Source organism: Chelativorans sp., from assembly GCF_031180965.1.
GTDB lineage: Bacteria > Pseudomonadota > Alphaproteobacteria > Rhizobiales > Rhizobiaceae > Chelativorans.
This window is the reverse complement of sequence record NZ_JAPSLH010000009.1, coordinates 56,253-145,604: the sequence shown is the minus strand read 5'-3', so window position 1 is coordinate 145,604 and position 89,352 is coordinate 56,253. Positions and strand designations below refer to the sequence as shown.

84 protein-coding genes are annotated in these 89,352 nt (G+C 64.4%); 53 read left to right on the top strand and 31 right to left on the bottom strand.

Features of this window, described 5'->3' with window-relative positions; all coding sequences use genetic code 11:
• Window positions 1-622 precede the first annotated feature (622 nt).
• Window positions 623-3,415: a DNA gyrase subunit A gene (gene gyrA / locus RIN79_RS09705; protein ID WP_309084447.1), complete on the top strand. Its 2,793-nt coding sequence runs from the start codon at window positions 623-625 to the stop codon at window positions 3,413-3,415.
• A 25-nt stretch (window positions 3,416-3,440) separates the two neighbouring features.
• On the opposite strand, the gene RIN79_RS09700 is transcribed toward gyrA, so the two are convergent.
• On the bottom strand, window positions 3,441-3,575 hold the full coding sequence (locus tag RIN79_RS09700; RefSeq protein ID WP_309084446.1) for a hypothetical protein: 135 nt from the start codon (window positions 3,573-3,575) through the stop codon (window positions 3,441-3,443).
• Between the two features lie 206 nt (window positions 3,576-3,781).
• Here RIN79_RS09700 and RIN79_RS09695 point away from each other — a divergent pair, with 206 nt between their 5' ends.
• From RIN79_RS09695 to glpK, 16 genes are all read left to right on the top strand, one after another.
• On the top strand, window positions 3,782-4,396 hold the full coding sequence (locus tag RIN79_RS09695) for a LysE family translocator (protein ID WP_309084445.1): 615 nt from the start codon (window positions 3,782-3,784) through the stop codon (window positions 4,394-4,396).
• Window positions 4,397-4,443: 47 nt separating this feature from the next.
• Window positions 4,444-4,944 (top strand): pantetheine-phosphate adenylyltransferase, encoded by a 501-nt coding sequence (gene coaD, locus RIN79_RS09690; RefSeq protein WP_309084444.1) that lies wholly within the window; start codon window positions 4,444-4,446, stop codon window positions 4,942-4,944.
• 113 nt (window positions 4,945-5,057) lie between these two features.
• Window positions 5,058-5,549, top strand: coding sequence for a peptidylprolyl isomerase (locus RIN79_RS09685; RefSeq protein WP_375165906.1), 492 nt, complete (start codon window positions 5,058-5,060; stop codon window positions 5,547-5,549).
• A gap of 22 nt (window positions 5,550-5,571) precedes the next feature.
• Window positions 5,572-6,048 carry a peptidylprolyl isomerase gene (locus RIN79_RS09680; RefSeq protein ID WP_309084442.1) on the top strand — a complete coding sequence of 159 codons (477 nt, stop codon included), beginning with the start codon at window positions 5,572-5,574 and terminating at the stop codon, window positions 6,046-6,048.
• A 37-nt stretch (window positions 6,049-6,085) separates the two neighbouring features.
• A complete protein-coding gene (gene queA / locus RIN79_RS09675; RefSeq protein ID WP_309084441.1) occupies window positions 6,086-7,162 on the top strand; it encodes a tRNA preQ1(34) S-adenosylmethionine ribosyltransferase-isomerase QueA in 1,077 nt (358 codons plus the stop codon).
• A 1-nt stretch (window position 7,163) separates the two neighbouring features.
• Window positions 7,164-7,436, top strand: a complete 273-nt coding sequence (locus RIN79_RS09670) for a hypothetical protein (RefSeq protein ID WP_309084440.1) — start codon at window positions 7,164-7,166, stop codon at window positions 7,434-7,436.
• Window positions 7,423-8,559: a tRNA guanosine(34) transglycosylase Tgt gene (tgt, locus tag RIN79_RS09665; RefSeq protein ID WP_309084439.1), complete on the top strand. Its 1,137-nt coding sequence runs from the start codon at window positions 7,423-7,425 to the stop codon at window positions 8,557-8,559. The genes RIN79_RS09670 and tgt overlap by 14 nt, the downstream gene beginning before the upstream one ends.
• 77 nt (window positions 8,560-8,636) lie before the next feature.
• Window positions 8,637-9,401 carry a DeoR/GlpR family DNA-binding transcription regulator gene (locus RIN79_RS09660; RefSeq protein WP_309084457.1) on the top strand — a complete coding sequence of 255 codons (765 nt, stop codon included), beginning with the start codon at window positions 8,637-8,639 and terminating at the stop codon, window positions 9,399-9,401.
• A 94-nt stretch (window positions 9,402-9,495) separates the two neighbouring features.
• On the top strand, window positions 9,496-11,043 hold the full coding sequence (locus tag RIN79_RS09655; RefSeq protein WP_309084438.1) for a glycerol-3-phosphate dehydrogenase: 1,548 nt from the start codon (window positions 9,496-9,498) through the stop codon (window positions 11,041-11,043).
• Complete coding sequence (locus RIN79_RS09650; protein ID WP_309084437.1) at window positions 11,027-12,103, top strand: ABC transporter ATP-binding protein; 1,077 nt, start codon at window positions 11,027-11,029, stop codon at window positions 12,101-12,103. Before RIN79_RS09655 ends, RIN79_RS09650 begins: the two co-directional genes overlap by 17 nt.
• Window positions 12,104-12,113: 10 nt before the next feature.
• Window positions 12,114-13,190, top strand: coding sequence for an ABC transporter ATP-binding protein (locus RIN79_RS09645; RefSeq protein ID WP_309084436.1), 1,077 nt, complete (start codon window positions 12,114-12,116; stop codon window positions 13,188-13,190).
• On the top strand, window positions 13,187-14,056 hold the full coding sequence (locus RIN79_RS09640; protein ID WP_309084435.1) for a sugar ABC transporter permease: 870 nt from the start codon (window positions 13,187-13,189) through the stop codon (window positions 14,054-14,056). The genes RIN79_RS09645 and RIN79_RS09640 overlap by 4 nt, the downstream gene beginning before the upstream one ends.
• Before the next feature lie 107 nt (window positions 14,057-14,163).
• Window positions 14,164-14,982, top strand: coding sequence for a carbohydrate ABC transporter permease (locus RIN79_RS09635; protein ID WP_309084456.1), 819 nt, complete (start codon window positions 14,164-14,166; stop codon window positions 14,980-14,982).
• Window positions 14,982-15,263 carry a DUF2160 domain-containing protein gene (locus RIN79_RS09630; RefSeq protein WP_309084434.1) on the top strand — a complete coding sequence of 94 codons (282 nt, stop codon included), beginning with the start codon at window positions 14,982-14,984 and terminating at the stop codon, window positions 15,261-15,263. Before RIN79_RS09635 ends, RIN79_RS09630 begins: the two co-directional genes overlap by 1 nt.
• A 73-nt stretch (window positions 15,264-15,336) precedes the next feature.
• Entirely contained in the window at window positions 15,337-17,058 is a 1,722-nt protein-coding gene (locus RIN79_RS09625; RefSeq protein WP_309084433.1) for an ABC transporter substrate-binding protein, read from the top strand.
• A 77-nt stretch (window positions 17,059-17,135) separates the two neighbouring features.
• Window positions 17,136-18,629, top strand: coding sequence for a glycerol kinase GlpK (glpK, locus tag RIN79_RS09620; RefSeq protein WP_309084432.1), 1,494 nt, complete (start codon window positions 17,136-17,138; stop codon window positions 18,627-18,629).
• A 42-nt stretch (window positions 18,630-18,671) separates the two neighbouring features.
• On the opposite strand, the gene RIN79_RS09615 is transcribed toward glpK, so the two are convergent.
• Together RIN79_RS09615 and RIN79_RS09610 are read right to left on the bottom strand one after the other, a co-directional pair.
• Window positions 18,672-19,403: a LuxR family transcriptional regulator gene (locus RIN79_RS09615; protein WP_309084431.1), complete on the bottom strand. Its 732-nt coding sequence runs from the start codon at window positions 19,401-19,403 to the stop codon at window positions 18,672-18,674.
• 152 nt (window positions 19,404-19,555) lie between these two features.
• A complete protein-coding gene (locus RIN79_RS09610; RefSeq protein ID WP_309084430.1) occupies window positions 19,556-25,171 on the bottom strand; it encodes a hypothetical protein in 5,616 nt (1,871 codons plus the stop codon).
• A 267-nt stretch (window positions 25,172-25,438) separates the two neighbouring features.
• On the opposite strand from RIN79_RS09610, the gene RIN79_RS09605 reads away from it, so the two are divergent.
• Window positions 25,439-25,774, top strand: coding sequence for an Hpt domain-containing protein (locus tag RIN79_RS09605; protein WP_309084429.1), 336 nt, complete (start codon window positions 25,439-25,441; stop codon window positions 25,772-25,774).
• A gap of 85 nt (window positions 25,775-25,859) precedes the next feature.
• On the top strand, window positions 25,860-26,180 hold the full coding sequence (locus RIN79_RS09600; protein WP_309084428.1) for a 2Fe-2S iron-sulfur cluster-binding protein: 321 nt from the start codon (window positions 25,860-25,862) through the stop codon (window positions 26,178-26,180).
• Window positions 26,181-26,201: 21 nt separating this feature from the next.
• On the opposite strand, the gene RIN79_RS09595 is transcribed toward RIN79_RS09600, so the two are convergent.
• On the bottom strand, window positions 26,202-26,822 hold the full coding sequence (locus RIN79_RS09595; protein ID WP_309084427.1) for a DUF922 domain-containing protein: 621 nt from the start codon (window positions 26,820-26,822) through the stop codon (window positions 26,202-26,204).
• A gap of 184 nt (window positions 26,823-27,006) precedes the next feature.
• Between RIN79_RS09595 and folP the strand changes: the two genes are divergently transcribed.
• From folP to folK, 3 genes are read left to right on the top strand one after another with little or no spacing between them, the layout of a single operon-like run.
• Window positions 27,007-27,840, top strand: coding sequence for a dihydropteroate synthase (gene folP / locus RIN79_RS09590; RefSeq protein WP_309084426.1), 834 nt, complete (start codon window positions 27,007-27,009; stop codon window positions 27,838-27,840).
• A gap of 13 nt (window positions 27,841-27,853) precedes the next feature.
• Window positions 27,854-28,213 carry a dihydroneopterin aldolase gene (folB, locus tag RIN79_RS09585; RefSeq protein WP_309084425.1) on the top strand — a complete coding sequence of 120 codons (360 nt, stop codon included), beginning with the start codon at window positions 27,854-27,856 and terminating at the stop codon, window positions 28,211-28,213.
• Entirely contained in the window at window positions 28,197-28,727 is a 531-nt protein-coding gene (folK, locus tag RIN79_RS09580; protein WP_309084424.1) for a 2-amino-4-hydroxy-6-hydroxymethyldihydropteridine diphosphokinase, read from the top strand. Before folB ends, folK begins: the two co-directional genes overlap by 17 nt.
• On the opposite strand, the gene RIN79_RS09575 is transcribed toward folK, so the two are convergent.
• The 4 genes from RIN79_RS09575 to RIN79_RS09560 form a co-directional block, all read right to left on the bottom strand.
• Window positions 28,714-29,253 (bottom strand): hypothetical protein, encoded by a 540-nt coding sequence (locus RIN79_RS09575; RefSeq protein WP_309084423.1) that lies wholly within the window; start codon window positions 29,251-29,253, stop codon window positions 28,714-28,716. The two genes, folK and RIN79_RS09575, sit on opposite strands and share 14 nt — an antisense overlap.
• 116 nt (window positions 29,254-29,369) lie before the next feature.
• Window positions 29,370-30,443, bottom strand: a complete 1,074-nt coding sequence (locus RIN79_RS09570; protein WP_309084422.1) for a TIGR01620 family protein — start codon at window positions 30,441-30,443, stop codon at window positions 29,370-29,372.
• Window positions 30,440-31,933, bottom strand: coding sequence for a YcjX family protein (locus tag RIN79_RS09565; RefSeq protein WP_309084455.1), 1,494 nt, complete (start codon window positions 31,931-31,933; stop codon window positions 30,440-30,442). Before RIN79_RS09565 ends, RIN79_RS09570 begins: the two co-directional genes overlap by 4 nt.
• A gap of 52 nt (window positions 31,934-31,985) precedes the next feature.
• A complete protein-coding gene (locus tag RIN79_RS09560; RefSeq protein ID WP_309084421.1) occupies window positions 31,986-32,492 on the bottom strand; it encodes a histidine phosphatase family protein in 507 nt (168 codons plus the stop codon).
• A gap of 264 nt (window positions 32,493-32,756) precedes the next feature.
• Between RIN79_RS09560 and dksA the strand changes: the two genes are divergently transcribed.
• From dksA to RIN79_RS09545, 3 genes are all read left to right on the top strand, one after another.
• The gene (gene dksA / locus RIN79_RS09555; RefSeq protein ID WP_309084420.1) at window positions 32,757-33,173 is read left to right on the top strand and encodes an RNA polymerase-binding protein DksA; all 417 of its coding nucleotides are present in this window, start codon (window positions 32,757-32,759) and stop codon (window positions 33,171-33,173) included.
• 167 nt (window positions 33,174-33,340) lie between these two features.
• Window positions 33,341-33,550, top strand: coding sequence for a hypothetical protein (locus RIN79_RS09550; RefSeq protein WP_309084419.1), 210 nt, complete (start codon window positions 33,341-33,343; stop codon window positions 33,548-33,550).
• 55 nt (window positions 33,551-33,605) lie between these two features.
• Window positions 33,606-33,749 carry a hypothetical protein gene (locus RIN79_RS09545; RefSeq protein ID WP_309084418.1) on the top strand — a complete coding sequence of 48 codons (144 nt, stop codon included), beginning with the start codon at window positions 33,606-33,608 and terminating at the stop codon, window positions 33,747-33,749.
• A gap of 16 nt (window positions 33,750-33,765) precedes the next feature.
• On the opposite strand, the gene RIN79_RS09540 is transcribed toward RIN79_RS09545, so the two are convergent.
• Window positions 33,766-34,596: an arylamine N-acetyltransferase gene (locus RIN79_RS09540; protein WP_309084417.1), complete on the bottom strand. Its 831-nt coding sequence runs from the start codon at window positions 34,594-34,596 to the stop codon at window positions 33,766-33,768.
• A gap of 135 nt (window positions 34,597-34,731) precedes the next feature.
• On the opposite strand from RIN79_RS09540, the gene ade reads away from it, so the two are divergent.
• Window positions 34,732-36,552: an adenine deaminase gene (gene ade, locus RIN79_RS09535; RefSeq protein WP_309084416.1), complete on the top strand. Its 1,821-nt coding sequence runs from the start codon at window positions 34,732-34,734 to the stop codon at window positions 36,550-36,552.
• A 15-nt stretch (window positions 36,553-36,567) separates the two neighbouring features.
• Here the strand turns inward: ade and RIN79_RS09530 are convergent, their stop codons facing one another.
• Window positions 36,568-38,025, bottom strand: coding sequence for a TrkH family potassium uptake protein (locus RIN79_RS09530; protein ID WP_309084415.1), 1,458 nt, complete (start codon window positions 38,023-38,025; stop codon window positions 36,568-36,570).
• 127 nt (window positions 38,026-38,152) lie between these two features.
• On the opposite strand from RIN79_RS09530, the gene ilvA reads away from it, so the two are divergent.
• The 5 genes from ilvA (at window position 38,153) to RIN79_RS09505 (ending at window position 44,170) form a co-directional block, all read left to right on the top strand.
• Window positions 38,153-39,409 carry a threonine ammonia-lyase IlvA gene (gene ilvA / locus RIN79_RS09525; protein WP_309084414.1) on the top strand — a complete coding sequence of 419 codons (1,257 nt, stop codon included), beginning with the start codon at window positions 38,153-38,155 and terminating at the stop codon, window positions 39,407-39,409.
• Window positions 39,406-39,954 carry a DUF1697 domain-containing protein gene (locus RIN79_RS09520; protein WP_309084413.1) on the top strand — a complete coding sequence of 183 codons (549 nt, stop codon included), beginning with the start codon at window positions 39,406-39,408 and terminating at the stop codon, window positions 39,952-39,954. The genes ilvA and RIN79_RS09520 overlap by 4 nt, the downstream gene beginning before the upstream one ends.
• A 60-nt stretch (window positions 39,955-40,014) precedes the next feature.
• Complete coding sequence (locus tag RIN79_RS09515; RefSeq protein WP_309084412.1) at window positions 40,015-41,616, top strand: DEAD/DEAH box helicase; 1,602 nt, start codon at window positions 40,015-40,017, stop codon at window positions 41,614-41,616.
• 152 nt (window positions 41,617-41,768) lie between these two features.
• On the top strand, window positions 41,769-42,989 hold the full coding sequence (locus RIN79_RS09510) for an MFS transporter (protein WP_309084411.1): 1,221 nt from the start codon (window positions 41,769-41,771) through the stop codon (window positions 42,987-42,989).
• A 140-nt stretch (window positions 42,990-43,129) separates the two neighbouring features.
• The gene (locus RIN79_RS09505) at window positions 43,130-44,170 is read left to right on the top strand and encodes a cysteine synthase A (RefSeq protein WP_309084410.1); all 1,041 of its coding nucleotides are present in this window, start codon (window positions 43,130-43,132) and stop codon (window positions 44,168-44,170) included.
• 6 nt (window positions 44,171-44,176) lie between these two features.
• On the opposite strand, the gene RIN79_RS09500 is transcribed toward RIN79_RS09505, so the two are convergent.
• The gene (locus tag RIN79_RS09500) at window positions 44,177-45,379 is read right to left on the bottom strand and encodes an alpha/beta fold hydrolase (RefSeq protein WP_309084409.1); all 1,203 of its coding nucleotides are present in this window, start codon (window positions 45,377-45,379) and stop codon (window positions 44,177-44,179) included.
• Window positions 45,380-45,543: 164 nt separating this feature from the next.
• Between RIN79_RS09500 and RIN79_RS09495 the strand changes: the two genes are divergently transcribed.
• The 5 genes from RIN79_RS09495 (at window position 45,544) to RIN79_RS09475 (ending at window position 50,452) form a co-directional block, all read left to right on the top strand.
• Window positions 45,544-46,287 carry an alanyl-tRNA editing protein gene (locus RIN79_RS09495; RefSeq protein ID WP_309084408.1) on the top strand — a complete coding sequence of 248 codons (744 nt, stop codon included), beginning with the start codon at window positions 45,544-45,546 and terminating at the stop codon, window positions 46,285-46,287.
• Between the two features lie 96 nt (window positions 46,288-46,383).
• Window positions 46,384-47,223, top strand: a complete 840-nt coding sequence (gene sseA, locus RIN79_RS09490; RefSeq protein ID WP_309084407.1) for a 3-mercaptopyruvate sulfurtransferase — start codon at window positions 46,384-46,386, stop codon at window positions 47,221-47,223.
• Window positions 47,224-47,796 (top strand): GNAT family N-acetyltransferase, encoded by a 573-nt coding sequence (locus RIN79_RS09485; RefSeq protein WP_309084406.1) that lies wholly within the window; start codon window positions 47,224-47,226, stop codon window positions 47,794-47,796.
• 97 nt (window positions 47,797-47,893) lie between these two features.
• A complete protein-coding gene (locus tag RIN79_RS09480; RefSeq protein ID WP_309084405.1) occupies window positions 47,894-49,783 on the top strand; it encodes an HWE histidine kinase domain-containing protein in 1,890 nt (629 codons plus the stop codon).
• Between the two features lie 99 nt (window positions 49,784-49,882).
• Window positions 49,883-50,452 (top strand): OmpA family protein, encoded by a 570-nt coding sequence (locus RIN79_RS09475; protein WP_309084404.1) that lies wholly within the window; start codon window positions 49,883-49,885, stop codon window positions 50,450-50,452.
• Between the two features lie 27 nt (window positions 50,453-50,479).
• On the opposite strand, the gene RIN79_RS09470 is transcribed toward RIN79_RS09475, so the two are convergent.
• The 3 genes from RIN79_RS09470 to ald all read right to left on the bottom strand — a co-directional run bounded on the left by RIN79_RS09470 (window position 50,480) and on the right by ald (window position 52,435).
• Window positions 50,480-50,911, bottom strand: a complete 432-nt coding sequence (locus RIN79_RS09470) for a type II toxin-antitoxin system VapC family toxin (protein WP_309084403.1) — start codon at window positions 50,909-50,911, stop codon at window positions 50,480-50,482.
• The gene (locus RIN79_RS09465; protein ID WP_309084402.1) at window positions 50,908-51,147 is read right to left on the bottom strand and encodes a hypothetical protein; all 240 of its coding nucleotides are present in this window, start codon (window positions 51,145-51,147) and stop codon (window positions 50,908-50,910) included. The genes RIN79_RS09470 and RIN79_RS09465 overlap by 4 nt, the downstream gene beginning before the upstream one ends.
• 172 nt (window positions 51,148-51,319) lie before the next feature.
• Complete coding sequence (ald, locus tag RIN79_RS09460; RefSeq protein WP_309084401.1) at window positions 51,320-52,435, bottom strand: alanine dehydrogenase; 1,116 nt, start codon at window positions 52,433-52,435, stop codon at window positions 51,320-51,322.
• A 148-nt stretch (window positions 52,436-52,583) separates the two neighbouring features.
• Here ald and RIN79_RS09455 point away from each other — a divergent pair, with 148 nt between their 5' ends.
• The 3 genes from RIN79_RS09455 (at window position 52,584) to RIN79_RS09445 (ending at window position 55,538) form a co-directional block, all read left to right on the top strand.
• Complete coding sequence (locus RIN79_RS09455) at window positions 52,584-53,057, top strand: Lrp/AsnC family transcriptional regulator (protein ID WP_309084400.1); 474 nt, start codon at window positions 52,584-52,586, stop codon at window positions 53,055-53,057.
• A gap of 118 nt (window positions 53,058-53,175) precedes the next feature.
• Window positions 53,176-55,149, top strand: coding sequence for a bifunctional 2',3'-cyclic-nucleotide 2'-phosphodiesterase/3'-nucleotidase (locus tag RIN79_RS09450; protein ID WP_309084399.1), 1,974 nt, complete (start codon window positions 53,176-53,178; stop codon window positions 55,147-55,149).
• A gap of 92 nt (window positions 55,150-55,241) precedes the next feature.
• On the top strand, window positions 55,242-55,538 hold the full coding sequence (locus RIN79_RS09445; protein ID WP_309084398.1) for a Dabb family protein: 297 nt from the start codon (window positions 55,242-55,244) through the stop codon (window positions 55,536-55,538).
• Window positions 55,539-56,086: 548 nt separating this feature from the next.
• Here RIN79_RS09445 and RIN79_RS09440 read toward each other — a convergent pair.
• A complete protein-coding gene (locus tag RIN79_RS09440; RefSeq protein WP_375165903.1) occupies window positions 56,087-58,576 on the bottom strand; it encodes a PBP1A family penicillin-binding protein in 2,490 nt (829 codons plus the stop codon).
• A gap of 251 nt (window positions 58,577-58,827) precedes the next feature.
• On the opposite strand from RIN79_RS09440, the gene RIN79_RS09435 reads away from it, so the two are divergent.
• Window positions 58,828-59,712, top strand: a complete 885-nt coding sequence (locus tag RIN79_RS09435; protein ID WP_309084397.1) for a bile acid:sodium symporter family protein — start codon at window positions 58,828-58,830, stop codon at window positions 59,710-59,712.
• 19 nt (window positions 59,713-59,731) lie between these two features.
• On the opposite strand, the gene RIN79_RS09430 is transcribed toward RIN79_RS09435, so the two are convergent.
• From RIN79_RS09430 to RIN79_RS09405, 6 genes are all read right to left on the bottom strand, one after another.
• Window positions 59,732-60,055: a DUF982 domain-containing protein gene (locus tag RIN79_RS09430; protein ID WP_309084396.1), complete on the bottom strand. Its 324-nt coding sequence runs from the start codon at window positions 60,053-60,055 to the stop codon at window positions 59,732-59,734.
• A gap of 106 nt (window positions 60,056-60,161) precedes the next feature.
• On the bottom strand, window positions 60,162-60,425 hold the full coding sequence (locus tag RIN79_RS09425) for a DUF982 domain-containing protein (protein ID WP_375165905.1): 264 nt from the start codon (window positions 60,423-60,425) through the stop codon (window positions 60,162-60,164).
• A gap of 129 nt (window positions 60,426-60,554) precedes the next feature.
• Window positions 60,555-60,806, bottom strand: a complete 252-nt coding sequence (locus RIN79_RS09420; RefSeq protein ID WP_309084394.1) for a DUF982 domain-containing protein — start codon at window positions 60,804-60,806, stop codon at window positions 60,555-60,557.
• Between the two features lie 210 nt (window positions 60,807-61,016).
• Window positions 61,017-62,291, bottom strand: a complete 1,275-nt coding sequence (locus RIN79_RS09415) for an amidohydrolase family protein (protein WP_309084393.1) — start codon at window positions 62,289-62,291, stop codon at window positions 61,017-61,019.
• 64 nt (window positions 62,292-62,355) lie between these two features.
• Window positions 62,356-63,774 (bottom strand): FAD-binding oxidoreductase, encoded by a 1,419-nt coding sequence (locus RIN79_RS09410; RefSeq protein WP_309084392.1) that lies wholly within the window; start codon window positions 63,772-63,774, stop codon window positions 62,356-62,358.
• The gene (locus tag RIN79_RS09405) at window positions 63,774-64,601 is read right to left on the bottom strand and encodes a creatininase family protein (protein WP_309084391.1); all 828 of its coding nucleotides are present in this window, start codon (window positions 64,599-64,601) and stop codon (window positions 63,774-63,776) included. The genes RIN79_RS09410 and RIN79_RS09405 overlap by 1 nt, the downstream gene beginning before the upstream one ends.
• 278 nt (window positions 64,602-64,879) lie before the next feature.
• On the opposite strand from RIN79_RS09405, the gene RIN79_RS09400 reads away from it, so the two are divergent.
• Window positions 64,880-65,269, top strand: a complete 390-nt coding sequence (locus tag RIN79_RS09400; RefSeq protein ID WP_309084390.1) for a RidA family protein — start codon at window positions 64,880-64,882, stop codon at window positions 65,267-65,269.
• 7 nt (window positions 65,270-65,276) lie between these two features.
• Here the strand turns inward: RIN79_RS09400 and RIN79_RS09395 are convergent, their stop codons facing one another.
• Genes RIN79_RS09395 through RIN79_RS09365 form a run of 7 tightly spaced genes read right to left on the bottom strand, consistent with a single transcriptional unit; the run spans window position 65,277 to window position 74,144 of the window.
• Complete coding sequence (locus tag RIN79_RS09395) at window positions 65,277-66,404, bottom strand: mandelate racemase/muconate lactonizing enzyme family protein (protein WP_309084389.1); 1,128 nt, start codon at window positions 66,402-66,404, stop codon at window positions 65,277-65,279.
• A gap of 17 nt (window positions 66,405-66,421) precedes the next feature.
• Entirely contained in the window at window positions 66,422-67,321 is a 900-nt protein-coding gene (locus RIN79_RS09390) for a carbohydrate ABC transporter permease (protein ID WP_309084388.1), read from the bottom strand.
• A complete protein-coding gene (locus RIN79_RS09385) occupies window positions 67,321-68,265 on the bottom strand; it encodes a sugar ABC transporter permease (protein WP_309084387.1) in 945 nt (314 codons plus the stop codon). Before RIN79_RS09385 ends, RIN79_RS09390 begins: the two co-directional genes overlap by 1 nt.
• Window positions 68,266-68,269: 4 nt before the next feature.
• On the bottom strand, window positions 68,270-69,508 hold the full coding sequence (locus RIN79_RS09380) for a sugar ABC transporter substrate-binding protein (protein ID WP_309084386.1): 1,239 nt from the start codon (window positions 69,506-69,508) through the stop codon (window positions 68,270-68,272).
• Window positions 69,509-69,550: 42 nt separating this feature from the next.
• Complete coding sequence (locus RIN79_RS09375) at window positions 69,551-71,596, bottom strand: TIM-barrel domain-containing protein (RefSeq protein WP_309084385.1); 2,046 nt, start codon at window positions 71,594-71,596, stop codon at window positions 69,551-69,553.
• Window positions 71,589-72,950: a hypothetical protein gene (locus RIN79_RS09370; protein ID WP_309084384.1), complete on the bottom strand. Its 1,362-nt coding sequence runs from the start codon at window positions 72,948-72,950 to the stop codon at window positions 71,589-71,591. Before RIN79_RS09370 ends, RIN79_RS09375 begins: the two co-directional genes overlap by 8 nt.
• A complete protein-coding gene (locus tag RIN79_RS09365; protein ID WP_309084383.1) occupies window positions 72,951-74,144 on the bottom strand; it encodes an ROK family transcriptional regulator in 1,194 nt (397 codons plus the stop codon).
• A 77-nt stretch (window positions 74,145-74,221) separates the two neighbouring features.
• Here RIN79_RS09365 and RIN79_RS09360 point away from each other — a divergent pair, with 77 nt between their 5' ends.
• The 6 genes from RIN79_RS09360 (at window position 74,222) to RIN79_RS09335 (ending at window position 81,245) form a co-directional block, all read left to right on the top strand.
• Window positions 74,222-75,322, top strand: coding sequence for a sn-glycerol-3-phosphate ABC transporter ATP-binding protein UgpC (locus RIN79_RS09360; protein ID WP_309084382.1), 1,101 nt, complete (start codon window positions 74,222-74,224; stop codon window positions 75,320-75,322).
• The gene (locus RIN79_RS09355) at window positions 75,315-76,235 is read left to right on the top strand and encodes a PfkB family carbohydrate kinase (RefSeq protein ID WP_309084381.1); all 921 of its coding nucleotides are present in this window, start codon (window positions 75,315-75,317) and stop codon (window positions 76,233-76,235) included. Before RIN79_RS09360 ends, RIN79_RS09355 begins: the two co-directional genes overlap by 8 nt.
• A gap of 229 nt (window positions 76,236-76,464) precedes the next feature.
• Complete coding sequence (locus RIN79_RS09350; RefSeq protein ID WP_309084380.1) at window positions 76,465-77,421, top strand: TAXI family TRAP transporter solute-binding subunit; 957 nt, start codon at window positions 76,465-76,467, stop codon at window positions 77,419-77,421.
• 4 nt (window positions 77,422-77,425) lie between these two features.
• Entirely contained in the window at window positions 77,426-79,369 is a 1,944-nt protein-coding gene (locus RIN79_RS09345) for a TRAP transporter fused permease subunit (RefSeq protein WP_309084379.1), read from the top strand.
• Complete coding sequence (locus RIN79_RS09340; protein ID WP_309084378.1) at window positions 79,366-80,148, top strand: IclR family transcriptional regulator; 783 nt, start codon at window positions 79,366-79,368, stop codon at window positions 80,146-80,148. The genes RIN79_RS09345 and RIN79_RS09340 overlap by 4 nt, the downstream gene beginning before the upstream one ends.
• A gap of 80 nt (window positions 80,149-80,228) precedes the next feature.
• On the top strand, window positions 80,229-81,245 hold the full coding sequence (locus RIN79_RS09335) for an amidohydrolase family protein (RefSeq protein WP_309084377.1): 1,017 nt from the start codon (window positions 80,229-80,231) through the stop codon (window positions 81,243-81,245).
• Between the two features lie 119 nt (window positions 81,246-81,364).
• Here the strand turns inward: RIN79_RS09335 and RIN79_RS09330 are convergent, their stop codons facing one another.
• Window positions 81,365-82,330: a GntR family transcriptional regulator gene (locus RIN79_RS09330; RefSeq protein ID WP_309084376.1), complete on the bottom strand. Its 966-nt coding sequence runs from the start codon at window positions 82,328-82,330 to the stop codon at window positions 81,365-81,367.
• Between the two features lie 244 nt (window positions 82,331-82,574).
• Between RIN79_RS09330 and RIN79_RS09325 the strand changes: the two genes are divergently transcribed.
• From RIN79_RS09325 to dusA, 6 genes are all read left to right on the top strand, one after another.
• Window positions 82,575-83,318, top strand: coding sequence for an SDR family oxidoreductase (locus tag RIN79_RS09325; protein ID WP_309084375.1), 744 nt, complete (start codon window positions 82,575-82,577; stop codon window positions 83,316-83,318).
• The gene (locus RIN79_RS09320; protein ID WP_309084374.1) at window positions 83,315-84,397 is read left to right on the top strand and encodes an Ldh family oxidoreductase; all 1,083 of its coding nucleotides are present in this window, start codon (window positions 83,315-83,317) and stop codon (window positions 84,395-84,397) included. The genes RIN79_RS09325 and RIN79_RS09320 overlap by 4 nt, the downstream gene beginning before the upstream one ends.
• 41 nt (window positions 84,398-84,438) lie before the next feature.
• A complete protein-coding gene (locus RIN79_RS09315) occupies window positions 84,439-85,431 on the top strand; it encodes a C4-dicarboxylate TRAP transporter substrate-binding protein (RefSeq protein WP_309084373.1) in 993 nt (330 codons plus the stop codon).
• Between the two features lie 29 nt (window positions 85,432-85,460).
• Window positions 85,461-85,958: a TRAP transporter small permease subunit gene (locus RIN79_RS09310; protein WP_309084372.1), complete on the top strand. Its 498-nt coding sequence runs from the start codon at window positions 85,461-85,463 to the stop codon at window positions 85,956-85,958.
• Between the two features lie 7 nt (window positions 85,959-85,965).
• Window positions 85,966-87,246 carry a TRAP transporter large permease gene (locus RIN79_RS09305; RefSeq protein WP_309084371.1) on the top strand — a complete coding sequence of 427 codons (1,281 nt, stop codon included), beginning with the start codon at window positions 85,966-85,968 and terminating at the stop codon, window positions 87,244-87,246.
• Window positions 87,247-87,370: 124 nt separating this feature from the next.
• Window positions 87,371-88,366 (top strand): tRNA dihydrouridine(20/20a) synthase DusA, encoded by a 996-nt coding sequence (gene dusA, locus RIN79_RS09300; protein ID WP_309084370.1) that lies wholly within the window; start codon window positions 87,371-87,373, stop codon window positions 88,364-88,366.
• A gap of 29 nt (window positions 88,367-88,395) precedes the next feature.
• Here dusA and RIN79_RS09295 read toward each other — a convergent pair whose 3' ends face one another.
• Both RIN79_RS09295 and RIN79_RS09290 read right to left on the bottom strand, forming a co-directional pair.
• On the bottom strand, window positions 88,396-89,094 hold the full coding sequence (locus RIN79_RS09295) for a TIGR02281 family clan AA aspartic protease (protein WP_309084369.1): 699 nt from the start codon (window positions 89,092-89,094) through the stop codon (window positions 88,396-88,398).
• A gap of 3 nt (window positions 89,095-89,097) precedes the next feature.
• Complete coding sequence (locus tag RIN79_RS09290; protein WP_309084368.1) at window positions 89,098-89,331, bottom strand: DUF1289 domain-containing protein; 234 nt, start codon at window positions 89,329-89,331, stop codon at window positions 89,098-89,100.
• Between the last annotated feature and the right edge of the window lie 21 nt (window positions 89,332-89,352).

Here is an 89,352-nt window from a genome sequence, read left to right as displayed (position 1 = left end):
CGCGGAGAAGCCGCTAGGGCTTTTCCTTCGGCCCGGCTAAGACCACCCCCTTCATTGGGTGCAGCCGGGACGGAGAAGAAGCCCGAGTGACCGGCCAATGTCGGGACAGCGGCCGGCGGGGCGCGTGTGACGCGCCACGTAAACTAACAGAGAGGCACGGATCACGCGCCCCGCTTCCCACCTTCTTCAATGCCCAGACGGCGAAAGCCGGGCGTGGCGGCGATGAGTGTTGGCCGAAGGCAACGACGAACGCCCGGAGCCACAGCGGAGGGCAGAAAACGCGCCCTTGCCTTCCAGGGACGCTGGGCGCGTCAGCCGGCGTGATCGGAGACCGTACAAGGCGAGCCGGTATCTGCCCCAGGAAGGACGGTCTCGGAGCTTGACCGAGGGTTTCGGAGGCCGTGTTCGGATATTTGCCGGCCAACGGTTTTCGCCTCCGCCGGGCCAGGAGCACCATGCTTGCATGCATCCTTCGCGACATCTTGCTGCACCTGCGAAGGCCAGAGCTATGTTGCTGAAAAGGCAACCGGTTTTTCCGGTTGAAATCGACCCCGCGCATTGGAGTCTCGGCTGCGTTTCCTATATAAGGGATGTATGATTCTCCAGCTTCACGTGATCCGTTTTGACTGACCAGACCACACCGCCGGGACCCGGCGGGTCCGACGACATCGAGCCGATCTCGATCATCGAGGAAATGCAGCGCTCCTATCTCGATTACGCCATGAGCGTGATCGTTTCCCGCGCGCTGCCGGATGTGCGTGACGGCTTGAAGCCCGTGCACCGCCGCATCCTCTACGCCTCGCACGAGAGCGGCTATCACTGGAACCGCAAATATGTGAAGTCGGCGCGTCCCGTGGCCGACGTGATGGGCAAATACCATCCGCACGGCGACGCTTCGATCTACGACGCGCTGGTGCGCATGGCGCAGGACTGGTCCATGCGCGTGCCGCTGATCGACGGGCAAGGCAATTTCGGCTCCATCGACGGCGATCCGCCGGCGGCCATGCGCTACACCGAGTCTCGCCTGACCAAGGTCGCGCACGAGCTTTTGGAGGATATCGACAAGGAAACCGTCGATTTCCAGGATACCTATGATGCGTCCGGGCAGGAGCCGAAGGTCCTGCCGGCGCGCTTCCCCAATCTGCTGGTCAACGGCTCCGGCGGCATCGCCGTCGGCATGGCTACCAACATCCCGCCGCACAATCTGGGCGAGGTTGTCGATGGCTGCGTGGCGCTGATCGACAATCCGGCCATCGAGCTGTCGCGGCTCATGGAGCTCATCCCCGGGCCGGATTTCCCGACCGGCGGCATCATTCTCGGCCGCTCGGGCATCCACAGCGCCTACGCCACGGGGCGCGGCTCCGTGATGATGCGCGGCAAGGTGGCGATCGAGCAGATCCGCAACGAGCGCGAAGCCATCATTATCACCGAGGTGCCCTACCAGGTGAACAAGGCGCAGATGATCGAGAAGATGGCCGAGCTCGTGCGCGACAAGCGTATCGAGGGCATTTCCGACATCCGCGACGAGAGCGACCGCCAGGGCTATCGCGTCGTCATCGAATTGAAGCGCGACGCCAATGCCGATGTCATCCTGAACCAGCTCTACCGGTTCACCCCGCTGCAGACCTCCTTTGGCTGCAACATGGTGGCGCTCAATGGCGGCAAGCCGGAGCTGATGACGCTGCTCGACATGCTGAGGGCCTTTGTCGCCTTCCGCGAAGAGGTGGTGAGCCGCCGCACCAAATACCTGCTGCGCAAGATCCGGGAGCGGGCGCATGTGCTGGTCGGCCTTGCCATCGCGGTCGCCAATATCGACGAGGTGATCCGGCTGATCCGCCAGGCGCCCGATCCGCAGACGGCGCGTGAGCAGCTGATGGAGCGCCGCTGGCCGGCCGAGGACGTCGAGGCGCTGATCCTGCTCATCGCCGACCCGCGCCACAAGATCAATGATGACGGCACCTACAATCTGTCCGAGGAGCAGGCGCGCGCCATTCTCGACCTGCGCCTGCAGCGGCTCACCGCGCTCGGCCGGGACGAGATCGCCGACGAATTGAACAAGATCGGCGCCGAGATCCAGGATTATCTGGACATCCTGTCCTCGCGCGCGCGCATCCAGCAGATCGTCAAGGACGAGCTGATCTCCGTGCGCGACGAGTTCGGTACGCCCCGGCGCACCGAGATCGTCGAGGGCGGCGCCGACATGGAGGACGAGGACCTCATCCAGCGCGAGGACATGGTCGTCACCGTCACGCACAAGGGCTATATCAAGCGCGTGCCGCTCTCGATCTACCGGGCGCAGGCGCGCGGCGGCAAAGGCCGCTCCGGCATGTCGACCAAGGACGAGGATTTCGTCACCCGGCTGTTCGTCGCCAACACGCACACCCCGATCCTCTTCTTCTCCTCGCGCGGCATCGTCTACAAGGAGAAGGTCTGGCGCCTGCCCATCGGCACGCCGCAATCGGTGGGGAAATTCCTGCGCAATCTTCTGCCGCTGCAGGAAGGCGAGCGCATCACCTCCATTATGCCGCTGCCGGAGGACGAGGAAAGCTGGGCCGCGCTTGACGTGATGTTCGCCACCACGCGCGGAACGGTGCGCCGCAACAAGCTGTCCGATTTCATCCAGGTGAACCGCAACGGCAAGATCGCCATGAAGCTCGAGGAGGAAGGCGACGAGATCCTCGCCGTCTATACCTGCACCGAGGATGACGACGTGCTGCTGACGGCGGCCTCCGGCCAGTGCATCCGTTTCCCCGCCAGCGATGTGCGCGTCTTCGCCGGGCGCAACTCGGTCGGCGTGCGCGGCATCAACCTGGCCGACGGGGACCGCGTCATCTCCATGGCCATTCTCGGCCATGTGGAGGCGAGCCCGGCCGAGCGCGCCGCCTATCTGAAGCAGGCGGCGGCCGAGCGGCGGCTGGCCAATGGCGGCGATGAGGAAGAGATCGCGCTCACCAATGAAGAGGTGGGCGAGGAGACGGTGCTGAGCCCCGAGCGCTACGAGGAGCTGAAGGCGCGCGAGCAGTTCGTGCTCACCGTCAGCGAATATGGTTATGGCAAGCGCTCGTCTTCCTATGATTTCCGCGTCATCGGCCGCGGCGGCAAGGGCATCCGGGCGACGGACGTGTCCAAGCGGGACGAGATCGGCCCCCTGGTGGCCGCTTTCCCCGTGGCGCCGGAGGATCAGATCATGCTGGTCAGCAATGCCGGGCAGATCATCCGCGTGCCCGTATCGGGCATCCGGATCGCCAGCCGCGCGACCAAGGGCGTGACCATCTTCAACACGGCGGAAGGCGAGCGCGTCGTCTCGGTGGATCGAATCTCCGAACCCCAGAACGGGGAAGCGGAAGAGTTGGCGCCAAATGCAGCCGAGGGCGTCGCGCCGACGGCCGGCGAAGGCGAGGACGGCGGCGCTTAAACCTGCGTCGCCCGCGTCCTGCTTCCTAACGGCGGAAGGGATGCCGCTCGTTGCGAATACGATTGTCCAGCTTCACGCGCTGAGCTTCCTCGTGCAGGCCGAGCACGGTGGCGATCAGCATCGCGACCGTCATTGCGGCGGCAAGGGTGAATATCATCATCGGACTGCCTCCTTCGGGCTCCTTGGGGCAGTTAACGTCCAGCGGCCGATTTTGTTCACTGCGGCCTCATGCGCTGTCTGGCCGACTCCGCCCCAACCTTCGCTGAAAGTGCTGTTCAGGCGGCGTTCACATCGCCGCGACCGGCTTGCCAGTTGCCGCCGCCTGTGGCTTGCTGACGACCCTGACTGCACGAAAGGCAGAGCCCGATGCCCGAATCCGCCGCGCTTCTTTCCTATGTCCTTGCCTGCATCGCCATCATCATCGTCCCAGGTCCCACGGTCACGGTGATCATCGCCAATTCCATGCGTCACGGCGCCCGCGCCGGGCTGCTCAACGTGGCGGGCACGCAGATAGGCCTTGCCTGCATGATGGTGGTGCTCGCTTTCGGCCTGCATGTGGTCGTGGTCGGCATGGGCAGTGTGTTCGAGGTCCTCCGCCTTGTCGGAGCGGCCTATCTGATCTGGCTCGGCATCCGCATGTGGCGCTCGGACGGCTCGCTCGGCACGGCCGAGGCGCCGCCGCGCGCCGGCGGCTCGCTCCTCCTGCAGGGCTTCGTCGTCGTCTGGTCCAACCCCAAGGCGCTGCTTTTCTTCGGCGCGTTCATCCCTCAGTTCATCAGTCCGGAGGGCAACGCTGCCCTGCAGACGCTGCTTCTTGGCAGCATCTTCATGCTTACGGCGGCGGTTGGCGATTCGCTTTATGCCTTCGCCGCCGGAGGCGCGGGCGCAAAGCTGACCAAAGCGCGCGTTCGGCTTGCCGAGCGCATTTCCGGCACCTGCCTCATCGGCGGTGGCCTGTGGCTGGCGCTCTCGCGGCGATAGAAGCGAGGTGAATTGCCTTCTGCGCCCGGGAGGGATAGAAGCCGCCCATGACCGAGCGCACCGCCTTTTATGCCGGCTCCTTCGATCCGCTGACCAACGGCCATCTCGACGTTCTGAAGGGCGCGCTGATGATCGCCGACCGCGTCGTCGTCGGCATCGGCATCCATCCGGGCAAGAAGCCGCTTTTCTCCTATGAGGAGCGGGTGGCGCTGATCGAGCGTTCGGCGGCGGACGAGCTTGGCGTGGACGGCGGCCGCATCGCCGTCGTCGCCTTCGACAATCTCGTTATCGATGCTTCGCGCGCGCATGGCGCCTCGATCATGATCCGCGGCCTGCGCGACGGCACCGATCTCGACTACGAGATGCAGATGGCCGGCATGAACGAGACCATGGCGCCGGACCTGCAGACCGTGTTTTTGCCGGCGAGCCCGTCCGTGCGCACGATTACGGCCACACTCGTGCGCCAGATCGCATCCATGGGCGGCGACGTCGCGCCGTTCGTGCCGGCGGCGGTTGCCGCGGCGCTGAGAAGCAAATTCTCCACCTGAACAGAAGCGGGAAATTATTCATGAAGCTGTTTTCACGCCTGGTGCCGCTGTCCGTTGCGGCTGTCCTTGCCTTCGGCGCGACCGCAGGGCTTGCCGCCGAGCCCGAGGACACAATGATCATCAAGCTTAAGGACGGCGAGGTCGTGATCGCGCTGAGGCCCGACCTTGCCCCGAAGCATGTGGAGCAGATCAAGACGCTGGTGCGCCAGGGCGCCTATGACAATGTCGCCTTCCATCGTGTGATCGACGGCTTCATGGCCCAGACGGGCGACGTGCAGCATGGCGACATGGAAGAAGGCTTCAACGCGCAGCTTGCCGGCACCGGCGGCTCGGACCTTCCCGACCTGCCGGCCGAGTTCTCCAGCACCGCCTTCGACCGCGGCACGGTCGGCATGGCCCGCTCGCAGGATCCAAATTCGGCGAACTCGCAATTCTTCATCATGCTGGCGCCGGCCTCGCATCTGAATGGCTTCTACACGGTCGTCGGGCAGGTCGAGTCCGGCATGCAGTATGTCGACAACATCAAGAAGGGCGACCCCGCGGCAAACGGGGTGGTTCAGGATCCCGACCGCATGCTGAGCGTGCGGATCGCGGCAGACCAATAGAGATAGAAGAAAGGAACGTCTCATGGCGGCAATGAAGGACCCGGAAAACACGATCGTCATGGAGACGACCAAGGGCAATGTGGTGATCGAGCTTCTTCCTGATGTCGCGCCGGCCCATGTGGCGCGCATCAAGGAGCTGACGCGCGAGGGATTCTATGACGGCATCGTCTTCCACCGCGTAATCGACGGCTTCATGGCGCAGACGGGCGACCCGACCGGAACCGGCATGGGCGGCTCGGACAAGCCGGACCTCAAGGCGGAGTTCTCGAATGTCTCGCATGTGCGTGGCACCTGCTCCATGGCGCGTTCGCAGAACCCCAACTCGGCGAACTCGCAATTCTTCATCTGCTTCGGCGATGCGCCCTGGCTCAACCGGCAATATTCCGTCTGGGGCCAGGTGATCGAGGGCATGGAGAACATCGACAAGATCAAGCGCGGCGAGCCCGTGCGCGATCCCGACTCGATCGTCTCCATGCGGGTGGCGGCTGACATCGCATAGATTGCCCTGATGGTTCCGCGCTAACCCGGCGCGCGCCATGCGTGTCGATCTCTTCGACTTCGACCTGCCGGAAGACCGGATCGCGCTCAGGCCGGCAAACCCGCGCGATTCCGCGCGGCTGCTTGTAGTCCGACCGGAGGTAGGGCCGGAGGATCGCATCGTGCGCGACCTGCCGCAGCTCCTGCGGCCAGGGGACGCGCTGGTCTTCAACGACACGAAGGTCATCCCGGCGCGGCTTTCCGGCATCCGCCGGCGGGGCGAAGCCGTCGCCCATATCGAAGCAACGCTGCATATGCGCGTCGGCGCCGACCGCTGGAAGGCCTTTCTCAAGCCGGCGAAACGGGTGGCGGTCGGCGAGCGCATCCAGTTCGGCCATGACGCGGAAAGCTGCTTCCTCGGCTCGCTCGAAGCGACGGTGGCGGAAAAGGGCGAGGGCGGCGAGGTGCTGCTCGTCTTCGACTATTCCGGGCCTGTTCTGGACGAGGCGATTGCGGCTGCCGGCCATGTGCCGCTGCCGCCCTATATCGCCTCCAGGCGGCCTGAGGACGAGCGCGACCGTGCCGACTACCAGACGATCTACGCGCGCGAAGAGGGGGCGGTGGCGGCCCCGACAGCCGGGCTCCATTTCACGCCGGAACTGTTCGCCGCTCTCGATGCTGCCGGCATCGAGAGCCATTTCGTGACGCTGCATGTCGGCGCGGGCACCTTCCTGCCGGTCAAGGCGGAGGAGACGGAAGACCACAGGATGCATGCGGAATGGGGCGAGGTGGATGCCGGCACCGCCGAGGCCCTCAACGCGGTGCGCGCGCGGGGCGGGCGGATCGTTTCCGTCGGCACCACCTCGCTGAGGCTCCTGGAAAGTGCGGCCGAAGCCTCTGGACGGCTCGTGGCGTGGTCCGGCGAGACGGACATTTTCATCACGCCGGGCTACCGCTTCCGTGCCGTCGACATCCTGATGACGAATTTCCATCTGCCGCGCTCGACCCTGTTCATGCTGGTCTCGGCCTTCAGCGGGCTGGAGGTGATGCAGGAGGCGTATCGTCACGCCATCGAAAAGGGTTACCGTTTCTACTCCTACGGCGATGCGAGCCTGCTTTTTAGACGGGAGGAGTGAAATGGATGAGGATCTTCTGACGATGGACCGCGATGGACTCATCGCCGAGGTGAGGAAGCTGCGCTCTGCAATCCGCGAGCACCGCGACTCCACCGGCCATGAACTGTGCTGGCATCACCCGGCCATGTGGGCTCTGCTGCCGGAGAAGACGAACCCTTCCATTGCCGTGCCGCCATGGCCGAAATTCATGCGCGGCTGCATCCGCTATCGGCAGTCGCTGGAAGAGCAGGCGGCGGGCGCGCCGGTACATGACAAGGAATATGATGAGGGTTGAGCAGTTCGGCTTCCGCGTGCTCGTGACAGACGGTCTGGCGCGGCGCGGCGAAATCTCGATGCCGCGCGGCCTTGTCCGGACCCCGGCCTTCATGCCCGTGGGCACGGGCGGCACGGTGAAAGCCATGTATATGGACCAGGTGAGGGCGCTTGGTTCCGACATCATCCTCGGCAATACCTACCACCTGATGCTGCGGCCCGGCGCCGAGCGCGTTGCGCGGCTGGGCGGCCTGCATGAATTCGCACGCTGGCCCTATCCGATCCTCACCGATTCCGGCGGCTTCCAGGTGATGTCGCTTGCCGCGCTCCGGAAGGTGAAGGAGACGGGAGTCACCTTCCGCTCGCATGTGGATGGGCAGGTGCACGAGATGTCGCCGGAGCGGTGCATCGAAATCCAGGGCCTGCTCGGGTCGGATATCCAGATGCAGCTCGACGAACTCGTCGCCTTGCCGGCACCGGAAGAGGAGATCGAGCGGGCGATGGAGCTCTCGCTGCGCTGGGCCGAGCGCTGCAAGGCAGCCTTCGGCGACCAGCCGGGCAAGGCGATGTTCGGTATCGTCCAGGGCGGCGACAACAAGCGCCTGCGGCTTGGTTCCGCAGAGGCCCTGGCGGCAATGGATCTGAAGGGCTATGCGGTGGGCGGGCTTGCGGTGGGCGAACCGCAGGAGGTGATGCTCGACATTCTCGATGCGACCTGCCCGGCGCTTCCAGCCGACAAGCCGCGCTACCTGATGGGTGTGGGCACGCCCGACGACATATTGAAATCGGTGGCGCGCGGCATCGACATGTTCGACTGCGTGATGCCGACGAGGGCGGGGCGTCATGGCCTTGCCTTCACAAGGCGCGGCAAGATCAATCTCAAGAATGCCCGCCACGCCGAGGACCCGCGTCCGCTGGACGAGGAGAGCGACTGCCCCGCCACGCGCGATTATTCGCGCGCCTATCTGCATCACCTGGTGAAATCGGGCGAGTCGCTTGGCGGAATGCTCCTCACCTGGAACAATCTCGCCTATTACCAGCGCCTCATGGCCGATATCCGCGCGGCGATCGAAGCCGGGCGCCTCGCAGAGCGCTCGGTCGAAATCCAGGAGGAATGGGCGCGGGGCGATCTGCCGGCACTGTAAATCCGACGAGGCGGCCGGCGGCTTTGCAACTTTCGTTTTCTGCGATATGCATGAAAACGAAAGCAGAGGGAAAGTCCATGTTTCTGGCGCCGCGTCACGACGAGATCCTGCAGCTCGCCAAGGAGAACGGCCGTGTCATGGTCGAGGATCTGGCCGCGCGCTTCAACGTGACGCCGCAGACCATCCGCAAGGACCTCAACGATCTCTGCGACCAGCGGCTGCTGACGCGCATCCATGGCGGGGCGCTGCTGCCCTCCGGGATCGAGAATATGGAGTATGAGGCGCGGCGGGACCTGAAGGCGGAGGAAAAGCACGCCATCGGCCGGGCTGCTGCCGAGCTCATCCCCAACAAGGCTTCGCTCTTCATCAACATTGGCACCACAACCGAGGCGGTCAGCGACGCGCTCATGGACCACAAGGACCTGATGGTCATTACGAACAACATCAACGTGGCCAACAGAATGCGGGTCTATCCGGCTTTCGAGGTGATCATCGCCGGCGGTGTGGTGCGGGGCTCCGACGGCGGCATTGTCGGCGAGGCGGCGGTCGACTTCATCCGCCAGTTCAAGGTGGACTATGCGGTGATCGGCGTCTCCGCCATCGACGACGACGGCTCCCTCTTCGACTTCGATCTGCGCGAGGTGAAGGTGGCGCAGGCGATCATGGCCAATTCCCGCCACGTGATCCTGGTTTCGGATTCGTCGAAATTCGAGCGAAGCGCGCCGGTGCGCATCGGTCACGTCTCGCAGGTCGATACTTTCATAACCGACCGATGCCCGAGCGCCATATTCCGCGCGGCCTGCCGCGACGGCGGGGTGCGGCTGATAGAGGCCTGCGGCTGATCAGGTCCGACACGATATTCGTTTGACATTCGATTTATTTTCATTTTAGCTTCACTTCGGGAGCGGGCATTCGGCCCGGCAATGGGAGGAGCGGTTGGGCGCCAGTCCAATCCATGACCTGTTCGTCATAGGCGGGGGCATCAATGGATGCGGCATCGCACGGGATGCGGCGGGCCGCGGCTATTCCGTTTTCCTGGCCGAGATGAACGATCTGGGGAGCGGGACGTCATCCGCTTCCACAAAGCTCATCCACGGCGGCCTGCGCTATCTGGAATTCTATGAATTCCGCCTGGTGCGCGAGGCGCTGATGGAGCGTGAGGTGCTCTGGAGGAACGCGCCGCACATTATCTGGCCCATGCGCTTCGTGCTGCCCCTTCACAACGGCCTCCGCCCGGCCTGGCTCATCCGGCTCGGCCTGTTCCTCTATGATCATATCGGCGGGAGAAAGCTCCTGCCGCCCACGCGCACCTTGGATATGCGCAGCGATCCGGCGGGCAAGCCGCTGAAAGCGAACTACCGGCGCGCCTTCGAATATTCCGACTGCTGGGTGAACGATGCGCGTCTCGTCGTGCTCAATGCGCGAGACGCCGCCGACCGCGGCGCGGAGATACGCACCCGCACCAAGGTGGTGAGCGCGCGGGCGGAGGGCGGCATCTGGTCGGTTGCGATCCGCGACATGGAAACCGGCCTGCGCGAGGAGATCCGCGCCCGGATGGTCGTGAACGCGGCAGGGCCATGGGTCGATGAGGTGATCGCCGGTGCGCTCGGCCACAACGCCGCCCATCATGTGCGCCTCGTCAAGGGCAGCCATATCGTCGTGCGGAAGAAGTTCGAGGACCCGCGCGCCTATTTCTTCCAGAACGCGGACGGACGCATCATCTTCGCCATTCCCTATGAGGAGGACTTCACGCTCATCGGCACGACCGACCAGGATTTCACCGGCGATCCGGGGGCGGCCGAGATCAGCAAGGATGAGATAGCGTATCTCTGCGCGGCGGCCAGCGAATATTTCGCCGATCCGGTACGGCCGGAGGACATCGTCTGGACCTTTGCCGGCGTGCGCCCGCTCTTCGACGACGGGGCGAGCAAGGCGCAGGAAGCAACGCGCGATTATGTGCTGAGGGTGGACCGCTCTTTAGGAGCGCCGGTCCTGAACATCTTTGGCGGCAAGATCACCACCTTCCGGCGTCTGGCCGAGGCGGCGCTTGGCGATATAGAAAAAGCGATCGGCGCGCGGGGGAAGCCGTGGACGGCCGATGCACCGCTGCCGGGCGGCGACTTCAGTCCGCTGAAGTTTCACGATGTTGGGGCGGCGCTCGTCCGCGATTACCCTTTTCTCGATCCGCGCCATGCGCGGCGGCTTGCCCGGCTTTATGGCACCAACGCGCGCGACATACTGGGCGGGGCGGCGCGGCTGGAGGATCTCGGCCGCTGCTTCGGCGCGGATCTCTACGAGGCGGAGCTGCGCTTCCTTTGCGAGCGCGAATGGGCGCGCACCGGCGAGGATGTCCTCTGGCGGCGCACCAAGCGCGCGCTGCAGCTGGGCCGGGAGGAGGCACGCGCGGTGGACGCGTTCATGCGCGATATCGCTGGCGGGCAGCATCAGGTGGTTGGAGGAGCTGGGCGTGCTGGAGCTGCGTGACGTCTCCAAGATCGTGGCCGGCAGGACGCATATAAGCGATGTGTCGCTGCAGCTGGAGCCTGGCTCGCTGAACGTGCTGCTCGGGCCGACTCTCGCGGGCAAGACGACGCTGATGCGGCTCATGGCCGGGCTTGATCAGCCGACCTCCGGCTCGGTGCTCATGGACGGCAGGGATCAGGCGGGCGTGCCGGTGCAAAAGCGCAGCGTGGCCATGGTCTATCAGCAATTCATCAACTATCCGGCCCTGACGGTCTACGAGAACATCGCTTCGCCGCTGCGCGTCGCCGGTGCCGATCGCGCGACCATCGACCGGAAGGTGAGGGCGGCCGCGGAGCTTCTCCGGCTCACGCCCTATCTGCAACGCCTGCCGCTCGAACTGTCCGGCGGCCAGCAGCAGCGCACGGCGATTGCGCGCGCCATGGTCAAGGAGGCGCGGCTGGTCCTGCTGGACGAGCCGCTGGCCAATCTCGACTACAAGCTGCGCGAGGAGTTGCGCGCCGAGCTGCCGCGCATCTTCGCCGAATCCGGCGCGATCTTCGTCTATGCCACGACGGAGCCCGCCGAGGCGCTTCTGCTCGGCGGCAACACAGCCACTTTGAGCGAGGGGCGCGTCACCCAGTTCGGCCCTACCATCGGGGTCTTCCGCAACCCGGCTGACCTCATCACTGCGCGGACTTTCTCAGATCCGCCGCTGAACACGATAGAGCTGGAGAAGAGGGGCTCCCGCTTCGTGCTGGAGGGGACCCCGGGCATTCCTGTGCCCGGGCGCCTGGCAGGCATTGCCGACGCCTCCTATACGATCGCCTTCCGGCCGCACCATCTGTCGTTGCGCGACAAGGGCGGGGGCGTGCCCGTGGAGGCGCGTGTGGTGGTGACGGAGATCACCGGCTCGGAAAGCTTCATTCATGTGGACTATGCGGGGCGCCGCTGGGTGATGCTGGAGGAGGGCATCCACCGCATCGAATTGGGCGAGACCGTGCGGCTCTTCATCGACGCGCGCCATCTGCTGGTCTTCGATGGGGCAGGGCGCAGCGCGGCAGCGATGCCGATGGCCGCGTGAGGAGGACAGGATGGCCCGCATCGACGTGAAGGGATTACGCCACGCTTATACCGACCGCCCCGCAAGCGAGGCGGATTATGCGCTGCGGCGCGTCGACCATGTGTTCGAGGATGGCGGGGCCTATGCGCTGCTCGGGCCTTCCGGCTGCGGCAAGACCACGCTGCTCAACATCATCTCGGGCCTCATCAGACCGAGCGAGGGCGCGATCCTCTTCAACGGCACCGACGTGACGGACCTGCCGACCGAGGCGCGCAACATCGCCCAGGTCTTCCAGTTCCCCGTCGTCTACGACACGATGACCGTCTACGACAATCTCGCCTTCCCGCTGCGCAACCGCCGCGTGCCCGAAGAGGCCGTCGCCCGCCGCGTGCGCGAGGTGATCGCCATGCTCGGGCTGGAAGAGCGGGCGAACAGGCGCGCCCAGGGCCTGACCGGGGATGAGAAGCAGAAGATCTCGCTCGGCCGCGGGCTCGTGCGGGCCGATGTGAACGCCATCCTGTTCGACGAGCCGCTGACGGTGATCGACCCCCATCTCAAATGGGCGCTGCGCACCCAGCTGAAGGAGATGCATCGCCGCTTCGGCCATACCATGGTCTATGTCACGCATGACCAGACGGAGGCGCTCACTTTCGCCGATACCGTCGTCGTCATGTATGAGGGCGAGATCGTCCAGATCGGCACGCCCGAGGAACTTTTCGAGCGCCCGCGCCATACCTTCGTCGGGTATTTCATCGGCTCGCCGGGCATGAATCTGCTGCCGGCGACGCTCGACGGCACGACGGCACGGCTCGGCAGCCAGGCGGTCGAGCTGCCGGGAAGGCCCGCGATGCAGCCCGCCGGGCGGCTCCAAGTGGGCATCCGGCCGGAATTCGTCCGCCTCGGCCGGGAGGGGATGCCCGTTTCCATCGGCAAGGTCGAGGATGTCGGGCGCAAGAAGATCGTGCGCGCGAAGCTCGAAGGCGAGGACATTTCCGTCGTGATCGACGAGGACGCGGAGATCCCGGCGGAGCCGCACGTCACCTTCGACCCGGCGCATCTCAATCTTTATGCCGATTCCTGGCGCCTCGAATTGGGGGCGCGGCCATGAACAAGACGTGGAACAACAAGGCCTGGTTCCTGGTGCTGCCGGTGCTGGCGCTGGTGGCGTTTTCCGCCGTGATCCCTCTGATGACGGTGGTCAATTATTCCGTCCAGGACACATTCGGCAACAACGTCTTCTTCTGGGCCGGCACGGAATGGTTCGAGGAAATCCTGCACTCGGACCGCTTCTGGGCGGCCATGGGCAGGAACCTCGTCTTCTCCGCCGTGGTGCTGGCGATCGAGGTCCCTCTCGGAATCTTCATCGCCCTCAACATGCCGCGAAAGGGTTGGGGCGTCCCCGTCTGCCTGGTGCTGATGGCGCTGCCGCTGCTCATCCCGTTTAACGTGGTGGGCACGATCTGGCAGGTTTTCGGCCGCATCGACATCGGCCTGCTGGGCCGTGGGCTATACGCGCTTGGCCTCGACTACAATTATGTCAACGATCCGGTCGATGCCTGGGCCACGATCGTCCTCATGGATGTCTGGCATTGGACCAGCCTCGTGGTGCTGCTCTGCTATGCCGGGCTCGTCTCCATCCCGGATGCCTATTATCAGGCTGCGAAAATCGACGGCGCCTCCCGCTGGGCCGTCTTCCGCTACATCCAATTGCCAAAGATGCACCGGGTGCTGCTCATAGCCATCCTGCTGCGCTTCATGGATTCCTTCATGATCTACACGGAGCCATTCGTGCTGACCGGCGGCGGACCGGGCAATACCACCACCTTCCTCTCGATCGACCTTGTGAAGCTTGCCATCGGCGAATTCAATCTCGGTGAGGCGGCGGCCATGTCGATCATCTACTTCCTGATCATTCTCCTGATGTCATGGGTCTTCTACACGGTCATGACCAACTACGGCACGGAGAAGCGCTGATGGCGGCGGGCAAGAACGGCGCCGCCGCGGCGGCTGAAACGATCGCGATGCGGAGGACGGATGCTGCCGGAAATACGGCAAGCGCCCAGGCGGCACTTGGGCAGGCGATGCTGAGGCGCGGCGCGCGCTCGCGCTTCTGGTGGCTGGTGCCCACCATCTACATCCTCTTCTTGATGCTGCCGATCTACTGGCTCATCAATATGAGCTTCAAGACCAACACGGAGATCCTCAACACCTTCTCGCTCTGGCCGGAGAACCCGACGCTGCGCAACTACCGGGTCATCTTCACCGACCCAGCCTGGTATTCGGGCTATATCAACTCGATCATCTATGTGGTGATGAACACGGTCATTTCGGTGACCGCAGCGCTTCCGGCGGCCTATGCCTTCTCGCGTTACAGGTTCCTGGGCGACAAGCACCTGTTCTTCTGGCTGCTCACCAATCGCATGGCTCCCCCGGCGGTCTTTGCGCTGCCCTTCTTCCAGCTCTATTCCGCCTTCGGCCTGATCGACACGCATATTGCCGTGGCGCTGGCGCATTGCCTGTTCAATGTGCCGCTGGCGGTCTGGATCCTGGAAGGCTTCATGTCCGGCGTGCCGAAGGAGATCGATGAGACCGCCTATATCGACGGCTATTCCTTCCCGCGCTTCTTCGTAAAAATCTTCATGCCGTTGATCGCGAGCGGCATCGGGGTGGCCGCCTTCTTCTGCTTCATGTTCTCCTGGGTGGAACTCCTGCTCGCCCGCACCCTGACCACGACCGCCGCCAAGCCGATCGCCGCCACGATGACGCGCACGGTCTCGGCCTCGGGCCTCGACTGGGGCGTCCTGGCGGCGGCCGGCGTGCTCACCATCATCCCCGGCGCGCTCGTGATCTGGTTTGTGCGCAACTACATCGCCAAGGGCTTCGCCCTGGGGAGGGTGTGATGAGCTTTTCCTGGATGGCCTGGACCTGGCCGACCGCGACCTTCTTCATCGCCATCACGCTGCTGCTCATCGGCATGGGCGTGTGGGAATATGTCTCGCCGGGCGGCAATCCGCGCGTCGGCCTGCTGCGCTTCGAAACCACGCGCGGCGACCGCCTGTTCGTCTCGCTGCTGGGTGCAGCCTTCATCCATCTCGCATGGCTTGGGCTTGTCGGCCCGAGCCTGTGGTGGGCTCTCGCTCTCTCCGTCGTCTACGCAATTGCGGTGTTCCGATGGGTCTAGGGGGAGAAATTTGGGGCGCCGCAAGCCCGCGGCGCTCCGGTCACTGGTGCACATTCTGCAAGGGAGGAAACCAATGCAACGGCACTTGTTAATGACGACTTCGGCGCTCGTGCTTCTCATAAGCGCGGGCGGAGCCATGGCGGGCATGGAGGAAGCAAAGCAGTTCCTCGATGCCGAGATCGGCGACATGTCAACACTCGACCGCGCCGCGCAGGAAGCGGAGATGCAGTGGTTCATCGACGCAGCGCAGCCCTTCCAGGGCATGGACATCAAGGTGGTCTCCGAAACGATCACCACCCATGAATACGAGTCGAAGGTGCTTGCGCCAGCTTTCACCGCCATCACCGGCATCAAGATCACCCATGACCTGATCGGCGAAGGCGACGTGGTCGAAAAGCTGCAGACGCAGATGCAGTCCGGCGAGAACATCTATGACGCCTATATCAACGACTCCGACCTGATCGGCACGCACTGGCGCTACCAGCAGGCCCGCAGCCTGACCGACTGGATGGCGAACGAGGGCAAGGACGTCACAAATCCGAACCTCGACCTCGAGGATTTCATCGGCATCAAGTTCACTACCGCGCCGGACGGTGACGTGTACCAGCTGCCCGACCAGCAATTCGCGAACCTCTACTGGTTCCGCTACGACTGGTTCAACGACGAGAAGAACAAGGCCGACTTCAAGGCAAAGTATGGCTACGATCTGGGCGTCCCCGTCAACTGGTCGGCCTATGAGGATATCGCCGAGTTCTTCACTGGGCGCGAGATCGACGGCAAGAAGGTCTATGGCCATATGGACTACGGCAAGAAGGACCCGTCGCTCGGCTGGCGCTTCACCGATGCCTGGCTCTCCATGGCCGGCAATGGCGACAAGGGCCTGCCGAACGGCCTGCCGGTTGACGAATGGGGCATCAAGGTCGACGAGAACTCACGTCCGGTAGGCTCGTGCGTGGCGCGCGGCGGCGACACCAACGGCCCTGCCGCGGTGTATGCCATCCAGAAATATCTCGACTGGATGAAGGCTTACGCTCCGGCCGCGGCCCAAGGGATGACCTTCTCCGAATCCGGCCCCGTGCCGGCGCAGGGCGAGATCGCGCAGCAGATGTTCATGTACACGGCCTTTACCGCCGACATGGTCAAGGAAGGTCTGCCGGTGGTGAACGAGGACGGCACGCCGAAATGGCGTTTCGCGCCGAGCCCGCATGGCGTCTACTGGAAGGAAGGCATGAAGCTCGGCTACCAGGACGTGGGCTCCTGGACGATCCTGAAGTCCACGCCTGACGACCGCGCCAAGGCCGCCTGGCTTTACGCGCAGTTCGTCACCTCGAAGACGGTGGATGTGAAGAAGAGCCATGTGGGCCTCACCCTCATCCGCGAATCGACGATCCAGCACGAGAGCTTCACCGAGCGCGCTCCAAAACTCGGCGGCCTGATCGAGTTCTACCGCTCGCCCGCCCGCGTGCAGTGGTCGCCAACCGGCACCAACGTGCCTGACTATCCGAAGCTGGCGCAGCTCTGGTGGCAGGCGATCGGCGATGCGGCCTCCGGCGCCAAGACCCCGCAGGAGGCGATGGACACGCTCTGCGCCGAGCAGGAGCAGGTGCTGGAGCGCCTGGAGCGCGCCGGCATCCAGGGCGATATCGGCCCGAAGCTCGCCGAGGAGCACGATCTCGAATACTGGAACAAGGATGCGGTGGCCAAGGGGAACCTGGCGCCGCAGCTGAAGATCGAGAACGAGAAGGAAAAGCCGATCACCGTCAACTATGACGAGCTGGTGAAGAGCTGGCAGTAGACGCCGGCCCGGATATTATCGGCATCCTTGGAGGCGGCGACGAGCCGCCTCCATTCACGAGAGGATGAGGGGGAAGCATGACAGGCCACATTCTGGCGATCGACCAGGGCACCACGTCGACCCGCGCCATCATCTTCAACGGCGAAATGAAAATCGTGGCGGTGGGCCAGGAGGAGTTTCCGCAGCATTACCCCGCCTCCGGCTGGGTCGAGCACGACCCGGAGGACATCTGGAAAAGCGTCGTCGCGACCGTGAAGACGGCGCTGCGGAAGGCGAATCTGGAGGCCTCCGAAATCGCAGCGATCGGCATCACCAATCAGCGCGAGACGGTGGTGGTCTGGCATAAGGAGACCGGCAAGCCCATCCACAACGCCATCGTCTGGCAGGATCGGCGGACGGCGCCGCTGTGCGAAACGCTCAAGAATGACGGGCTGGAGGCTAAGTTCACGAGGAAGACCGGTCTGCTGCTCGACCCGTATTTTTCCGGCACCAAGCTTGCCTGGCTGCTCGACAATGTCGCGGGCGCTCGGGAAAAAGCGGAAGAGGGTGGGCTGCTCGCCGGCACCATCGACAGTTACCTCATCTGGCGGCTGACGGGAGGGCGCGTGCATGCAACCGACGCGACGAACGCCTCGCGCACGCTGCTCTTCAATATTGAGGCCAATGAGTGGGATGAGGAGTTGCTTTTGATCCTGCGCGTGCCGCGCCAGCTTCTGGCCGTGGTGAAGGATACTGCTGGCGATTTTGGTACCACCGAGAAAAGCCTCTTCGGCGCCGCCATCCCGATCCTCGGGGTAGCCGGTGATCAGCAGGCCGCGACGGTAGGCCAGGCCTGCTTCGAACCGGGCATGCTGAAATCCACCTATGGCACAGGCTGCTTTGCGGTGCTCAACACGGGCGAGACACTGGTGCGTTCGCAGAACCGGCTGCTTTCCACCATAGCCTACCGGCTGGACGGCAGGACCACCTACGCGCTCGAGGGCTCGATCTTCGTCGCAGGCGCGGCGGTGCAGTGGCTGCGCGATGGCCTCCGCATCATCGAAAAGGCGGACGATTCCGGCATGTTGGCGGAGAAGGCGGACCCGACACAGGACGTCTACCTCGTGCCCGCCTTTGTCGGTCTTGGCGCGCCGCATTGGGACGCGGAAGCGCGCGGCGCCATTTTTGGGCTGACGCGCAACACCGGCCCGGCAGAGTTCGCCCGCGCGGCGCTTGAATCGGTCGCTTTCCAGACGCGCGACCTCCTGGATGCGATGAGAAAGGATTGGCCCGACGGCAAGGAAACCAAGGTGCTGCGCGTCGATGGAGGCATGGTGGCGAGCGACTGGACCATGCAACGCCTTGCCGACATTCTCGATGCGCCGGTGGACCGGCCGACCGTGCTGGAGACCACCGCCCTGGGCGCGGCATGGCTGGCGGGCTCCCGTGCGGGGGTCTGGCCCGGCATGCAGGAATTTGCCAGCAACTGGGCGCTCGACCGCCAGTTCAAGCCGAAGATGGCCGAAGCCGAGCGGGAACGGAAGCTTCGCGGCTGGCGCGACGCGGTGCGTCGGACGCTGAGCCGAGGCTGATTTCAAGAGAGGCTCGCGCCGAAGACGCGGCGGAAGCAGGGTCTAGGGATTGATGATTCGCTGCTGCACGGCCTTCGCGACTGCCTGGGACAGTGTCCGGCAAAGCAGTTTCTGCCGCGCCGCCCGCAGATAGCCGCGCACCGTATATTCAGAAAGATCCAAGATCGCGGCAATGGCCTTGGCATCCTTGCCTCGGGCCGTCCAAAACAGGCATTCGATTTCCCGCGGCGCCAGGCCCGCCCGGGGCTGAGCGTCCAACGATAATTCCTCCATCACTCTTCGGTGAAGGATCTGCCCGGCCTGCGCTGCAGCCAGCGCGTGGCCCTGGATGAAGGCGGTCCAGCCATCGAGCGCCATGTCGGCACTCAGCGAGAGCAATGAGCGGCGGAAAGCGCGGTCGATAATAGGTATGGAGTAGCCTTGCGGGCCGATCCCATGGGCGCGGGAATCGGCCATGAATTCCTGCTCCCGCTCGTCCAGTGAAAGCTCATGCCAGGCGAAAGGACGATCGGTCGAGAAACCTTTGCGGACCACCGGATCGAGGCTGAAATAACCGTGCAGCACATAGCGTGAGATCCATTCCGGCGGGTAGGTCGTCTTCACGAACGGATAGTCGAGCGGCGCCACGCCCGAAACGCTCATATGGAAGGTGACGTGGGTGAGGCCGAGCATATCGCGCAGCAGAAAGACCGCTTCTTCTATGCTTGCCGCGCGGTCCACGACTTCGACGAGGTCGAGGCTTTCTGTAGCGGCGCCGTCGCGGCCACTGTTCATACGGATCCGCCCTCCGTCCCATTTCGAGAATGCTCGGCAAAGTGGCAGATTGCAAGCGCTTGCAGCCGGAGGCAGGAAATACTTACCAACAAAAACCCGGCCGAAGCCGGGTTTTCACAAGCGGGGTCCTGCTCTCTGCTGCTGCGCCGAACTCAGCGCAACCGGCCGCTCGCATGCGCCAGCATGGTGTAGACCTTGCCGGTATCGGAAGTGAGGTAGGTCTGGCTCATGATGTTGTCGCGGTCGGACTGCGCAACATCGGCGAGCAGCTTCTCGAAATCGCGGCAATACTGGTCCACGGCCCTGCGGAACTCGGCGTCGGACCGGTACTTGCGCTGGATCTCGTCGAAGGTCTGCTGGCCCTTCAGGGTATAGAGCCTGCGGGTGAAGACATTGCGCTCGCCGCGGCGATACCGCTCCCAAAGCTCGACCGAAGCCTCGTGGTCGATGGCGCGGGCGATGTCGACCGAGAGCGAGTTCAGCGATTCCACCATATGGAGCGCCGACCGATCGCCGCCGGTGGGAGGCGTCTCCGCCTGCTCCTCGGCGCGCGAGGCGCTGCGCAGGAGGTCTCGGATCCAGCCGCCCGTATTGCCGCCGTTCGCCGGCGCGGCAGGTTGCAACGCTTCGCGCGCGGGGGCGGGCCGCTGGGGCGCCGCCGGCCGGGCGGGCTGCGGTGCCGGTTCGACATGCGCCTTCTCGATGACGCGCGACAGGACCGGCGCGGGCGGCGCGGAAGTCACTGGCGCGAGGGGCGGAGCGGCTGGCCGCGGCCGTTCGGGAGCCGGTGCCGGTTCGGCGGGACGGATGCTGGTGCCCACGTCATGCAGACGACCGGATTTCGCAACAATGTCAGAGAGTTCCTTCAGGGCGTTAATCTGTTCCGTTATGGCCCTCCGCATGGCGGAGGTGGACTGCTTGGCTTCCTCGGGCAGCTCCACGATACCGCGCTTCATATCCGCGCGCGTCGCCTCGATCTCCGCGCGGATCTCGTTTGCGGTGCGGCGGAGTTCCTCCGTCGCGCCGGCGAAGCGGTTCGTCGCCGCGTCGACGACCTCGTTGATAGAGCCGCGGATCGCATCGACAGATTTGCGGGTCCGTCCCTCGGCCGCTTCCAGCGCTCCTTCGACCAGGTGCTCCAGGGACCGCATGATCTCTTCGACGCGCTCGGACTTTTCCACGAGGCCGTTGGCGAGTTCGCTGAGGGCCTGCTGGCGTCCTTCCATCGTTGCGCCGAGGCTCGCCTGCGCGCGCTCCAGGAGCTGCGAGGCGTTTTCGAGCAGGCGGCTGTGATCCTCGAAGCGACTGGTGATGGCCGAGATCTCGCGCAGTGTGCGTTCGGAGAAGTCGGCGAGGCGCCCGGAATTGGCGTTGATGAGATTCGCCGAATTGGCGAAGGTCTCGGCCGCTTTTTCCGTGTTGCGGGCGAATTCCTCGGTGGTCGTGGTGAGCCTCTGGTCGAGCTGCGACAGGTTCTCCGCAGCCGTGTGAACCAGCTGCCCCAGCCGGTCGCCGGAGGAATCCAGCTGGCCGAGCAGTTCGCCCACCTCGCCGACAAGGCTGCCGCGGGCCCGCTCCATGGCGCCGAGCGTTTCGGCGGTGCGGTTCGCGAGCGCGTTGACGAGGGCGGCGTTCTCTTGCCGCAGCCGCTCGGCGGTCTGGCGCGCGATGGCCTCGATCTCCTGCTGCAGCTCGCCCCCGCTCGCCTCGAAGCGCTCGACGAGCGGCCGGGCGGTCTCGTCCAGGATGCGCGCGATCTCGGAGGTCCGGTTCGCAAGGACCGTATTGAATTCGCGCGTCCGCTCGTCGAGGGTGCGCACAGTCTCGCCGGTGCGGCGCGAGATGTGCTCGTTGATGGTCGCGAAGGTCTGGCCAATCGTGTCAGCCGTCGAGACCAGGTCGGCCTGCGTGCGTGCGAGCTGCTGGCTCACATGCTGCGCTGCCTGCTCGGCGGTGGTCCTCAGCTGCTCCTCGGCCCCGCCGATGCCTTCCTGAAGCGTTTCGCGGGTGCGGTTCACGCTTTCGCCGAGCCGCCTCTCCACCTCGATCATGCCGCCGATGATGGCCGAGGCGCTGGAGCCGGCGGTGGATTTCAGCCGGTTCTCGATCTCGCCCAGCCGTTCGGCAATCGCCGCCGCACGGGCATTCAGCTCCGCCGCGGTCTGGTCGGTACGGGCAACGATCCGCTCGTCCACATTCTCGAAGGCGCGGGCAACGGACTCGGCCCGGTGGGAAAGCACTGCCGAGACCTCGGAGATGCGCGTGACCATGCGCTGGTCGATCTCCTCGAAGCCGCGCTGGAACCCGTCGGTCCGCTCAAGGATGCGCTGCGCTGCACCTTCAAACGCGCGGTCGATATTTTCCACATGCCCGCTCAAAAGATGCGCCGTGCTTTCGACGCGCCCGGTGATGCGATCTGCTGCGCCGTCGAACGTCCTGTCGATCTGGTCCACCTGCTCGGCCAGATTGCGGGCGACGAGCTCGACGCGTCCGGCGGCGCGGTCGGCCGCCCCGTCGAAGATGCCGTCGATCTGCTCCATGCGCTCGCCGAGCCTGTGGGCAACGATCTCGACACGTCCCGCTACGCGGTCGGCGGCGCCATCCAGCGTGCGGTCGATCTGGCTGACTTGCTCGACAAGGTTCTGTGCGACCAGCTCGACACGGCCTGCGGCGCGTTCCGCGGCCCCGTCGAAGATGCCGTCGATCTGTTCAACATGCTCACCCAGCGTCCGGGCAACGTTCTCGATGCGTCCCGCGGCGCGCTCCGCCGCGCCATCAAGGGTGAAATCGATCCGATCCACCTGACGGGCGAGGCCCTGCGATACGGTCTCGATCCTCCCGGCGGCGCGCTCGACGGCGCCGTCCAGGATGCCGTCGATCTGCTCGACTTTTTCGCCGAGGGTGCGGGCGACCATATCGACGCGCCCGGCGACCCGTTGCGCTGCGCCGTCGAAGATGCCGTTGATCTGCTCGATCTGCTCACCCAGGGTTTGGGCAACCACATCGACGCGTCCGGCGGCACGCTCCGCCGCGCCATCAAGGGTGCGGGCAAGGTTTTGGGCGACGGTGTCGACGCGCCCGGCAGCACGCTCGGCGGCGCCGTCGAAGATGCCGTCGATCTGCTCGAGCTGCTCACCCAACGTGCGGGCGACCACATCGACGCGTCCGGCGGCACGCTCGGCCGCACCATCGAGGGTGCGGGCAAGGTTTTGGGCGACGGTGTCGACGCGCCCGGCAGCACGCTCGGCGGCGCCGTCGAAGATGCCGTCGATCTGCTCGACCTGTTCGCCCAGCGTGCGGGCGACGAGTTCGCCACGAAGGGAGATTCGTTCCGCTGCGCCGTCGAAGGTGCGGTCGATCTGGTCCACATGCTCGCCGAAGGTGCGGGCGGTGCTTTCGACACGAGCCGCGATACGCTGATCAATGCCGTCAAGCATCCTCGCCGTCTCGCTGCTCAGCGAGGAGGTGGCTTCCGTCACCTTGTCGCGCAGCGCGCCGGCAACGACAATGGCGCTGTTCTCCAGAGTGTGGCGCACATTGTCCACGCCGATGGAGAGCGCTTTCTCCATGGTCCGCGTACGTTCCTCGATGATATTCGTATGAGCGGCGAACATGTTGTTCACGTGGTCGATGTCGCCGCGGATGGCGGCCGTCAGGTCGTCACGGCGCTCGACGATCCTGGCAATGTCGTCCTCGATGGCCGCCGAGAAGCTTGCGCGGGTCTCCAGCAGCTTCTCGATCTGGCCTTCGATGCGGTCCTCGAAGCTGGCATGGATCTCGTTGAGCTTGCTGATGTCATTCTGCAGCAGGGCGGCCAGGCGGTCCTGATTTTCCGTGAAAACGCCGATCTGCCGTTGCACCGCGTCATCCATGCGCGCCTGCACGGACTCGAACTGGCCAAGGCCGCTATCGAGCCGAGCATTGAGGGCGACCTGGCCATCCCGCAGCCGAGCTGCAAATTCTTCGGCCTTGCCCTCGAGCATGACGGAAGTGGAGGCGACGAGGTCCGAAAGCTCCCCTTCGATCGCGCCCCTGCCGGTCTCGATCGCGGAAAAGACGTCCTGCTTGCCGCGCGCGAAGGTTTCCGCGATGTCGCGGGTGCGTTCCACCAGGGCCTCGTTGATGTGGCGCGCACGGGCCTCCAGGGCCGATTCCAGGCGCTCGATGCCGGTATCGAGCGCCTGCGCCCGGGTAGAGAACTCCGACAGGAGCGTCTGGCCGCGTTCCGACAGCGTGTGTTCGATCTCGCTCAAGCGGTTGGCGAACAGCGTGTTCAGCTGATCGGAGGCGCTGCCGACCGAGGAGATAAAGTTGGCCGCGCGGCCGTCGAACACCTCCTGGATGTCGCGTGTGGCCTGCTCGGTGCGCTCGGTGAGGGTGGCGATGCGCGTGTCGAGGAGCTCGGCGATGCCGCTGCCCGAGGTGGTGATCTGGCGGGAGAGCATGTCGGACCGCTCGTCGAGCAGGTGCCTCACTGACTCGCTCGAGGCGCTGATGCGTTCGATGAAAGCCTCGCTCGAATTGCCGAGCGCAGTGATCCTGGAGTCAAGCAAACCGGCGAGGGTCTCGCTGGAGTTGGCGAGGCGGTGCGACAGGTTCTCCGTCCGCTCGTCGAGGGCGCGTGTAATCGTCTCACCCGCCGTGTTCAGACGCTGGGTGAACACCTCGCCGGACTGGCCGAGGATCGTCACCAGTCTCTGCGCGGCTCCGTCGACGCCCAGGCGGATCTGCTCGCCGGCCGAGTTCAGCTCCTCGCGGAGGATTTCATGGGCGCCGGAAATGGAAGCCCGGACGCGCTCCGCATGGCTGACGATTCCTTCGCGTTCGCTCCCCAGGCTGTCGACCAGCAGGCGGATGCGCGCTTCGTTCTCCGAATAGGCGCGTTCCAGCTCGTTCACTTCCGTATGGACCAGCGCCTCTAGCTCGACCGCCCGCGCAAGCGTGCGCTCGATGCCGTCGCCCATGGCCTGGACTTCGCGGCGGATGGCCTGACCCACCATCATCACGCGCTCCTGGGCGATGTTCTCCGGCTCCGAGAGGCGGAAGGCGATCTCCGCCATCTGCCGGGCGGCAAGCCGCATCTCCTGGGCACGGCGGATCATCACCGCAAAGCCCCAAAGGAGCACGATCGGCATGATCACGGCGACGGCAAGGGCAATGGCGTAGGGCGCCGCGACGAGGCCGTCCAGCGAGCGGATCTGCCAGATCTGGGGGCCATACAGGAGATGGGCGAAGAGGGCGCCAAGAGCCAGCCAGGCGACAGACAGGGCAGCCGCGATCCAATAGGCGGTGCGCGGCGCGCGCTGATCGAATTTGTGCGCAAAGCGCTGGTATTCGCTTTGCTTGTCGTCATTGGCGGGCAGGAGTAGGGGAGTGGAAGAGGCAGGCTGCGGCTCGGCGCGCCGGCGCAGCTCGCCCGCCACGGGCGCCTCGGCCGACGGCTGCTCGAGCTCCGGCTCAGCGTCCGCTTCAAGTTCGGCCGCTGCAGCTTCATGCGGCGGCTCGGAAATTTCGAGATTCTCGGCCGGCTCGAGGTCATCCCGCGCCTCTTCAACCGGCTCCTCCGAAGCGGACTCATCGCCCCGGCTTTCCCGGGCGAGCTCCTCGGCTGCGAGGGTGATCTGGGCCTCCAGCTCCTCCATGGAGGCGGCGATGTCGAGGTCGCTCCCCTCGACCGCGAAGGAGGCCGTCTCGATCTCGAGCGCTTCCTCCAATTCCCTCGCAAAATCGTCCGCAGACGTTTTCTTGGTCGTTACGTTGCGCGCCATGCCGCCTTACTCTTGAACTTTGGCATCCCGGAATGGGATCCCTGTGACCCGTTTACGCCCATACCCCGCCACCCGTATCGTAGTGGCACACTCTGGTGATTAAAATACGTTTTATCGCCGATGCCTAGAAGTTTAAACATAAGGTTAACGCTACGCTCGGCGAAACGCGAACTTTTCGGCCCCGCGATTAACGGCTTGTCCACACGGGTTAATTGCGCTTAAACCGCCTCCAGGTGGTGAGAATGCGGCACTATAGCAGGGATGGGCATGCTTGAGCGGCAAGAAGACGGTTTTCCAGAGGTATCGCCGATCGATCTCAGCCACCTTGCGCGGCAGACCCTGGGCGACGAGGGGCTGAAGCGCGAGGTGCTGCACCTGTTCCTCGTGCAGGCGACCGCCGCCCGCGACGAACTTCATATGCTGGACGGGGAAGCCCGCCGCAGCCTCGCCCACCAGCTGGTGGGTTCCGCCCGGGCCGTCGGCGCCTTTCCTCTCGCCGCCTGCGCGGCCGAGCTAGAGGCGTCGCCATATTCGGCGGCGGCGGACCGCCTTCCGCGCCTCGTCGAAGAGGTGCAGGTCTTCCTCACCCGCGAGATGGGCTGAGCGGCTCCGACGGTTGACACGTCGGCCATAGTCGCTATCTCCGGCAATCATTTTCCTCCCGCCCTGTGCTATCCCCGGACAGTTAATGACCAAGCTCACCTATATCGCCTTCGATGGCACGGAGTTCGAGGTGGACGCCGAGAACGGTTCCACTGTCATGGAGAACGCCGTGCGCAACGGCGTGCCTGGGATCGAGGCCGAGTGCGGCGGGGCCTGCGCCTGCGCGACCTGCCATGTCTATGTGGACGAAGCGTGGACGGATGTGGTCGGCCCGCCCGAGGCCATGGAGGAGGACATGCTGGATTTTGCCTATGAGGTGCGCCCCAACTCGCGCCTCTCCTGCCAGATCCGCGTGCGCGACGAACTCGACGGCCTTGTCGTGCGGGTGCCGGAACGGCAGGGATAGCGCGCAAGCCGCCTGCGACCGTTAACGGGCTCCTTGCTCCCGGCGTTGCGCCGCCTCTGCCCGCTCCAGCCGGTAGCGCAGGAGACGCATCATCCGGCTCTCGAAATTGATGCTTTCGATGCGATCAAAGGCGTCCTGCGCCGCATCATGCGTGGCAAGGATGCGTGCTGTTGTCTTCTCTGCCTCCTGCGCAAGGATGCGGCAGTTCTGCCGCCGCGGCAGTGCCTTGAGCGAGTCCTCGAGCAGACGCGCATGGTTCTTGGCGATGCTCAGATGGCTTTCCTCGTGGCGCTTGATGTCGCCGGCCAGCGTGTCCCAGATCAGGCGCACCTCCGTCTCCGCCCGGCGGCGGTCGCGCCACCGCGGCAGGATGACCTTCGCCTTTACCGAAACGCGCGCATCGACGACCCGGCACTGGCTGCCGGACTGGCCGTAATCTATGCGTGACGTGAACTCCATATTGGTGGCGCCGGGATGTCTGCGGCCGGTGCTGTCGAGCTTCGGCCCGCGCGTTTCCAACTGGCGCTCAATCTCGGGAAGCGTCATTCCGCCAATCGGGAAGTAGCTGTAGGTCTTGGAGATGGTGGCGGCCGTGGCAGGGGCCGCAGCTAGACAAAGGAAAAATACCAGAATGCGCCGCATATTGCTCTCCTGCCTCGGAGGGAGATTGCGCCAAGGAAGCGGCGCGCGCAACGAAAAAGCGCTTTGCGATAAGCGGGCGGCGCGGCGCAGGTAAATTGGAACCTACACGTGGTTCTGAATGCAATTGATTTTACCCGAGAGGCGCCGCACAACGGAACGCGCAGCTGGAACGGACGAACCGGGAATGACGCCGCCACGACAGTGGAAACTTGCTCACGGACGCACGCTCGATCTGGGGGCCGAGGCGCTGATCATGGGCGTGCTCAATGTCACTCCGGACAGTTTCTCCGATGGCGGCCGCTACGGCTCGGCCGCAACCGCGGTAGAGGCCGCGCTGAGGTTGGCGGCGGAGGGCGCGGCCATCATCGATGTTGGCGGCGAGTCGACGCGGCCGGGAGCCGAACCGCTCGATGCCGCCGAGGAGCAGGACCGTGTCCTGCCGGTGATCGAGGCCCTCGCGGCCGAAGACATCCTCCTCTCCATCGATACCTACCGCGCCGAAACGGCCCGCCTGGCGGTGGAGGCCGGAGCCCATATTGTCAATGATGTCTGGGGGGCGCAGAAGGACCCCGCCATCGCCCGCGTGGCGGCGCAAACCGGGGCAGGGCTGGTGCTGATGCATACCGGGCGGGAGCGGCAGAAGCTGCCCGACGTCATCGCCGACCAGTTCTTCTTCCTGCGCCGCTCGTTGGAGATCGTCCACCAGGCTGGGGTGAAGGACGAGCAGATCGTGCTGGATCCGGGCTTTGGCTTCGCCAAGGACCCCGGAGAGAATATCGCGATCATGGCCCGGTTTTCCGAGCTCCTCGGCCTCGGTTTTCCGGTGGCGGTGGGCACCTCGCGCAAGCGCTTCTTGGGCCATTTCACCGGCCGTGAGGTCGGCGAACGGGACGCCGCCACGGCGGCCACCAGCGCGCTTCTGCGCGTGAAGGGGGCATCCATCTTCCGCGTCCACGATGTGGCGGCGAACAGGGATGCGCTCCGCGTAGCCGATGCTATGCTGGCCGCCGAGACCTGACAGGGACGAGGCAATGTATGTGATCCGGCTGAAGAACTGCGCCTTCTTCGCGAGACACGGGGTGCTCGACGAGGAAGAGCGGCTCGGCCAGCGCTTTTATGTGGATGCCGAGCTTGCGGTAGAGCCGGGCACCGCGCTTGCCGACGATTCCATCGCAGACACCGTCGACTATGGTGTCGCCTTCTCGGTGATAGAGGAAATCGTGACCGGCCGCCGGCACTTCCTCATAGAGACGCTGGCGCTGGCGATCGCCCAGGGCCTCTGCGAGCGTTTCCCGCAGATCACGCGTGCGGCCATCACGGTAAGGAAGCCGAGCGCCCCCGTGCGCGGCGTGCTGGATCATGTCGAGGTGACCGTTGAGTGGCCGCAATAGGAGCCGCGCCTTCCTTTGTCTCGGCGGCAATCTGGGCGAGCCGGCGCGGACCATGGCCGCCGCGCTGCGCCAACTCGACGAGCAGGACAATGTCCGTCTTGTGCAGGTTTCTGCCCTCTACAGGACGCCGCCCTGGGGCAGAACCGACCAGCCGGATTTCCTGAACGCCGTCGCGGAGATCGAGACCGGACTGCCGCCGCGCGGCCTGCTCGAACTTTGCCTCGAGACTGAGCGCGTCCTCAAACGCGAGCGGCACGAGCGCTGGGGGCCGCGCGTCATCGACATCGACATCCTGACCTATGGGCAGGAACGAGTCTCCGAGAAAGACCTGGAGGTCCCCCATCCGCGGATGCTGGAGCGCGCCTTCGTTCTCGTGCCCCTGGCCGAGCTTGCGCCGGACCTCGTCATCCACGGGAGCCCGGTCAAGGATCATCTCGACCGGCTCGATGCTTCCGGCATCGAGCAGATCAGCGACGATCGCGAATGGTGGAGAGTACCGGCTAGTTCGCCGTGATCGCGCTGACGGTCTTCGGGTCGACGCGCTTCAGCGTCATGCCGATCACAGGAACGAGTTCCTCGTCCACATGGACCGAGATGGTCACATTCATCGTGTCCTTGCCGGAAAGCTGCGCCCGCATGGCGCCGGTCAGGGAATTGCGGTGTATCGCAAAGACGGCGTATTCGCCCTTCACGGTACCGCCCACCACATCCATGCCCTTGCCGCCCGCGCCATCGAGGAACGTGCCGCGGAAGCCGGCGCGGTGGCGCTCGACCTTGGCCGACATCTCCTGGTTAAAGACGCCGACCCGGCATCCGCCATCGAGCGCCATGCCGATCTTCTGCTCCGGCGTGGAGCCGGCGAAATTGCAGACGAATTTGGTGCCCTTGTACTTTCCCGCGACGATCTCGCCCGGACCGGACCACGCCCCTTCGATCTGTTTGAAGAATAGCCGCTCCCGGTCGGATGCGGCGGCGGGAGAAGCTCCGCCAAAGGCGAGCGCGGCGGCGAGGGAGAAAAGAGCGAGGTTGCGCGGAGACATGAGAACCGACGGTTGGCTGGCGACGACGATTTCCAAACAATGAAGAATTCTGGTTAAGGCTTTATCACCATCGCGGCCACGAGGCGACTGAATAGATAGAATTGCGCGTGCGGGAATCAGCCACGCTTATCCTGCCCAGCACTTTCCGACTTGGCGGCGAACTGGGTCAGGGCTTTTAGGAAATCGCCCATGCCCGGCCGCTCGACGGCACGGAAGGCGAGGGGGCGGATCGCCGATATGGCGGCAAGGCCGATGCGCGCCGTCATCATGCCGTTGACGATGCCCTCGCCGAGGCGGGCGGAAAGCCTCGCGGCGATCCCGTGCCCGATCAGCTGCTGCACCAGCGTTTCGCCCATGGCCATGGAGCCGGTCACCGCAAGATGGGCCAGGACATTGCGCGACAGGCGCAGGAAGCCGAGAAAGCCCGGCCGGCCGCAGTAAAGCTCGGAAAGCCGGCGCAGGAGGCGGACCGCCTCGAAAATCACATATACCACGTCCATCAGCGCCCGCGGGCTTACCGCCGTCACCACCGAGACGCGCTTGGCGGCATCGAGCACGAGTTTCTGCGCCCGTAGATCGATGGGAGCCAGGATCTCCTTTTCGGCGATTCGCAGAAGGTCCCGGCCGTCGATGACGTCGTGCTCCAGCTCCTCCAGCCTGCGCCGGCCCGCCGCCGTCTCCGCATGCCCGGCAAGCAGGTGAGTGAGATCGCTGACGACCGCCCGAGCTCCGGCCGCATCATCCCGCTCATAGGCCTCGTCGGCACGCCGGCGCATCTTCTCCACGGAGGCGAGGCGGGAGACGGCGAAGATCTCGCGCGCGATGATGCCGAACAGGGCGAAGGCGGCGACCGCCAACAGCACCGCACCCGTCCAGCCGAGCCAATCGGCGCGCGAGAAGAGGTTGCGGATGAGCTGGTCCGCCCAAAGGCCAGCTGCGAGGGAGACAAGCAGGCCGAAGGCGGCGAAAAAGATCGTGCCGAGGCGGGAGCGCCGTCTCGGCGCGACCGCAGGCGGAGGCGGAGCGGCTGCCGGTTCAAGCGCCTCGAACACGTCGATGTCGGCCGGCGTGATGACCGTCGATTCGTCCAGCCTGATGGCGCGCGGCGGGCGAAGCTCGTCCCGAGACGCCTCCTTCCTGGCGGAAGGCTGTTCGATGCGGAAGGCGGCGGGGCGGCGCGGTTCGCTCATGCAAGCTTGTCTCCGAGAAGGAACTGCAGGGCGCGGTCGAGGCGGATATGCGGCAGCGACAGGGTCACGCCCTCGATTGTGCGCTCGAGCTTCGGCGGGCGGAAGCGCACGAAACGGATCGCCGGATCGCCGGAGGGTGGCGGAGCATCCTTGCGGAAGAAGGCGACGGGACTCTCGGGCAGGTCGCCGGGAAAGATCGCCGTCTCCGTCTCGCCGTCGAACACCTCGTCGCCGATGGTTTCCCCGGCCAGCGGCGTGCCGATGATGACCGGAAGCGTCTGGCGGCCTCGCGTGACCGTGCCCTCGCGCGTGGCCCGCACCGCGGCCATGGCGACGACGTCCACGGCTGCGCCGGAAAAATCCGCCCGCGCGATGGCGCGCTCGGCCAGCCGCCTGACAATGGCCTGCAGCCTGTCGTGGCTTTCGTGGTGGATGTGATCCGCCTTGGTGGCGGCGATCAGGATGCGGTCGATGCGCCGGGAGACGAGCCCCGTGAGCAAGCTGCCGCGGCCCGGCCTGAAGCAGGCGAGGATCTCCGTCAGCGCGCGTTCGAGGTCATTGACCGCCGGCACGCCGGCGTTGATGGCCTGCATGGCGTCCACGAGCACGATCTGCCGGTCCAGGCGGGCGATATGCTCGCGGAAGAAGGGTTTTATGACGTGGCTCTTATATGCCTCGTAACGACGCTCCATCATCGCCTGCATGGAACCCGAGCGCGCGCGGCGGTCACTCAGATTGGCGAGGGGGGCGAAGGTGAGGGCGGGCGAGCCTTCCAGGTCGCCCGGCATCAGAAAACGGCCAGGCGGGAGCGTCGAGAGCGCCCGGCTTTCTTCCTTGCATGCCCTGAGATAGGCCGCGAAACTCTCGAACAGCCTGCGCGCCAGCATCTCGTCGGCATCCGCCTCCGGATCAATGCTGGCGGCGAGCGCGCGCCATTCGCGCGCCACGTCCTCACGGCCGGGCAGCTCGGAAAGCTCGATCGCCTCACGGCTGAACGTGCCGAAATCCTTGCTTAGGAGCGGGAGGTCGAGCAGCCATTCGCCGGGATAGTCGACGATGTCGAGGGAAATCCTTCCGCGCGAGAAGAGCCGGCCCCAGGCGGAAGCCGATTCGTAATCGATCGTGAGCCTCAGTTCCGAGATGGCGCGGGTGGAGGCCGGCCAGACGCGGCGGTCCACCAAGTCTGCGATATGATCCTCGTATTGGAAGCGGGGCACCGCATCGTCCGGCTGGTGCTCCAGATAAGCGTCGGCGATACGGCCGGAGGATTGGGCCTCGAACAGCGGCAATCGGCCGCCATGCACCAGATTGTGCACGAGTGCGGAGATGAACACTGTCTTTCCGGCGCGAGAAAGGCCGGTGACGCCGAGGCGGACCGAGGGCGACCAGAGACCGGCCGCGCGGTCGGCGACCGTGTCGATGGCGATCCGGGCTTCGTCGGCGATCGTGGTCAGCGATGGCAAGGGCCGATCCTTATCCTGTTGCGGCATCCGCATATAGGTGACGGAGCGTGGCGAAGGAATGATTCGCCGCCAGGGGCTCTCATCCGCGCGGCGAGAGGAAGGCTGCGAGCATGCCGGTCCTCGGCGCGATCCGCCACAGCGGCTCCTCCAGGTCGAGGACGGCTAGCCCGCCGGCGGGGAAGCCGGCCGAGACCGCAGAAAGCGCGGCCGAATCACCGGCCCGAGCAAGACTCAGCGCCAGTTCCTGGACCATGGGGTTGTGGCCGACGACGAGCAGCGATTCCTCCGCCGGCGAGGTGGCGACGAGGATCCGGTAGTCGGCAGCGTCGCCGCGGTAAAGCTCGGTCGCGTAGAGGGTTTCTGGGGGAGGGTGCGGAAGCTTGCGCGCCACCTCCTGCCAGGTCTGCTGCGCTCTTGCCGCGCTGGAGCACAGCACGAAGGACGGCAGATAGCCCGCCGCCCGCATGCGCAGCCCAAGCGCCGCGGCGTCTTGCCGCCCGCGCTCCGTCAGCGGCCGGTCGAAGTCGGAGCCGCCGGGCCTTATGTGCAAAGCTTCGGCATGGCGCAGCAGGTAAAGCCGGTACAAGCGCCTCTCCCATGGCGTTCCGCCGGTGCTCCGGCACTGTGTCAGCGATCTTACGAGGTTGCGAGGGCGCGCGCAAAATCGATCTGCGGCTTTTCGGAACAAAGCTGAGCCGCCTAAGAAAAGCTTTGTGTTCCAGCCGCTTGAGGCGCGCCTTTCAGGAAAGCGGCACCGTTGACGATTGCGTTACCCGGCAGCCATTTCTGCTTGTCGCCGCCTGCGCGCCCGAATATATAGGCGCCGCTGGGCAAGCTGTGGGGTGCACAAATGTCCGATCTCGTCGATGCCGAATATCTGCCTTCCGAGGACGAGCCCTTCATGAACGAGCGCCAGCGGGCCTATTTCCGTGCCAAGCTGGTCAGGTGGAAGAACGACATCCTGAAGGAAGCGCGCGAGACGCTGGAAGCGCTGCAACAGGAGAACGCGAATCATCCGGACCTGGCCGACCGGGCTTCCTCGGAGACGGATCGGGCCATCGAGCTGCGCGCGCGCGACCGCCAGCGCAAGCTCATCGCCAAGATCGATGCCGCGCTGCAGCGCCTGGAGGACGGCACCTACGGGTATTGCGAGGAGACCGGCGAGCCGATTTCGCTGAAGCGCCTCGACGCCCGCCCGATCGCCACTCTTTCCATCGAGGCACAGGAGCGCCACGAGCGGCGCGAGCGGGTCTATCGCGACGACTGAGCCTCCGTCTGCGACACGAGTTTCGAAGGCCGGGCGGTTGCCCGGCCTTTTTGTTTACCGGTCGCTCCGCAAGACAACTGCAGATTGCTCAAAGCTTGCAACCACGCTTCCATTCCGATGCGCGCCATGATAGAAACTTGACGGCCTACAACCGTCGGGAGGGCAGGTTGGCTCGCGAGTCCCATTGGCGCTGTGATGGATGCGGCGCCGAGAGCAACATAAGGAAGATCGACGAGTGGAGATGGGTGCGCGTCAGCATCACCCCACGCAAGGATTCCGCACTGCTGGCGAGCGATTTCGAACTCTGCCCCACCTGCCAGGTGCGTCTGCTGAAATGGGCCGATCCGCGCTCATGGCCGCGCCCGGTCGCCGTCTAGTTGCAGCCGACCGCAAGCCTGTATCCCCAACTCCCACCTTCGGCTGGTTTCCACCATGATGATCGGTCTCAGCATGGCTGCCGGAATAGCCATTGGCGCCGTTTTGGGGGAAGCGCTCTTCGACAGCATCCCTGTCGGCATGATCATGGGCGGAGCGATCGGCACCGCCTTTGCGCTTATGGTCAAGCCACGCGGCTGATCCGGGCCCGTCCGGCTCAGACGATCGTTTCCCGCCGCAACGCTTCCGCAAGAGCGGTGCTGTCGGGTATGTCGATGCCGAAAATCTCCCGCAGCACCGTCTCGATCTCCTCCGCTGAATCAAGCTCGCGGGGGCCATTGATCCCCCGGACGCCATGGATGCTAAGGCGCCCGTTGAAGAGCGCGTAGCGGCCACCATCCGGCGTGGGCCGCGCCGCCATGAGCGAATGCACGAACAGCGAGCCCGGATTCGTCGAGACGAAATAGTTGAAGATCTCGTAGTCCGCAGGGAATTGCTCCTCGAGGTCGAAACGGTATAGCGCCCGCCACTCCTCGCCGATCTTCGCCTTCATCACCCACATCGAGCCCTCCGGATCGAGGCGGGAGATCTCGTGCGGCGTCGGCTGCTCGATGCCGGATTCCAGCCGGAGCGGCGCGGTCAGCGTGATGCGGCCGAAGCCCACATCGGCGACATATGTGCCCTCGGAAAGCTCGATGCGCAGCAGCATGTGGGTGCGCGGCGTGACGGGCAGGTCCTCGCGGCCCCACAGGACGCGTGCGGCAAGGCCGGACACCCGGAAGCCCAGCGCGCGAAGAACGGCGTCGAAGAGGGTATTCTGCTCATAGCAATAGCCGCCGCGGCCCGAATGGACGAGTTTCCGCTGCAGGGAGGGCAGATCGAGATTTACGGGCTGCTGCAGGAGCGGATCGAGATTCTCGAAGGCGATGGCGAGCGGATGAAGAAGATGCAATGCGGAAAGCGTCTCCAGGGTCGGCTCGCGCGGACCTTCATAGCCGATGCGCCTGAAATAGGCTTCAAGATCGATCGTGGTTTCTTCCCCCGCCATTTGGGTCCTCCCTGCTCGCCGCCTATAAATGCGAAAGAGGTCCAGCCGGCGCAAGGCATGCGCGTTCCCGTTGTCCGGATTTGTCTGGCGCGGGGGGCAAAGCTTTGCCAAACTGCCCGGGAGGGAGACACAGTCATGCCAGCACCCGCCGCAAGCGCCTTCGTCAAACCGAAGCCCTGGAGCGCCGTGGCCCCGCTCCTGGTCGACGTTGCCATGGGGCGAAAGCCGGCCGATCTGGTGGTCCGCAACGGGCGCTGGGTCAATGTGCATTCCGGCGAGGTCATTCCGGGCACCGACATTGCGATAGTGGCGGGCCGCTTCGCCTATTGCGGGCAGGATGCGAGCCACGCCATCGGCGAGCGGACCAAGGTGGTGGACGCGCGCGGCCGGTATCTCGTGCCCGGCCTCTGTGATGCGCATATGCATGTGGAAAGCGGCATGGTCATGGTGACGGAATTCTGCCGCGCCGTCATTCCGCACGGCACGACCACCATGTTCATCGACCCGCATGAGATCGCCAATGTGCTTGGCCTCGACGGCGTGCGGCTGATGCATGATGAGGCGGCGGCGCAGCCGGTGAACGTCTTTGTGCAGATGCCATCCTGCGTTCCCTCGGCGCCGGGCCTGGAGAATGCCGGTGCCGAACTTGGCGCGCGCGAGGTAGCCGAGGCGATGGCGTGGCCGAATGTCATCGGCCTTGGAGAGGTGATGAACTTTCCGGGCGTGGCCACCAATGACGCCGCCATGGCCGACGAGATCGCCGCCACCATGCGCGCCGGAAAGACGGTGGGCGGCCACTATGCCTCGCCCGACCTTGGCCGCGCCTTCCACGGCTATATCGCCGGCGGGCCAGAGGACGACCACGAAGGCACGCGCATGGAGGACGCGATCGCCCGCGTGCGCCAGGGCATGCGCGCGATGCTGCGCCTCGGATCGGCATGGTACGACGTGGCGAGCCAGATCAAGGCGGTGACCGAGCAGGGGCTCGATCCGCGCAATTTCATCCTGTGCACGGACGACAGCCATTCGGGCACGCTGGTCCAGGAGGGCCATATGGACCGGGTCGTGCGCCATGCGATCGCCCAGGGCCTCAAGCCCGTGACGGCGATCCAGATGGCGACCATCAACACCGCCCAGCATTTCAGGCTGGAGCGGGAGCTGGGCTCGATCACGCCCGGACGGCTGGCCGATTTTCTCATCGTATCGGACCTTGCGGCCCTTGTGATCGACGAGGTTTACGCGCGTGGGGTGAGGCTTGCCCGCAATGGCAGGCTCGAGACGGAGATTCCGGCCTACGCCTATCCCGCACGGGCGAAGAAGACCGTGCGGCTGGGGAGGCGCCTCACTGCGGCCGACTTTCACATCCGGGCGCCGGAGGGGGCCAATATGGTCAGGGCGCGCGTGATCGGCGTGATCGAGAACCAGGCGCCGACGCGCGCGCTCGCCGCCGAGCTTCCGGTCGAGAACGGTCTTGTCGCGATGGACCGGAGAAACGACGTCTGCCAGATCGCGCTGGTGGAACGTCATCGCGGCACGGGTAGCGTGACCAATGGCTTTGTGTCCGGTTTCGGCTATACGCAGGACTGTGCGCTTGCCTCCACAGTCGCGCACGACTCGCATCACATGATCGTCGTCGGCACCAACAAGGAGGACATGGCGAGAGCCGCCAACCGCTTAGGTGAGGTGGGCGGCGGCGTGGTGATGATCTCGAAGGGACGCGAACTGGCCCTGGTGGAACTCCCGATCGCTGGGCTGATGTCGGAGGAGCGTGCGGAGGTCGTGGCCGAAAAGGCAGCGAAGCTCGCAGCCGCCATGCGTGAGATGGGCTGCACGCTGAACAATGCCTATATGCAGCACTCGCTGCTGGCCCTCGTCGTCATTCCCGAACTTCGGATTTCCGACATGGGAATCATCGACGTGACCTCGTTCAGGAAGGTTGACCTCTTCCTCCCCTAAGCCGCCTCCGGATTCCTACCGGCGCCAGAAGAGTGGCGTGAAGATCACCAATACGGTGAGGATTTCCAGCCGGCCGAGGAGCATGGCAAGTGCCAGCACCCACTTGGCGAAATCGGGCAGGGGCGCGAAAGTACCGGCCGGCCCGACGATCGGTCCAAGCCCCGGGCCCACATTGGTGAGCGAGGCCGCAGAGCCGCTTGCCGCCGTCACCAGGTCAAGGCCGCTTGCTGCGAGGAGCATGGTGACGATGGCCCAGATCACGACCAGCGAGGAAATATAAAGCACGACCGCGCGCTGCAGGTCGTCCTCAACCGGCCGATCGCCGTAGCGGACCGGCAGGACCATACTGGGATAGACGAGCCGCCTCAGGCCGTTCGCCATCAGTTCGAACAGGATCAGAAAGCGGTATGCCTTGATACCGCCGGTCGTCGAACCCGAACAGCCGCCGAGAAAGGTGGCGATGAAGGCGGCGGCGACCACGAACGGTCCCCAGAGGCCGTAGTCGTCGCTCACATAGCCGGTGGTGGTGATGATCGAGACAAAATTGAAGGCGGCGTGCGTGAGCGCGTCGAGGAATGGCCAGCCTTGCACGATGCGCAGATAGATCGCCACCGCCAACACGAAGACAAGAACATAGCCGGCGAAGACCCGGATCTGCGGATCGCGGATGGCGTCGAGCCGCCCGCGCACTACGAAGAGGATGAGAATCGAAAAGGGCAGGGCGCCGATGAACATGAAGACCGTACCCACCCAAAGGACGGCGGGGTTATCGGCGTAAAATCCCATTGACGCATCGTGGGTGGAGAAGCCGGCGGTGGAGATGGTCGTCAGCGCGTGATTGAGCGCGTCGAAAGGCGGCATGCCGGCGAGCATATAGGCGATGCAGCAGGCAAGCGTGAGTGCCCCGTAGATGCTGAACAGGCCGATGCTGAAGGTGGAGAAGCGGTCGAAGGGCCTTTCCGAAATGTCCGTGGATTCCAGCCGCAAGTAGGAGAAGCCGCCGATATTGAGGAAAGGCAGAATGAAGAGTCCCATTGCGATCACGCCGAGTCCTCCGATCCATTGCAGGATCGAGCGCCACAGCAGCACGCCGGGCGCCAGATCGTCGAGCCCGACGATGACCGTACCCCCGGTGGCGGTGATGGCCGAGGCTGCCTCGAAGGCGATCTCGGCAAGGTCCAGGCGCAGCGAGGACGCCAGCAGCGGCACCGCGCCGACCATCCACGCGGTGACCCACAACAGGTTCACGACGAGGAAGCCGAAGCGGGATGATATCGCGGGCGCGCGACCTTGGGTCGCCATCGCGACCGCCAGCGCCAGCCCGCCCGTGAAGAAGGCTGAGATGGCGAAGACCGGCCAGTCGTCATGTCCGTAGTAAAGATCAACTGCCGCCGGAATGAGCATTGCCGCCGAGAGTTGGATCGCCAGGACGGCTGCGATGTGAATGGCCGCGCGGACCGCAAGATATTGCACCGGTCGAATCTCCTCCTCTCGCGCGGCGTGCAAAAGTGGCCGACAGTGGCTTCCGAGGAGGCAATATGCAATAGCACCGGAACGCCACGCGGATGGGAGGCAGCTTGCCTGGCGAAAGGAGAAGGATATGAGCGCGTTCGTCGAGCGGGTCGGGCAGGCGGCCGAGGCCTTGCGCGCCCTCTTTCCCGAGACGCCGCTGCAGCATAACGACTACCTTTCCAAGAAGACCGGCGCACGGATTTTCCTGAAGCGCGAGGATCTGACGCCCGTGCGCTCCTACAAGCTGCGCGGCGCCTTCAATTTCATGCGCAAGGCCATCGCGGCGGAGCCGGGTCTGGAGGCATTCGTATGCGCCTCGGCCGGCAATCATGCGCAGGGCTTCGCCTTCGTCTGCCGCCATTTTTCGCGCAAGGGCGTGGTCTTCATGCCCGTCACCACGCCGCAGCAGAAGATCGACAAGACGAGGCTCTTCGGCGGCGAATGGGTCGAGGTGAGACTCATCGGAGACTTTTTCGATGACTGCTACGCTGCCGCCGCGGAATTTGCCGAAAGAAGCGGGGCGCTGATGGTCTCGCCCTTCGATCACGCCGACATCATCGAGGGGCAGGCGACGGTGGCCCAGGAACTCTCCACGCAAATCGGCGAGGAACTGGAGGACGCGCTCGTTATCCTGCCGGTCGGCGGCGGCGGGCTCTCCGCCGGCATTACCTGGTTCCTGCAGGAGAAAGGCATCAATGCGCATTTCGCCTTCGCGGAACCCGCCGGCGCGCCGAGCCTCCAACGCAGCCTCGCCGCGGGCAAGAGGGTGAAGCTGCCGCAGGTCGACAATTTCGTGGATGGCGCAGCGGTGGCCGAAATCGGCCGAGAGCCCTTCAAGAGACTGAAGAGCTTTTCACCGCAAGACGTTCGTCTCGTTCCGGAAAACAGGCTTTGCGCCACAATGATCGAGATGCTCAATGTGGAAGGCGTCGTGCTTGAGCCGGCGGGCGCGCTCGCGATTGACGCGCTCAAGGACTTCCCGCGCCGGGAGATCAGGGGCCGCACTGTGGTCGCCATCGTCTCAGGCGGCAATTTCGACTTCGAGCGGCTGCCGGATGTAAAGGAGCGCGCCTTGCGTTTCGAGGGGCTGAAAAAGTATTTCATCTTTCGCTTTCCGCAGCGGCCCGGAGCGCTGCGCGATTTCCTTGAACTTCTCGGACCCGAAGACGACATCACCCGTTTCGAGTATCTGAAAAAGTCGGCGCGCAATTTCGGCTCGGTGCTGATCGGGCTCGAGACGAAGGATCCGCGCAACTTCACATTCCTGAAGCGGCGCTTCGACCAGGCCGGCTGGGCCTATCAGGACATCACCGACGACGAAACCATCGCGAACCTTCTGATATGAGTAGGGAAACGGCCTATATCGTGCTCTTCCGCGGCGTTGGGGGCGCCACGCAGCTCCCGGTCAAGCGCTTGCGCGAGGTTCTGGCCGAGGCGGGGTTCAACAATGTCTCGACGTATATCAACAGCGGCAATGCCGTGCTGTCCTCCTCGCTTTCGGCCGACGAGGTCGCCCGCGGCGTGGCGGCGGCGGTGAAGGAGAAGATGGATTTCGGCAAGAGCGTGCTCGTGCGCAGCCGGGCCGAGTGGGCGGAGATGATCGCGGAGAATCCCTATCCCGAGGTGGTGGACGAGCCGACGAAACTGCATGTCTTCACCCTCGAGCGCGCGCCCGAGCCGGACCTCATCGCTGCCCTCGATGCGAAGGCGAGGAGCACGGAGCGCTTCACCGTCAAGGGCAGGACGCTTTACCTGCACACGCCCGACGGCATGGGCCGTTCCCTCTTCGCGCCGAAGATCGAGCCGACGCTGAAGGTAGCCATGACGGCGCGCAACTGGCGCACGATGCTGGCGCTCCGGGATATGGCCGACGCGATCCCGATCGGCTGAAGCCGGTTCATTTCGCAGCGCACACAGATTTCAGTTGCGCTTTGGCCTCTGATGGCCCATATGAGGCCCATAGGCGCATGGGCCGGGTATCCGGCTTTCTCCATGAGACTGGTTGCGTCTGCTCCTCCTCCTGTTCTCCAAGGACCGTTGGCGGGAAAGCCCCGGGGCGAAATCTTCGGGCGCGACAGCGCAGCCGCGCGGACAAGCTCCGCCGCCTTGTCGTTCATCAAAAACATAGTCCGGCGGGTTGCGCCCCGCCGTATCAAATTTGCGCTGCCGATGGGCAGCGGAGAGAGAAAAAGATTGACCAATGACAATATTGCGAAGCCGGAAGGCTTCGCCCACCTCGGAATCACCGGCACGCTTTTGACGGCGGCTCTTGCCGCTGGCATGTCGGAACCCAAACCGATCCAGCAACACGCAATTCCGCCCTTCCTCGCCGGCCGCGATATCCTGGGCGTAGCCCAGACCGGCTCCGGCAAGACGGCCGCCTTTGCGCTGCCGATCCTGTCGAAGATCACCGGTCTCGGCAACAAGCGCCGTCCGCGCACGGCGCGGGCGCTGGTCCTGGTGCCGACCCGCGAGCTGGCGGTGCAGATCGAGAAGGTGGTGCGCGACCTTGCCAAGGGCGCGCATATCTCGACGGCGCTGGTGCTTGGCGGCGTCTCGCGCCACAGCCAGGTCAAGCGCATGGCGCCCGGCGTCGATGTGCTGATCGCCACGCCTGGGCGGCTGACCGACCTGGTGCGCGAAGGGGACGTGGTCCTTTCGGAAACGACCTGGCTCGTGCTCGACGAGGCGGACCGCATGCTCGACATGGGCTTCATCAACGATGTCCGCCGCATCGCCAAGGCGACGCATCCGGCGCGCCAGACAGCGCTCTTCTCGGCCACCATGCCGAAGGAGATCGAGCAACTGGCGGCAACCCTGATGCGCGATCCCGTCCGCGTCGAGGTGGCCCCGCAGGGCACCACTGCGGCGGAAATCCGGCAGAGCGTCGTAATGGCCCGTACCAAGCAGAAGCGCACCGTGCTGGCAGAAATGCTGGCCGACGAGAAGATGCGCCAGGTCATCGTCTTCGCCCGCACCAAACATGGCGCGGACCGCGTAACCAAGGACCTCGCCCGCGACGGCTTCGAGGCCGCCGTCATCCATGGCAACAAATCGCAGAATGCGCGCCAGCGTGCTCTGAACGACTTCCGCGAAGGCGCCGTGCGCATTTTGGTTGCAACCGACATCGCCGCCCGCGGCATCGACGTGCCGGGCATCAGCCATGTGGTGAACTTCGATCTGCCGGACGAGGCGGAGAGCTATGTCCACCGTATCGGCCGCACGGGCCGCAACGGCGCCGATGGCGAGGCCATCACGCTCTGCGACCCGAGCGAGGCAAGCAAGCTGCGGCAGGTGGAGCGCGTGATCCGTGCGCGCCTGCCGATTGCACGCGACGTCACGCGCGAGGCAGACCCGGTGCACCGCAATGTCACGCCCTTGCCGGCAAACGACCGCGGCGAGCGTCAGCTCCGCGCGGAACGTCCGGACAGACCGCGCGACAATGGCGGCAGGAATGCCGAGCATGAGCGGACCGGCTTCAAGCCGCCGCGCCGCAAGCGCAACAGGCGGGGCGGGCCGAAGACCGGCTCCTTCCGCTCGCGCGCGGCCTAGTCGGAAATCCCGGCGCTCGCCAAAAGCGGGCGCCGACTCTTCTACGCCGCCGTTCCCGTGCTGGACGGCTGGCTCACGCCCTGACGATTGCCTCCGCTTCTCGTCTGCGTTACGCACGAGCCAAGGTGCGTGCCAGGTCGGGAGGGGAAGCATTGACAGCCGGCATTGCCGCTTTGGCGGCCGCCTATATCCTTTCGCAATTCTATCGCTCCTTCCTCGCCGTGCTGACGCCGGTGCTGACCGATGAGCTCGGCGCCACCAAGGCCGACCTTTCGGTCGCCTCCGGCACCTGGTTCATTGTCTTCGCACTCATGCAGTTCGCCGTGGGCGTATCGCTCGACCGCTATGGACCAAAGCGCACGGCTTCGCTGCTTCTTGCCTTCGGCGCGGGGGGCGGCTCGCTCCTTTTCGCGTTGGCGTTTTCTCCCGGCATGATCATTGCCGCCATGGCCCTGATCGGCATCGGCTGCTCGCCGGTGCTAATGGCCTCGCTCTTCATCTTCGCGAAATCCTTCTCGCCCGCCCGGTTTGCCACGCTGAGCTCCACCCTCATCGGGATCGGCACCATGGGCAATGTGATAGGCGCTTCGCCACTCGCCGCCGCCGCGGAGGCCTTCGGGTGGCGCGGCGTGATGCTGGGCCTGGGTCTGGTGACGCTGGCGGTCGCGGCGGCCATCTTCTTTTTCGTGCGCGACCCCGCGACGGAAGAGGGCACAGCCGGAAATTCGGGGCTGTCCGGCTATCTGGAGCTTCTGAAGATTCCCCTCCTTTGGCCGATCCTCCCGCTGACCGCATTGACCTATGCAGCCGCCGCCGGGATTCGCGGCCTTTGGGCCGGGCCATATCTCGCCGAGGTCCATGGCGCGGACGCGCTCGTGATCGGGCAGGTCACGCTGTTCATGGCCCTTGCCATGGCGGCCGGGTCCTTCATCTACGGTCCGCTCGACACGCTTTTCGGGACGCGCAAATGGGTGGCGTTGGCGGGCAATTTCCTCAGTCTTTGCGCCCTTGCCTGGCTGGCGGCCTTTCCGCTTGCCGGCATCGGCAACATCACGATCGCGCTCGTCCTTGTCGGCATTTTCGGCGGCGGCTTCGGCCTGATGATCGCTCATGGACGTGCCTTCCTGCCGCCGCATCTGACGGGGCGGGGGGTGACCTTGCTCAACTTTTTCGCGATCGGCGGCGTTGGGCTGATGCAGTTCGCGGCCGGTTGGATCGTGGTGGCGGCGAATGTGCCGGGCGAGCCCGCAGCCGCATATCGCGCGCTCTTCATCTTCTATGCGTCCGCGCTGGCACTGGCGCTTGCGGTCTATCTCTGGTCCCGCGATGCGCGCCCCGAACGGGGGCCTCTGGCCGAGATCGCCCGCCGCTGATCCTTCCGGCGGAAAGGAAACGCATCTTCATTTCGGGGCTTCAGCTGAATCCTATACCAGCACTAGGCAAGGCGCCGGAAAATCCCGCCTTGCGCACACTGGCTCCGATTTCTAGTTTCGGCCAGAAGCGAGGATCCGCAATGCATCAATCCGTCATCGAAACCATCGGCAATACGCCGCTCATACGCCTGAGGCGCGCCTCCGAGGAGACCGGCTGCGAGATCTACGGCAAGGCCGAATTCATGAATCCCGGCCAGTCGGTGAAGGACAGGGCGGGGCTTTTCATCATCCGCGACGCCGAGAAGAAGGGCCTCCTGCGGCCCGGGGGCGTGATCGTGGAGGGAACGGCGGGCAATACCGGGATCGGGCTTACCCTCGTTGCCAAGGCGCTGGGCTACCGTACCGTTATCGTCATTCCGGAGACGCAGAGTCAGGAGAAGAAGGACGCGCTGCGTCTGCTCGGGGCCGAGCTGATCGAGGTGCCCGCGGTGCCATACAAGAACCCGAACAACTATGTGAAAGTGTCGGGCCGGCTCGCCGAACAGCTTGCACGCACGGAGCCGAATGGCGCGATCTGGGCAAACCAGTTCGACAATGTGGCAAACCGCGAAGGGCATATCCGCACGACGGCGGAAGAGATCTGGCGCCAGACCGAAGGCAAAGTGGACGGCTTTGTCTCGGCCGTCGGTACCGGCGGCACGCTTGCGGGCGTTGCCGAGGGACTGCGCGCGAAGAATGCGGGTGTGAAGGTCGCCCTTGCCGATCCGCTCGGCGCGGCGCTCTTCAGCTACTATACGGGCGGCGAGCTGAAGGCGGAGGGAAGCTCGATCACCGAGGGCATTGGGCAGGGGCGGGTGACCGCCAATCTCGAAGGTTTCCGGCCGGACTTCTCCTACCAGATTCCAGACGAAGAGGCGCTGCCGCTCATCTTCGCCCTCGTAGAGGAGGAGGGGCTCTGCCTCGGCGGCTCTACGGGCATCAACATCGCCGGCGCGATCCGCATGGCCAGGGAGATGGGGCCCGGGCACACGATCGTGACGATCCTTGCCGACTACGGTACCCGCTACCAGTCAAAGCTCTTCAATCCCGCCTTCCTGCGCGAAAAGAACTTGCCCGTGCCGGCATGGATGGAGGCGACGCCGAGCATCTCCGTCCCCTTCGAGCCGGTGCTCGCAAGCTGAGGTCGGTCATCCCGGTGAAGCTGTAAGCGACGGCAGGTCGCCGCAATCGCTGGGCGGCGGGAGGCCTGCGAAGCGGTCGACAATCCAGTCGACGGCAGCTCCGCTCTCGTTGAGAATGCCCATATGATCCAGCCCCGGGCCGGGATGGAGGCGCACCGGGGTCCCGCTGCGGCAGGCGGCTTCGGCGAATGCGCGCGTCACCCGCGGCAAGACGATTGGATCGGCCGTTCCCTGCGCAATGAAGAGCGGCCCACCCAGATTGCCGCTGTCGGGCATGTTCTCAACCAGAATCGTCTTCCAAGGCTCGACCTCGGTAAGGTCCTGCTTGAGAAAATCATCTTCGATGCTCGTTTCCCGCTCCAGCAGCACCAGGCCCTGGATGGACCCCTCCATGCAATCGGCCGCGATCCGATCGAGCGCAGCGATTGCCGGCGGATCGAGCAGGGGGGCGAGGGGGGCTTCGAAGACCTTGTTCCATGACCATATGGCAAGACCGGTGAATATCTTGCCTGCCCTGCTGGAAAGATCGTCATGCAGGAGGGCTGCAAGATCGCTTGCCGGCGCAGCCGCGGCCACGCCCACAAGTTTCAGGTCGGGAGCATAGGAAGCGGCAAGCTGGCCGGTGAAGAGCGCCGCATGACCGCCCTGCGAATGCCCCCAGACCGCGAACTCGCTGGAAGCTCCGACTCCCTCGACATGCGCCGCGGCGCGCACGGAATCAAGCACCGCGCGCGCCTCGCTGACACCGACCAGGTAGGGGTGGGGAGAGGGCGTGCCGAGACCCGGATAGTCGCTTGCAGCGACGACATAACCGCGCTCCAGAAACTGCTGCACCGCCGGGACATGCTTGAAGAAGTCCGAACGCAACGACGGCGCGCAGCGGCTGGTGACCCCGGTCGTTCCGTGCGCCCAGGCCACGACAGGCCGCCCGCCCGCGGGAGCCGCCCCTTCAGGCGCGACGATGACGCCGGAAACGGCGATCGGCTCGTCCTTCAGCCCCGTGGAGGCATAGAGGACCCGCCAGGCCCGCGCGCCCTGCGGCGCAGAGGGAAAATCCTCGATGCGCAGAATATCGCCGGGCGTGGCCGAAATCTCCTGCCGGTCCATGGCGTAGAAGGGGCCGGGATCAGACGGCTCGATGGACCAGGCGGCCGCGAGCGTCGTGCCGGCCACCATGAACAGGATAGCCCCCAGGCTCCGCGTTATCATTTGCTTCCGACTTGGCATAGGTTCCCTCCCGGAAGGGATCACGAAAGACGTCCTTACCCGAACGGGCAAACACATCGGTTCCAATAGGGCACAGACGAGGATATCACTGCCCGCTGACGATTTCAGGCCAATTTTCGGCAGCCCGTCCACCCAGACTTGGAGAAATGCAAATGCGCACCGAGGCGCTTTTCCGCGAGCAGCCTTATCTCTCGACTACTGAAGCCACCGTTGTCGGCGTCAATGATCGTGGCGGCATTATCCTCGACCGCACGATCTTTTATGCCACATCCGGGGGACAGCCCGGCGATACGGGGCATCTCCTCCGCGCCGACGGCTCAAGGACCGCCATCGCCGCTACGGTCACGGGCGAGTCCAAGGACGACATCATCCATCTGCCGGCCGCCGGTGAGGCGATGCCGCAAGCGGGCGAAGCGGTGGGGCTCGCGATTGACTGGGAGCGGCGCTACCGGCTGATGCGCATGCACACGGCCTGCCATCTCCTCAGCGTCATCTGCCCTTTCCCAATCACCGGCGCGTCGGTGGACGAGCAGGATTCGCGTGTCGATTTTGACGTGCCGGACTCGGGCTGGACAAAGGAGGAGGTCACGCGGAAGCTCATGGAACTGGTCCAAGCGGACCATCCGGTCTTCACCCGCTGGATCAGCGAGGAGGAGCTTGCCGCCAATCCGGCGCTGGTGAAGTCGAAGAATGTGCGACCGCCGGCGGGGGCAGGGCGCATACGGCTGGTCTGCATAGGCGAGAACTCCTCCGTCGACAGCCAGCCTTGCGGCGGCACGCATGTGGCCCGCACGGGCGAGGTGGGCGAGATCCATATCGGCAAGATCGAGAAGAAGGGGCGCGAGAACCGCCGCTTCCGGATCCGTTTCGGCCCTCTGCCCGCGGCTTGAATGATCTTGCGGCGGCGCGGCCTCTCCTATTTATTGAAGAGCGCCCATCTTCCACGAACGGCGAACGATCGGCGCGGGCATGACTCCAGGTGCGGCATGAGTGAAAAGAGTCCCTTCGTGGTTTCCGCCGACTGGCTCGAGGAGCGGCTCACGGCGCCCGGCCTGTCGATCGTCGATGCTTCCTGGTATTTTCCGGGTCGCGACGCGCGGGCCGAATATGAGGCTGCGCATATTCCGGGGGCGGTGTTCTTCGACCACGAGCTCGTGGTCGACCCAGGGTCCGATCTCCCGCATGCTTTGCCCGACCAGCTGACCTTCGGCCGATATGCGAGCGCCATGGGGATCTCGCGGGATGACACGATCATCGTCTATGACGGGCCCGGATTCCACTCCGCCCCGCGGGCCTGGTGGATGTTCCGGGTGATGGGGGCTGAAAAGGTCTTCGTGCTCGACGGCGGCTTCGATCACTGGCGGGCGCAGGGCCGGCCGGTGACGAACGAGCTGACCAAGATTGCGCCCGCCGCCTTCATTGCCGAGTTCGATGCAAGCCGTGTCGCCTCCCTCGCGGATATGCGGGAGATCGCGCAAAGCGGAGCGGCACAGATCGCCGATGCACGCTCGCCGGGCCGCTTCGTCGGCACCGAGCCCGAACCGCGCCCGGGCCTGCGCTCGGGCCATATGCCGGGAGCCGTCAATGTGCCGGCCCCCACCCTTTCCGAAAATGGGAGCCTTCTGCCGCTCGACCGCCTGCGCGAAAGGCTGGAGTCTGCCGGGCTCGACCTCGGCAAGCCCGTTGTCACCTCCTGCGGCTCGGGCGTTACGGCGGCGGTCATCACGCTGGCGCTGGAGTCCCTCGGGCACAAGGACAATCGCCTCTATGACGGTTCGTGGAGCGAGTGGGGCCGGTATGACGACACGCCGGTGGAGCGCGGGTGAATGGGAGAAAAGGCAACGCCTCCGCGGCGCATGCTGACGGCGATCGTCACCCATCTGCAGATGGAAAGCCCGCCGCTGCACTATCCGCCCACGCCGGCTGGGTCGCAGCTGGCGCTGCTGAGATGCCGCTCCATCCCATTGCATTTCTATCGTTATCTCTATGACCGCGTCGGGCGAGAGTGGCACTGGACGGCCGCCCTTTCACTTTCCGACGCTGATCTTGCCGAGAGGCTATCGAGCCCGCGCACGGATCTGCGCGTGCTTTATCTGGACGGAGCTCCCGCCGGCTTTTTCGAGCTGCGGCTCATCTTGGGCGGAGAGTGCCGGCTCGTTCACTTCGGGTTGATGGCCCATGCCATCGGCCGCGGTCTCGGCCGCTGGTTTCTCGGGACCGCGATCCGCGCCGCCTGGGAGCACAACCCGCGCCTGGTTTCGGTCGAGACATGCACGCTCGACCATCCGGCCGCGCTCCCCCTGTACCAGAAGTTGGGCTTCACCCCGGTCTGGCGCAAAGAGGAGACCGTACAAGAGCTTCCTTTCGACGCACGCGCCGAAATCCTTTTGCGGGCCTAAAAAATGACTCGTTCACGGAACTTTCAATGATCCTGATCATTTCTCAGGGTTCGAGTGGGAGTTTTTGCGTACGAATAAGCGTGGCGGCCGGGACGGAATGGACGAAAATCTGAACAAGAATGGCCGCGAGCAATCGCGCGGCGCCCTTTTGGACGGCATCCCTACCGGCTCACTGCTGGAAGCGCTGCCGGTCGGGCTTTATGTCTGTGCGCCGGACGGCACAATTCTGCACCACAACCGTCGTGCCGAGGAAATCTGGGGCCGCTCCCCCGCGATCGGCGATGCCGCAGACCGCTTTTGCGGTTCCTACCGGCTCTACTGGCCCGATGGCCGGTATATGCCGCCGGAGGAATGCCCGATGGCGGCGGCGCTGCGCAGCAGGGAGCCATACCGCAACATCTCCGTCATGGTCGAGCGGCCGGACGGGAGCAGGGTTGCCACCCTTGTCAATATCGATCCGGTCTTTGACGAGGCGGGCGAGTTCCGCGGTGCGGTGAACTGCTTCCAGAGCGTCACCGAGGCGGAACGCGCCCATGCTCACGCCAAGCAGAAGGAGCGCGAGCTGGAGGCGACCTTGAGCGCGCTGCCGGCTGCCGTCTACCGCACCGACGCCGCGGGGAAGGTGACCTTCTACAACGAGGCGGCGGTGGTGCTTGCCGGGCGTCGCCCTGAGATCGGTGTTGACCAATGGTGCATCTCGTGGCGCATCTATACGACGGAGGGTGCCTTTCTGCCGCATGATCAGTGCCCGATGGCGGTGGCGCTGCGCGAGCAGCGGCCGATCAGCGGCGCCGAGATCGTGGTGGAGCATCCCGATGGCGCCCGCTTCCCCTGCCTTGTCTTTCCGACGCCGCTTTTCGATGATCACGGCGTGCTGACCGGCGCCGTGAATATGCTGATCGACATCAGCGACCGGAAACGGGCGGAAAACAACCAGCGCCTATTGATCAACGAACTCAATCACCGTGTGAAGAACACGCTCGCAATGGTGCAGGCCATTGCCAGCCAGACCCTGCGCCGCTCGCGCAGTCCGGCAGAGTTCGTGGCGAGCCTCAGCGGTCGCATCCAGGCATTCGCCCGCGCGCACAACTTCCTCCTCCAGGGAACGAGCGGCGTCGATCTGATGGATTTGGTCACCGATCAGGTGCTGCTCGACACGGGCGGCGTTGGAAGAATCTCCTGCTCCGGCCCGCCGGTCCATCTGGAGGCCTCGTCGGCGCTGCATCTGGCGCTGGTGCTCTATGAACTGGGCACCAACGCGCGCAAATACGGATCGCTTTCCGTGCCCGAGGGGCGCGTGGTCATCGACTGGAACGTGCGGCGGAACGGCGAGCAGGTCCTGAACCTCAATTGGCGCGAGGAGGGCGGCCCGCCCGTTTCGGCCCCCAGCTCGGTCGGCTTCGGCACCGCCCTGATCGAGAGAAGCATGCGCACCTACGGCGCGGAAGTCACTACAAGCTACAACGAGAGCGGGCTCGAGTGCTCGATCCACATGCCGCTCCCCCAAGGGCACCCTTCCTTGGTCGACAGGATCGCCGGGCAGGGCCTTACTCCTGGCGCGGATGTGGACTACCTCTTTTCGCAAGGGCGGCCGCTGGATGGGAAACGTGTGCTTCTGGTCGAGGACGAGCCTCTTGTCGCGCTCGACCTCGAAAGCTCGCTTCGCGAGAAGGGCTGCATCGTCGTGGGCCCAGCCGGGACGGTCAGCGAGGCGTTGCGGCTAATCGGCGGGGAAGCCATCGACGCGGCGCTGGTGGACGCCAACCTCCAAGGCGAGCCAGCCGGCGACGTTGCCGCTGCGCTCACTCGGGCGGGCATCCGCTTCGCCTTCGTCAGCGGGTATGGGCGCGAGGGACTGCCTGCATCCTTCCAGCAGGCACCTCTGGTCGCCAAGCCGTTCCGCACCGAGGAGGTCATCTCCTGTCTGGAGGATTTGGTGCGGCAGCCAGATACCGCGTCGCTCATCCGACGCGCCGGTGCCGAATAGGTGCCGGAAGCTCCCAAGCCGCATAGGGGGAACTGTTCATCCTCCTTTCAGGCGCGCTGCGCATGATGCGCACCATCAGCCGCTTGAGGAGAACGGTCCATGCTCAACCGCCGCCAGATTCTACTTGCTGCAGCCGTCGCCCCGCTTGCGATCTCTGCCATTCCCGACTCGGCTTTGGCGCAGGCCGAGATGCCATCGGCGGAGGCGATCCAGCGCAGCCTTGAAGCGGCGCCGCAGCGCCGAATGCGGCCGGAAAATCGGGTGACGGTCGATCAGTTCAAGCGCCGTCCCGAGCTTCGCCGGCAAGCGCCCTCGATCGACATTCAGGCCATCAATTTCGAGTTCAACTCGGCCGAGATCGGGCGATCGCAGTTTCCTAAGGTGGAGCGGATCGCCTTTGCGCTCGAACGTATCCTTCGCCGCCGCCCGGATGCGCGCTTCCTCCTGGAGGGACACACGGACGCTGTCGGCTCCTTCGCCTACAACCTCCGGCTTTCCGAAATGCGCGCTCGTTCTCTGAAGTCGGTGCTGGTGCGCTACTTCGGCCTGCCGTCCTATGCGCTGGAGACTGTAGGCTATGGGGAGGAGTTCCTGCTCGTGCCGACGCCCAATGAGAGCTGGGAGAACCGCCGGGTCACGCTGCGCCGCATCGATGATTTCATCCGCTAGGAGCGGGCCCTTGATGAGGAGGCTCGGCTATATGCGCACATCACGGACATGCACCATTCGATCCGCCAGATAGGGATGGGAGCGCACAATGTCATGAAATCGCCTGTCCGAGGTCACCACCGGATATTGTTCCTGCACGGCCAAAGCGAGATAGAAACAATCATAGACGGGGTGTTCCAGTTCCACCGCAAGGCGGCTCGCGGATGCCGCAAGTTGCCGCACGGTGAACGGGACTGCGATCGGTGCAGCCTTGAGCACGTCGACCGCCTCCGCGAGGTCGGCCTTGGAAAGATCGCCGCGCCGGTGCATCGCCCAAAGCGCGTTGGCGGACTCGGCGAAGATAAGCTCCGGTGCGATGAGTGTCAGATCGGGCTTCAGAAGCGTTGCGGCCTGTTCGGAAAAGGGCTCGGCGACGAGCCATTTCACCGCCACGCTAGCATCAACGACAAATCCCCTCACGCGAGGTTATCGCGGTCGCGGTCGGCCCGGATAATCTCGCTGCTGTCCACAGTGGAGTGCAGGCGCATGCGAAGCGCTTCGGCACGGATGGCGAAGTCTTCCACCTTCCCGTCAAGAAGCGCCGTGCGGAGAATCTCGCGGTGTTCCGCTTCAGCGGAGCGGCCGCGAGCCGCAGCCCGCTGTTTGAGGGCGCGCACGATCTCTTCCTTCACGTTCCGAACGGTCAGCTGAGCCATTGGCATTGCGCCTCCAACGTCGCGCCTTCACTGCATGCAATATGTGCATCGTTGACTGCTCATGTCAATTTGCATCGGGTTGGCAGCAATGCGGGACGCGAAGGAGTTGGCCGTGCATCATCAAAAAGCCCGCGCCCGGCAGCACGGGCGGCGGAAGAGTGTTTGACGATGGTTAGGCGGCAAGCACCGCCCTTGGCTCGGCCATTTCGTAGCCCAGCGACTCGGCCACCGCGCGGTTGGTGACGCGGCCCTTGTGCACATTGAGGCCATTGCGCAGATTCGGATCGTCGGTCAGCGCCTTCAGGCCCTTGTCGGCGAGCTGCAGTCCGTAATGCAGCGTCGCATTGTTCAGGGCGTGGGCGGAGGTTACGGGCACCGCGCCCGGCATATTCGCCACGCAATAATGGATGATACCATCCACCTCGTAGGTGGGCTCTGAATGGGTGGTGGGATGCGAAGTCTCGAAACAGCCGCCCTGGTCGATGGCAACATCCACCAGCACGGCACCCTTCTTCATGCCCGAGAGCATCTCGCGGCTGACGAGCTTCGGCGCGGCCGCGCCGGGGATCAGCACCGCGCCGACGATCACATCGGCCGAGAAACATTCCTCTTCGATCGATTCGACGGTGGAGTAGCGGGTATGGACCCGACCGCCGAAAATGTCGTCGAGCTGGCGCAGCCGCGGGATCGAGCGATCGACGATGGTAACGTCGGCGCCGAGCCCGACCGCCATCTTCGCGGCATTGAGCCCGACCACACCCCCGCCGATGACGGCGACCTTTCCCGGCAGGACGCCAGGCACGCCGCCGAGCAGCACGCCGCGTCCGCCATTGGCCTTCTGCAGCGCGGTGGCGCCGGCCTGGATCGCGAGGCGCCCTGCAACTTCGGACATCGGCGCAAGCAGCGGGAGACCGCCGCGATCGTCGGTGACCGTCTCGTAGGCTATGGCCGTGACGCCGCTCTCGATCAGGCCCTTCGTCTGCTCCGGATCGGGCGCAAGATGCAGATAGGTGTAGAGGATCTGCCCTTCGCGCAGCTGCACCCACTCGCTCGGCTGCGGCTCCTTCACCTTCACGATCATATCGGAGCGGGCAAAGATCTCTTCGGCGGTCTTGGCGATGACGGCACCGGCGGCGCGATACGCGTTGTCGTCGGCGCCGATCCCGGCGCCAGCGCCGGTTTCCACCAGAACCTCGTGCCCATGGGCCACATACTCGCGCACCGCGCCAGGCGTCAGCCCGACGCGGTACTCATGGTTCTTGATCTCTTTCGAACATCCGACACGCATATTCGCCGCTCTCCAGGCTGAAATTTGGGCTGTTTGAACCAAGAGAACACAAAAGCCTTCGAACGTCCTTGCGAATGCATTTGCTCGGGACAAACGTTTTCGCTAATCCTTGCGTTTGGCTGGATGATTTGGGGAGGAATCTCGAACAATGCGCCTCGACAGGATCGATATTGCCATTTTGGAGGCTCTGCAGCAGGACGGGCGCATGCCAAATGCGGCCCTTGCGGAGAAAGTGGGGCTTTCCCAGTCGGCCTGTTCGCGCCGGCTCGACAATCTGGAAAAGTCGGGGGTGATCAAGGGATATCACGCGGAGATTTCCAACGCCGCGCTCGGCCACAGGATGACGGCAATCGTGCATATCTCGCTCTCCGGCCAGTTCGAGAAGACGCTGAGCGAATTCGAGGCTGCGGTGAAGCGTTGCCCCAATGTGCTTTCCTGCCACCTGATGTCGGGCGAGTACGACTACATCCTGAGGATCGCGGCCCGGGACCTGGAGGATTACGAGCGCATCCACAAGGAATGGCTGACAGGGATGCCGCACGTGATCAAGATCAACTCCTCCTTTGCGCTGCGCGAGGTGGTCGACAGGACGGCGATCGGCATCAGGCCGGAGATGGCGTGAGAGCCGCTCGAGTCATCCACCTGTCGCCGGATTCTGCTTGTTTGAGGCGCCTTCCAGCGCGACACTGTCGCATTCGGGCAAAGCCCTAACGAGAACACCCGTCCAGAGGAGAAGACCCGTGAACGCGCTCCATCCGATCTCCCGCCGCTCCTTCCTGACCCGTGCCGCCGCCACCGGTGCGCTGATTGCGCTGCATCCCTTCTCCGCGCGAGCGGCAGCCAATCAGGCGCATCTGCGTATCATGGAAACAACGGACCTGCATGTGCACGTCTTCCCCTACGACTACTACGCCGACAAGCCGAACGACACGATGGGCCTTGCCCGGACGGCCACCATCATCGACCAGATTCGCGCCGAGGCCACAAACTCCATGCTGCTCGACAATGGCGACTTCCTGCAGGGCAATCCCATGGGCGATTACGTCGCCTATGAGAGGGGCATGAGGGAAGGCGACGTCCACCCGATCATCAAGGCCATGAACACGCTGGGCTACGACTGCTCCACGCTCGGCAATCACGAGTTCAATTATGGTCTCGATTTCATGTTCAAGGTGCTTGCCGGCGCCAACTTCCCCTTTGTCTGCGCCAACCTCACCAAGGGCTCGCTTGCCGCCGATCCGCGCAAGGATGAACTCTTTCTGAAACCCTATGTCATTCTCGACAAGAAGCTGAAGGACGGGGCAGGGCAGGAGCATCCGATCCGCGTCGGGCTGATCGGCTTCGTGCCGCCGCAGATCATGACCTGGGATTCGCGGCATCTCACGGGCAAGGCAATGACGCGCGACATTGTGAAAGCGGCAGAGGCCTGGGTGCCGCAGATGAAGGAAGAAGGCGCCGAACTCATTGTCGCGCTTTCCCACTCGGGAGTCGGGCCGATGAAATACGAGGAGAATCTGGAGAACGCCTCCATCCTGCTTGCCGGAGTTGACGGCATCGACGCGATCATGACGGGCCATAGCCATCTCGATTTTCCTGGCCCCAAATTCGAGGGCGTGGAAGGCGTCGACAATGCCGAAGGCCTGATCGGCGGCAAGCCCGGCGTCATGGCCGGCTTCTGGGGCTCGCATCTGGGCCTCATCGACCTGCTTCTGGAACGCGACGGCAACAGCTGGCGCGTGGTGAGCTCAAATAGCGAGGCGCGGCCGATCTTCACACGCGAGGGACGGGACATCAAGCCTACCGTGGAGAGCCGGGCAGGGGTGGAGGCGGCAGTGCGCGCCGAGCACGAGGCAACGCTTGCCTATGTTCGCACGCCGGTGGGCAAGACCTCGGCGCCTCTGCATTCCTATTTTGCGCTCGTGGCCGACGATCCGTCGGTTCAAATCGTTGCGCAGGCGCAGATCTGGTACATCAAGGACATGCTGAAAGACACGGAGCACAAGGACCTTCCTGTGCTCTCGGCTGCTGCCCCTTTCAAAGCCGGCGGTCGCGGCGGCCCGGACTACTACACGGATGTGGCTCCGGGCGATGTGGCGATCAAAAATGTGGCCGATCTCTATCTCTACCCGAACACTGTGCAGGCTGTATTGATCACCGGCGCCGACGTGAAGGAGTGGCTGGAGATGTCGGCAGGCATCTTCAACCAGATCGAGCCTGGCAAACCCGATCAGCCGCTGATCAACTCCTCCTTTCCCTCCTACAACTTTGATGTGATCGACGGAGTCACCTACAAGATCGATCTCAGCCAGCCGCCGCGCTATTCTTCAGAAGGCGAACTCGTCAATCCGGACGCCCACCGGATCGTCGATCTGATGTTCGACGGCAAGCCGGTGGACCCGGGGCAGAAATTCGTCGTCGCATCGAACAACTACCGCGCCGGTGGCGGCGGCAACTTCCCGGGTATCGGGCCGGACAAGCTTGTCTTCGAGGCTCCCGATACGAACCGCGATGTGATCGTGCGATATATTGTGGAACAGGGCACGATCAACCCGTCCGCCGACGGCAACTGGTCTTTCAAGCCGCTCGAAGGCACGACCGTCCTTTTTGAGACCGGACCGAAGGGGGCGGCTTTCGCGGCGGAAGTGAAGGGCGTTAAGATCGAGCCGGCCGGCGAGGGTCAGGAGGGCTTTGCTCGCTATCGCATCACGCTGTGACCGGCAGGGCCGGGTCTCCGAGGCGACCGTCTTGCAGCGTTGACATTTGCTACGATGGCGCGAGTTTGCCGCCGATAATGGAGCGCGGAGTCGTGATTCGACATATCGTCTTTTTCAGCGCGAAGAGGCGCGAGGACATCGAGCGCATTGCGGAGGAATTGAAGGGCCTCGGGCAAATTCCGCACAGCGATTTCTTCGAGGTGGGCCTGAACCGGCAGGTCGACCAGTTCTCGAGCGAGGTCGACGTCATCGTCTATGCGGAATTCCGCGACGAGGCGGCGCTTTCCGCCTATAAGGCCCACCCGATCTACCACGAGATGGTCGCAAAAGTCCGCCCCCTGCGCGAGATGCGCATAGCGGCGGATTTTGTCTCCAAAGCGTCCGTCTAGCGGCGCTGCTTCACCCGCAAGCCGCGAATTTACCGGCTCTACAATACCGCTGCAGCAGGGGCACCGGCCAATCGCACTGGCCGAGTGGTGCTGTTGGAGCGCTGAAGCAGAGCGGCAGAGTTCTTGACAAATCTACGAACTCTCTAAGAGCAGTTCAGGGTTGTTATTAATCTTGAACTGCATATCGGGTTGCGCGTGCGAACCGCTCAGGATAGAGAAGGATCTATCAAAGAGACATGATTCCAGGATGTGACGAACTATGTTGAGGTATACTGGTGGCTTTTCTGGTTATCTCGCCTCATATTTTAGTGGAATACGTTTGTCCCTTGGAATTTCTTAAAACTACGGTTTTATCAAAATATTCCTGTCCGCCCGAACGTCACTCCTTCGGGCGAACGAGCCCCCCGGACTAGATCGGCTGCCGCGAACAGCATCGATTTTCCGGGGGGCACCTCACCCTCCAACGCGGGGCACCCCATCGTGAGTGTGCCGCCGCTTCAGCAAAGTCAGACATTGTGGCGCCGCGGTGGGGTAGCACCCGACGGCGATCACCTGTCGCAGATCTGCCGCGGTCCGGAGTAGGGCTGGTAGGTGCAGTCCGATGGCCGGAACGAGCGGTAGGCTCGCGCGCAGGCGCGGTAGTTGCAGGCCATGAGCTGTCCCTCGCCGACGGCGGAGGCGGCGCCCGCCGGGATCACGCTGTGCTCTCCGCCAGCTTGCTCAACAGTACCCACCGGTACGCTGCGCCCGATCGGCGCCTCCATGCACATGCGGCGCGGCCCGCTGAAGGGCTGATAGGTGCAGTCCGACGCCCGGAACGAGCGGTACATCCTGGAACAAGCCTCGATATTGCAGGCGGGGGCTGCCTGTTCGGGAGGGATGATCTGCCCCGAGACGGTCTGGCTCGGCTGGTCGGTGCCGGACTCGGGCTGGACCAGAATGCTCCCGGTCTGCCCGGCATCCTCTTCGACGGAGACGATGCCCGGCTGAGCCTCGGCCGGGGTTTCGGCCGCCGGCGGGGGTGGAAGGATCGCGCCGCCGCTCCCGCCAAGCTCCTGCAGTGCCTCGGTCATGAAATTGCGCCATATCTGCGCCGGCAGGTTTCCGCCGGTTACTTCCTGCATCGGCGTCTCGTCGTCATTGCCGACCCAGACGCCGACGACCAGAGGCTCGGTGAAGCCCACGAACCAGGCGTCGCGGAAATTCTGGCTGGTGCCCGTCTTGCCGGCGGCAAACCCGTCGAGCGCGGCGGCTTGGCCAGTCCCTTGCTCCACCACCAGCTGGAGCAGCTGGACGAGGGAGGCTTGATAGGGAGCAAGATCGATCTCCGCCTCTTTTGAAGCACCGACGCTGAACGCCCGCGGCTGGCCATCCGCGTGGAAAGAGGCGATTCCCCACGGCTCGATCGGCGCCTTGCCTGCGCGCACCGACGCATAGGCACCGGTAAGATCAAGCAGGCTCACTTCATAGCTGCCGAGGGCAACGCTCGGGGTTTCGCCGAGCTCCGCATCGATGCCGAGCTCCCGCGCGGCGGCGATCACCTTGTCGATGCCCACCTCCATGGCGAGCGCGACGGTCGCCGCATTGAGGGAGCGTGCAAAGGCTTCCGCCAACGTGACCGGCCCGAAATACTCACCGGTGAAATTCTCCGGTTCCCAATCACCGATCTTGATCGGCGCGTCATCGACGATGTCGTCGAGTGAAATTCCGGTTTTAAGCGCGGCGTAAAAGGTGAAGAGCTTGAAGGCCGAGCCCGGCTGGCGGCGGGCCGCGACGGCGCGGTTGAACTCGCTGTCCTCGTAGCTGCGGCCGCCTACCATCGCGAGCACGCCGCCCTCAGGTGTCATCGCCACCAGTGCCGCCTGGGAGGCGCCCGCTGCTGCGCCGTCGCGCTCCAGCGTCTCGGCCACGACCCGTTCGGCAATGACCTGCAGGCGCGGGTTGAGGGTCGTCTGAACGCGTATGGTCCCTCGATAGGGGCCGGCGATCTCCCGCGCGTCGTCGCTCACCCAGTCGGCGAACCAGCTGCCGGACCGTGCTACGGGACGGGACGGGTGCAGTTCCGCGAAATCCTGCCTGGCGCGGTCAGCCGCTGCCTGGTCGAGCTTGCCGTCGGCCACCATAGTGTCCAGCACGACTTCGGCACGCTTCCGCGCCCCCTCGAAATTCTCCAAAGGATTGAGCTGCGAGGGAGCGCGGATGAGGCCGGCCAGCATGGCCGATTCGACCGGATCAAGGGCGCCGACGTCCTTGTTGAAGTAGACGCGGGCCGCAGCAGGCATCCCGGTCGCGCCTGCCCCGAGGTAAATATTGTTTAAATAGCGGGTAAGGATTTCTTCCTTGCCGAGCTTGCGCTCCAGCCAGATCGCGATGACGGCCTCCTGGATTTTGCGCTTCAAGGTGCGGTCGTGCTCGAGATACATGATCTTGACGAGCTGCTGCGTGATCGTGCTGCCGCCCTGCACAACCATGCCGGCCCGCAGATTGGTCACCAACGCCCGGCTGATCCCCCTTAGATCAAGGCCGAAATGGTCATAGAAGCGGCGATCCTCGGCTGCCAGCACCGCGTCGACGAGGTGCTGCGGGAAGGCCTCGCGCGTTGCATACGCGCCTTGGTAAGGACCTTGGCTGACAAGCTGCTGGCCGTCCGCGTCCTCAAGCACGACCACCGGCTTAAGCGAGCCGTCGGCGATATCCTCCCAAGGAATATCCTGCAGTGCCCAAGCCAGCAGGCCGATGCCGACGGCAACGCCCAGAAGCAGCAGGACGGCCATTCCACGCATTGCGCGCAAGAACGCGCTCCTGCGCCGGGGCGCCGTCCGCTCCGTGAGGGGGTAGGCCGGCCTCGACCGGAACTTCCCTGCGAGCCGGCGGCAGGCCGAGCCGATATCGTGCCGCAGGGCGGATCCGAACTGCCGCAGAGCGCCGCGCGTTTCGGAGAAACCGGATTGGGGCGCCGTACCGGCAGGTTCGGCAGGAGTGCCGCCGGGCTCCTGTCCGTCGCCTTGCCCTTTCGGTGTGCCGGTCGCTTCCGCCATCAAATCCCTCCGTCGCCGCCAGGTGCCGCCGGAACAGCTGCCGTGGGGCAGCTGCGCTAGACCGTCAACGAAGTTGCGCAACATCGGTTTCCGCCGGGGCGTGCGGGTGGGCCGGAAGACGGCAATTTCGCTAAAAGTGTTGCCGAAATGTCGACCCGGTGGTGGCGGCTTGTGGCCCACCTTGTTTTCAGCCCAAGGAGCGTTTTTTCTACACGAGGTCGGATCCTCTATCCGAGCGATTCGGGGGCATAATGCAGTCCAGCGTGGCAATAAGCGTCGGCCTTCCAGTGGCCTTGTTCATCATAATGCTCGGCCTCGGCCTATCGCTGAGGCTGGAGAATTTCACGCGGATACTCTCGAGGCCAAAGCCGGTGATCATCGGCGTCCTCTGCCAGGCTCTGGTGCTGCCGCTTGTCTGCTTGCTCCTCGTCTATTGGTCGGATCTGCCGCCGGCTATCGCGGCGGGTATGATGCTGCTTGCCGCAAGCCCCAGCGCGACCTCCGCTTCCCTCTATACGCATCTTGCGCGCGGCGACGTGGCGCTCAGCATAACCGTTGCCGCCGTCACCTCGCTGGTCGCCCTGGCCAACCTGCCGATCATGGCGGGTGTGGCGCTGCGCCTGTTCTATGGCGAGGCGGAGATCGTGACGGTCCAGTTGAAGGACGTCCTGCAGATTTTCGCCATCGCGATCGTGCCGGCAATGATCGGCATCTTCATCCACAACCGTTATCCGGCGTTGGCAAGCCGGCTCGAGCGCCCCGTCAAGCTGCTGGCAACGTTGTTCATCGCGGCGGTGGTGCTGGCGGCCCTCATCGGAAATTGGGAGCTGCTGCTGGTTTGGGGGCCGATTCTCGGCGCCACAGCGGTCGCCTTCAATGTGATAAGCTTCTCGGTGGGCTATTTCGTTCCGCGGCTGGCAGGCGTCGAACGGCAGCAGGCCATCGCGCTCACTATGGCGACGGGCATCCACAATGCCGCCTTGGTTATCACGATGGCACTTAGCGAATACATGCTCGACAATCCGGACATGGCCATACCGCCGGCCCTGTATGGACTTGTTGCGTATGTTGTCGGCGGGATCGTCGTGCTGTTGCTCAACAGCCGCCCGGCCGTTTCGGTGCCGGGGCGCGGCTGATCGCAAGCGACGTTTGCGGCTAGGCTTCGCGAAGGATCCGGGCAGCTTTCGCGGCTGCGACGAAGGCGCGGCGCGCGGCCGAAGGCGGCTGCTCGCCGCGTATGACCGCCAGGCACGTCTTCACGGCCCGGGCGCGGTGCGGACAGTCCATTGCCGGCCATTCGTGGACCAGCGAGTCGAGCGCCACCTTCGTGTTCAAGACGACGCGGTCACGATCGATGCGTCTTCTTTCGATAACCACCGGCTTGTGGAACATGCGGTGGCGCGGCGCCTGTGCCGGCCTGGCCACGCGGTCCTGTGTTGCGGCCCCGCGGCCTGCAGGATCGATTACCCCAACTGACATTTTGACTTCCGACTGCCGCCCAAGAGAGAGAACAAACGTCGAGCCGCAGATTATGTTCCAACGGAATGTGGCTTTATCTTGCCATCAGTAATGCGGAGAAGCACATTCAGCGATAGAGAGGCTTCAATTCGCCATTTTCGTAGAGACTGTCGAGCGGGACATCTCTCGCGATAATTCCAGAAGCATTCGCGAAGGTGACGAACGCCTTGCGCGCCTCTTCCGAAAGCGCCGGATCCGCAGTGGCCGCGAGGCAAGCGCTTGCCGCTTTCTGAAAAATTCTGCTTTCCTGCTTGGGCCAGCCCATCAACAAGTCCAGTGCCTCGTCGGCACTATAGACCTCTGTAACCGGCTCTCCCGGCGAGAGAACGATGCGGACCGGGAGCGCAAACTGCGCAGCATACATCGGAGTGTTCCTTTCGCCGCTTCAGAACGGTCTAAGGGCGGGAAAGGTTCACGGCCGGCACACGGACGGTGACATTTCTTGATCCGTCGCCACTGCTCATCCCTCGGCCAGTATGCCGGCGGCCTTTGCCGCTTCCACAAAAGCCCGACGGGCATGTTCGGGCTCGCGCTCGGATTCAAGTACATCCAGGCACGCAATTTGAGCTGCCAAGTGTTTCCAGGATCCTCTGTCAGAGTCAGGCCAGTGCAGAATAAGAAATTCGGCAGCATGACGCACTGATCTGATCTCGAACACGATGTCCTGTCCATCTCTGACAGGAACAGGTAAATTCCATCTGTTGCTATTCATACAACAGCAACGCTGAGGACTAGTTCGAGTTTGATCACGAATTGAAACGACTGTGAAACACTGACAATACCACGCCGCCGTAACGACGTTGCCGGCAAGAGTTCCGTGAAGCCAGCGCGCGTATGCGACAAGGGCTTTGCTGGCCCCGCACTTCTCTGGGCGATGACGATTGGCAGCTGTAATCCGGTCGGTGGATGTGGGCGAAGCCGTTCAACTACGCCGCCGCGCGCGGCGCAATGTCGCCGGGAGTTCTTGCGGCGGGCGGGCAGGCGATGACGCCAGGAGGTCGGCCGTCTCACGGGCGTGCCACAGAAGCAGCCGGTCGGCCGGGCAGCCCTCCACCATCGTCTCTTTAAACCCGAGAGCTCGTTCGGCCGCATGGGTGATGCAGGGCAACCAGCGGCCAGCGGGCGGCTCCAACTGGGCGGCCAGGATGCCGAATGCGAGACTCTGGAAGGGGTTGTGCGCGCCGATCGGGCAGAAGGCGTCGCGCACATTGTCCGTCCCGAAGGCGAGGGGGACGCCTCTCTTAATCAGCTCCTGCACGCGGGTGATGCCCCGGCGCGTCGGCGTGCCGGCTCCTCGGTCCTGCAAATAGAGATTGCTGGTGGGGAGGCAGACGATCGTCAGGCCAGCCTCGGCGATGCGCTCGATCCGCCGGTGGAGTTGGTCTCCTTCGATCGTGCTCAGACTGCACGCATGGCCGCAGAGGACGGGCCCATCGAAGCGCTCCGATGCCACGGCTTCCGCAACGAAATCCAGTCCTTTAAGCGTGGGCGACAGGTCTTCGTCGACGTGGAAGTCAAGGGAGATTTCATGGTCACGGGCGACGCGGACCATCCTGCGAACGCTCTCCCGCGCTCCGTCCTGCCCGAAGACGAAGGCGCCGAGGACTCCGCCGTCTTGCGCGACCCGAGCGGCGAGCGGGGTCGCGATCTCCTCCGCCGCAAAGGCCTCGATGGGCAGGAGGGCTGCCCTCTGGAGGGTGAACCTGTCCCGCCATTCCTCAGCGATCTCGCCCAGCACCTCCCAGGCAAGCGGGGCGTGCGACGGATCGGTCGGATTGACGGCCCAATCCACATGCGTTCGCGCAAACCGGCAGCCGGAGGCCCAGAGTTCCTCAAGACCCCGCAGCGCCCGGGCGCGTATGTCCTCGCGCGTCCAGTGCGCCTTGTCCCGCGCCTGCGCGTCGATGGCGTCGAGAAGCGTGCCGCCGGCAAAATCGAGCCGTGAGGCCGTGAAGCACTTGTCCAGGTGGCAGTGGGCTTCCACAAGCGTCGGGGTGAGGATGCGGCCCTCAAGATCCAGCGGCGCGCTTCCCTCCCGAGCCATCCCCGCCACTTTGCCGTCCCTCACGACGAGGTCACCGATAAGGCAGTCCCCCTCCAGGCGGCCGCCGAAGCGGCTCTCGTCGGCAACCAACGAGCGCGGCACCCGAACATTTCCGTAAACGCCGTCTGTCATCTCGCCCAGATGGTCCCGCATCGCCGCCGAGATTGTGCAACCACTCTGTGGGAGCGTTCGCCCTTACGCAGTGCCGTTCCGGGCCTCATGCCGCGGTCTCCGCGGCCGGCACCCTGCTCGGAAGCTGTTCGATTTCGTCGGCGGAGAGATGCTTCACCTCGTTCCAGCGCCGGGACTTGGCCGAATTGAGCAGCCCCTTGGGATCGAGCCGCTTCTTCCATGCCAGGTGGCGGTAGTCCGGTTTCATCGAGCCGCCCTCCACATAGGGAACGTGCGGGTTGGAGGTTGGGCAGCCATGCGCCTCGTAGATCCGCATCAGCTCGAACAGCCGCTCGTCGGAGGAATAGCGCACCACCGGAAGGTCGAAGGCCACCAATTGCCCGCGCAGAAGCGCAAACTCGTGGTGCATCATCACTTCGTCGCCGAAAACGGCCTGCAGCGCCTCGATCTTCCGCCCATCGAGCGGCGGGGGGACGGTCACCTGCAGATAGGTGACGCTGCGGTCGTTCTTGAGCACCTGAAGGGTGGTGTGGTTGTAAGAGAATTCGGACAGATGCGGCAGGCCAGTCGCCGCAAGTCCGGCCGCATCGGCGGCGACAGCCACCTCTCCGCCACGCTCGCGCACGACGTCCCGCAACGCATCCGCATCGTCCACCATGGCAAGGAGAAGCGCGCGGCCGCCCTGGCCGAGCGCGCCGAGGCTGTGGATCGAGGCGGCGATCCCAGCGTCAATGGTCGTCAGCAGCTTGAGCTCGAAGTTCCGGCTTGAGCCGATTTCGACGGCTGCTTCGAAAGCCTGTCGGTAGGTGCTGAAGGAGGCAATGACATTCATCCAGTTCCGCGCCGGCACGGTCCGCAGCACGAGATCCGTGATGATCCCGTTCAGACCCCAGGCATGGTGAATCGAGGCGATCTCCTCGCCTTCGAAGAGGTGGCGCTGCGGCGGATTCTCCATCGAAAGCACCGCGATCGACTCGATATTCTTTCTGTCACGCAGCATTCCGTGGGTTATGGAGCCGATGCCGCCGGAGCCGCCGGCAATGAAGCCGCCGATCGTCGCGATCGCCTCCGTGGAAGGAAAGATCGGCAGCTCGCGGCCATGCTCGTGCAGCGCCTTGTTAATCGCAGCGATCTTGCAGCCCGCCTCCACATGCACTGTTTCGCCGCTGATTTCGGGGATGCGGTTGATGCTAGTCATGTCGATGATCAGGCCACCATCCATCGGCACCGCCTGTCCGTAATTGCCGGTCCCCCCGCCGCGCACGACCGTCGGCACGTTCCAATCGAAGGCTGTGGCGATGCAGGTCTTGAGCTCGCCGATATCGCGCGGCACGACCACCAGGTCGCCGAAATGGCCGGCTAGCTCTCGGTTGAGAATCGGGCTGTACCAGAAGAAGTCGCGCGAGCGCTTTTTGACGATGGAAGGCGTATCGACACTTTCCACGTCGCCAAGCGCTTGCCTGAAGGCCTGCCAGTCGATCGTGGTCTTGCCGGAGATGGACATCAATTCCTCCCGTCGCCGCTGCTTGGCCGCGCTTCCTCCATGTCGCGGCAGAAGCGGTCGAATTCAGCGAGAAAGGCCGCAAAATTGCGCGACGCCGTCTCGAGAAGCCGCTCGCCAAGCTCCCGTGTCGCCGCCGCCGCGTTCCCGCAGGCCCCGTCCTCGTTGAGGTCTTCGATGACCCAGCCGGGCCGCGCGCGGCCCGGGGTCAGCCCGATCCGTGCATAGCGGCCCTGCCAGTCACCCGCCGCGTTCCTGAAATCCGCCGCGCGCTCCATACGCACCCGATCAGGCTTGATCGCCAGCATCACGCTGGTCTCGACCAGCCCGGCATGAATGCCGAAGGCCTGCTCAGACCGGTCGGTCGCGGCATCAGCCTCGTTGAAATTGTACCAGTGGCACGCGGCCGTCCGGACCCCATGCGCGATCTTCAGATCGCGGGCGACGATGTCGAGCACCGGGCTGTTCCCGCCATGGGTGTTGAAGAGCACGAGCCGCCTGATGCCGGCGCGGGCGACACTCTCACCGATCTCCATCAGCACGCGGATCAGGGTCTCTGCCGAGACCGTCAGCGTACCGGGAAAGGCCGCATGCTCGTTGCTTTTGCCGTAGCCGACACTGGGAAGGAAGAGCACTGTCAGATCGGCATCGAGCAGGGGAAGCGTGCGCTCGGTCACCGCATCGGCGATATCCGCATCCACCGAGACCGGAAGATGCGGTCCGTGCTGCTCAATGGCGGCGACCGGCAGCACGGCGATCGCGCGGTTCCGGTCCAGAGTGGCAAAATCCAGGTGCGTAAGATCGGCCCACCGGGCGCTGCGGCTAGTCATGGCTACTTCTTTCGGAAAGCAGAGGTCGCGGCGGCTCGTCCTGAGCCGGCGGCTGACCCGGGAGAGAGGATTTCGGTCCGAATGAACGAGCACGACGCGCCTCCTTATGATCGTTCCACGATCAAGTTGAGTTGCGGCTCGTTCCTTGTTAGCCCTGTGCCATGGGGTCGCCGAGGGTTAGGCGAATTTTCTTGCCCGGTCAATAATTTGCAAAACTGGAGCGCGTCTCGGCGGCCACCGCCGCCACTCGCGCCGGAACCCTGGACAGGATTTGAACAATGCTGAAGTCGATCAACGCTCCCGACATTGCCGCGCCGTTTTCCGCTTACAGTCACGGCGTGCTCGTTCCAGGCAATTCGCGGCTGCTCTTCTGTTCCGGGCAGCTTGGCGTCGCGCCCGACGGCAGCGTTCCCCACGGGTGCACCGCCCAGGCTGAGCTCTGCTTTGCCAATATCGAGGCGGTGCTCAGGCAGGAGGGGATGAACCTCTCCAACATTGTGCGCATCAATGCCTTCGTCACCGCCCGCGAGCACATGGGAGCCTATATGGAGGTCCGCAACCGCCTTTTCGCCGCGCCATATCCCGCATCCACCTTGATGATCGTGGCGGGCTTCAGCCGCCCCGAATTCGTCGTGGAGGTCGAGGCCGTCGCGGCTGCTCCCGCATAGCCAGCTCCTACTGATAGGAAGCGCCGGGGATGAACGGATATTTCGCAACGAAGCTTTCATCGATTTCGATGCCCAGTCCCGGTCCCTCCGGGGCGATGATTGTCCCATCCTTGATCTCAAACGGCGTGCCGAGATCGTCGCGGAAGGCGTTGATCGCGGAAACGTCCGCCTCATAGATGAACGCATTCGGCGCCACCGAGAGCACGTGCACGGAAGCTGCCGTGGAAAGCACCGAGGCGCTGGTGTGCGGCGCGAATTGCAGATGCCAGCTGTCGGCCAGCGACGCGATCTTGAGGATTTCGGTGATGCCGCCCGTCTTGCAGCAATCGGCCTGCACGAATTGGATCACCTGCTCGCAAATGAGCTGGCGCAGCTCATGGCGCGTGAAGTGGTTTTCGCCCGCCGCAAGCGGCGTGGCGGTCACTTCCTTGAGGCGGCGGTACCCGGGCAGATTGTCCGGCGTGAAAGGCTCTTCCAGCCAGACGAGGCGGCCCGCCTCGCAGATCTCCGCGATGCGCGCGACGTCCGCGGTGCGGTAGCGCGTACCGGCATCGGCGGCCAGCGCGAGTTCAGGGAACGCTTTGCGAACTGCGGTCACGCGCTCCAGATCCCTCTCCAGCGTGTCGCCGACCCTGAGCTTCATGAAGCTGTAGCCGCGCTTTATGAAGCCTTCCACCTCGCGCTTCAGCTCGTCGGGCGGCTGGAAGCCGAGGCTGATGCCGCCCGCATAGGCGGGGATCGGTCGGCGCTTGCCGCCGAGGAGCCGCCAGACCGGCTGGCCGAGATCCTTGCCCTTGATGTCCCAGAGCGCAAGATCGACGCCGCTGAGCCCGATCACCGCCGCCGCCCCGGGTCCATGGGTGGCGATGAAGTGGTGATAGGCCTTCTTCCAGATCGCCTCGGTCTCATGCGCATCCATGCCCATGAGCGAGGGCCCGAGCGCGTCGTTGATGAACGCGGCGATCGTGCTCGGCGTCTGCGCATGATGCGCCTCGCCATAGCCGACGATGCCGACTTCCGTCTCGATGCGCACGAGCACCATGTCGCGCTTGGCTGAGCGTCCGACGGCAAAGACCGCTCCGCCCGGCGTCGGGCAGGAGAGGGGGAAAGCCTGGATGCGCTTGATCTTGGTCATGAATGCTCCGCTCGAACTCAGCCCTTCACCGCGCCCCCGCCGACGCCGGAGACCAGGTGTCTTTGCAGAAAGAAGAAGACAAGCAGGATGGGGGCCGCTGTGATCACGCCGCCCGCCATCAGCACGCCCCAGTCGGTCGTGTACTGGCCGATAAGGCCGCTAAGGCCCAGCGGCAGCGTCCTTTTCTTCTCGCTGAGGATGAAGGTGCTGGCATAGAGGAACTCATTCCAGGTGTGGATCATCACCCAGGTGGCGACCGCGACGATGCCGGGCCGCGCCATCGGCAGGATAACCTTCCAGAAGGCCTGCCAGCGCGTGCAGCCGTCCATGCGGGCGGCGTCCTCCAGCGAGAGGGGCACCTGCGAGAAGAAGCCGCGCATAAGCCATACGCAAAGCGGCAGCATATAGCTCAGATAAACCGGGGTAAGCCCGTACAGGCTGTCCAGCCAGCCAAGGAAACGGAGCTGGACGTAAAAGGGAATGAGCAGCAGCACCGGCGGGAACATCTGCCCATAGAGCATGAAGAGGGGCAGCATCACCGAGCCCTTGAAGCGGTGGCGGGCCATCGCATAGCCGGCAGTCACGGAGATGAGGACGCTGATGATCGTGACGCCCAAGGTCAGGATCAGGCTGTTCATGGCGTAGCGCCAGAACTGCGCGCCGACCAGGAGATCGACATAGTTCTGGATCGTCACCGTATGCGGGAGGAGGCTCGGCGGACGCTGGAAAATCTCTTCCTTGCCACGGATCGAGGTGGCTATCATCCAGTAGAAGGGGAAGACTGCCCAGATGAAGGCGATCCAGAGGGAAAGGTAGAGCAATCCTGTGCGGACCTGCCTGGGCAGGCGCAGCGCACGGCTTTTCGGCCTCGCTGCAAGCTTCTCCTGCTCGCGTTCATGAATGGCTGCGGCCTCCATCAGTCGCCCTCGCGCGCCTGGATGAGTTTCAGATAGACGGTGGTGGCGATAACGAGACCGACAAACAGCATCGTGGCTACGGCTGACGCCATGCCGAGGTCGAAGCGCTTGAAGCCGTATTTGTAGGCGAGCGTGAACAGGATTTCCGACGAGTTCAGCGGCCCGCCTTCGGTCATGAGCCATATGGCGTTGAAGTTGTTGACCGTGAGGATGAAGGTCAGCACCGCCGCGATGGCAAAGGAGACGCGGATCTGCGGGAGGATAACGTACCAGAGTTTGCGCCAGCCCGACGCGCCGTCCATGGAGGCGGCTTCCAGGATCGAGCGCGGCACCAGTTGCAGGGCGGCAAGAAGCAGGAGCATGACGAAGGGTGTGCCTTTCCAGATACTCTCCACCGTCACCGCATAAAGCGCCGTCGAGGTGTCCCCTAGCCAGGGGTGATAGTTGTCGATCAGCCCCAGCCGCACGAGAAGCTCATTGGCGATGCCAACGCTCGGGTCGTACATCCACCTCCAGGTGAGCACCGCCACCACGCTCGGCACCACCCAGGGCACGAGGATCCCGGAGCGGAAGAAGCCGATGCCCGGCATGGCTCTGTGCAAAAGCAGCGCGAGCGCCAATCCCAGCGCGAGCTGGACGACGACGTTGAGAACCACCCAGATGACGGTATTTACCGAGGCCTGCACAAAGGCAGGATCGGCAAGGACGCGTTCGAAATTCCGCAAGCCGACAAACTCGGCCGAACCGCTGTTCAATGTCCTCAGCGTCACGTCATAAAAGGCGGTGATGATGCCGGAGGCGAGCGGGTAGACCACGACCCCTATAACAACCACCACCGCCGGCAGTACCATCAGGTACGGATAGGCGTGCGCACCCCACCCGGTCTCGAAGACTGAGGACCAAGTATTCCTTAGCGTGCGTCCGGGAAGGGTGCGCGGTGTCATTCCGTCACTGCTGTCCAACAAGGGCCTTGATCTGCTTGTCCGCCTCGGCCATCGCCTCCTGGGCGGGGGTACCGCGCAGTACGGAATCCCAGGCATTGGCGATGATCTCGTTGTGTATCTGGCTCCACTGGGCAACCACGGGGCGGGCGCGGCCGGCGTCTGCCTGCTCCATGAAGGGCCGCATCTCCTCCGGCAGGGAGGCGATCGCCTCGGGCGCGGTCGCGCCGGCGGCCGCCGAGAGGCGGTTATACTTGCGCATCAGCTCTACGCCACGCGGGCCAGTCAGCCATTCGACCAGTTGCCAGCTCGCATCGGGAACCGAGCTATTGGCGTTGATGGCGAGATCATAACCGCCGATCACGGTCGCCGCTTCCTTGCCGGCGGGCAGCGGGTGAACAGACCAGTCGAGATCAGGATTGCCGTTCTTCAGCGCGGAAATAGCCCAATCGCCGCTGACCAGCATGCCGGCGCGCTCCTGGATGAAGGGCGCGTTCACCTCGTCCCAGGAGCCAGCCGTAAGCACCGCTTCCGGCATCGCCTTGTCTTCGGTGTAGAGCTTGCCAAGGAAATCGACCGCGCCCACCGCGCCCGCCTCGCCGACGCGCACATTCCCTTCCGTGTCGATGATGTCCCCGCCATTCTGCCAGATATAGCTGTAGAGCTGGAAGGCGCCCATGCGGCCGCCCCCGAATGTTAGCCCATAGGTGCCCTTCTCCTCGTCGGTCATGGCGATCGCCGCCTGGCGAAACTCATCCCAATTCGTTGGCGCCTTTTCGATTCCGGCTTCGGCCAGCATCTTGTCGTTGACGAAGAGCGCGACATTGTTGGTGTAGAGCGGAAGTGCGTACTGCTTCTGCTCGAAGCGGCCGCTGGCGAATGGGCCTTTCTGGAATTGCGCCGCGAGCGGCTCCGACTTCTCGGTCAGGTCGGCGAGAAGACCTGCATCTGCCAGTCCGGCGACCCACGCGATGTCCAGCGCCATGACGTCGGGACCCGCGCCGCCGGAAAGCGCGACGAACAGGTTGCGCTCCATCTCCATATGCGCAACAGGCTGCACTTCGACCGCGTGGCCGGTCTCTGCCTCGAAGGCCTGGAGTTCTTCATAGATCGGCGCGTCCGGGGCGGATGCCAGCGGCGAATTTACCCACAGGACGACATTGTCGGCCATGGCGGGCGACATGCCCATACCCACAGCGAGGGCTATACCCGCCGCGCTCGTCTTCCACGTTCCATTTTTGCTCATCGCTGTTCTCCTCCGTTATTCAGCTTCATTGTCGATGGCGCGCTACGGCGCGTCTGTCAGCGTGATTTCAAGCGCCCCGCCGTCCATTACTGCCGACCACGCGATATCCGTCCCAAACCAGTCCTCGACCTCGGCTTGCAGCCGCGAGCCGCCTGTTGCGGTCGCGCCGCGGATGCGCGCCCGCCCTTTCGTGCCGGCGATGCCAACCCAGCGGATGTTCCAGCCATCTTCAGCCGAGGAGGGGAGGGCACCAAGTCCGATGGTGGTGTCGCCATACTGCTCCGGATGGACGAAGCTCACGGCCAGCGCCTCACGCTTCGCGGCGTCGGCCGCCAGGACGATGCTGCCGCCGGCGCGCACGAATATTGGGATATCCTGCAAGGGCACGTCGCGGATGCGCCAGGCGGGGCCACGCACCCATTCGCCGGCAAGCACGTCGTACCAGTCGCCCGCGGGCAGATAGACCGCCCGCGTGTTGCCATAGAAGGCGGCGGGGGCGACGAGCAGATCATCGCCCAGCATGAATTGCTGGTCCCAGTCGTTGACGCCGCGCCAGTCCGTTTCGGGGAAGGCGAGCGGCATCATGCGCAGGAGCGGCGGTCCCCCCTGCGCCGCGAGCCTGCCATAGTGCTGAAACGTCGGCAGCAGCGCCAGATGCAGGCGGGCAAAGCGCTTGTAGATCGCGGCCGATCCCTCATCCATGTCCCACGGCTCGCGGCAGCCGAGCCCGTGCAGCATCATCAGCGGCGTGAAGCAGGCAAATTGGGTCCAGCGCGCGAAAACCTGCGGCGTCGGCGTGCCGAAATAGCCGCCGAGATCGCTGCCGATGAAAGACCAGCCGGAGAGGGCGGCACTCTGCACCGCGCGGATGGCTGATGGCAGCCCGGTCTTTGGACAAAAGTCGGAGGTCTGGTCGCCGCTCCAGATGGGAGCCCGCACGCGCGGCGAGCCGGAGCGGCTGATGATCGCCGGGGTGCGTCCATCGAAGGCATCGATCGTCGCTTCAAGATAATAGCGCACAAACGCGTTGTGGGCACGCCCGCCGGTCTCGCCGGACTTCAGGACGGCATGTTCGGGCAGTTGCTCGCCGAAATCGGCCTTAAACCCCTTGATGCCCTGTCGAAGAAGACGGCGCAGGCTGTCTGTCCACCAGGCCCGCGCCTCCGGGTTCGAAAAGTCGATCAGCGCAGCGACCACATTGGGATTGGCGCCGGGACGCCGGGTGATAAGCCGCCCTTCCGCATCGGCGATCACATAGCCCTTCGCCTTCGCATGCTCGAAGGAGCGGGTGCCGACGACCACCCATGGGCAGAGCCAGAGATAGACATCGGTGCCCTTATTCTTGAGATCGGCCACCATGCTCCTGGCGTCCGGGTATTTTTCTGTGTCGAAGGAGAAGGAATGGACCTCGCTCGCCCAATAGGCGTCGATGAGCTTGACGCCCAGCGGCAGGCCCATTTCGGCGTAACCCTTCACATCGTCCGCGACCGTTTTCGCATTCTCGAAGCGCCAGTCGCCCGCCTTCCACAGGCTGAAAAAGTGGTCCTCCGGCATCAGCGGCGGCCCGATCCTCTTGATGAGCAGCCCGTAGAGTTCGGGAACGTTGCCGAGATGAATTTCCAAGTCGAGGCGGTCGCCTTCGACCTGGATGCGCAGCAGGTTGGGATCGAAGGACGGCGCGATGTGGAGGACCGCCGGCGCTTCATCCGCGAGGAAGACCGCGTAGCCCAGAGTGGTGGCGATCCACGGGCTCGGGAGATAGGTCCCGTTGCCCAGGCCGAAATTCTCCAGGTAGTAGCGGACCGTCTGGCCGCGCAGATCGAGCGTGTCGAACCGCTCGCCGCCGCCGAAGGCCTGAAAACTGGCCGGAACAGGGAAGGCGATCTGCATGGCCGCGGCGCCGGGCCTGGCGGCGGTTACGCGAATGCTCCGCCCCTCGTCGCCGGACGTCACCTGGATGTTGAGTTCCGTGTTCCCGTCGAAGTGAATATCCGTCCACGAGCCGGATCCGGCGCGCCAGCCGATGAGTACCGGGCGGTACGGTGCCCCGCTCGGCAGTAGATCGGAAAAGCACGCGCCTTCAAGCATGGTCGACCTCGACCCCGAGCTGGCGCCCTAGATGGAGCGTCGCATCCGCCCAATGCCCATAGACGGCAGTCACATGGTGCTCGTAGCCCTGCTCGATAAAGCGGCGGACAAAGGCTTCTGCCTCCATGCCGGACGGGCGGAAGTAGCCTGCGGCCCGGTTTGCCTTCGGATGCTCCGCTTCGATTTCGCCTTCGGCCACGAAGATGCGCAGCTTGCCGTCATTGCGCAGCGAAAGCCGCAGCAGCGTCATCGGTCCCGCCTTGAGCGAAAAGCTTTCCTGCTTGAGGACGGAATCCAGCCAGCGGGTGCCGTCGGCAAGCCGGGGGCTCACCCCGTAGTGCCAGAGAACCAGGCGGTTGTTGGCGCGGTCCAACCCTGAAATATCGGTGAGAAAGGGGAGGGAGGCGGCATCAAAGCCGCGGATGGCGAGCGCCGTCACGGCTCCCATGACATCGCCCTCCGGCGCGATCGGCACTGCCCGATCGGAAAGTTCTCCCAACGCGCCCCACGTGCCTCGGAACTCCGGCGCGTAGAGGATTTCGGGCCAGTCGCGAATGGCGATCGCGTCCGCCGCGATCCTCTCCAGCCCCGCTTCCAGCCTGGCATAGGTGCTGCCGAGAGTATGGCGCCCGTTCTCCTCGTCGCCGCCGTCAAAGCGCGCGCCGGCCCAGCGCATCGCCGCAGCTTTTTCCGCCCTTTCTTCCGCCTTGCAGCCCTCCAGGAAGCGGAGCAGCGTCGTCTGCTCGATGGTTACCCCGAGAGCCTGTTTCAGCGCCCAAGGATCGACGGCGAGATTCGTGAACCACTCGGCATGGGCGCCGATCAGCGCCACGCGCGCGCCTGTGATCTTCGCCAGCGCCCGCGAGGCCGCCGCGAAAGCGGCCAGATCTCGGGCGATGCGCGGATCATCGGGATTGCCGACGAGAAGCGAAAAGCGGCGGCCGAAGCGGGAGAGGGTGGAACCCCAAAGCTGCGCCCCGCAAAGGGAATTGGTCACGATCTCGCTGTCTTCTTCCAGCGCCCAGAGTGCGAGAGGGATGCTGCGGTGGCCTATATGCGCGAGCAACTCGTGCAGAAGCTCGGCCGTGCAAAAGGTTGAGAGCTGCACAATCAGTCCATCCAGGCTTTCCAGATCGAGCGATCGCAGAGCTTCGGCGCAGCTCGCGCGGTCGCGCGCAAGCGTGCCTGCAACGCGCAGGCTTCCCTGAAGTGCGCCGCTTTCGGCCAGTGCCTTGGTCCGCCCGACGAGATCTTTCGCCGCGCTTTCAGAGAAAAGGGGAGAGGCAACGAAGAGGATGCCCACATGTCTGTCGGTTCCGCGGCCGCCGCCTTCGGTATCGTGCAGCACCGTCATTCAGGCATTCTCCTCTTCGAGCGGGCGTTGCTCGGACCTTGCGTCCAGCCCGCCGGCGCGCACGAAACAATAGGCCGCATAGTAAAGCGCCGCCCGCGGATCATTCCCGATCGACGGCGCGATGAATGAGATCCCCAGACGTTCGGGGTCGAAGCCGCCGAGCAGGCTCTGGTCCATCCCCTCCATGATCGCCTCCCTGTCATCGGGGGAAAGGAGCGACGGCCAACCGCTGACGACCACGGAAGGGAGCGGATGCAGGTTAAGCGCATTTCCCGTGCCGAGCCCAAGCAGGAACAGGCGCTCGCGCAGCCTTTCGCGCGCGCCTTGGTCGAAGTTCAGCGTGTCTATGAAGCGATCTCCCCGCTGCAGGACCTCGGTTTCCGGAAGACCGATGATCTCGGAGACGGCCGCCAGGGAGGTATAGGCCTCGAGGCATCCCCGGTGGCCGCAGCGGCAGAGCGCGCCGCCCCGCTCCAGCACCATATGGCCGAGCTCGAAGGGCGAGAAGGCCTCGATCGGCGCGCTCTCGTTGACGATAACGCCAGCAACGCCATGTCCGACGAAGAGGAAGAGGTGGTCCCCCACCGCCGGATAAGCGTCCCGGTCCGAGTAGCGATGGAACGCCGCCTGGGCGATGACGGAATTGGTTACAGCGAGCGGCACGCCCTCCAGCGCCTCGGCCAGGAAGCCCCGCAGGCGCTGCATGTCCCATGGAAAGATTGCATTGGTGTCCGCGCTGCCGTAGCCCGGCAGTGAAAAGGCCGCCTGCCGGACAGCGATGCCGCGCCTGCAGGTCCATTGGTCCATCGTCGCCAGGCAATCAACGAAGAGCCGTTCGAACTCGGCCTGCTTGAGCTGCGGCGAGACTGGCACCCGTTCGACATAGTCCAGGTTGCCGCCGAGATCGCCGATCCCGAATGAAAGCCGGTTGTTGGAAAGTTCGATCCCGGCGATCGGAATATTCTTACTCAGTGTAACGAGAGCCGTGGGTCCGCCAAGATAAGGCGCCGGCTGCCGGATTTCCTGGACGATTCCTTCATTGCGTAATTCGGCGAGGATGCGCGAGACGCTCGCCTCGGTGAGTTGCGTCTCCCGGGCAATATGGGGGCGGAATGCGCCATCGTTGCGCAGCAGGCTCTCAAGCACGACGGCACGCGTCTCACGCCTGCTCCTGGGTGCCGCCCGTCCCGCCATTGAGATCCCGTTATATTTACACTGTGTAATTATTGTGCTTTAGCATGGGCCACTGTCAATATGGGAGCGAGGGAAAAGTGGCAGGGCTGACGCTGCGCGCTGTCGAAAAGCGGTTCGGAACGGTGGTGGCGGTAAAGGCCGTGGACTTGGAAGTCGCGGACGGCGAGTTCATCGTGCTTGTCGGTCCGTCCGGCTGCGGCAAGAGCACGCTGCTGCGGATGATTGCCGGGCTCGAAGAGGTCACCTCGGGCCAAATCCTGCTCGACGGACGCAATCTCAACAATGTGGCGCCGCGCGACCGCGATATGGCAATGGTCTTCCAGGATTACGCGCTCTATCCGCATATGACAGTGGCGGAAAATCTGGGCTTCGCGCTCAAGATGCGCGACATGCCGCCCGACGAGATCGCCAGGCGCGTTGCCGACGTGGCCGCCGTTCTCGAGTTGGACACGCTGCTTCACCGCAAGCCCAAGGCCCTTTCCGGCGGGCAGCGTCAGCGCGTTGCGCTGGGCCGCGCCTTGATCCGCGATCCGGAACTTTTCCTGTTCGACGAGCCCCTGTCGAATCTCGACGCGAAGCTGCGCGTCGGCATGCGCATGGAAATCCGCAAGCTGCAGATCGCGCTGCGCACGACGAGCGTCTATGTCACGCACGACCAGATCGAGGCGATGACGATGGCCGACCGCATCGTGGTCCTGCGGCAGGGCGAGGTACAGCAGATCGGCACACCGATGGACATCTATGAAAAGCCGGCTAACAGCTTCGTCGGCAGCTTTATCGGCTCCCCGCCCATGAGTCTCCTTCCCGCCAGTTTGCGGCAAGACGGGGAGGCGGTGCGCCTTGCCTTCGGCCCCGAGCAGGAGGTCCTACTGCCCGCAGCGCGAGCAGAGGCATTGCGAAAGGCGGGCGTCGAAAGGCTGGAAGTCGGCCTTCGCCCGGAACATGTTTCGCTCTTCACGGACGAGGGCGGCACCAGCCCCTCCAGTTTCACGTCCGATGTTGTGCTCGTCGAGGACCATGGCGCCGATTCGATGGCTGTCGTTTCGCTTGGCGGGCGCGACATCATGGCACGTGTCGAACCGGGTTCGGTCCGCGTCGGAGACCGTGCCTGCCGCTTCGAGGTCGATGCCGAGCGGCTCCATCTCTTCCATCTTGAGACAGGTGCGGCGCTTGTCTGACAGCGTGCAGGGCGAGGTCTTCTGCGTCGGCCTCGCCATCCAGGACATCATCATGAGCGTGGCGGAGATCCCGTCACAGCCGGTCAAGATCTATGCCAGGTCGCGCCGGGAGGTGGGCGGCGGCCCAGCAGCCACTGCCAGCGTGGCGATCGCACGGCTGGGGGGCAAGGCGGTCTTCGCTGGCCGCCTCGGCGAGGACGCGGTCGGTCAGACGCTGCGCGAGGAACTCTCACAGGAAGGCGTGGATACGCGATGGCTGAAGCTTTTTCCGGGTCATCATTCACCGGGCTCCGTCATCTTGGTCGACGACCATGGGGAAAGGCTGATCGTCGCCTATGCCGATCCGAACCTGCCTGGAGACGCCGCTTGGCTCGAACCTGAGAGCCTTGGCGGCGCGGTCCTCTGCGACCTGTCCTGGCCTGAAGGAGCGCTGAAGACCCTCCAGTCGGCCACCAGCCGCGGCATTCCCCGCGTGCTCGACGCCGACATTTCGCGCCACCCGCGCCAACAGGTTGCAGCTCTTGTCGAAGCGGCCGACCATGTCGTGTTCTCTCGCCCGGGTCTGATGCAATTCTCCGGAAGCGAAGACATGGAAGAAGGCCTGCGGTGGGCGGCCCGGCCTGGCCACCGCCTGGTCGGGGTGACGGACGGGGCCGAAGGCCTTCACTGGCTGGCGGAGGGCGGGATCGCCAACGCGCGGCCGCCCTTGGTTGCGGCGGTGGACACCGTCGGTGCGGGAGACGCATTCCATGGCGCGCTGGCGCTGGCGCTTGCCCGGTCCTGGCCCCTGGAGAGGGGCATCGCCTTCTCCAACGCTGTCGCTGCGCTGAAATGCATGATGCCCGGCGGCCGTGCCGGCCTGCCGGATGCCGCGGCGCTCGCCCGCTTCGATCCCGGTTTTGCGAATACCTGACTGCGCCCGATGAAACAGCGCGGTGCCGGATATCCGGATCGTCGATGAAGACGTCACCTCCGCGGGTCAATTGACGTGAGCGGCCTCGGTTGCGCGCGCCCCCTACCGCCCCCGGCGAGAAATGCGCTTGAAAAAGCCGCTCTGGTGAGCGCATGATAGCCCAATAATCTCATTTTCAGGGATTTTGGTACCGCTCATGCGGCGGTACGGCACAGCGGAGGAGAAAAGCATGAAACGCCAGCTTGCCCTGGCCGCGCTTGCGGCCGCCATCGCCCTCAGCGGTCCCGCGGCAGCGCAGACTGTCGGGATTGCAACCTCGAATCCCGGCTCGATCTTCCACAATATCGGCACCGCCGTGGCCAATGCGGCAAACCGGGCCGGCCTCAACGCCACCATTCAGCCCGCCACCAGTCCGAACCAGTACATACCCTTCGTCGCATCGGGCGGCATCGAGTTCGGCGTGGCAAACCTGCAGGAGGTGAACTACGCGCTCGAAGGCAAGGAGTGGTTCGAAGGCTCGGTCAATCCGGATCTCAGGATCGTGGGTCTCGTCATGCCGCTCGTCGAAGCGATCTTCGTGCGCGCCGATTCCGACATTCACACCATTGCCGATCTTAAGGGCAAGCCGATGGTCGACGGGTACACGGCCCAGAATACCATTCTGCCGCAACTCGATGCCATCTACGCCACCGCAGGTCTGACGCGTGCCGACATGCAGCCCGTGCAGGTGCCAAGCGTCGTGGCGGGAGCCGACGCCTTCATCGCCGGCGAATCGGTGGGATTCATCTTTGCGCACGGCGCCGGCAAGGTGCGCGAGGCGGACGCGGCGGTCGGCGGCCTGCGGGCGCTGCCGGTCGAGCCGACCGAGGAGAACCTGGCACTCGCGCGCCAGCACTGGCCCGTGGCCTTCTTTGTCGAGCTGGAGCCGGGCCCGAACACGCCCGGCGTGGAGAAGAAAGCGACCTATTTCGCCTATCCGCAGGTGGTCTTTACCCACGCCGGCGTGCCGGAGGATCTCGTCTATCAGATGACCAAGACCCTCTACGAGAATAAGGACTCCATGGCCGCCACCTTCCCGCCTTTCAATTCCTTCAATCCGCAGGACATGGTGGGTGAGACCGCGCCTTCCGAATACCACCCGGGGGCCATCCGCTTCTATAAGGAAGTAGGTCTCTGGAAAGAGTAGGTCTATGACGGGGCAGGGGACTGTGGGGAAGGCCGGCTTCGGCCTTTCCCCCGCCGTCTGGCGGCCGATCGCCAGTCTCCTGGCCGTCTGCCTGACGCTGCTGGCGATCGCCTGGCCGATTAACCTGCCGCGCATGGTGGGGCTGGCGCTTTATCCGCAGCAATTCCTCGCGGCGGTGCTTGCGCTGTCCTTGCCGCTTGCCTTCCTGATGCTGCCGGCCCGCCGCGGCTCGCCGCGCGAGGTCGTGCCCTGGTACGACATCCTCTTCGCCGTGATCTCCTTCCTTGCCGTGAGCTATGTCACGGTCCGCTATCCCCAGGTGGTCAATCTCATCTTTTCACGGCCTCCCAGCGCCTATGTCCCGGGCCTGGCAATCATCCTGCTTCTGCTCGAAGCGCTGCGCCGCACGACCGGCCTCTCGCTCGTCATCATCATCGTCGTCTTCCTGCTTTATGCGATGTTCGGCAACTATGTCCCAGGACGGCTCGCCGGCCGGCCGCAGGACTGGCAGATGCTGTCGGGCTACATGGCCTTCGACGTCAACGGCATCTTCGGCACCCCTATGGCGGTGGCCGCCACTGTCGTGGTGGCCTTCATCCTTTTCGGTAATGTGCTCGGCCATACGGGCGGCTCGCGCTTCTTCACCGACGCCTCGCTGCTGACCATGGGCCGCTTCCGTGGCGGTTCGATGAAGATTGCCGTGCTCGCCTCAGGCCTGTTCGGCTCCATCTCCGGCTCGGCGGTGGCCAATGTCACAGCAACCGGTATCGTCACGATTCCCATGATCAAGCGCGACGGCTATCCGGCCCACAAGGCCGGCGCGATCGAGGCCGTTGCCTCCACAGGCGGCCAGCTCATGCCGCCGGTGATGGGCGCGGCTGCCTTCCTGATGGCCGAATTCCTGCAGATCTCCTATGCCGAAGTGGCGCTCGCCGCGCTCGTGCCGGCGCTCCTCTATTATGTAGCCCTCTTCATTCAGGCCGATCTGGAAGCTGCACGGCTTGGAATTTCCCGCGTCGCGAAGGCCGACATCCCGGACAAAAGGCTGGTCCTCACCGGCCTCCATTTCATCCTGGCCTTCGTTCTGCTCATAGGGGCGCTGTTCTGGCTGATGTGGCAGCCGGAACGGGCGGCGCTCGCCGCAGCGCTCACCGTTGTGATCACCGCCTTCATCTTCGGCTACCAGAAGGTCCGGCCAAAGCTCTCCTCGCTCTTGCGCACATTCGAGGAGACCGGCAAGTCGGTGGTGGAGATCATCATCATCTCGGCCGCCTCCGGCATCGTCATCGGCGTGCTCAACGTGACTGGCCTCAGCTTCAACTTGACCTACGCATTGGTGCAGGTGGGCGGCGGCAGCGCCGCAGCCCTGCTCGTGCTGTCGGCAATGGTCTGCATCGTCCTCGGGATGGGCCTGCCGACGCTCGGCGTCTACGTCCTGCTCGCCGCGCTCGTCGCCCCCGCCATGGTACAGGTGGGGGTCGAGCCGATGGCGGCGCATCTCTTCGTGCTCTATTTCGGCATGATGTCCATGATCACGCCGCCCATCGCCATGGCTGCCTTCGCCGCGGCCAGCATCGCGCAGGCACCGGCCATGAAGACCGGCTGGGCTTCAATGAAGTTCGGCTGGGTGGCGTTCATCGTGCCATTCCTCTTCGTCTATTCGCCCTCACTGCTCCTCATCGGCAGTCCGTCGGACATCGCGCTGGCGATTGCCACGGCAAGCATCGGTGTCTGGCTTATCTCGGCGGCGCTGGCAGGCTACGCGCTATCCAGGCTGTCGACGCCGATGCGCGGCCTTTTGGGGTTCTTCGGCCTCATGGCGCTGATACCCGCGGGCATGTTCCCCGGCGCCATCTATACGGATATTATCGGCGTCATCGGCGGGCTTGCGCTCCTGGCTTTGGAAGCCTACCGCACGCGGGAAAAGAGGAAGAAGGCGCTAAGTTGAGCGACGAGCAGGCGGCAAACAGTCTGAAGAGGGGCCTTGCCATATTGCAGGTCTTTTCCGAGGAGCAATTGGAATGGACCCCGGAGGAGCTGATGGAAAGGCTCGGCTATAGCCGTCCGACGCTCTACCGATATCTGAAGACGCTCAAGGAAGCAGGGCTCCTGAGTTCCTCTCCCAATGCCGGCTTCACGCTCGGACCGAAGGTGGTCGAAATGGATTTCCTCCTGCGGAAATCCGACGCGCTGATCCTGAACGGCCAGAAGCATCTGGAAAATCTCACCAGCCGATACAGCTGCACGGCGCTCCTGGTGCGCCGGTATGGCTTCCGTATTCTCTGCGTCGCCTCCGAGCAGTCCGCACAGAAGCCCCGCACCAGCTATCCACGCGGCCGCCCCATGCCTTTGGGGCGCGGCGCCATTGCCCGCTCCATGATGGCCTTCCTCCCACGCCGCCGCCTTCTCCCGCTTATCGAGCAGACGATAGGGGAATTTCGTGAGATCGGGCTGGGAAACAGCGTGGACGAAGTCCTGGAAAGCCTAAGGCGGGTGAGGAAAGCGGGCTTTGCCGTTGCATTCGGCGAGGTGACGCCTGGGGTGGTGGGCATTGCCGCGCCGGTCTTCGACGCCGGCCAGAGTCCCGTCGCCGCCGTCTGCGTCACCATTGCCGGCCACCTCGTCAATGGCACTATCATCGACGAGATCGGTAGGGAAGTGCGCAAGGCTGCGGGGGAAATAACGCTCGCGCTTTCCGAGCAGCGTCTAGGCACGGCTGCTCAGTAGTCTCATTAGGTGAGAAAAATCGTTGACTTCGGTGCGCTGGCCGCGCAATTCTCCGCTGCAGCATAGCGAGCGAGGATCCCATGAAGAAGATCGACATTTTCAATCATATTTGGCCAAAGCCCTTTTTCGACGCGCTGATCGCCCATATTGGGTCCATGACCGACATCACCATGCGGTCCGGGGCCGTTCCGATGATGACCGAGCTCGACCGCCGTTTCGAGGTGATGGACATGTTCGGCGAGGACTACCGTCAGGTGCTCTCGCTCGCCTCGCCGCCGCTCGAGAAGCTCGCCGGTCCCGAAAAAGCGCTGGAGCTCTCCCGTATCGGCTCCGATTCGATGGCCGAGCTGTGCCGGAAATACCCCGACCGCTTCCCCGCCTTCATCGGCACGGCGCCGATGAACAACCCGGATGCGCTGGTATCGGAGTCGAAGCGCGCCATCGAGGAGCTCGGCGCCGTGGGCATGCAGATCTTCACCAATGTGTCCGGCAAACCCCTCGACCTGCCGGAGTTCGAACCGTTCTTCGAATATATGGCATCGGCGGGAAAGCCGGTGTGGCTGCACCCGGCGCGCGGCGAAAATTTCCCGGACTATCTGACGGAGAAGCGATCCGAATACGAGATCTGGTGGACCTTCGGCTGGCCGTACGAGAGCTCGGCCGCGATGGCGCGCCTGGTCTTCTCGGGCATGTTCGACAAATATCCGGGCCTGAAGGTGATCACCCATCACGCCGGCGGCATGGTGCCGTTCTTCGAAGGGCGGGTCGGGCCCGGCTGGGACCAGATGGGCAAGCGCACGAGCGACCGTGACCTTTCCGCCGTGCTGAAGGGGCTGAAGCGCCCGCATCTGGAGTATTTCAAGGATTTCTACGCCGATACCGCCTCCTTCGGCTCACGCAAGGCGATCGAGCATGCGATCGAGTTCTTTGGCGAGGATCACGTGCTCTTTGCCTCAGACGCTCCCTTCGATCCCGAAGGCGGGCCGATGTATATTCGCGAGACCATCCGCATCCTTGATGCGCTCGAGGTTCCGGAGACGACGCGCAGGAAGCTCTACCAGGACAATGCGGTAAACCTGCTTGGCCTGAAGCTCTGAGGAGGCAAGAGCGGACATCCGCTCATGGGGTAAGGCGGGATCGCTGGCAGCCTTCTACCTCCGGCGCGCAATCCGGACGGCCGGGGTCCCCGACAGAGGCGGTCCGGGTCTGGCCCAGCTCAGCTGCCGTCAAGCTGCTCCAGATAAGGCAAGCTTTCGGCGCGGAAGTCGCGCCGGATTACGTCGACGCGCGCCAATGCGCGGCCGCCTGACACTTTGAGGTGCCGCTCCAGCGCGGCGGCGGCTTTCGCGGCATCTCCCGCGTCCAGATGAGCCACCACCTCCAAATGCTCCGGCAGGAAAGGCTCGGTCTTGAAGAGACGCGGCGTCCACCGGTAAAGAAACCGGTGCGCGATCAGCAGGGACTGCGGCAGGGTGATCGCCTGCATCAGCGTTCGGTTGCCGCAGAAGCCCAACAGCTTCACATGCATCTCCTCCTCGAGGCTATCGAGCACCGGCCCCTCGATGGCTTCTGCATTGGCGACCGCATCCTCCAGATGCGCCCGCATCTGGGATAGGAACGAGGGCGGTACATGCGGCACCGCCTTGGCGAGCGCGATCGGTTCCAGGATGCTGCGCAATTCGTAAAGCTCGCCGACATGTTCGGGAGTGAGCGCCGGCGCATACCAGCGCGAGCGCTCGTCCTTGCGCAGCAGCCCCCGGCTTTGCAGCCGGCCGATCACATCGCGCGCCACGGTGCGGCTGACGCCGTAGTAGCGCGCGAGTTCAGCCTCGTTCACCCGCCAGTTCGCAAAGGAAATGCGGCCGATGACCTCGTCCTCCACCTCGCCATAAATCCGCTCCCAGCTCGGCCGGGAAACGAGCCTCATATCCTCGTCCGTCGCTGGTTTGGGTACGGCTTTATTCGCAGAGGGGGCTCCCTGTACGGAATAGCCGCGGCCCGACGACTTTGTCACAAACCCATTGCGTTCCAGTTCGGCCAAGGCGCGGCGGGCGGGAGCGCGGCTGATGCCGAACTGCTCAGCCACGCTCGATTCGGTCAGCCGCATTCCCGGTGCAAGCGTGCCGTCGCCGATCTGCGCGGCAAGTATCTCATAGGCGCGATGGTATAGCCGGGGCGCCATGCCGGACGCTGCTTGTGTCGCTTGCCCGGATTCCATGTGAGACTTCCGTTGTTATCGCCGTTTGGCGGAGGGCGAAAATAGCCGCTTCCGGAGGACGCGGCAATTCGCTGGCACTTGTGCCGCCTGTCGGCACACAACGCGCAGATCATCCGGCCGCACAATACGGATTGCCCTGAAATTTTGTCTAGTGTACACAGTGGACGTTCTGGGCGGCAGAGGTGCCGCCCCGCTGGGGAGAGTGTTGATGGCGGGACGGCTCGCGGGAAAACGAGCATTCGTCACCGGTGCGGGACAGGGCACCGGACGCGCCATCGCGCTCGCCTTCGCCGCGGAAGGCGCGGAGGTATTCGCCGCAAGCCGCTCGCTCGGAAAGATGCAAGACCTGGCCGAGCAATTCTCCTCGATAGCGCCCATCGGGTTGGACGTCACGGATGGGCCGGCTGTGGCGCGGGCGATTGCCGAGGCCGGCCGCATCGACATTCTCGTCAACTGTGCGGGCTGGGTACACAACGGCACAGTCCTCGACTGTTCCGACGAGGATTGGGCAAGAAGCTTCGATCAGAACGTCACTTCCTGCTTCCGAACTATTCGTGCCGTCCTGCCCGGCATGATAGAGCGGCGCAACGGCTCCATCATCAATATCGCGTCCGTCGCGTCCTCGATCACCGGAGTGCGGAACCGCGCCGCCTATGGCGCCAGCAAGGCTGCCGTGATCGGGCTCACCAAGGCGGTCGCCCGCGACGTGATCCGAACCGGAGTGCGTGTGAATGCACTCTGTCCCGGCACCACCCATTCGCCTTCGCTCGAAGCGCGCATCGCCGCCGCCGAGGATCCGGAGGCGATGCGGCGCAGTTTTGTCGAGCGTCAGCCGATGGGCCGGCTGGGCAAGGTGGAGGAAATGGCTGCCGCTGCCCTCTATCTGGCGAGCGACGAGTCGGCATTCACGACCGGCACGGTGATGGTGGTGGACGGAGGCCAGACGCTATGAGCGGCGGCGGTACCACGCTTGGCCCTGCGGTGCACCGCATGATGGCGGAGGAGCTCGACCGCTTCTGCCGGGCAGCGCTCGCGGCGACTGGCGCTGATGAGCAGACGGTGGACGCGGCGACGCGCGCCATGATGCATGGCTCGCGCCTGGGCGTGGACAGCCACGGGGTGCGCCTGCTCGATCACTATGTCCGCGCCTTGAGCGGTGGGCGTGTGAACCGCAGCCCCGATCTCCGCTTCGTCAACAGGGGCGGGGCCGTCGCGACCCTCGACGCCGAGGACGCGCATGGCGCGCTCGCCGCCTATCGCGGCATGGAGGAGGCCATGCGCCTCGCGCGCAGCTCCGGCATCGGCGCGGTCGCCATTCGCAATACATCGCATTTCGGGCCGGCGGGGGCCTTCGCGCTCGCGGCCGCCGAGGCGGGGATGATTGGCCTCGTCATGTGCAACTCCGACGCGTTCGTGCGGCTGCACGAAGGCGCCATGCGCTTCCATGGTACGAACCCGATCGCCTGCGCCGTGCCTGTCCCGGGAGAGCGTGCGTGGCTCTTCGACATGGCGACCAGCGCGATCCCCTATAATCGCGTCCAGCTTTATAAAAGCCTCGGCCGAAAGCTGCCGCCCGGCACCGCCTCGCGCGGCGATGGCGAGGACACCGAGGACGCCGGAGAGGTCGAGATGCTCGCCCCGCTGGGGGGCGCTTTTGGATTCAAGGGGGCCGGGCTTGCCGGCTTGGCGGAGATTTTCAGCGCGGTGCTTTCGGGTATGCGCCTGAGCTTCGAGATCGCTCCCATGGGCGGCCCGGACTTTTCCACGCCGCGCGGCCTTGGTGCCTTTGTGATGGCGCTGAGGCCCGATTCCTTCGTGGATGAGGAGACCTTTGCCGACGGAATGCGCCGCTATCTGGCCGCGCTGCGCAGTTCGCCCGCGCGGGCGGGCGGGAAGGTCATGGCGCCGGGCGATCGCGAATGGGCGGAAGCCGACCGCCGCGCGGTGGAAGGTATTCCGGTCGATCCGGACACATTGGCGGCCTTTGGCCGACTTGCCGAGCGCTTCGGGATTGAATTGCCGGGGACATGAGGGTCCGCCGGCGGGTGCGTAACAGTAAAGGAGGAGAAGATATGAACATGCTGATCAGAAAGCTCGCCGCAGCTTGCGCCGCCGGAGCAATCGCGCTGGCCTTCCAAGTCACGGCGAATGCGCAGGAGACCTACACCCTGCGCTTTAATCACGTGCTTGGGCCGGGCGAGCCCTTCCATCAGGGCTTCACCAAGTGGGCTGAGCGGGTGAAGGAGCGGACGAATGGCGGCCTGACGATAGAGGTCTTCCACAGCGCCCAGCTCGGCGTCGAGGAAGACATCATCGAGCAGATCCGCCAGGGCGCCAATATCGGGCAGAACACCGATTCCGCGCGCCTCGGCAATTATGTCCCCGGCATTGCCGTCGTGAACGGACCCTATTTCGTAAGCTCCCTCGAGGAAGCCTACAAACTGGCCGATTCCCCCACCATGCAGGCCTGGCAGCAGGAGCTGGCTGACCAGCATGGTCTGAAGGTTGTCTGCTTTGACTGGATCCAGGGTTTCCGGCATTTCTTCACCAACAAACCGGTCCGCACGCCCGAGGACCTCTCCGGACTGCGCATCCGCACGCCTCCGGCCCCGATCTGGCAGGAATCGATCCGGGCGCTCGGTGCCGTTCCGACGGCGATGAATTTCGGCGACATCTACCCCGGCCTCCAGCAGCAGGCGATAGATGGAGCAGAGCTGGTCTATGCCAACATCGTTGCCGGCAACCTGAACGAGGTGCTGAGCCACGCCAATGAGACGGCGCATATCCTGCTCGTGAATTTCCAGGTCGTAAGCTCGCAGTGGTTCAATACCCTCCCCGCCGAATTTCAGACGGCACTGGTGGAGGAGTGCCGGGCAGCCGGCCAGGAGACCTCCGCAGCCATCGAGCAGGCGACCCAGACCGCGAAGGAGCAGCTCGCCCAGAAAGGAATGACGATCGTCGGGGATGTCGATCTGGAGGCGTTCCGCAAAGCCGGCGAGAAGGCCTATGAGGCGCTTGGCCTCACCGAGGCGAAGAACAAGGTGCAGCAGGAAATCGGCAAGTAGCCGAACGGCGGGTTCCGGTGGGGGCGCTCATGCGGTCGATCTACAGTTTTATCTGCCGGCTGGAAGCGGTGCTTGCCGGAACCTTCCTGCTCCTCATGGTGGCGCTGATCTTTACAGGCGGAGTGGCGCGCATGCTCGGTCACCCGCTCAACTGGACGATCGATCTTGCCACCTGCTTCTTCGCCTGGGGCTGCTTCCTCTGCGCGGATATCGCCTGGCGCAAGGATGCGCTGATGTCGATCGAACTGGTCACGGAGCGGCTGCCACGACGCGCGGCTCGCGCACTGCTCTATTTCAATTATCTGATCCTGACGGCATTCCTGGCCTATGTGGTCTATGCCGGGACTTGGCTTTCTTGGGTGAGCCGCGCACGCTCCTTCCAGGGAATTCCCGGCGTGAGCTACTCATGGGTGACGGCGAGCATCGTCGTGGGCGGACTTCTGCTACTCGTCACCACGCTCCTGAAGATCCGCACCGCAATGCACGAGGATGGTTTACTTCGCGCCGTCCCCGCCACAGGGCGGTGAGAGTGCAATGCTGATCGTATCCGTCGCCTTTGTGATCCTGCTCCTGATGGGAATGCCGGTCGCCTTCGCGATCGCCATTTCCGGCGTGATGTTCTTCATTCAGCATCCGGAACTGCCCTTCACCATTCCCGTCCAGGTCACTGTCTCGCAGACGCAGAATTTCGCCCTACTCGCCGTGCCGCTCTTCATCATGGCCGGCAACTTCATGAACCATTCGGGCATCACCGAGCGCCTTCTGGACCTCGCCTCCGTGCTCACCGGCAGGTTCAAAGGCGGGCTGGCGCAAGTCTCCATCGCCTTCTCGGCTCTGATGGGCGGTGTTTCCGGCTCGGCCATCGCGGATGCCGCCATGCAGGCGCGTATGTTGGGCCACGAGATGGTGAAGCGCGGCTTCACGCTCGGCTTTGCCGCCTCGGTGATCTCCTTCGGCTCAGTGCTGACGCCGATGATCCCGCCCGGCATCGGGATGATCCTTTACGGCACGATCGGCCAGGTCTCGATCGGCCGGCTCTTCGCTGCCGGTTTCGTACCGGCTTTCATCCTATGGATCGCGCTTGCCGCTACCGTCTGGCTGACGGCAAGGAAGCGTGGCTATAAGCCTGAGCGTGAAAGGCGGCCTTCGGGACGCGAACTTGGCCACGCGCTCACGGGGGGCATCTGGGCGATCCTGTTTCCGGTCTTCCTGCTTCTCGGCCTGCGGATGGGTATCTTCACGCCTTCCGAGATCGGCGCTTTCGCTGTCCTCTACGCCGTCTTCATCGGCGCGCTGATCTACCGTAAGATGAAGGTGAAGGGGTTCCTGGAAGCCCTGGAAGGCAGCCTGGCCGACGTCGGCTCGGTGATGTTCCTCATCGCGCTGTCGGCGATTTTCACTTATGGCATCGTCCTCGACCGTGTGCCGGAGATCGTCTCGGGATGGATTCTCGGCATCACCACCAATCTCCAGGCGGCGATGGCCCTGATCGCCATTGTCGTCCTGGCGGCCGGCTTCTTCATAGACGCCACCGTGCTCATCATCATGCTCACGCCCATTTTTCTGCCGCTCATGCGTCAGCTTGGCGCCGATCCGGTTCATTTCGGGATCGTCTTCATCCTGGCGGCGACCATCGGCAACTTCACCCCGCCCGTGGGCGCCGCGATGTACGCGGTCTGCTCGATTATGAGGTGCCGGGTCGGCGAATACACGAGGGAGGGAATCCCGCTCTTCCTCGCCCTAGCCGCGGTGACGCTCTTCCTGATCCTCATTCCCGGCGCCGTGCTTTTCGTGCCGAAGCTGATATTCGGATGAGCTGGCCCGCACGGGTGGGGCCGCGCTACCGCTGTGCGACCATCGGACTGCATTTTGCCGTAGTTTAGCAAGGATGCAGGACCTATATCGGCTCAATCGACACGGCATTTAGACCAGAGAGAAAATGAGCAGCTACGAGCATTTCCGGCTCGCCGTCGCGCCCATGATGGACTGGACCGACCGCCACTGCCGCTTCTTCCACCGGCAGCTCAGCAGGCGCACGCTGCTCTACACGGAGATGGTGGTCGCCGATGCGGTGATCCACGGCCATCGCGAGCGGCTGATCGGCTTTGACCCGTCGGAGCACCCGGTTGCCCTGCAACTTGGAGGCAGCGAGCCGGAAAAGCTCGCCGAGGCCGCGCGGATAGGAGCCTCGTTCGGCTATGACGAGATCAACCTGAATGTCGGCTGCCCGTCGGACCGTGTGCAATCGGGCACTTTCGGGGCCTGTCTCATGAAAGTGCCCGAGCTCGTAGGCGACTGCGTCGCTGCCATGAAGCGGAAGGTCGACGTGCCGGTGACGGTGAAGTGCCGCATCGGGGTCGACGAGCAGGACCCCGAGGAGGCGCTCGACCGTCTTGCCGAATCCGTCTTCGCGGCAGGCGTCGACGCGCTCTGGGTGCATGCGCGCAAGGCCTGGCTGCAGGGATTGAGCCCGCGCGAGAATCGCGAGATTCCGCCGCTCGACTATGGTCGGGTCTACCGCCTTAAGCAGAAATATCCGGAAAAATTCATCGGCATCAATGGCGGCATCCAGACGATCGAGGAGGCTGAGCGTCACCTCACCTGGGTGGACGGCGCGATGCTCGGCCGCGCCGCCTATCACACTCCGGCGCTGCTCGGCATGGCCGATTCTCGCATCTTTGGCGCCGAGGAGCAACCGATCGATTATGCCGAGCTGGTCGAAAGGATGGCTGCCTATGCGGCCCGTCACATCGAGCAGGGCGGCCGCCTGTCCCACGTCACGCGTCATATGACGGGCCTGTTCCATGGGCTGCCTGGCGCCCGGCGCTACCGGCAAATCCTGTCCACCGACGCGACGCGCCCCGGCGCGGGACCGGACGTCCTGCGCCGCGCCTTTGCCGAGATCGGCCTCGCATCGCAGGATAAGGCGGCCTGAGCGGCAGCATGCGCACCCGCAGCGGCTAACTAATCCCGCAGGATCAGCCGGTCTCCGCGCATCTCGAACCCGGAAAGGCTGCTCAGGAACTGCATTCCGAGCAGGCTCCGGTCCAGCGACCCAGGTCCGGCGACAAGCACAGGGACCCGCTCGCGCTCGATCGGACCGATCTGCAGCCTATCGACGACTGTCGAAGCAGCGAGCGCCCGGCCATTTGCCGTCATCACCGGCGTCGCATAGACGAGTTCCTCGACGGCGAGTCCCGCACGCGCGGCATCTGCCGTGGTCAGCACGGTGCTTGTCGCGCCCGTATCCACAAGGGCCCGCACAGCGGTCCCGTTGACCAGCATCCGCACCTCGAAATGGCCATTGGAGGCCTTCTCGAACATGACGCTGGCGCGCTCTGCGCCGGACATGGTGATCGGGCTGCCGGGAATGAGTCCGGCCGTGAGGCGGCTTGCCATGTCTTGCAGCTCATAGCGGAATTGATAGCCGGTCATCAGCACGAGCAGGATGAGGAGCCAATAGGCAAGGTCACGCGCGACATCGCGGAACCGGGTGCGCGAGCCCAGAATGCCGACGATGAGCACCGCCGCCCAGAGGCTGAGATAGAGCATCGAGGCGAAGGAATCGCTCGCCAGTCCAAACAGCGTGCCGCTGTCCTGGCTTGCCATCAGAAGGCCGATGCCCGCGACCATGACGGCGATAAGCGTCCAAAAGAACCACATGGTTCAGGCCCGCTCCGCGCGTTCGCGCGCCAGCCTAGCGCGACGCGTCTCGCGCCTCGGCCGGCGCTCGACGGTCGCAAGGCGTGCCGGGAGGCTCTCCATCACCGCCCGTCGGTCGGCCGGCGTCATGGTGAGCCAGGCAGCGATCTCCCCGCGCGTGCGGCCGCAGCCGAAGCAGTAGCCGGTCTTGTCGTCGATCGAGCAGACGAGGATGCAGGGGGATTCGATGGCGCTCATGAACCTTTCCTCCGGCTTCAG

Bases quoted from the DNA above. Each gene is read 5' to 3' on its own strand.
- RIN79_RS09700 (WP_309084446.1), bottom strand. From the start codon at position 3,575: ATGATGATATTCACCCTTGCCGCCGCAATGACGGTCGCGATGCTGATC.
- RIN79_RS09695 (WP_309084445.1), top strand. From the start codon at position 3,782: ATGCCCGAATCCGCCGCGCTTCTTTCCTATGTCCTTGCCTGCATCGCC.
- coaD (WP_309084444.1), top strand. From the start codon at position 4,444: ATGACCGAGCGCACCGCCTTTTATGCCGGCTCCTTCGATCCGCTGACC.
- RIN79_RS09685 (WP_375165906.1), top strand. From the start codon at position 5,058: ATGATCATCAAGCTTAAGGACGGCGAGGTCGTGATCGCGCTGAGGCCC.
- RIN79_RS09680 (WP_309084442.1), top strand. From the start codon at position 5,572: ATGGCGGCAATGAAGGACCCGGAAAACACGATCGTCATGGAGACGACC.
- queA (WP_309084441.1), top strand. From the start codon at position 6,086: ATGCGTGTCGATCTCTTCGACTTCGACCTGCCGGAAGACCGGATCGCG.
- RIN79_RS09670 (WP_309084440.1), top strand. From the start codon at position 7,164: ATGGATGAGGATCTTCTGACGATGGACCGCGATGGACTCATCGCCGAG.
- tgt (WP_309084439.1), top strand. From the start codon at position 7,423: ATGATGAGGGTTGAGCAGTTCGGCTTCCGCGTGCTCGTGACAGACGGT.
- RIN79_RS09660 (WP_309084457.1), top strand. From the start codon at position 8,637: ATGTTTCTGGCGCCGCGTCACGACGAGATCCTGCAGCTCGCCAAGGAG.
- RIN79_RS09645 (WP_309084436.1), top strand. From the start codon at position 12,114: ATGGCCCGCATCGACGTGAAGGGATTACGCCACGCTTATACCGACCGC.
- RIN79_RS09640 (WP_309084435.1), top strand. From the start codon at position 13,187: ATGAACAAGACGTGGAACAACAAGGCCTGGTTCCTGGTGCTGCCGGTG.
- RIN79_RS09635 (WP_309084456.1), top strand. From the start codon at position 14,164: ATGCTGAGGCGCGGCGCGCGCTCGCGCTTCTGGTGGCTGGTGCCCACC.
- RIN79_RS09630 (WP_309084434.1), top strand. From the start codon at position 14,982: ATGAGCTTTTCCTGGATGGCCTGGACCTGGCCGACCGCGACCTTCTTC.
- RIN79_RS09625 (WP_309084433.1), top strand. From the start codon at position 15,337: ATGCAACGGCACTTGTTAATGACGACTTCGGCGCTCGTGCTTCTCATA.
- glpK (WP_309084432.1), top strand. From the start codon at position 17,136: ATGACAGGCCACATTCTGGCGATCGACCAGGGCACCACGTCGACCCGC.
- RIN79_RS09615 (WP_309084431.1), bottom strand. From the start codon at position 19,403: ATGAACAGTGGCCGCGACGGCGCCGCTACAGAAAGCCTCGACCTCGTC.
- RIN79_RS09610 (WP_309084430.1), bottom strand. From the start codon at position 25,171: ATGGCGCGCAACGTAACGACCAAGAAAACGTCTGCGGACGATTTTGCG.
- RIN79_RS09605 (WP_309084429.1), top strand. From the start codon at position 25,439: ATGCTTGAGCGGCAAGAAGACGGTTTTCCAGAGGTATCGCCGATCGAT.
- RIN79_RS09600 (WP_309084428.1), top strand. From the start codon at position 25,860: ATGACCAAGCTCACCTATATCGCCTTCGATGGCACGGAGTTCGAGGTG.
- RIN79_RS09595 (WP_309084427.1), bottom strand. From the start codon at position 26,822: ATGCGGCGCATTCTGGTATTTTTCCTTTGTCTAGCTGCGGCCCCTGCC.
- folP (WP_309084426.1), top strand. From the start codon at position 27,007: ATGACGCCGCCACGACAGTGGAAACTTGCTCACGGACGCACGCTCGAT.
- folB (WP_309084425.1), top strand. From the start codon at position 27,854: ATGTATGTGATCCGGCTGAAGAACTGCGCCTTCTTCGCGAGACACGGG.
- RIN79_RS09575 (WP_309084423.1), bottom strand. From the start codon at position 29,253: ATGTCTCCGCGCAACCTCGCTCTTTTCTCCCTCGCCGCCGCGCTCGCC.
- RIN79_RS09570 (WP_309084422.1), bottom strand. From the start codon at position 30,443: ATGAGCGAACCGCGCCGCCCCGCCGCCTTCCGCATCGAACAGCCTTCC.
- RIN79_RS09565 (WP_309084455.1), bottom strand. From the start codon at position 31,933: ATGCCGCAACAGGATAAGGATCGGCCCTTGCCATCGCTGACCACGATC.
- dksA (WP_309084420.1), top strand. From the start codon at position 32,757: ATGTCCGATCTCGTCGATGCCGAATATCTGCCTTCCGAGGACGAGCCC.
- RIN79_RS09545 (WP_309084418.1), top strand. From the start codon at position 33,606: ATGATGATCGGTCTCAGCATGGCTGCCGGAATAGCCATTGGCGCCGTT.
- RIN79_RS09540 (WP_309084417.1), bottom strand. From the start codon at position 34,596: ATGGCGGGGGAAGAAACCACGATCGATCTTGAAGCCTATTTCAGGCGC.
- ade (WP_309084416.1), top strand. From the start codon at position 34,732: ATGCCAGCACCCGCCGCAAGCGCCTTCGTCAAACCGAAGCCCTGGAGC.
- ilvA (WP_309084414.1), top strand. From the start codon at position 38,153: ATGAGCGCGTTCGTCGAGCGGGTCGGGCAGGCGGCCGAGGCCTTGCGC.
- RIN79_RS09520 (WP_309084413.1), top strand. From the start codon at position 39,406: ATGAGTAGGGAAACGGCCTATATCGTGCTCTTCCGCGGCGTTGGGGGC.
- RIN79_RS09515 (WP_309084412.1), top strand. From the start codon at position 40,015: ATGAGGCCCATAGGCGCATGGGCCGGGTATCCGGCTTTCTCCATGAGA.
- RIN79_RS09505 (WP_309084410.1), top strand. From the start codon at position 43,130: ATGCATCAATCCGTCATCGAAACCATCGGCAATACGCCGCTCATACGC.
- RIN79_RS09500 (WP_309084409.1), bottom strand. From the start codon at position 45,379: ATGATAACGCGGAGCCTGGGGGCTATCCTGTTCATGGTGGCCGGCACG.
- RIN79_RS09495 (WP_309084408.1), top strand. From the start codon at position 45,544: ATGCAAATGCGCACCGAGGCGCTTTTCCGCGAGCAGCCTTATCTCTCG.
- sseA (WP_309084407.1), top strand. From the start codon at position 46,384: ATGAGTGAAAAGAGTCCCTTCGTGGTTTCCGCCGACTGGCTCGAGGAG.
- RIN79_RS09485 (WP_309084406.1), top strand. From the start codon at position 47,224: ATGGGAGAAAAGGCAACGCCTCCGCGGCGCATGCTGACGGCGATCGTC.
- RIN79_RS09480 (WP_309084405.1), top strand. From the start codon at position 47,894: ATGGACGAAAATCTGAACAAGAATGGCCGCGAGCAATCGCGCGGCGCC.
- RIN79_RS09475 (WP_309084404.1), top strand. From the start codon at position 49,883: ATGCTCAACCGCCGCCAGATTCTACTTGCTGCAGCCGTCGCCCCGCTT.
- RIN79_RS09465 (WP_309084402.1), bottom strand. From the start codon at position 51,147: ATGGCTCAGCTGACCGTTCGGAACGTGAAGGAAGAGATCGTGCGCGCC.
- ald (WP_309084401.1), bottom strand. From the start codon at position 52,435: ATGCGTGTCGGATGTTCGAAAGAGATCAAGAACCATGAGTACCGCGTC.
- RIN79_RS09455 (WP_309084400.1), top strand. From the start codon at position 52,584: ATGCGCCTCGACAGGATCGATATTGCCATTTTGGAGGCTCTGCAGCAG.
- RIN79_RS09440 (WP_375165903.1), bottom strand. From the start codon at position 58,576: ATGGCGGAAGCGACCGGCACACCGAAAGGGCAAGGCGACGGACAGGAG.
- RIN79_RS09435 (WP_309084397.1), top strand. From the start codon at position 58,828: ATGCAGTCCAGCGTGGCAATAAGCGTCGGCCTTCCAGTGGCCTTGTTC.
- RIN79_RS09430 (WP_309084396.1), bottom strand. From the start codon at position 60,055: ATGTCAGTTGGGGTAATCGATCCTGCAGGCCGCGGGGCCGCAACACAG.
- RIN79_RS09420 (WP_309084394.1), bottom strand. From the start codon at position 60,806: ATGAATAGCAACAGATGGAATTTACCTGTTCCTGTCAGAGATGGACAG.
- RIN79_RS09415 (WP_309084393.1), bottom strand. From the start codon at position 62,291: ATGCGGGACCATCTGGGCGAGATGACAGACGGCGTTTACGGAAATGTT.
- RIN79_RS09410 (WP_309084392.1), bottom strand. From the start codon at position 63,774: ATGTCCATCTCCGGCAAGACCACGATCGACTGGCAGGCCTTCAGGCAA.
- RIN79_RS09405 (WP_309084391.1), bottom strand. From the start codon at position 64,601: ATGACTAGCCGCAGCGCCCGGTGGGCCGATCTTACGCACCTGGATTTT.
- RIN79_RS09400 (WP_309084390.1), top strand. From the start codon at position 64,880: ATGCTGAAGTCGATCAACGCTCCCGACATTGCCGCGCCGTTTTCCGCT.
- RIN79_RS09395 (WP_309084389.1), bottom strand. From the start codon at position 66,404: ATGACCAAGATCAAGCGCATCCAGGCTTTCCCCCTCTCCTGCCCGACG.
- RIN79_RS09390 (WP_309084388.1), bottom strand. From the start codon at position 67,321: ATGGAGGCCGCAGCCATTCATGAACGCGAGCAGGAGAAGCTTGCAGCG.
- RIN79_RS09385 (WP_309084387.1), bottom strand. From the start codon at position 68,265: ATGACACCGCGCACCCTTCCCGGACGCACGCTAAGGAATACTTGGTCC.
- RIN79_RS09380 (WP_309084386.1), bottom strand. From the start codon at position 69,508: ATGAGCAAAAATGGAACGTGGAAGACGAGCGCGGCGGGTATAGCCCTC.
- RIN79_RS09375 (WP_309084385.1), bottom strand. From the start codon at position 71,596: ATGCTTGAAGGCGCGTGCTTTTCCGATCTACTGCCGAGCGGGGCACCG.
- RIN79_RS09370 (WP_309084384.1), bottom strand. From the start codon at position 72,950: ATGACGGTGCTGCACGATACCGAAGGCGGCGGCCGCGGAACCGACAGA.
- RIN79_RS09365 (WP_309084383.1), bottom strand. From the start codon at position 74,144: ATGGCGGGACGGGCGGCACCCAGGAGCAGGCGTGAGACGCGTGCCGTC.
- RIN79_RS09350 (WP_309084380.1), top strand. From the start codon at position 76,465: ATGAAACGCCAGCTTGCCCTGGCCGCGCTTGCGGCCGCCATCGCCCTC.
- RIN79_RS09345 (WP_309084379.1), top strand. From the start codon at position 77,426: ATGACGGGGCAGGGGACTGTGGGGAAGGCCGGCTTCGGCCTTTCCCCC.
- RIN79_RS09335 (WP_309084377.1), top strand. From the start codon at position 80,229: ATGAAGAAGATCGACATTTTCAATCATATTTGGCCAAAGCCCTTTTTC.
- RIN79_RS09330 (WP_309084376.1), bottom strand. From the start codon at position 82,330: ATGGCGCCCCGGCTATACCATCGCGCCTATGAGATACTTGCCGCGCAG.
- RIN79_RS09325 (WP_309084375.1), top strand. From the start codon at position 82,575: ATGGCGGGACGGCTCGCGGGAAAACGAGCATTCGTCACCGGTGCGGGA.
- RIN79_RS09320 (WP_309084374.1), top strand. From the start codon at position 83,315: ATGAGCGGCGGCGGTACCACGCTTGGCCCTGCGGTGCACCGCATGATG.
- RIN79_RS09315 (WP_309084373.1), top strand. From the start codon at position 84,439: ATGAACATGCTGATCAGAAAGCTCGCCGCAGCTTGCGCCGCCGGAGCA.
- RIN79_RS09310 (WP_309084372.1), top strand. From the start codon at position 85,461: ATGCGGTCGATCTACAGTTTTATCTGCCGGCTGGAAGCGGTGCTTGCC.
- RIN79_RS09305 (WP_309084371.1), top strand. From the start codon at position 85,966: ATGCTGATCGTATCCGTCGCCTTTGTGATCCTGCTCCTGATGGGAATG.
- dusA (WP_309084370.1), top strand. From the start codon at position 87,371: ATGAGCAGCTACGAGCATTTCCGGCTCGCCGTCGCGCCCATGATGGAC.
- RIN79_RS09295 (WP_309084369.1), bottom strand. From the start codon at position 89,094: ATGTGGTTCTTTTGGACGCTTATCGCCGTCATGGTCGCGGGCATCGGC.
- RIN79_RS09290 (WP_309084368.1), bottom strand. From the start codon at position 89,331: ATGAGCGCCATCGAATCCCCCTGCATCCTCGTCTGCTCGATCGACGAC.